General features: G+C 69.0%; 102 protein-coding genes and 2 pseudogenes (1 of these 104 only partly in view). 47 read left to right on the top strand and 57 right to left on the bottom strand.

Translation table 11 applies throughout. From position 1 onward, the window contains the following. Positions 1-720: the start of a multiple monosaccharide ABC transporter ATP-binding protein gene (gene mmsA / locus MOX01_RS07175; protein WP_058632412.1), read on the bottom strand. It extends 822 nt beyond the left edge of the window; the window shows 720 of its 1,542 coding nt (coding positions 1-720); it begins with the start codon at positions 718-720; its stop codon lies beyond the left edge, outside the window. A gap of 241 nt (positions 721-961) precedes the next feature. Then, positions 962-1,975: a LacI family DNA-binding transcriptional regulator gene (locus tag MOX01_RS07170; protein ID WP_046749709.1), complete on the bottom strand. Its 1,014-nt coding sequence runs from the start codon at positions 1,973-1,975 to the stop codon at positions 962-964. Positions 1,976-2,155: 180 nt separating this feature from the next. On the opposite strand from MOX01_RS07170, the gene MOX01_RS07165 reads away from it, so the two are divergent. From MOX01_RS07165 to MOX01_RS07100, 14 genes are all read left to right on the top strand, one after another. Further along, positions 2,156-3,643, top strand: a complete 1,488-nt coding sequence (locus tag MOX01_RS07165) for an amidohydrolase family protein (RefSeq protein ID WP_141369084.1) — start codon at positions 2,156-2,158, stop codon at positions 3,641-3,643. Continuing rightward, on the top strand, positions 3,640-4,986 hold the full coding sequence (locus tag MOX01_RS07160; protein WP_141369082.1) for a serine hydrolase domain-containing protein: 1,347 nt from the start codon (positions 3,640-3,642) through the stop codon (positions 4,984-4,986). Before MOX01_RS07165 ends, MOX01_RS07160 begins: the two co-directional genes overlap by 4 nt. Before the next feature lie 142 nt (positions 4,987-5,128). Next, positions 5,129-6,517 (top strand): serine hydrolase domain-containing protein, encoded by a 1,389-nt coding sequence (locus MOX01_RS07155; protein ID WP_141369080.1) that lies wholly within the window; start codon positions 5,129-5,131, stop codon positions 6,515-6,517. Next, the gene (locus MOX01_RS07150) at positions 6,514-7,440 is read left to right on the top strand and encodes a serine hydrolase (RefSeq protein ID WP_141369078.1); all 927 of its coding nucleotides are present in this window, start codon (positions 6,514-6,516) and stop codon (positions 7,438-7,440) included. Before MOX01_RS07155 ends, MOX01_RS07150 begins: the two co-directional genes overlap by 4 nt. A gap of 64 nt (positions 7,441-7,504) precedes the next feature. After that, positions 7,505-9,097, top strand: coding sequence for an ABC transporter substrate-binding protein (locus tag MOX01_RS07145; protein ID WP_141369076.1), 1,593 nt, complete (start codon positions 7,505-7,507; stop codon positions 9,095-9,097). A gap of 20 nt (positions 9,098-9,117) precedes the next feature. Next, positions 9,118-10,116 (top strand): ABC transporter permease, encoded by a 999-nt coding sequence (locus tag MOX01_RS07140; RefSeq protein WP_058632408.1) that lies wholly within the window; start codon positions 9,118-9,120, stop codon positions 10,114-10,116. Next, positions 10,113-12,059, top strand: a complete 1,947-nt coding sequence (locus MOX01_RS07135; RefSeq protein ID WP_141369074.1) for a dipeptide/oligopeptide/nickel ABC transporter permease/ATP-binding protein — start codon at positions 10,113-10,115, stop codon at positions 12,057-12,059. Before MOX01_RS07140 ends, MOX01_RS07135 begins: the two co-directional genes overlap by 4 nt. Next, complete coding sequence (locus tag MOX01_RS07130) at positions 12,056-13,099, top strand: ABC transporter ATP-binding protein (RefSeq protein ID WP_141369072.1); 1,044 nt, start codon at positions 12,056-12,058, stop codon at positions 13,097-13,099. The genes MOX01_RS07135 and MOX01_RS07130 overlap by 4 nt, the downstream gene beginning before the upstream one ends. Before the next feature lie 18 nt (positions 13,100-13,117). Next, a complete protein-coding gene (locus tag MOX01_RS07125; protein WP_141369070.1) occupies positions 13,118-16,450 on the top strand; it encodes a serine hydrolase in 3,333 nt (1,110 codons plus the stop codon). Further along, positions 16,450-17,583 carry a M20 family metallopeptidase gene (locus MOX01_RS07120; protein WP_141369068.1) on the top strand — a complete coding sequence of 378 codons (1,134 nt, stop codon included), beginning with the start codon at positions 16,450-16,452 and terminating at the stop codon, positions 17,581-17,583. Before MOX01_RS07125 ends, MOX01_RS07120 begins: the two co-directional genes overlap by 1 nt. Continuing rightward, positions 17,580-18,482: a GNAT family N-acetyltransferase gene (locus MOX01_RS07115; RefSeq protein WP_141369066.1), complete on the top strand. Its 903-nt coding sequence runs from the start codon at positions 17,580-17,582 to the stop codon at positions 18,480-18,482. The genes MOX01_RS07120 and MOX01_RS07115 overlap by 4 nt, the downstream gene beginning before the upstream one ends. Next, the gene (gene menC, locus MOX01_RS07110; protein ID WP_141369064.1) at positions 18,479-19,585 is read left to right on the top strand and encodes an o-succinylbenzoate synthase; all 1,107 of its coding nucleotides are present in this window, start codon (positions 18,479-18,481) and stop codon (positions 19,583-19,585) included. The genes MOX01_RS07115 and menC overlap by 4 nt, the downstream gene beginning before the upstream one ends. A gap of 124 nt (positions 19,586-19,709) precedes the next feature. Further along, a complete protein-coding gene (locus MOX01_RS07105; protein WP_046749717.1) occupies positions 19,710-21,380 on the top strand; it encodes a helix-turn-helix domain-containing protein in 1,671 nt (556 codons plus the stop codon). 285 nt (positions 21,381-21,665) lie between these two features. Next, positions 21,666-22,127, top strand: coding sequence for an Lrp/AsnC family transcriptional regulator (locus MOX01_RS07100; protein WP_046749869.1), 462 nt, complete (start codon positions 21,666-21,668; stop codon positions 22,125-22,127). A 15-nt stretch (positions 22,128-22,142) separates the two neighbouring features. Here the strand turns inward: MOX01_RS07100 and MOX01_RS07095 are convergent, their stop codons facing one another. The 3 genes from MOX01_RS07095 to rsmA are packed head-to-tail and all read right to left on the bottom strand — an operon-like array spanning position 22,143 to position 25,041. Further along, the gene (locus MOX01_RS07095; protein WP_141369062.1) at positions 22,143-23,075 is read right to left on the bottom strand and encodes a 4-(cytidine 5'-diphospho)-2-C-methyl-D-erythritol kinase; all 933 of its coding nucleotides are present in this window, start codon (positions 23,073-23,075) and stop codon (positions 22,143-22,145) included. A gap of 7 nt (positions 23,076-23,082) precedes the next feature. Further along, positions 23,083-24,150, bottom strand: coding sequence for an L-glyceraldehyde 3-phosphate reductase (gene mgrA / locus MOX01_RS07090; RefSeq protein WP_058632402.1), 1,068 nt, complete (start codon positions 24,148-24,150; stop codon positions 23,083-23,085). A 9-nt stretch (positions 24,151-24,159) separates the two neighbouring features. Next, positions 24,160-25,041, bottom strand: coding sequence for a 16S rRNA (adenine(1518)-N(6)/adenine(1519)-N(6))-dimethyltransferase RsmA (rsmA, locus tag MOX01_RS07085; RefSeq protein ID WP_141369060.1), 882 nt, complete (start codon positions 25,039-25,041; stop codon positions 24,160-24,162). A 53-nt stretch (positions 25,042-25,094) separates the two neighbouring features. On the opposite strand from rsmA, the gene MOX01_RS07080 reads away from it, so the two are divergent. Then, entirely contained in the window at positions 25,095-26,381 is a 1,287-nt protein-coding gene (locus tag MOX01_RS07080; RefSeq protein ID WP_230977830.1) for an MFS transporter, read from the top strand. Here MOX01_RS07080 and MOX01_RS07075 read toward each other — a convergent pair. The 10 genes from MOX01_RS07075 to rsmI all read right to left on the bottom strand — a co-directional run bounded on the left by MOX01_RS07075 (position 26,360) and on the right by rsmI (position 39,067). Further along, positions 26,360-27,253 (bottom strand): TatD family hydrolase, encoded by an 894-nt coding sequence (locus MOX01_RS07075; protein ID WP_061015081.1) that lies wholly within the window; start codon positions 27,251-27,253, stop codon positions 26,360-26,362. The genes MOX01_RS07080 and MOX01_RS07075 overlap by 22 nt on opposite strands. A gap of 3 nt (positions 27,254-27,256) precedes the next feature. Continuing rightward, positions 27,257-28,849 (bottom strand): methionine--tRNA ligase, encoded by a 1,593-nt coding sequence (gene metG, locus MOX01_RS07070; RefSeq protein ID WP_141369058.1) that lies wholly within the window; start codon positions 28,847-28,849, stop codon positions 27,257-27,259. 39 nt (positions 28,850-28,888) lie between these two features. Beyond that, positions 28,889-30,445 (bottom strand): molybdopterin-dependent oxidoreductase, encoded by a 1,557-nt coding sequence (locus MOX01_RS07065; protein WP_141369056.1) that lies wholly within the window; start codon positions 30,443-30,445, stop codon positions 28,889-28,891. Between the two features lie 64 nt (positions 30,446-30,509). Continuing rightward, positions 30,510-31,679, bottom strand: a complete 1,170-nt coding sequence (locus tag MOX01_RS07060; RefSeq protein ID WP_141369054.1) for a glycoside hydrolase family 1 protein — start codon at positions 31,677-31,679, stop codon at positions 30,510-30,512. Positions 31,680-31,720: 41 nt separating this feature from the next. Then, positions 31,721-33,448 carry an ABC transporter ATP-binding protein gene (locus tag MOX01_RS07055; RefSeq protein ID WP_230977829.1) on the bottom strand — a complete coding sequence of 576 codons (1,728 nt, stop codon included), beginning with the start codon at positions 33,446-33,448 and terminating at the stop codon, positions 31,721-31,723. Continuing rightward, positions 33,445-34,359, bottom strand: a complete 915-nt coding sequence (locus MOX01_RS07050; RefSeq protein ID WP_046749725.1) for an ABC transporter permease — start codon at positions 34,357-34,359, stop codon at positions 33,445-33,447. The genes MOX01_RS07055 and MOX01_RS07050 overlap by 4 nt, the downstream gene beginning before the upstream one ends. Then, a complete protein-coding gene (locus MOX01_RS07045) occupies positions 34,356-35,336 on the bottom strand; it encodes an ABC transporter permease (RefSeq protein ID WP_046749726.1) in 981 nt (326 codons plus the stop codon). Before MOX01_RS07045 ends, MOX01_RS07050 begins: the two co-directional genes overlap by 4 nt. After that, positions 35,333-37,012 (bottom strand): ABC transporter substrate-binding protein, encoded by a 1,680-nt coding sequence (locus tag MOX01_RS07040; RefSeq protein WP_046749727.1) that lies wholly within the window; start codon positions 37,010-37,012, stop codon positions 35,333-35,335. The genes MOX01_RS07045 and MOX01_RS07040 overlap by 4 nt, the downstream gene beginning before the upstream one ends. A 118-nt stretch (positions 37,013-37,130) precedes the next feature. Next, positions 37,131-38,237: a LacI family DNA-binding transcriptional regulator gene (locus MOX01_RS07035; protein WP_061015092.1), complete on the bottom strand. Its 1,107-nt coding sequence runs from the start codon at positions 38,235-38,237 to the stop codon at positions 37,131-37,133. A 2-nt stretch (positions 38,238-38,239) separates the two neighbouring features. Then, positions 38,240-39,067, bottom strand: a complete 828-nt coding sequence (gene rsmI / locus MOX01_RS07030; protein ID WP_058632394.1) for a 16S rRNA (cytidine(1402)-2'-O)-methyltransferase — start codon at positions 39,065-39,067, stop codon at positions 38,240-38,242. A gap of 62 nt (positions 39,068-39,129) precedes the next feature. On the opposite strand from rsmI, the gene MOX01_RS07025 reads away from it, so the two are divergent. Then, positions 39,130-40,683 carry a dolichyl-phosphate-mannose--protein mannosyltransferase gene (locus tag MOX01_RS07025; protein WP_141369052.1) on the top strand — a complete coding sequence of 518 codons (1,554 nt, stop codon included), beginning with the start codon at positions 39,130-39,132 and terminating at the stop codon, positions 40,681-40,683. On the opposite strand, the gene MOX01_RS07020 is transcribed toward MOX01_RS07025, so the two are convergent. From MOX01_RS07020 to MOX01_RS06990, 7 genes are all read right to left on the bottom strand, one after another. Further along, on the bottom strand, positions 40,638-41,822 hold the full coding sequence (locus tag MOX01_RS07020) for a Cmx/CmrA family chloramphenicol efflux MFS transporter (protein ID WP_141369050.1): 1,185 nt from the start codon (positions 41,820-41,822) through the stop codon (positions 40,638-40,640). The two genes, MOX01_RS07025 and MOX01_RS07020, sit on opposite strands and share 46 nt — an antisense overlap. Positions 41,823-42,019: 197 nt before the next feature. Next, the gene (locus tag MOX01_RS07015; protein ID WP_046749731.1) at positions 42,020-42,502 is read right to left on the bottom strand and encodes an Lrp/AsnC family transcriptional regulator; all 483 of its coding nucleotides are present in this window, start codon (positions 42,500-42,502) and stop codon (positions 42,020-42,022) included. A gap of 2 nt (positions 42,503-42,504) precedes the next feature. Beyond that, complete coding sequence (locus MOX01_RS07010; protein ID WP_046749732.1) at positions 42,505-43,923, bottom strand: amino acid permease; 1,419 nt, start codon at positions 43,921-43,923, stop codon at positions 42,505-42,507. Beyond that, positions 43,920-44,987: a histidinol-phosphate transaminase gene (gene hisC / locus MOX01_RS07005; RefSeq protein ID WP_141369048.1), complete on the bottom strand. Its 1,068-nt coding sequence runs from the start codon at positions 44,985-44,987 to the stop codon at positions 43,920-43,922. Before hisC ends, MOX01_RS07010 begins: the two co-directional genes overlap by 4 nt. A gap of 153 nt (positions 44,988-45,140) precedes the next feature. After that, positions 45,141-46,943: a thioredoxin domain-containing protein gene (locus tag MOX01_RS07000; protein WP_141369046.1), complete on the bottom strand. Its 1,803-nt coding sequence runs from the start codon at positions 46,941-46,943 to the stop codon at positions 45,141-45,143. 34 nt (positions 46,944-46,977) lie between these two features. Beyond that, on the bottom strand, positions 46,978-47,547 hold the full coding sequence (gene msuE / locus MOX01_RS06995; protein ID WP_141369044.1) for an FMN reductase: 570 nt from the start codon (positions 47,545-47,547) through the stop codon (positions 46,978-46,980). 89 nt (positions 47,548-47,636) lie between these two features. Beyond that, the gene (locus tag MOX01_RS06990; protein WP_046749735.1) at positions 47,637-48,473 is read right to left on the bottom strand and encodes an aldo/keto reductase; all 837 of its coding nucleotides are present in this window, start codon (positions 48,471-48,473) and stop codon (positions 47,637-47,639) included. Positions 48,474-48,575: 102 nt separating this feature from the next. On the opposite strand from MOX01_RS06990, the gene MOX01_RS06985 reads away from it, so the two are divergent. Beyond that, a complete protein-coding gene (locus MOX01_RS06985) occupies positions 48,576-49,328 on the top strand; it encodes a hypothetical protein (RefSeq protein WP_061018283.1) in 753 nt (250 codons plus the stop codon). Between the two features lie 36 nt (positions 49,329-49,364). Here the strand turns inward: MOX01_RS06985 and MOX01_RS06980 are convergent, their stop codons facing one another. Beyond that, complete coding sequence (locus tag MOX01_RS06980) at positions 49,365-49,973, bottom strand: TetR/AcrR family transcriptional regulator (RefSeq protein ID WP_230977828.1); 609 nt, start codon at positions 49,971-49,973, stop codon at positions 49,365-49,367. A 105-nt stretch (positions 49,974-50,078) separates the two neighbouring features. Between MOX01_RS06980 and MOX01_RS06975 the strand changes: the two genes are divergently transcribed. After that, a complete protein-coding gene (locus MOX01_RS06975; protein WP_058632388.1) occupies positions 50,079-50,864 on the top strand; it encodes an SDR family NAD(P)-dependent oxidoreductase in 786 nt (261 codons plus the stop codon). Between the two features lie 86 nt (positions 50,865-50,950). Here MOX01_RS06975 and MOX01_RS06970 read toward each other — a convergent pair whose 3' ends face one another. Both MOX01_RS06970 and MOX01_RS06965 read right to left on the bottom strand, forming a co-directional pair. Beyond that, positions 50,951-54,160: a LamG-like jellyroll fold domain-containing protein gene (locus tag MOX01_RS06970; RefSeq protein ID WP_230977827.1), complete on the bottom strand. Its 3,210-nt coding sequence runs from the start codon at positions 54,158-54,160 to the stop codon at positions 50,951-50,953. A gap of 356 nt (positions 54,161-54,516) precedes the next feature. Beyond that, a complete protein-coding gene (locus tag MOX01_RS06965; protein ID WP_230977825.1) occupies positions 54,517-55,725 on the bottom strand; it encodes a heparan-alpha-glucosaminide N-acetyltransferase domain-containing protein in 1,209 nt (402 codons plus the stop codon). Between the two features lie 43 nt (positions 55,726-55,768). Here MOX01_RS06965 and hrpA point away from each other — a divergent pair, with 43 nt between their 5' ends. Then, on the top strand, positions 55,769-59,728 hold the full coding sequence (gene hrpA, locus MOX01_RS06960; RefSeq protein WP_141369040.1) for an ATP-dependent RNA helicase HrpA: 3,960 nt from the start codon (positions 55,769-55,771) through the stop codon (positions 59,726-59,728). Positions 59,729-59,768: 40 nt separating this feature from the next. After that, positions 59,769-60,713, top strand: a complete 945-nt coding sequence (locus MOX01_RS06955) for a quinone oxidoreductase family protein (RefSeq protein ID WP_113680619.1) — start codon at positions 59,769-59,771, stop codon at positions 60,711-60,713. 35 nt (positions 60,714-60,748) lie between these two features. On the opposite strand, the gene MOX01_RS06950 is transcribed toward MOX01_RS06955, so the two are convergent. The 8 genes from MOX01_RS06950 to MOX01_RS06915 all read right to left on the bottom strand — a co-directional run bounded on the left by MOX01_RS06950 (position 60,749) and on the right by MOX01_RS06915 (position 69,717). Continuing rightward, positions 60,749-61,357, bottom strand: coding sequence for an alkylhydroperoxidase domain protein (locus tag MOX01_RS06950; protein WP_141369038.1), 609 nt, complete (start codon positions 61,355-61,357; stop codon positions 60,749-60,751). After that, positions 61,354-62,013: a CMD domain protein gene (locus tag MOX01_RS06945; RefSeq protein ID WP_061018277.1), complete on the bottom strand. Its 660-nt coding sequence runs from the start codon at positions 62,011-62,013 to the stop codon at positions 61,354-61,356. The genes MOX01_RS06950 and MOX01_RS06945 overlap by 4 nt, the downstream gene beginning before the upstream one ends. Next, positions 62,010-63,065, bottom strand: a complete 1,056-nt coding sequence (locus MOX01_RS06940; protein ID WP_141369036.1) for a putative FMN-dependent luciferase-like monooxygenase — start codon at positions 63,063-63,065, stop codon at positions 62,010-62,012. Before MOX01_RS06940 ends, MOX01_RS06945 begins: the two co-directional genes overlap by 4 nt. Beyond that, positions 63,062-64,678: a dipeptide ABC transporter ATP-binding protein gene (locus MOX01_RS06935; protein WP_141369034.1), complete on the bottom strand. Its 1,617-nt coding sequence runs from the start codon at positions 64,676-64,678 to the stop codon at positions 63,062-63,064. Before MOX01_RS06935 ends, MOX01_RS06940 begins: the two co-directional genes overlap by 4 nt. Further along, positions 64,675-65,571 (bottom strand): ABC transporter permease, encoded by an 897-nt coding sequence (locus MOX01_RS06930; protein WP_141369032.1) that lies wholly within the window; start codon positions 65,569-65,571, stop codon positions 64,675-64,677. The genes MOX01_RS06935 and MOX01_RS06930 overlap by 4 nt, the downstream gene beginning before the upstream one ends. Further along, positions 65,568-66,548, bottom strand: coding sequence for an ABC transporter permease (locus MOX01_RS06925; RefSeq protein ID WP_141369030.1), 981 nt, complete (start codon positions 66,546-66,548; stop codon positions 65,568-65,570). Before MOX01_RS06925 ends, MOX01_RS06930 begins: the two co-directional genes overlap by 4 nt. Positions 66,549-66,564: 16 nt before the next feature. Continuing rightward, entirely contained in the window at positions 66,565-68,199 is a 1,635-nt protein-coding gene (locus MOX01_RS06920; protein ID WP_141369028.1) for a TIGR04028 family ABC transporter substrate-binding protein, read from the bottom strand. A gap of 126 nt (positions 68,200-68,325) precedes the next feature. Beyond that, positions 68,326-69,717 carry an NtaA/DmoA family FMN-dependent monooxygenase gene (locus tag MOX01_RS06915; protein ID WP_141369026.1) on the bottom strand — a complete coding sequence of 464 codons (1,392 nt, stop codon included), beginning with the start codon at positions 69,715-69,717 and terminating at the stop codon, positions 68,326-68,328. 106 nt (positions 69,718-69,823) lie between these two features. On the opposite strand from MOX01_RS06915, the gene MOX01_RS06910 reads away from it, so the two are divergent. Then, the gene (locus MOX01_RS06910; protein WP_141369024.1) at positions 69,824-70,810 is read left to right on the top strand and encodes a Gfo/Idh/MocA family protein; all 987 of its coding nucleotides are present in this window, start codon (positions 69,824-69,826) and stop codon (positions 70,808-70,810) included. Between the two features lie 2 nt (positions 70,811-70,812). After that, entirely contained in the window at positions 70,813-71,805 is a 993-nt protein-coding gene (locus MOX01_RS06905) for an NYN domain-containing protein (protein ID WP_141369022.1), read from the top strand. A 65-nt stretch (positions 71,806-71,870) separates the two neighbouring features. Here MOX01_RS06905 and MOX01_RS06900 read toward each other — a convergent pair whose 3' ends face one another. Continuing rightward, positions 71,871-72,995, bottom strand: a complete 1,125-nt coding sequence (locus tag MOX01_RS06900) for a Gfo/Idh/MocA family protein (RefSeq protein WP_141369020.1) — start codon at positions 72,993-72,995, stop codon at positions 71,871-71,873. Further along, the gene (locus tag MOX01_RS06895) at positions 72,995-73,801 is read right to left on the bottom strand and encodes a sugar phosphate isomerase/epimerase family protein (RefSeq protein WP_141369018.1); all 807 of its coding nucleotides are present in this window, start codon (positions 73,799-73,801) and stop codon (positions 72,995-72,997) included. Before MOX01_RS06895 ends, MOX01_RS06900 begins: the two co-directional genes overlap by 1 nt. Positions 73,802-73,909: 108 nt before the next feature. On the opposite strand from MOX01_RS06895, the gene MOX01_RS06890 reads away from it, so the two are divergent. The 3 genes from MOX01_RS06890 to MOX01_RS06880 are packed head-to-tail and all read left to right on the top strand — an operon-like array spanning position 73,910 to position 76,196. Beyond that, on the top strand, positions 73,910-74,527 hold the full coding sequence (locus MOX01_RS06890; protein ID WP_113680856.1) for a TetR/AcrR family transcriptional regulator: 618 nt from the start codon (positions 73,910-73,912) through the stop codon (positions 74,525-74,527). Between the two features lie 53 nt (positions 74,528-74,580). After that, positions 74,581-75,213 (top strand): DUF4166 domain-containing protein, encoded by a 633-nt coding sequence (locus MOX01_RS06885; RefSeq protein ID WP_141369016.1) that lies wholly within the window; start codon positions 74,581-74,583, stop codon positions 75,211-75,213. Further along, complete coding sequence (locus MOX01_RS06880) at positions 75,210-76,196, top strand: epimerase (RefSeq protein WP_141369014.1); 987 nt, start codon at positions 75,210-75,212, stop codon at positions 76,194-76,196. The genes MOX01_RS06885 and MOX01_RS06880 overlap by 4 nt, the downstream gene beginning before the upstream one ends. On the opposite strand, the gene MOX01_RS06875 is transcribed toward MOX01_RS06880, so the two are convergent. The 3 genes from MOX01_RS06875 to MOX01_RS06865 are packed head-to-tail and all read right to left on the bottom strand — an operon-like array spanning position 76,193 to position 77,823. Further along, on the bottom strand, positions 76,193-76,573 hold the full coding sequence (locus tag MOX01_RS06875; protein ID WP_058631229.1) for a PLDc N-terminal domain-containing protein: 381 nt from the start codon (positions 76,571-76,573) through the stop codon (positions 76,193-76,195). The two genes, MOX01_RS06880 and MOX01_RS06875, sit on opposite strands and share 4 nt — an antisense overlap. A gap of 39 nt (positions 76,574-76,612) precedes the next feature. Beyond that, positions 76,613-77,542: an aldo/keto reductase gene (locus tag MOX01_RS06870; RefSeq protein WP_058631230.1), complete on the bottom strand. Its 930-nt coding sequence runs from the start codon at positions 77,540-77,542 to the stop codon at positions 76,613-76,615. Positions 77,543-77,592: 50 nt separating this feature from the next. Continuing rightward, complete coding sequence (locus MOX01_RS06865) at positions 77,593-77,823, bottom strand: helix-turn-helix domain-containing protein (RefSeq protein ID WP_220151143.1); 231 nt, start codon at positions 77,821-77,823, stop codon at positions 77,593-77,595. A gap of 94 nt (positions 77,824-77,917) precedes the next feature. Between MOX01_RS06865 and MOX01_RS06860 the strand changes: the two genes are divergently transcribed. The 4 genes from MOX01_RS06860 to MOX01_RS06845 all read left to right on the top strand — a co-directional run bounded on the left by MOX01_RS06860 (position 77,918) and on the right by MOX01_RS06845 (position 81,084). Continuing rightward, positions 77,918-78,292 carry a helix-turn-helix domain-containing protein gene (locus MOX01_RS06860; protein ID WP_230977821.1) on the top strand — a complete coding sequence of 125 codons (375 nt, stop codon included), beginning with the start codon at positions 77,918-77,920 and terminating at the stop codon, positions 78,290-78,292. Between the two features lie 44 nt (positions 78,293-78,336). Continuing rightward, complete coding sequence (locus MOX01_RS06855) at positions 78,337-78,729, top strand: ImmA/IrrE family metallo-endopeptidase (protein WP_046749758.1); 393 nt, start codon at positions 78,337-78,339, stop codon at positions 78,727-78,729. Between the two features lie 8 nt (positions 78,730-78,737). Beyond that, positions 78,738-79,340 carry a GNAT family N-acetyltransferase gene (locus tag MOX01_RS06850; protein ID WP_141369012.1) on the top strand — a complete coding sequence of 201 codons (603 nt, stop codon included), beginning with the start codon at positions 78,738-78,740 and terminating at the stop codon, positions 79,338-79,340. 169 nt (positions 79,341-79,509) lie between these two features. After that, positions 79,510-81,084 (top strand): amino acid permease, encoded by a 1,575-nt coding sequence (locus tag MOX01_RS06845; RefSeq protein WP_141369010.1) that lies wholly within the window; start codon positions 79,510-79,512, stop codon positions 81,082-81,084. A 19-nt stretch (positions 81,085-81,103) separates the two neighbouring features. Here the strand turns inward: MOX01_RS06845 and MOX01_RS06840 are convergent, their stop codons facing one another. Further along, a complete protein-coding gene (locus MOX01_RS06840) occupies positions 81,104-81,307 on the bottom strand; it encodes a hypothetical protein (protein WP_028503256.1) in 204 nt (67 codons plus the stop codon). A gap of 90 nt (positions 81,308-81,397) precedes the next feature. On the opposite strand from MOX01_RS06840, the gene MOX01_RS06835 reads away from it, so the two are divergent. Further along, complete coding sequence (locus tag MOX01_RS06835) at positions 81,398-82,009, top strand: flavodoxin family protein (RefSeq protein ID WP_141369008.1); 612 nt, start codon at positions 81,398-81,400, stop codon at positions 82,007-82,009. A gap of 6 nt (positions 82,010-82,015) precedes the next feature. Here MOX01_RS06835 and MOX01_RS06830 read toward each other — a convergent pair whose 3' ends face one another. Further along, complete coding sequence (locus MOX01_RS06830) at positions 82,016-82,516, bottom strand: GNAT family N-acetyltransferase (protein WP_141369006.1); 501 nt, start codon at positions 82,514-82,516, stop codon at positions 82,016-82,018. 90 nt (positions 82,517-82,606) lie between these two features. On the opposite strand from MOX01_RS06830, the gene MOX01_RS06825 reads away from it, so the two are divergent. Continuing rightward, positions 82,607-83,617, top strand: coding sequence for a hypothetical protein (locus tag MOX01_RS06825; RefSeq protein WP_170224167.1), 1,011 nt, complete (start codon positions 82,607-82,609; stop codon positions 83,615-83,617). Positions 83,618-83,650: 33 nt separating this feature from the next. Here the strand turns inward: MOX01_RS06825 and MOX01_RS06820 are convergent, their stop codons facing one another. Next, positions 83,651-84,010 carry a hypothetical protein gene (locus tag MOX01_RS06820; protein WP_141369004.1) on the bottom strand — a complete coding sequence of 120 codons (360 nt, stop codon included), beginning with the start codon at positions 84,008-84,010 and terminating at the stop codon, positions 83,651-83,653. After that, the gene (locus tag MOX01_RS19120) at positions 84,007-84,156 is read right to left on the bottom strand and encodes a hypothetical protein (protein ID WP_170224147.1); all 150 of its coding nucleotides are present in this window, start codon (positions 84,154-84,156) and stop codon (positions 84,007-84,009) included. The genes MOX01_RS06820 and MOX01_RS19120 overlap by 4 nt, the downstream gene beginning before the upstream one ends. Between MOX01_RS19120 and MOX01_RS06815 the strand changes: the two are divergent. From MOX01_RS06815 to MOX01_RS19385, 8 genes and pseudogenes are all read left to right on the top strand, one after another. After that, positions 84,150-84,323, top strand: a pseudogene (locus MOX01_RS06815) (IS30 family transposase); the annotation flags it as partial. The gene MOX01_RS19120 and the pseudogene MOX01_RS06815 overlap by 7 nt on opposite strands. A gap of 89 nt (positions 84,324-84,412) precedes the next feature. Beyond that, a pseudogene (locus tag MOX01_RS19565) lies at positions 84,413-84,571 on the top strand (twin-arginine translocation signal domain-containing protein); the annotation flags it as partial. Between the two features lie 51 nt (positions 84,572-84,622). After that, the gene (locus tag MOX01_RS06810; RefSeq protein ID WP_230977820.1) at positions 84,623-85,282 is read left to right on the top strand and encodes a M15 family metallopeptidase; all 660 of its coding nucleotides are present in this window, start codon (positions 84,623-84,625) and stop codon (positions 85,280-85,282) included. 188 nt (positions 85,283-85,470) lie between these two features. Continuing rightward, positions 85,471-85,905, top strand: a complete 435-nt coding sequence (locus MOX01_RS06805; RefSeq protein ID WP_141369001.1) for a hypothetical protein — start codon at positions 85,471-85,473, stop codon at positions 85,903-85,905. Next, positions 85,905-86,366: an ImmA/IrrE family metallo-endopeptidase gene (locus tag MOX01_RS06800; RefSeq protein WP_141368999.1), complete on the top strand. Its 462-nt coding sequence runs from the start codon at positions 85,905-85,907 to the stop codon at positions 86,364-86,366. The genes MOX01_RS06805 and MOX01_RS06800 overlap by 1 nt, the downstream gene beginning before the upstream one ends. Beyond that, positions 86,366-86,917 (top strand): hypothetical protein, encoded by a 552-nt coding sequence (locus tag MOX01_RS06795; protein ID WP_141368997.1) that lies wholly within the window; start codon positions 86,366-86,368, stop codon positions 86,915-86,917. The genes MOX01_RS06800 and MOX01_RS06795 overlap by 1 nt, the downstream gene beginning before the upstream one ends. Then, positions 86,917-87,519: a site-specific integrase gene (locus tag MOX01_RS19390; protein WP_230977818.1), complete on the top strand. Its 603-nt coding sequence runs from the start codon at positions 86,917-86,919 to the stop codon at positions 87,517-87,519. The genes MOX01_RS06795 and MOX01_RS19390 overlap by 1 nt, the downstream gene beginning before the upstream one ends. A 36-nt stretch (positions 87,520-87,555) precedes the next feature. Continuing rightward, positions 87,556-88,017: a site-specific integrase gene (locus MOX01_RS19385; protein ID WP_230977817.1), complete on the top strand. Its 462-nt coding sequence runs from the start codon at positions 87,556-87,558 to the stop codon at positions 88,015-88,017. A 113-nt stretch (positions 88,018-88,130) separates the two neighbouring features. Here MOX01_RS19385 and nrdF read toward each other — a convergent pair whose 3' ends face one another. Genes nrdF through nrdH form a run of 4 tightly spaced genes read right to left on the bottom strand, consistent with a single transcriptional unit; the run spans position 88,131 to position 91,974 of the window. Continuing rightward, positions 88,131-89,108, bottom strand: coding sequence for a class 1b ribonucleoside-diphosphate reductase subunit beta (nrdF, locus tag MOX01_RS06785; RefSeq protein WP_045263442.1), 978 nt, complete (start codon positions 89,106-89,108; stop codon positions 88,131-88,133). Positions 89,109-89,158: 50 nt separating this feature from the next. Further along, entirely contained in the window at positions 89,159-91,303 is a 2,145-nt protein-coding gene (gene nrdE / locus MOX01_RS06780) for a class 1b ribonucleoside-diphosphate reductase subunit alpha (RefSeq protein ID WP_141368995.1), read from the bottom strand. Then, positions 91,300-91,734 (bottom strand): class Ib ribonucleoside-diphosphate reductase assembly flavoprotein NrdI, encoded by a 435-nt coding sequence (gene nrdI, locus MOX01_RS06775; protein WP_045263440.1) that lies wholly within the window; start codon positions 91,732-91,734, stop codon positions 91,300-91,302. Before nrdI ends, nrdE begins: the two co-directional genes overlap by 4 nt. 6 nt (positions 91,735-91,740) lie before the next feature. Further along, entirely contained in the window at positions 91,741-91,974 is a 234-nt protein-coding gene (gene nrdH, locus MOX01_RS06770; protein ID WP_045263439.1) for a glutaredoxin-like protein NrdH, read from the bottom strand. A 435-nt stretch (positions 91,975-92,409) separates the two neighbouring features. On the opposite strand from nrdH, the gene MOX01_RS06765 reads away from it, so the two are divergent. From MOX01_RS06765 to MOX01_RS06740, 6 genes are all read left to right on the top strand, one after another. After that, on the top strand, positions 92,410-93,573 hold the full coding sequence (locus MOX01_RS06765) for an MFS transporter (RefSeq protein WP_046749772.1): 1,164 nt from the start codon (positions 92,410-92,412) through the stop codon (positions 93,571-93,573). Beyond that, on the top strand, positions 93,570-94,484 hold the full coding sequence (locus tag MOX01_RS06760) for a sugar kinase (RefSeq protein WP_141368993.1): 915 nt from the start codon (positions 93,570-93,572) through the stop codon (positions 94,482-94,484). Before MOX01_RS06765 ends, MOX01_RS06760 begins: the two co-directional genes overlap by 4 nt. 59 nt (positions 94,485-94,543) lie before the next feature. Further along, a complete protein-coding gene (locus MOX01_RS06755; protein WP_141368991.1) occupies positions 94,544-95,302 on the top strand; it encodes an alpha/beta fold hydrolase in 759 nt (252 codons plus the stop codon). Then, positions 95,299-96,456, top strand: coding sequence for an acyl-CoA dehydrogenase family protein (locus MOX01_RS06750; RefSeq protein ID WP_141368989.1), 1,158 nt, complete (start codon positions 95,299-95,301; stop codon positions 96,454-96,456). The genes MOX01_RS06755 and MOX01_RS06750 overlap by 4 nt, the downstream gene beginning before the upstream one ends. 83 nt (positions 96,457-96,539) lie before the next feature. Continuing rightward, positions 96,540-97,007: an Lrp/AsnC family transcriptional regulator gene (locus MOX01_RS06745; RefSeq protein WP_045263434.1), complete on the top strand. Its 468-nt coding sequence runs from the start codon at positions 96,540-96,542 to the stop codon at positions 97,005-97,007. Then, positions 97,004-98,398, top strand: a complete 1,395-nt coding sequence (locus MOX01_RS06740) for an aspartate aminotransferase family protein (RefSeq protein WP_046749776.1) — start codon at positions 97,004-97,006, stop codon at positions 98,396-98,398. The genes MOX01_RS06745 and MOX01_RS06740 overlap by 4 nt, the downstream gene beginning before the upstream one ends. Positions 98,399-98,440: 42 nt before the next feature. On the opposite strand, the gene MOX01_RS06735 is transcribed toward MOX01_RS06740, so the two are convergent. Next, entirely contained in the window at positions 98,441-99,982 is a 1,542-nt protein-coding gene (locus tag MOX01_RS06735; protein ID WP_141369149.1) for a PucR family transcriptional regulator, read from the bottom strand. 102 nt (positions 99,983-100,084) lie between these two features. On the opposite strand from MOX01_RS06735, the gene MOX01_RS06730 reads away from it, so the two are divergent. Both MOX01_RS06730 and MOX01_RS06725 read left to right on the top strand, forming a co-directional pair. Beyond that, positions 100,085-101,569 (top strand): CoA-acylating methylmalonate-semialdehyde dehydrogenase, encoded by a 1,485-nt coding sequence (locus MOX01_RS06730; RefSeq protein WP_141368987.1) that lies wholly within the window; start codon positions 100,085-100,087, stop codon positions 101,567-101,569. Positions 101,570-101,600: 31 nt separating this feature from the next. Next, positions 101,601-102,989 carry an aspartate aminotransferase family protein gene (locus MOX01_RS06725; RefSeq protein WP_141368985.1) on the top strand — a complete coding sequence of 463 codons (1,389 nt, stop codon included), beginning with the start codon at positions 101,601-101,603 and terminating at the stop codon, positions 102,987-102,989. Positions 102,990-103,065: 76 nt separating this feature from the next. Here MOX01_RS06725 and MOX01_RS06720 read toward each other — a convergent pair whose 3' ends face one another. The 10 genes from MOX01_RS06720 to MOX01_RS06675 all read right to left on the bottom strand — a co-directional run bounded on the left by MOX01_RS06720 (position 103,066) and on the right by MOX01_RS06675 (position 114,036). Continuing rightward, on the bottom strand, positions 103,066-104,727 hold the full coding sequence (locus MOX01_RS06720; protein WP_141368983.1) for an amidohydrolase: 1,662 nt from the start codon (positions 104,725-104,727) through the stop codon (positions 103,066-103,068). 2 nt (positions 104,728-104,729) lie between these two features. Further along, the gene (locus MOX01_RS06715) at positions 104,730-105,611 is read right to left on the bottom strand and encodes an ABC transporter permease (RefSeq protein WP_218867307.1); all 882 of its coding nucleotides are present in this window, start codon (positions 105,609-105,611) and stop codon (positions 104,730-104,732) included. Beyond that, complete coding sequence (locus tag MOX01_RS06710) at positions 105,608-106,492, bottom strand: ABC transporter permease (RefSeq protein ID WP_058631244.1); 885 nt, start codon at positions 106,490-106,492, stop codon at positions 105,608-105,610. Before MOX01_RS06710 ends, MOX01_RS06715 begins: the two co-directional genes overlap by 4 nt. Further along, positions 106,485-107,663: a polyamine ABC transporter substrate-binding protein gene (locus MOX01_RS06705; RefSeq protein WP_141368981.1), complete on the bottom strand. Its 1,179-nt coding sequence runs from the start codon at positions 107,661-107,663 to the stop codon at positions 106,485-106,487. The genes MOX01_RS06710 and MOX01_RS06705 overlap by 8 nt, the downstream gene beginning before the upstream one ends. Continuing rightward, on the bottom strand, positions 107,660-108,820 hold the full coding sequence (locus MOX01_RS06700) for an ABC transporter ATP-binding protein (protein WP_141368979.1): 1,161 nt from the start codon (positions 108,818-108,820) through the stop codon (positions 107,660-107,662). The genes MOX01_RS06705 and MOX01_RS06700 overlap by 4 nt, the downstream gene beginning before the upstream one ends. Before the next feature lie 137 nt (positions 108,821-108,957). After that, positions 108,958-109,686, bottom strand: a complete 729-nt coding sequence (locus MOX01_RS06695) for a FadR/GntR family transcriptional regulator (RefSeq protein ID WP_141368977.1) — start codon at positions 109,684-109,686, stop codon at positions 108,958-108,960. Between the two features lie 33 nt (positions 109,687-109,719). Then, positions 109,720-110,499, bottom strand: a complete 780-nt coding sequence (locus tag MOX01_RS06690; protein ID WP_058631247.1) for a 3-oxoacyl-ACP reductase — start codon at positions 110,497-110,499, stop codon at positions 109,720-109,722. A gap of 39 nt (positions 110,500-110,538) precedes the next feature. Beyond that, positions 110,539-111,900, bottom strand: coding sequence for an aldehyde dehydrogenase family protein (locus MOX01_RS06685; protein ID WP_141368976.1), 1,362 nt, complete (start codon positions 111,898-111,900; stop codon positions 110,539-110,541). After that, entirely contained in the window at positions 111,897-112,649 is a 753-nt protein-coding gene (locus MOX01_RS06680) for a gamma-glutamyl-gamma-aminobutyrate hydrolase family protein (protein ID WP_058631249.1), read from the bottom strand. Before MOX01_RS06680 ends, MOX01_RS06685 begins: the two co-directional genes overlap by 4 nt. Then, on the bottom strand, positions 112,630-114,036 hold the full coding sequence (locus MOX01_RS06675) for a glutamine synthetase family protein (RefSeq protein ID WP_141368974.1): 1,407 nt from the start codon (positions 114,034-114,036) through the stop codon (positions 112,630-112,632). Before MOX01_RS06675 ends, MOX01_RS06680 begins: the two co-directional genes overlap by 20 nt. Positions 114,037-114,076 lie beyond the last annotated feature (40 nt).

Here is a 114,076-nt window from a genome sequence, read left to right as displayed (position 1 = left end):
GCCGCGGATGATGCGGTCCTCGTTGATCTCTCCGCGCGAGATGTCGAGCGTCTCGACCGTGCGACCGTCGCGGATGATGGTGATCTCGTCGGCGATCTGCTCGATCTCGTTGAGCTTGTGGCTGATCATGATCGACGCGATGCCCTTGGCCTTCAGCCCGAGGATCAGGTCGAGCAGATGCTGCGAGTCGTTCTCGTTGAGGGCAGCGGTCGGCTCGTCGAGGATCAGGAGCTTGACGTCCTTGTTGAGCGCCTTCGCGATCTCGATGAGCTGCTGCTTGCCGACGCCGAGGGTCTTGATCTGCGCGTCGGGGTCTTCGCTCAGCCCGACGCGGGCGAGGAGCTCGATGGCCCGCTCCTTCTGAGCCGTCCAGTCGATGCGGCCACCGCGCTGGATCTCATTGCCGAGGAAGATGTTCTCGGTGACCGAGAGCTCGGGGATGAGGGCGAGCTCCTGGTGGATGATCGCGATGCCCGCCTGCTCGCTGGCCGCGATGTCCCTGAACCGCTGCTCCTCGCCGTAGAGCAGGATCTCGCCGTCGTAGGTCCCGTAGGGGTACACCCCGGACAGGACCTTCATCAGGGTCGACTTCCCGGCGCCGTTCTCACCGCAGATCGCGTGGATCTCGCCGGCTCGGACGGTGATGGAGACGTCGGCCAACGCCTTGACCCCGGGGAACTCCTTGGTGATGCTGCGCATCTCCAGGATGGGGCCTGACACGGTAGGCAACGTTGCTGTGGTGCTCACGGATCTTCCTCGCGACGTGCGGTCACCTTCGATGTGACCGTTCACATCGCTATATCGTCGTCTTCGTCGGGACCGCTGTCAAGTCGGCATCGGCATTTCGATTCCGGACCGTGACACTGCCGAGATGCGCGCGATCGCGAGCCCCCGGGCGACAGCGCGGATCGAAAGGATTCGATGGGTTCGCGAGCCTTCGCGCAGCGCCGCCGGGAACGAGTCAGCGGGCGACGGCGGATTCGCGGGCGCGCAGGATCGTCTGCAGCGGACCGAAGGCCGGCACCTGCTCGCCGCGGATCTCCGCGAGCAGGATCCGCACCGCCCGACGACCGAGCTCGGGGAAGTCCTGGTGCACGGTGCTCAACGTCGGAGCGACGTGTGCCGCGACGGGGATGTCGTCGAAGCCGATGACACTCACGTCGTGCGGCACCCGCACGCCCGAATCCCGGAACCCGTGCATCAGACCGATGGCCATCAGATCGTTCGCGGCGAACACCGCCGTGAAGTCGCGTCGAAGCGAGAGCTCCTTGCCCGCGAAATACCCGAAGTCCGCCGTCCAGTCGCCACGGATGGGCGGGAACGTGGGCAGATCGGCCTCACGCAATCCGTCCAGATAGCCCCGCATGCGCGACTCCGCCTCGATCCAGTCCTGGGGACCCGCCAGGTGCAGGATGTCGCTGTGTCCGAGGGAGATGAGGTGCTCCGTTGCCGCCTTCGCACCGGCCACCTGGTCCGCCGACAGACTCACGCCGTCGGATCCGGACGCCGTCTGCAGCGTCACGAACGGCATGTCGACGGACATGCCGCGCAGGACATGGAAGACCCGCACCTGGGGGGCGAGCACCACGATCCCATCGGCCTGCTCCCGCGACAGCTGCCGCACCGCATGGCCGATCGCCTCCGGCGTCGTGTCGGCGAGGTTCAGCGTCGAGACCGAATAGCCCTCCTCCCGCGCCGCATCCTCGATGCCGGCGATGGACGAGGTGGGTCCGAACTCGCCGATCGTCGCGGACAGGATCCCCAGCATGTTCGACTTGCTGGTGACCAGGGCGCGCGCGGCGAGATTGGGCCGGTAGTCGAGGACCGAGATGGCGTCGAGCACCTTCGCCTTCGTCTCCGGCCGGATGCTCGGATGGTCGTTGAGCACGCGGGACACGGTCTGATGCGAGACACCGGCGAGGCGGGCGACGTCGCGGATACTCGGCAGGCGGGCGCGCTCGGAGGCGGTGGACATCACTTGCCTCCTTGCGTGTGCACGGTCACATCCCCAGTACATTATGTCTGTCGACGCCTTCCCGTGCACCTCCCCGTGGACCGGGGCGCGCAGAACGGGTTGTACGGCGGCACCGGAACCACCACCCGGTTTCGTCGCACCGCACCGGATCGCCCTCGTCCCGCGTGGCAGGGTGACAGCGTGGACACTATGCTGCGCGGCGGGCGCGTCATCGACCCGAAGACGGAGACCGACCGGATCACCGACCTCCTCCTCGCCGACGGGCGCGTGGCGGCTCTCGGCGACGGACTCACGGCGCCGGCCGATGCCGAGGTGGTTGACGCCACCGGTCTCATCGTCGGGCCGGGGTTCGTCGACCTGCACAGCCACGTGCACTCCATCGCGGGACAGCGGCTGCAGGCGATGGACGGCGTCACCACGGCACTCGACCTCGAAGCCGGACTCATGCCCATCGCCGAAGCCCTCGCCCGTGCCGCCGCGGACGGCCGACCGCTGAACTACGGGTTCTCGGCCTCCTGGTCGCAGGCGCGGGCGTACGCGCACCTCGACCGGGTGCCCGTCGCCGACTTCACCGCGTCGATGGATCTGCTCGGCAAGCCGGAGTGGCAGCGCTCGTCCTCCCCCGCGGAGCGCCGCCGCTGGCTGGGGTTGTTGGAGGACGAACTGGGGGCCGGTGCCCTCGGCATCGGCGTGCTCATGGGGTACGCGCCACGCTCCGATCCGGACGAGTACCTCGACCTCTCTCGCCTCGCCGCCGCCGCGCACGCTCCGACCTTCACGCATGTGCGAGAGCTGATCGAAGCCGACCCCCGCACTCCGATCGACGGCTCTGAGGAGCTCGTCCGCGCCGCCGCCGAGACGGGTGCCGCGATGCACCACTGCCACGTGAACAGCACCTCGCTGCGGCACGTGGACCGCGTGCTGGGGCTGATCGACCGCAGCCGCGCCGCCGGGTCCCGCGTCACGGTCGAGGCCTACCCCTACGGCGCGGGCAGCACCGCGATCGGCGCGTTCTTCCTCGCTCCCGAGAAGCTCCCGGGCCTGGGCATCACCCCGAGCTCGCTGGTGCTCGTGGACACCGGCGAGCGCATCGCCGACGAAGCCCGGCTGCGGGAGGTGCGGGCGACCGACCCCGGAGCGACCTGCATCGTGACGTTCCTCGACGAGGCCGATCCGTTCGACCGCGCGCACCTGCACCGCGCACTCGCCTACCCCGACGCGATCGTGGCGAGCGACGCGATGCCGGTCTCCTGGACGGGGATCGACGGCCGCACGCTGTACGAGCAGCGCGACTGGCCGCTCCCTCCCGGTGGGCACACGCATCCGCGCACCGCCGGCACGTTCGCCAAGTCGCTCCGGCTCATGGTGCTCGAGAGCGGCACGTGGAGCTGGCTCGACGCCTTCCGCCGCTGCTCCTTCCTGCCCGCCCGCGTGCTGGACGAGGTCTCGTCCGGGATGCGGAGCAAGGGGCATCTGACCGTCGGAGCGGATGCGGACGTGGTGGTGATCGACCCGACGACGCTGAGCGACAGGGCGACCTACGCCGATCCGACCCGACCGTCGCAGGGCGTACGGGAGCTGTTCGTGCACGGCACTCGCGTCGTGCACGAAGGAGAGCTCGTGACCGCTGCGCTTCCGGGGCGCGCCGTGCGGGGGGATGCATCATGAGCACAACACAGGGGACGAGCGCAGACCTGCAGGGGTTCCTCGATGAGACGGCCGCTGCCCTGAACGTGCCTGGCGCGGTCGTCGGGGTGATCGACGGGGACAGGGAGATCGTCTCGACGACCGGTGTCGCGGCGGTCGACACGGGCGCAGCCGTGACGGAGCGCACCCTGTTCCAGATCGGCTCCACCTCGAAGACCTTCACCGGGACGGTCGCGATGCATCTGGTCGAGACCGGGGCCATCGACCTCGACACCCGCGTGGTCGAGGTGCTCCCCGGCCTCCGGCTCGCCGACGAGGAGGCGCTGGCTGAGCTGCGCATCCGGCATCTCCTCACGCACTCCGGCGGCTTCCTCGGCGATGCGGATGAGCGCCCCGGGTGGGACGACGATGCCCTCGCCCGCAACGTCGCGACCTTCGCCGAGCTCCCGCAGCTCTTCCCTCCCGGCACCATCGCTTCGTACAGCAACGCGGGAATCCGGCTGCTCGGCCGTGTGATCGAGCGGGTCACCGGCGAGACGTTCGAACGTGCCGTGCAGCGCGTCGTGCTCGATCCTCTGGGCATGTCGGAGACGTTCTTCTTCCCCTGGGATGTGATCGCCCGTCCGCACGCGGTGGGTCACGTCCCCGACGGGTCAGGAGCGATGACGACGTTCCCGCACTGGCCGCTGACCCGTGACATCGCACCGGAGGGCGGGATCGTGTCGTCCGTACGCGATCAGCTCGCATACGCCCGCTTCCAGATGCGCGGCGAGACCTCGGGAACGACGCCGGTCAGCGACGCCACGCGACTCCTGATGCAGCAGCCCCACCTCGCGGCCGGCCCGCCCGTCGATGCGATCGGCCTGCCGTGGCTGCTCGGCCATCACGGTTCGGCGCGGGTCGTGATGCACGGAGGGAACATCGCCGACACGCAGCTCAGCGAATTCGTCCTCGCCCCCGACGAAGACCTCGCGGTCACGGTCCTGACCAACAGCGGTGGCGGGAAAGCGCTGGGGACGGCCGTCGTCGACTGGTGCTTCCGCAACCTTCGCGGCATCGAGAAGGCGCCGGAGAAGGTCGAGCTCGGCCCCGCGGACAGGCTCGACGACGTGGTGGGCGTCTACGACGCCGGGCAGTGGCACTACGACGTGACCCGCGCGGGTGATGCTCTCGAGTTCGCGATGGTGCTGCGTGCGGACATCGCCGCGCTCGGCATCCCTCCGCGGCCGCCCCTGCGACTGCGTGTGCGTGCCGACGGCGCCCTGATCACGGATGCCGCCCAGCCCGTCGGTCGTCTCCTCGACGAGACGGAAGGCGGCCCCGAACTGCTCCATGTGGGCCTGCGCGCCGTGCGGCGGCGCTGACTCGGGGAACGTTCGTCCGGCCGCACCAAGGTCTGCGCAAGTCTCGTCGCCGGGAACCAACGAGGCGTCGGATCGCCCGAATAGTCTCGGCCCCATCGCCGTCGCCCGAAGACGACGGCCCACTCGACGAAGAGGAGCGCACGTGTCCGACCTGAACGAAATCGGCAGCTGGGTGCGGGAGAACCTTCCCACGATGCTGGCCGACGCGCATATCCCTGCCGCATCCGTCGCGATCCTGGCCGGTGGCGAGATCTTCACCACCGCAGCCGGGATCCTCAATCGCAACACCGGCGTCGAAGCCGACGAGGACTCGGTCTTCCAGATCGGGTCCATCACGAAGACCTGGACGGCCACGCTGATCATGCAGCTCGTCGACGAGGGTCTGCTCGACCTCGACGCCCCGGTGCGCGAGGTGGTACCGGAGTTCACGATCGGCGACGACACGGCGGCGAGGGCGATCACCCCCCGTCAGCTGCTGAGCCACGTGAGCGGGTTCGAGGGCGACCTGTTCAACGACACCGGGGTCGGCGACGACGCGGTGGAGAAGTACCTCGCGACGATCGCCGACGCCCCGCAGCTCTTCGCTCCCGGCGAGCGGTTCTCGTACAACAACGCCGCGTTCGTGGTGCTCGGCCGCATCGTCGAAGTGCTGCGCGGCACGTCCTACGATCAGGCGCTGCATACCCACCTCGCCGCTCCCCTGGGGCTCACTCACGTCGCCACCACGGCCGCGGAGGCGATCATGTTCCGCGCGGCGCTCGGGCACATCCCCGCGGAGGGCAGCGACGAACCCGTGCCGGCGCCGGTGTGGAGCCTGGTGCGCTCGAACGCCCCCGCGGGATCGATGCTCGCCATGACGGCGCGAGACCTGGTGACCTACGCCCGCATGCATCTGGACGGCGGCGTCGCCGCCAACGGCACAAGGGTGCTCTCGGAGCAGAGCGTGCTGGCCATGCAGGAACGGCAGGTCGACCTGCCCGAACTCGGCCTGATGGGCGACGCCTGGGGTCTGGGCTGGGAGATCTTCGACTGGGACGGCGGACCCGTGATCGGCCACGACGGCGGCACGATCGGCCAGAACGCATTCCTGCGCATGGTGCCGGGCGCGGGAGTCGCGGTGGCGGTGCTCACGAACGGCGGACGCACGGTCGATGCGTACCATGCCATCACGTCGAAGGTGCTGGCCGCCCTCGCCGGGGTCACGGTCCCGGAGCTGCCGTCGATCCCCGACTCCCCGGTCGCGATCGACCTCGAGCGGATCCTCGGCACGTACTCGTCGTCGGTCTCCGACTCCACCGTGCGGGTCGACGACGATGGCCGCATCTGGCTGGAACGCACCATGAAGGGGATCTTCGCCGAACTGGGGCCGGCACCGGAGCCCGTCGAGCTGATCGGCTGGGCCGGCGACACCCTGCTCCCTCGCGAAGCGCAGAACGGGATGCGCATGCCGCACGCCTTCGTCGGCGACGACGGCAGCGGACGTGCTCTGTACCTGCACACCGGACGAGCCGACCGCCGGGTGGACGCATGAGCAGCATCGCGGCCACCGTGCCGGAAACGGACACGTCGGGCGTCGAACGACGGATCGCCGAGATCTTCGCAGATGCAGGGGCCACGGGCTTCCTCCATGCCAGGGAGATCGGTGTCGAGGGCGGTCCTGAAGTGACCGTTGGCGCCGATGAGCCGGTGGTGCTCGCCTCGGTCTTCAAGATCCTGGTGCTGACCGCTTTCGTCCGCGCGGTCGCCGCGGGAGAGCTCGACCCCGCGGCGCGCACGACCGTGACGGCGCGCTACCGCATCGGAGGGGTGGGCACGGCCGGCTTCGCGGACGACGTGGAGATGAGCTGGCGCGATCTGGCCCTGAACATGATGACCATGAGCGACAACGCGGCGACCGACGTCATCTACCACCGCCTGGGCGCAGAGGCCATCAATCGCGTCATCTCCGACCTCGCGCTGCGGCAGACCCAGCTCGTGGGATGCTGCGAAGACCTGTTCGCCTCGGTGGTCGTCGACCTCGGCGGCGCGGCCGACAGCGACCTGGACGACCTGTTGACCGGAGCGAGCGCGGAGCAGATCCTCGCCCTCGACGCCGTGCAGCCGCTGCGGACGTCGCACTCCACGCCGCGCGAGGTGACCGCCGTGCTGAACGCGCTGTGGACCGACGCCGCCGCCGCACCGGAGGCCTGTCGTCAGGCGCGCGACATCATGGCACTGCAGATCTGGCCGCACCGACTCACCTCCGGGTTCCCTGCCGAGGTGCGCATCGCCGCGAAGACCGGCACACTCCCGACCTGGCGCAACGAAGCCGGTGTGGTCACCTACCCCGACGGCCGTCAGTACGCGGTGGCCGTGTTCACTCGAGCAGCATCGCTCAGCGACCGACAGCCGCTCGTGGACGCCTCGATCGGACGCGCCGCCTTCGCCGCCGTCGAAGACCTGCGCGCGCGCTGATCCCCGACCCGTATCCCCCTGCACCACCCACCTGCACCATCCCGAACACTGCTGGAGGCTTCTGATGCGTTCTCGTACCCCGCTGGTCGCGCTGCTCGGCGCTGCGGCGCTCGCCCTGACGTCCTGCGCCGGAGGCGCCCCGCCCAGCGGGGATGCCACGGACGGCGTGCTCGCCGACGGCAAGACCTTCACCTCGGTGATCTCCACCGATCCCGGCAGCCTCGACCCCTTCGTCACCGTGATGTCCGTCGCGCGCTCGATCGACCGCTTCCTGTACGCGCGGCTCGTCGAGGTGCTGGAGGACGGCAGCATCGCCTCCGGCCTCGCCGACTCCTGGGAGGCGGACACCACGACCGCGACCTTCACGCTCCGTGACGGTCTCACGTGCGAGGACGGCACCCCGCTCACGGCCACCGACGTGGCCGCGAACATCACCCACATCGGAGACCCGGCCAACGGCTCGCCCCTGGTCGGGCTGCAGGTGCAGCCGGGCACCAGTGCCGTGGGCGACGACACCGCCGGCACGGTGACCGTCACCAGCGGACGACCGGACTCGTTCCTGATCGAGAACATCGGCAGCATCTCGATCGTCTGCGGATCGGTGATCGACGACCCGGATGCGCTCGCCAAGGGCGAAGGCGCCACCGGCATGTTCACCATGGCCGAAGTCGTCCCCAACAGCCAGTACACGCTGACCCGTCGCGACGACTTCGCCTGGGGCCCCGACGACTGGGACCCGAAGCAGAAGGGGCTCCCCGACTCCGTGGTCTTCCGCGTCATCCCGAACGAGACGACCGCCACGAACCTGCTGCTCTCCGGCGAGGTCAACGCCGCCCTCGTGATCGGTCCGGACAACAAGCGCCTCAAGGACGCCGGGCTGTTCCACACCGAGATCCCGACCCCGGCAGGACAGTTCATCTTCAACCAGGCGGAGGGACGCCCCACCGCTGACCAGGCCGTGCGCGAGGCGCTGCTCGAGGCACTCGACCTCGACCAGATGCGCCAGGTTCTCGGCAGCGGATCCGCCAGCGTACCCACCGGGCTCGTGACCGTGTCGCCGAACCCCTGCCGTGCGGACGTGCTGAAGGGCTTCATGCCCGAATTCGACGCGAAGGCCGCAGCCGCAGCGCTCGACGGGGCGGGGTGGAAGGCCGGCAGCGACGGCGTGCGCACCAAGGACGGCGAGACGCTGACCCTGCGCATGATCTACTCCTCGCAGCTCGGCGACGCCGGCAACGCCGCAGCGGAGCACGCCCAGGCCGCCTGGAAGGAGCTGGGCGTCGACATCACGGTCGCCGCCGTGGACTCGCCCACGCTGAGCGAGACCCTGTTCTCCACGGGCGACTGGGACATCTCGGCCGCGCCGCTCACCGTCTCGCTGCCGAGCATGCTCGTGCCGTTCTACTCGGGCCCGACGCCGCCGAACGGCACCAACTTCGCCTCGATCGACAATCCGGAGTACACGGAGGCCGTCACCGCGGCATCCGCGAAGGCCGGCAGCGAAGGGTGCGACGACTGGGGCACCGCCGAGCAGGCCCTGTACGCGACGACCAGTGTCATGCCGTACGCGAACATCGACCGGTCGACCTTCGCGACCAAGGCGACGTTCACCGAGGGCGACGGCATCGACCCCACGTCGATCCGCATGTACGAGTAATCGGAGACCGGAGACAGCCGATGGCCAGCACCACCGCCACGCAGGCGATACTGATCAGATCCGCCCGGTCGGACAACCCCTGGTTGTCCTTCCTGGTCCGGCGCGGAGGGCAGTTCCTGCTCTCGGTGTGGGTGCTGGTCACGGCTGCCTTCCTCATGATCCACCTCGTGCCGGGCGACCCGGTGCGCGCGGCGCTGGGGCTGAACGCCCCGGCCGAGCTCGTCGAGGCCCGGCGCGCGGCTCTCGGCCTCGACCAGCCGCTCATCGTGCAGTACTTCCGCTACATCGGGGGGCTGTTCACCGGCGACATGGGCTCCTCGATGATCACCAGCCAGCCCGTCTCCGAGATCATCGCCACCCGGCTCCCCGCGACTCTCCAGCTCGCCCTGCTCGCGGTCGTGCTCGTGCTGCTGGTCTCGGTCCCGCTCGGGGTGACCATGGCCGTCGCCACCCGCGGCGGTCGCCGACGCGGGCTGGAGCTGGCGTTCGCGACCGGTTCGGTCATCCTCGCCGCGATCCCCGAGTTCCTCCTCGCTGTCGGCCTCGTGTACGTGTTCGCGGTGTCGCTCGGGTGGTTCCCCGTCGCCGGGAACACCGCTCCGTTCGCGCTCGTGCTGCCGGTCGTGGCGCTCGCGGTCGGCCCGATCGCGGTGTTCTCACGCATCATCAGGGTCGAGGTGCTCTCCGTGCTCGGCCAGGACTTCATCCGCACCGCGCGGGCCAAGCGCCTCGCCCCGCGCCGCATCTACTCCCGCCATGCGCTCCCGAACGCCATGACCGCGACCCTCACCCTCACCGGACTGCTCCTGACGGGGATGGTCGCCGGCACCGTGCTGGTCGAGAACGTCTTCGCCTGGCCGGGGCTCGGCACCATGATCGTGCAGTCGATCCTCACCAAGGACTACTCGGTCGTGCAGGGCATCGTGCTCGTCTACGGCGTGGGGGTGCTGGTCGTGAACCTCGTGATCGACGTGATCCTCGCGCTCCTCGATCCTCGCTCCACCATCAGGGAGGCATGATGTCCGCACGCACGGCATGGTCCGGCATCGTCCGCTCGCCCCTCGGCATCACCGCCCTCGGTCTGATCCTGCTCGTCACGCTCGGCGCGATCTTCGCCCCGGTGATCTGGGGCGCCCAGGCCGAGCAGGTGGACCCGACCGCGATCACGCAGGGACCGAGCGCGGAGCATCTGCTGGGAACCGACGCCCTCGGCCGCGACGTGCTCGCCCGCGTACTGGTCGCGACCCGACTCTCTGTGGTGCTCGCCGTGGTCGCGGTGGTCATCGGTGTGGTCGCCGGAACGCTGCTCGGCACGGCACCGTCGGTGCTCCCCCGATGGGTCGGACGCCCGATCGTCGGCTTCGTCAACATCGCCGTGGCCTTCCCCGGCCTCCTCCTCGCCCTGTTCTTCGCCGTCATCTTCGGCGTCGGCTCCACCGGTGCCGTGCTCGCGATCGGCTTCGCGATGGCGCCGCAGTTCGCCCGTCTCACCCAGACCCTGTCGGCGGCGATCGCCGGTCGCGACTTCATCTCCGCCGCCCGGGTCGCCGGAGTCTCGCGCCTGCGGGTCCTCATCCGCCACATCCTGCCCAACATCGGCGAGCCGCTCATCGTGAACGCGACCGTCGCGGCCGGCTCGGCACTGCTGGCCTTCGCCGGACTCTCGTTCCTCGGTCTGGGCGTGCAGGTGCCGGAGTACGACTGGGGCCGCCTGCTCGGCGAGGGCCTCAACCGCATCTACCTCAACCCCGCGGCGGCGCTCGGACCGGCCGTGGCCGTGGTGATCGCCGGCCTCGCCTTCAACCTCCTCGGAGAGACGGCGGCTGCAGCTCTGGGCGGACGGTCGGCTCGGCGCCGCCATCGCCTTCCCGCCGTCGCGCTCCCCGGAGCGACCGGACTCGATGCCAGCAAGCCCGCGCAGGTCGACGGTGAAGAAGTGGTGCTCCTCGTCGACGACCTGCGCGTCTCCTTCCCCACGGCCGCCGGGTGGGTCACCCCGGTGCGCGGCGTCTCGTTCACCGTGTCGCGCGGCGAGGCGATCGGCGTGGTCGGCGAATCCGGATCCGGCAAGAGCCTGACCGCCCTCGCCGCAGCCCGGCTCATCGAGCGTCCCGGCCATGTCGCCGCCGCGCAGCTGGACTTCTGCGGCACTCCGCTGCTGACCAGCTCGGATCGGGCGGTGCGAAGCCTGCTCGGCACGTCGCTCGCGATGGTCTTCCAGGACCCGATGACGTCGTTCAACCCGACCAGGCGCATCGGATCGCAGCTCGCCGAGGCAGCCTCCGAGCACCAGGACATCACGCGGAAGCAGGCCATGGACCGGGCGATCGAGCGCCTGCAGTCGGTGCGGGTGCCCGCGGCCGCCCGCCGCGCCCACCAGTACCCGCACGAGTTCTCCGGCGGCATGAGGCAGCGCGCGATGATCGCGATGGGTCTCATGAACCACCCGCGGCTGATCATCGCCGACGAGCCGACCACCGCGCTCGACGTGACGGTGCAGCGACAGGTGCTCCAGCTGCTCGCGGGAGTGCGGCGCGACACCGATGCCGCGATCCTGCTGATCAGCCACGACATCGCCGTGGTCGCGCAGACCTGCGACAGGGTGCTCGTCATGTACGCGGGCCGCATCGTCGAAGACCTGCCCGCGGCGACCCTGCACACCGACGCCAGGCACCCGTACACCCGGGCACTGCTCGAGGTCGTACCCGAGCTCGACGCCGACCGCAACGAGCCGCTCAAGATGATCCCCGGCCGCCCGCCGGCGCCAGGGGCCTTCCCCGTCGGGTGCGCGTTCGCCGCCCGGTGCCCCCTCGCCACCGATCTCTGCCGCGAGAGCGACCCCGAACTGGTGGCCGACGCAGCGGGACACCGGGTCGCGTGCTGGCACCCGGTCGACGGCGAGGCTCCGGCGCCGGTGGCCATCGCCATGAGCACCGAAGAGGAAGAGACGGTCCTGAGATGAGCGAACTGCGATTCGAGCGGGTCAGCGTGCGCTACGGAACGCACCGCGCCGGTCTCACGGCCGTCGACGACGTCTCCCTCGTCGTGCCGTCCGGCTCCGTGGTCGGGCTGGTCGGCGAATCGGGGTCGGGCAAATCGACGCTGGCTCGCGCGGCGATCGGCCTCGCGCCGATCAGCGAGGGAACGATCACGCTCGACGGTGCGGATGTGCGCAGCTTCGGTCGTCGACGCCCCATCCAGATGGTGTTCCAGGATCCGTTCTCCTCGCTCGACCCCCGGATGACGATCGGCGAGTCCATCGCCGAGGCGCTCCCCCGCGACATCCGCGGCACCGCTGCCCGACGCGCGGAGGTCGCCAGACTGCTCGACCTGGTGAGCCTGGACGCCGACCGCGCCCCGTCTCTTCCGGCAGCGCTCTCCGGCGGGCAGCGACAGCGCATCGCCCTCGCCAGAGCGCTCGCCGCGCGACCGGAGGTCGTGATCGCCGACGAGATCACGTCGGCGCTCGATGTGTCGGTGCAGGGCTCGGTACTGAACCTCGTGCGGGAGCTGCGCGGTGAACTCGACCTCACGATGCTGTTCATCTCGCACAACCTCTCGGTCGTGCGCTATCTGAGCGACCACATCGCCGTGATGTATCTCGGGCGGATCGTGGAGTTCGGCCCCACCGAGCAGGTGCTCGCCGACCCGCAGCACCCGTACACGAGGGACCTGTTGCAGGCGGCGCCCACCAGGAACGGCGACCTGCTGGCGGTCGACCCGCTCGCCCCGGTCGACGTGGAGCCCGCCGACCCGCATGCGCCTCCCAGCGGATGTCGGTTCCACCCGCGGTGCCCGATCGGTCCCGCGGCACGACCCGATCGTCAGGTCTGCGTGATCGCGGATCCTCCTCTGCCCTCGGGTTCAGCCGGAGCCGCGTGCCATTTCGCCGGCACGCACGCGGACGTCGCGCTCGGAACTGTGCCCATCTCCCAAAGCATCCCCCTGGTTTCGGCCGCGACCACAACACCGTCCCCGCTCTCAGCGGACACAGTGAACTGACCATCGATTGGAGCTCTCATGAACCGCGTCACCGTCGACGACCTGCTCTCCGTCCGCACACCGGAGCAGCCCGCGCTGTCTCCGGACGGCACCCGCATCGCCTACGTGCTGCGGACGACCGACCGCGACGGCGACCGCGACACCCGCGCGCTCTGGCAGGTGGCGTCCTCCGGCGGAGCCCCCGCCCCGCTGACGCACGGCACAGGGGATTCTGCCCCCGTGTGGAGCCCCGACGGCGCGCAGCTGGCGTTCCTGCGGGCACAGGACGGACCCGCGCAGCTCTGGGTCCTCCCTGCAGGCGGAGGTGAGGCCCGCAGTCTGACCGCTCTCCCCCTCGGCGCCGGCGCCGCGGCCTGGAGCCCTGACGGTGCCCGCATCGCCTTCACCGCCCCGGTCGACAGTGCGGCCCTCCCCGGCGAGGACAAGGACACCATCCTGGCCCGTCGTTCGGCTCCGACCGGCACCGACCGTCTCGGATACAAGGCGGATGGCGCCGGAAACCTCGGCACTCTCGTGCAGCAGCTGCACGTGCTCGACGTCGCCTCCGGGAAGATCACCGTGGTCACGCATGGACGCTCGCACGCCTCCGAGCCCTTCTGGTCGCCGGACGGCACCCGCATCGCCTACTCCGCGAGCATCGAGGACGATGCGGACCTGACGATGCGGATCCCCGTGCTCGTGTGCTCGTCCACCGACCCGAACAGCCCCCCGGTGCAGGTCAGCGCCGCCGACGTGCAGGCGACGGCGGTGGGCTGGACCCCCGACGGTCGCCACGTGCTCGCGGCCGGACGCACCGACACCGAGGTCGGCAACGCGGACCTGCTGCTGTTCCCCGTCGACGGCGGAGACCCGCGGAACCTCACCGCCGGCCTCGACCGCAACGTGATGCCCGGTGGTCCGGGCTACCCCGGCGGCATGCCGCAGTTCACGGAGGACGGCGACATCGTGTTCTGCCTTCGCGACAACGGCTACTCGCACGTGTACCGGGTCGCGCAGGACGGCTCCGGTGCCGCGCCTCTCGTGGACGGAACCGCGAACGTCTCGGGGCTGTCGGTCGCAGGATCGTCCGCCGCGATCGTGCTCACCACACCGGAGTCGTTCGGCGATGTCGCGCTCCTGGACCTCTCCGACGGCACGGCGCGTGCCCTCACCGACTACGGCACTCCCGAGTTCGAGCTCGTGCCCGCGGAGGAGCGCCGATTCACGATCTCCGACGGCACGGTCGTCACCGGCTGGCTGCGCCGCGACCCCGACGCCGCGGCCCCGCTCCCGCTCCTGCTCGACATCCACGGCGGGCCCCACAACGCCTGGAACGGGGCAGCGGACATCGCCCACCCTTATCACCAGGTGCTCACGCGACGCGGCTGGGCGGTCCTGACCCTCAACCCCCGAGGAAGCGACGGCTACGGCGACGCGTTCTTCTCGGCGGTATCCGGCGGCTGGGGAGTCAACGACGCGAACGACTTCCTGGAGCCGATCGACGCTCTCGTGGCGGAAGGCGTCGCGGATCCGGCGCGCCTCGCCGTCACGGGCTACAGCTACGGCGGCTTCATGACGTGCTTCCTCACCTCGCGCGATGACCGCTTCGCCGCCGCTGTCGCCGGTGGCGTCGTCACCGACCTGTTCTCGATGGGCGGCACGTCGGACTTCGGCCACTACCTCTCCTCCAAGGAGAACGGCGGTCTGCCGTGGCGCGACGAGGAGCGCATCTCCGCGCAGTCGCCGTTCACGCGGGTCGATCAGGTGAAGACGCCGACGCTGATCCTGCACGGCGCAGCCGACGACCGCTGCCCGGTGGGTCAGGCGGAGCAGTGGTTCACGGCGCTGCGCGAGCGCGGGGTGCCGACCCGTCTCGTGCTCTACCCCGGTGGCTCGCACCTCTTCGTGCTCTCCGGGCCGCCGTCGCACCGCGCCGACTTCTCGCAGCGGGTGATCGATTGGGTGGAGCAGTACGCCCCGCCAGCGGGGAAGCCGGTGCGCGCACGACTCGACGCCCGGCACTGGCAGCATCGACTGAGCGCCCTGGCCGAGGCGCACAAGGTTCCCGGGGCGACCCTCGGCATCCTCCGTCTCGGAGAGGAGCCCGTGTATGCGCACCACGGCATACTCAACGTGCGCACGGGGATCGAGACCACCGACGACTCGGTGTTCCAGATCGGCTCGATGAGCAAGGTGTGGACCACCTCGGTGGTGATGAAGCTCGTCGACGAGGGCAGGCTCGACCTCGACACCCCGATCGTGGAGTACGTCCCGGAGTTCGCCTCGTCGGATCCCGAGGTCACCCGCACCGTGACGATGCGTCACCTGCTCAACCACACGAGCGGGATCGACGGCGACGTGTTCACCGATACCGGCCGCGGAGACGACACCCTGGAGAAGTACGTCGCGCTGCTCGACGGCATCGCGCAGAACCACCCGCTCGGTGCCACGATGTCGTACTGCAACTCCGGATTCGTGCTGGCCGGTCGGGTGATCGAGAAGATCACGGGTACCAGCTGGGACCAGGCGATGCGCGACCTGTTGATGACGCCCCTCGGTCTCACGCACTCCTGCACGCTCCCCGAAGAGGCCATCATGTTCCGTGCCGCCAGCGGCCACACCGAAGTGGGTGATGACGGACCGACCCTCGCCCCTGCCTGGATGCTCCCGCGCGCGATGGGTCCGGCGGGACTGGTGAACTCCACGACCGCCGACGTGCTCGCCTTCGCCCGCATGCACCTCACGGGGGGACTCGCAGCCGACGGCACGCGGGTGCTGTCGGAGGAGAGCGTGCGACGGATGCAGCAGCGGGAGGTCGACATGCCCGACCCGTACTCCCTCGGCGATGCCTGGGGCGTGGGGTGGATCCTGTTCGACTGGGACGGGCGCCGACTCTACGGCCACGACGGGAACACCATCGGCCAGGCGGCGTTCCTGCGCATCCTGCCGGACGAGCAGCTCGCGGTGACGATGCTCACCAACGGCGGCAACACGCACGACCTGTACGCCGAACTGTTCGACGAGATCTTCTCCGAGCTCGCGGATGTGCACGTGCCGGCGGGCCTCACCCCGCCTGCGGAGCCGTTCGCCGACGACTTCTCCGAGTTCGAGGGCATCTACGACCGCTCAGGGGTCCGTACCGAGATCTTCCGCGACGACGAGGGCCTGCGCATGCGCACCACGCTCAACGGCCCGCTCGCCGCCCTGCTCCCCGATCCGGTGCAGGAGCACCCGCTGGTCCCGGTGCGTCACGGCGAGTTCGTGATGCGACCGGAGGGCGAGCAGGGGTGGCATGCTGTGGTCTTCTACTCCCTGCCCAGCGGCGAGCGCTACCTGCACCACGGTGTGCGCGCAGCGCCGAAGGTGTCGTGATGCGCGTGCAGGCGGACGCGGACCTCGACCTGGTCCTCGCCGACATCGAGACCCTCGTCTCCTGCGAGTCGCCGTCGGACGACCTCGAAGCCGTCTCCCGCAGCGCCGACGTCGTCGCCGCCCTCGGTGAGAGGCTGCTGGGGGTCGCCCCGGAACGCATCGTCATCGACGGGCGCACGCATCTGCGCTGGCGATTCGGCGATCCGGTCGTGCTGCTCCTCGGCCACCACGACACGGTATGGCCGCTCGGCTCGCTGCGGCGGTTGCCGTTCACCGTCGAGGACGGTGTGCTCCGCGGACCCGGATGCTTCGACATGAAGACGGGCGTCGTGATGGCGCTGCATGCCGTCGCCGCACTGTCCGATCGCACCGGCATCAGCATCCTGATCACGGGTGATGAAGAACTCGGTTCTCCGAGTTCGCGCGCCCTGATCGAGCAGGAGGCGATCGGCTGCGCTGCGGCGCTCGTGCTCGAGGCCTCGGCCGACGGCGGTGCCGTGAAGATCGCACGCAAGGGCGTCTCGCTCTACCGTGTGCATGTCACGGGGCGTGCCGCCCATGCCGGGCTCGAACCGGAGCGTGGCGTGAACGCTGCCGTCGAGGCGGCCCACCTCGTGCTCGCGATCGCGCGGCTCGGCGACCGGTCGGTGGGGACCAGCGTGACGCCCACGCTCCTGCGCGCCGGCAGCACCACCAACACGGTGCCGGCCGAGGCGGAGTTCGCCGTCGACGTGCGCGTGCGCACGGTCGCGGAGCAGGACAGGGTGGATGCCGCCCTCCGTGCGATCCCTGCCACCCTTCCCGGTGCCTCCGTGCGCGTGGTCGGCGGTGCGAATCGTCCGCCACTCGAGCCCGAATCCTCGGCACCGCTGTTCGCGCTGGCACTCGAGATCGCCGAGCGTGCCGGTCTCACTCCGTTCCACGGCGTCGAGGTCGGCGGCGCGTCCGACGGCAACTTCACCGCCGCGCTCGGGGTGCCGACGCTGGATGGGCTCGGCGCGGTCGGCGGCGGCGCCCATGCCGACGATGAGCACGTGATCGTCGCACTGATCCCGGAGCGCATCGTGCTGCTGCAGGAGCTGATCCTCGCCGTCAGAGAACGCACGCCGGCGCGGAACGGAGGACGGGCATGAGCCTGACGGACGCCGCGGCCTTCCCCGCGTCGCCGGAGGAGGCCGCCGATGCCGCGAACGCCGCCGCGGCGAAAGCGGGGGTGGAGATCCGCCTGCTGGAGGATGTGGAAGACTTCACGCTGGTCGCCGAGCTGTTCCAGAGCATCTGGACCAAGCAGGGCGAAGCCTCCCCCGTGAACGTCGAGACGCTGCGGGCGCTGTCGAAGGCCGGCAGCTACGTGGGCGGAGCATTCGAGCACGACGAGCTCGTCGGCGCATGCTTCGGCTTCTTCGCCGCTCCCGAGCAGCGTGCGCTGCACAGCCACATCGCGGGCGTCTCCTCGCGGATGCGCGGTCGCAGCGTCGGTTTCGCCCTCAAGGTGCACCAGCGCGCGTGGGCGCTCGAGGAGGGTCTGGACGAGATCTCCTGGACGTTCGATCCCCTCATCAGCCGCAATGCGCACTTCAACCTCGTGAAGCTCGCCGCGACCCCGACGTCGTATCACCGCAACTTCTACGGACACATGGCCGATGCGCTCAACGGGGCGGACGACACCGATCGGATGCTCGTGACCTGGTACGTGCGCGACCCCAGGGTGGTCGCCGCCTGTCACGGGGAGCCGGTGCCTGAGATCGTGGAGATCGACACCGAGGAGATCAACGCCGAGGAGATGTCCGTCGAGCCGCTGCTCAGCGTGGGCGGCGACCTCGGGCCGCTGCGGCATCGCACCGACGCGCGCCTGGTACGGGTGGCGCTGCCACGCGACATCGAGACCTTGCGCCTGACCGAACCCGCACGGGCGACCGCATGGCGTCTGGCGTTGCGCGAGACGCTCGGATCATCGCTGGAGGGTGGAGGGCGCGTGCTCTCGTTCGACCGCTCCGGCGCCTACACCATCGACAGAGGAGAACAGGGATGAAGCTCACCGGATTCGAGCTGCGCGTGATCGAGATGCCGCTGGTGTCGCCGTTCCGGACGTCGTTCGGCGTGCAGACCGTGCGCGAGGCCCTGGTGGTCCGCGCCGTCACCGACGAGGCGGAGGGCTGGGGCGAGGGTGTCGCGATGAACGACCCGCTGTACTCCTCCGAGTACGTGGAGGCGAGCGTCGATGTGATCACCCGGTTCCTGCTGCCCGCGCTCGCGCAGGTGAAGGACCTGGACGCAGATGGGGTCGCTCCGGCGCTGGCGAAGTTCAAGGGTCACCGCATGTCGAAGGCCGCGGTCGAGCTGGCGATCCTCGATGCCGAGCTGCGGGCGGCCGGGGTGCCGCTCTCGCGCGAGCTGGGCGCCGTGCGCGACCGGGTCGACTGCGGTGTCTCGGTCGGGATCATGGACTCCATCCCCGAGCTGCTCGAAGCCGTCGGCGGCTACCTCGACGAGGGGTACGTGCGTATCAAGCTCAAGATCGAGCCCGGGTGGGACATCGAACCGGTGCGCGCCGTGCGGGAGCGCTTCGGCGACGACGTGCTGCTGCAGGTCGACGCGAACACCGCCTACCACCGTGGCGATGCCCGGCACCTCGCCAAGCTCGACCCGTTCGACCTGCTCCTGATCGAGCAGCCGCTCGACGAGGAGGACCTTCTCGGACACGCGCAGCTCGCCCGGGCGATCACCACCCCGGTGTGCCTCGACGAATCGATCGTGTCGGCCAGGGCCGCGGCGGACGCGATCGCCCTCGGCGCCTGCTCGATCGTCAACATCAAGCCTGGCCGTGTGGGCGGGTACCTGGAGGCACGACGCATCCACGACGTGTGCGCGGCGAACGACATCCCGGTGTGGTGCGGCGGGATGCTGGAGACCGGGATCGGGCGTGCGGCGAACGTCGCCCTCGCAGCCCTCCCCGGTTTCACCCTCCCCGGCGATACCTCGGGCTCGGGCCGTTACTACGCGCGCGACATCACCGAGCCGTTCGTCGTCGAGGACGGCACGCTCACGGTGCCGACCGGCCCGGGGATCGGGGTCACCCCTGACCGGGAAGCGCTGGATGCGGTGACGATCCGCACGGAGTGGATCACCTTCTGAGAGCGGGCTGACGGCCCGCGCGGGGCACGACGATCCTGTCGAGATCGACCAAGAGTCGATACGATTTCGTCGTGCCCCACAGCTCCGCCACCCGTGGTCGCCCCCTAGCCTGGGCGCTGTGCTCATGTCCGTGACGACCAGGCCCCGCGCCAGCCTCGGCCGGGTCATCGAAGACCTCGGCACCACCCTGCTCGAGGTGGTGAGCGGCGCCGTCGACGACGAGGCCGAGATCGAGACCGTGGTCATCCACGACGTCCTCGACGACGCGATGCCGATGCGCGGGGCACTCGTGCTCGGTGTCGGGCTGAGCGATCCCGATGAGATCGCCGAACTCCTGCAGAACCTTGCTGCCCAGCACGCCTCCGCCCTCGTGCTGCGCGCTCCGGTGCGGGCCGAACAACCGGTGCGCGATGCGTCCGAGGCCACGGGCATCCCGGTGCTCGCGCTCACCCGCGGGGCGTCGTGGGCGCAACTGGCTGCCATGCTGCGCTCGCTCATCGCCGAGGGTGACGTCGGCGATCAGGGAACGACGACGCTGGGCGGCATGCCCTCCGGCGACCTCTTCGCCCTCGCCAACGCGATCGCCACGCTGCTGAACGCACCGGTCACGATCGAGGACCGCAACTCGCGGGTCGTCGCGTTCTCGGGTCGCCAGCACGAGGCCGATCCGGCGCGCATCGAGACGGTGCTCGGTCGGCAGGTTCCCGAACGGTTCGCGCGGCAGCTCGAGGAGCGCGGCGTCTTCCAGGAGCTGTACCGCAGCGAGGATCCGATCCACGTCGGACCGGTGTCCAACACCGAGGGTCTGCCGTCGTTCCCTCGCGTGGCGCTGGCCGTGCGTGCGGGCGACGAGATCCTCGGATCCATCTGGGCGGCTGTGCAGGAACCGCTCTCGCCCGACCGCGTACGAGCGCTGAAGGACTCGGCCGGGCTGGTGGCCCTGCACATGCTGCGTCTGCGCGCCGGCGCCGACGTGGAGCGCCGACTGCGCGCCGACCTGCTCTCCACGATCCTGGAGGGAGGGCCGGGGGCTGCGGATGCGACGGCTCGTCTGCGCCTGAGCGATCATCGGTGCGTCGTGCTCGCCGTGTCCGCCACGGAGGACATCGACGACGAGCCCTCCGCCGGGGCACGAGGTGTCGCGGAGAGGCAGCGGATCGCCGATGCGTTCGCCGTGCACCTGGGGGCCGTGTACCTCCGCTCGGCTGTGGCCGTGATCGGCGATGTCGTGTACGCCGTCGTCGGGATCCGCCCAGAGCAGGGCGATGCCGATCCCGGATCGGAGCATCCCGACGCGGACAGCCGCGCCGCGCGCGTCGCCACGGACTTCCTGGGCCGGCTCGGCGCGACCGCTGAGATCCGCATCGGCGTCGGCACGGTGGCGGAGGCGGTCGCAGACATCCCTTCCTCGCGCGCGAATGCCGACCGCGCTCTGCGCGTGGTCCGTCAGGCGCCTTCCGGCGAACCGGTCGCACGGTTCACTTCGGTGCAGATGGAGGCGCTGCTGGTCGAACTCGCCGACCTCGTCCGCGCCAGGGGCGATCAGCCCACCGGTCCGGTCGCGCAGCTGCTGGCGCAGGACAGGGAGAAGGGGACGCACCTGGTGGAGACCTTGCGCGCCTGGCTCGACGCGTTCGGAGATGTGGCCGTCGCCGCAGCCCGCGTCTACACGCATCCCAACACGTTCCGCTACCGGCTGCGTCGCCTGTCGGAGATCAGCGGACTCGACCTCGCCGACCCGGAAGCCCGGTTCTCGGCCATGGTGCAGCTGCGGCTGCTGGTCCCCCGCGACTGAGACCCAGACGGCCCTGACATCCGGAGAGTGCGCCCGCCCCGCCCCCTTGCTGAACGAGGCGGCTGCAGGGACGGGGCCGGTCGAGGCTCGTGGCCCGTCGCCCTCTGCACCCTGGTCGTGAGGCTCGTGGCCTGTCGTTCGGGTGCGCGTGATGTCCGCTCGTGACCGACATCGTGCGTATCTGACACCGATTTGACCACAATGCAATCATTCAGACCATAGAGTGATTTCTGATTGAACGATCCGATCAATCGTGACTCCGCACAGAAGGCGACGGTGATCGAAATGGCCAACCTCGACGCGACCGACCGCAGGATCCTCACCGTGCTCGACGGTGACCCCCGCCGTCCGGTCGCCCTGATCGCCCAGGATCTCGGCCTCGCCCGCGGCACCGTGCACGCTCGACTGGATCGCCTCGAATCCGGAGGATACCTGCGTGCGCACAGCTCGCGAGTGCTGCCGCAGGCCCTCGGGCGCGGTGTCGCGGCCTCGATCCTGGTCGAACTCGATCAGCATCAGATCACGGACGCGATCGATGCGCTCAGTCGCGTCCCCGAGGTGCTGGAGTGCTTCGCTCCCGCCGGCGACACCGACCTGCTGCTGCGTGTCGTCGCGAAGGACCCCGACGACCTCTACCGCGTGGCCGAGGTCGTGCGGCTGTGCCCCGGCATTCTCCGCACGTCGACGAGCCTGTTCCTGCGCGAAGTGATCCCCTATCGGGTGAGCGCGCTCCTGCAAGCCGACTGAGCCGGCACGCGATCCTCAGCCGATGATGCGGGCACCCGGCACGGGGCCGTGCACGTGCAGCGGGTCGAGCCCGTTCTCCCGCAGGGACGACTGCACGTCCTGCGCCGTCTCAGGGTCGGGGCAGAGCAGCGCGATCGTGGGCCCCGAGCCCGACACGATGCCCTGCAGCGCACCGGCGGCGACCCCGAGGCTGATCGTCTCGGCGAGGTCGGGCCGTTCGTACAGCGCCGCGGCCTGCAGATCGTTGAACAGGGTGTCGGCGAGCTGGGCCGGGTCCCCCGAACGCAGCGCCTGCAGCACGGGGATGGGCACGTCCAGCGACTGCTGCGGGTCGTCGGCCAGGGCGCCCTCGTCCTCGCGCAGCAGGTCGAGGCGCTCGTACACCACGGGCGTCGACAGCCCCTGCTCGCTGGGCACCAGGATCCAGTCGAAGCGTCCGCGGGCGAGTGCCGGGTTGAGCTGGTCTCCCCGCCCCGTGCCCACAGCCGTTCCCCCGTGCAGCGCGAACGGCACGTCGGCACCCAGACGCGCGGCCAGGTCGTGCAGTCGGGCCTGCGACAGCCCGGTGCCCCACAGCGCATCGCACGCCACGAGGGCGGCTGCCGCGTCTGCCGACCCTCCCCCCATGCCGCCGGCGACGGGCACGCTCTTGCGGATCTCGAGCGCCACCCCGCCCGGATGATCCACCGCGACGGCGAGCAGCTTGGCCGCGCGCATCGCGAGGTTGCGGTCGTCCAGCGGCACGGACTCGATGTCCTCCACTCCGGAGACCGTCACCGAGAAGTCGTCGGCGGGGCGCGCGATCACGTCTTCGTAGAGCGAGACCGCCTGGAAGACCGTCGCCAGCGCGTGATAGCCGTCGTCGTGCCGGCCGCCGACCCCGAGGAAGACGTTGATCTTCCCCGGGGCGCGCACGTGCACGGAATCGGCGAACGCGGCATGGCTCATGATCGGGTCACAGCTCCGAGGACTTCGCCCACAGGTTGACGTCGATGGCGCCGGCGAGCTCGTCGATGCGGGCGAGCTCCTCGGTCGTGAAGTCGGGACCGTTCACGGCCGCGATGTTCTCATCCAGCTGCTCAGGACGCGAGGCGCCGATCAGCGCCGAGGCGACGACGGGGCTGCGCAAGGTCCACTGCAGTGCGAGCTGCGCGAGCGACTGGCCGCGCCCCTGAGCGACCTCGTTCAGCGAACGCAGGGTCTGCACGGCCTCGTCCGTGAGCCGGCCCTCCGGCAGCGAGCCGCGCTTCTGCGCACGCTCGGCCGTGCCGTCTCCGAGGTACTTGTCGGTGAGCAGGCCCTGAGCCAGCGGGGTGAACGCGATCGCGCCGAGGCCCGACTGCTCCAGGGTGTCGGTCAGTCCGTCTTCGACCCAGCGGTTCAGGATCGAGTACGCGGGCTGGTGGATGACGAGCGGGGTGCCGAGCTCCTTGGCGACGGCCACGGCCTCGGCCGTACGCTCCGCACTGTAGGAGGAGATACCGACGTATAGGGCCTTGCCCTGGCGCACGAGCGTGTCGAGCGCGCCGACCGTCTCGGCGATCGGGGTGACCGGGTCGACACGGTGGGAGTAGAAGATGTCGACATAGTCGAGGCCCATCCGCGTCAGCGACTGCTCGGCGCTCGCGAGGATGTACTTGCGGCTCGCGAAGTCGCCGTACGGGCCGGGCCACATGTCCCAGCCGGCCTTCGACGAGATGATCAGCTCGTCGCGGTAGGGGCGGAGGTCTTCGGCGAAGATGCGGCCGAAGTTCTTCTCGGCGGAGCCGTAGGGCGGGCCGTAGTTGTTCGCCAGGTCGAAGTGGGTGATGCCCCGGTCGAACGCGTGGCGCAGCAGTGCGCGCTGGTTGTCGAGCGGGATGTTGTCGCCGAAGTTCCACCACAGCCCGAGCGAGATCGGGGGCAGGTACAGGCCGGACGTGCCGACCTGACGGTAGGCGAACTGCTGGTAGCGGCTCTCGTCCGCGGCATACGGACGGTGCAGCTCGGGGACATCGGGACGGAAGCGGGGGGAGTCGGTCACGGTGCCAGATTACTGGGTGGAAGCGACATCGTCGGAGAGCATGTCCAGCGCGGGAGCGTGCTGTGCGATGCGCTGGTAGTCCTCGACCGTGAGGTCCTCGCCCCGAGCCGTCGGTGCGACACCGGCGGCGGTCAGCACCTCCGAGGCGGCAGCCGAGCTGCCGAAGATCCCGGACAGTGCCTGACGCAGCATCTTGCGGCGCTGGTTGAAGGCCGCATCGACGATCTGGAACGTGCGACGGCGCTCCTCCTCCGTGCCGCGCTCACCCTCGGACCGGTCGAAGCCGACGAGCAGGCTGTCGACGTTCGGCACCGGCCAGAACACCTGGCGGGAGACATTTCCGGAGAGCTTCCACTCGCCGTACCAGGCGGCCTTGACGCTGGGCGAGCCGTAGATCTTCGAGCCCGGCTTCGCGGCCAGCCGTTCGGCGACCTCGGCCTGGACCATCACCACGCCGCGCTGGAGATACGCGAAGTTCTCGAGGAAGTGCAGCAGCACCGGCACCGAGACGTTGTAGGGGAGGTTGGCGACCAGCACGGTGGGCTCGCCGGGGAGCTCGGTGATGCGCAGCGCATCCGCATCGACGACCGTGAGGCGGTCGGCCTCGACACCGTGCTCGGCGGCCGTCTGCGCGAGCCGGGCCGCGAGTCGGTGGTCGATCTCGACGGCCGTGACGGAGGCGCCGGTCTCGAGGATCGCCAGCGTCAGGGAGCCGAGACCCGGACCGACCTCGACCACGCGCTCGTGCGGCTGCACACGGGCGGCCTGCACGATCTTGCGCACGGTGTTCGCATCGGTGACGAAGTTCTGGCCGAGCTTCTTCGTCGGGGTGACGTCGAGCTCGGCGGCGAGGCGGCGGATCTCGGAGGCGCCGAGCAGGGTGACGGTCATCCCCCCATTCTCCCCCACACTCCGATGTCCCCCCTCCTCAGTAGTCTTCTCTGGTGCCTTCTCTCGGAGAACTCGTCGCGCCCCGTCGCATGGGCCGCGATTTCCGATGGTTGCTCGCGTCGTCGTGGACGAGCAACGTCGGTGACGGCGTCGCGCTCGCGGCCGCTCCCCTGCTGATCGCATCGATGACCTCGTCGCCGATCCTGGTGGCGGCCGGCGCGATCCTGCAGTTCCTCCCCTGGCTCCTGTTCGGCCTGCATGCGGGAGCGATCGCCGACCGCTTCGACCGACGCCGCCTGGTCATGTTCGCGAACGCCTCCAGGGCTGTCGTGCTCCTCGCACTGTGCGTCTTCCTGATCACCGGCGTCGCGAACATCTGGATCGTGCTCGCTGTGGCCTTCCTCTACGGCACCGCCGAGGTCTTCGTCGACACGGCGGGCAGCACGCTGCTGCCGATGCTGGTGAAGCCCGCCGACCTCGGCATCGGCAATGCACGCCTGCAGGCCGGATACCTGGTGGCGAACCAGTTCGCCGGTCCGCCGCTGGGCGCCTTCCTGTTCGCCGCCGGCACCGCGTGGCCGTTCCTGCTCGAAGTCGTGTGCGTCAGCCTCGCGGTCGTGCTCATCTCCCGCATGGCTCGCACCCCGGTGCCGCCGCGCGCGACCGACGAGCACACGCCGGTGCACACCGACATCGCCGAGGGGCTCCGCTGGCTGTGGCGCAACCCGCCCGTGCGCATGCTGGTGCTCATCATCCTGGTGTTCAACATCACCTGGGCGGCGCCCTGGGGTGTGCTCGTGCTCTACGCGACGGAGCACCTGCAGATGGGCGCGGTGGGCTACGGCGCCCTCACGACCGCGTCGGCGGCCGGTGGCATCCTCGCGACGCTCAGCTTCGGCTGGTTGGAGCGACACGTCTCCTTCGCCACCCTGATGCGTGTCGTGCTGTCGCTCGAGGTGCTCATGCACCTGGCGTTCGCCCTCACCACCGTCGGATGGGTCGCGCTGATCATCATGTTCTTCTTCGGGGCGTACGCGTTCGTCTGGGGCACGATCTCCACGACCGTGCGACAGCGTCTGGTGCCCGCCGAGCTGCAGGGCCGGGTGGCCTCCGTGAACATGGTCGGGGTGTTCGGCGGCATGGTCGTCGGGCAGGCGCTCGGCGGCGTGATCGCCCAGGTGTGGGGACTCACCGCGCCCTGGTGGTTCGCCTTCGTCGGGGCGGCCCTCACCCTGCTGCTGGTGTGGAAGCCGATCTCGCAGATCGTGAGCGCGAAGCCCGTCGCCGAGACCGGGCCCGAAGACGTGGAACCCGAAACTCAGTCGGCGAACGAGCCGTAGACCCGCAGGGTGTTCTCGGCCAGCTGGGCGCACAGCTCGTCGACCTCGATGTCGAGCTCGGCGGCCATGAAACGCACGGTGATCGGCACGAGGTAAGGCGCGTTCGGGCGGCCCCGCAGCGGCACGGGAGTGAGGAACGGGGCATCCGTCTCGACGAGGATGCGATCGAGCGGCGTCACCTTCAGCGCATCCCGCAGGTTCTGCGCGTTCTTGAACGTCACGTTGCCGGCGAACGACAGGTGGTAACCGGCGTCCGCGCAGAGGCGGGCCATCGCGTCGTCGCCCGAGAAGCAGTGGAACACCGTGCGTTCCGGGGCGCCGACACGGGAGAGCGTCTCGAGCACGGCCTCATGCGCGTCGCGGTCGTGGATCTGCATCGCGATGCCGTGCTTCTTCGCGAGCGCGATGTGCGCCTCGAACGAGGCGAACTGCGGCGCGCGGCGCTCGGGCTCTGTGCGGAAGAAGTCGAGCCCCGTCTCGCCGATCGCCCTGGTGCGGGGGTGCGCGGCGAGCTCGTCGATCACCTCGATGGCCTCGTCCAGGCCCACGCCACCCCGCAGGCCCTCTTCCGCGTACGTCGGGGCATCGTTCGGGTGGATGGCGACGGCGGCCAGGACGCGGGGATCCGACTCCGCGGCCTCGACCGCCCACCGGGACGACTCGATGTCGCCCGAGGCCTGCACGACGCCGGCGATGCCAACGGCCGCCGCGCGGTCGAGCTGCTCGGTGAGGCTCAGCGGCTCGTCGCCGTCGACGATCTCCAGGTGCGCGTGGTTGTCGTACACCGGAACGGCCAGCGGCTCGGGCGCGGCGGGATACCTCAGATCCTTGCGTCCGTCACCGTCACGGCGCTGCACATACGTACCCGACATCGCTCAGGCTGCGGACTCCACCCGCGGGAACAGCGGCGCCAGGCCGTTGACGCTGGTGCCGGGGCGCAGCACGCCCCAGGCTCCGGCCTCGCGGATCGGCTGGTCCTGCAGACGGCCCAGGGTCTCGGCGGCGCCGAGGGCGATCCACAGCTTCTCCGTCGACTGCGGCATCACCGGCGAGAGCAGCACGGCGAGCGCACGCAGCCCCTCGGCACAGGTGTAGAGCACGGTGGCGAGACGCTCGCGCTGTTCTTCGTCGCCGCTGTTCGCCTGCTTGGCCAGCGCCCACGGCTCGTTCGCGGTGATGTACCCGTTGAGCGCGTCCACGATGGTCCAGATCGCCGAGATCGCCTCGTCGATGCGGAAGTTCGCGATGGCCGCATCCGCGTTCGACGCGGCATCCGCCACGATCTTCTGGATCGCGAGGTCCTTCTCGGTGTACTCGGCCGCCGGCGGCACGACACCCTCGAAGTACTTCTCGATCATCGCGGTCGTGCGCGAGGCGAGGTTGCCGAAGCCGTTCGCGAGCTCGGCCTGGTAGCGAGCGGACAGGTCCTCCCACGAGAACGAGCCGTCCTGGCCGAAGGCGATCGCGGAGAGGAAGTAGAAGCGGTACGCGTCGGAGCCGAAGACATCGGTGATCTCGGTCGGCGCGATGCCGGTGAGCTTCGACTTCGACATCTTGTCGCCGCCGACCAGCAGCCAGCCGTGCGCGAAGACGCCCTTCGGCACGTCGAGTCCCGCCGCCATCAGCAGCGCGGGCCAGATCACGGCGTGGAAGCGCAGGATGTCCTTGCCGACCACGTGGTACGCCGGCCAGCGGCGCGCGAAGGTCTCCTCGTCGGAGCCGTACCCGACGGCCGTGGCGTAGTTGAGCAGCGCGTCGACCCACACGTAGATGACGTGCGACTCGTCCCACGGCAGCGGGATTCCCCAGTCGAAGGTCGAGCGGGAGATCGACAGGTCCTTGAGGCCCTGGCTCACGAACGACACGACCTCGTTGCGCGCCGAGTCGGGGCGCACGAAGTCGGGCTGGGTCTTGTACAGCTCGAGCAGCCGGTCCTGGAACTCGCTGAGCTTGAAGAAGTAGTTCTTCTCCTGCAGCAGCTCCAGCGGCTTCGAGTGGATGGCGCAGACCTTCAGGCCCTCGAAGGGTCCGGTGCCGTCGACGATCTCCGACTCCGGCTTGAACTCCTCGCAGCCCACACAGTAGAGCGCCTCGTACTCGCCCGCGTAGATGTAGCCGCGGTCGTACAGGCGCTGGAAGAACGTCTGCACGTTCGTCTCATGCCGCTCCTGCGTGGTGCGGATGAAGTCGTCGTTCGCGACGTCGAGGGTCTCCAACAGCGGGAACCAGCTCTCGCTGACGAGCTTGTCGACCCACTCCTGCGGAGTGACCCCGTTCGCCGCGGCGGCGCGCAGCATCTTCTGACCGTGCTCGTCGGTACCCGTCAGCATCCAGGTGTCATCGCCCGCCTGGCGGTGCCACCGCGCGAGGGTGTCGACGGCCACCGACGTGTACCCGTGACCGATGTGCGGCACGTCGGAGGGGTAGTAGATGGGCGTGGTGATGTAGAAGGAATCGCCTGCGGGCATGGAGCAATTCTAGGTGCCGCACGAGAGGTGGTTTCGCGCTCAGGCGACGGAGACGTCGATGCGGTGCCATCCCTGCGCACCGTCGGGTGCGGGGGCGGCCGGATCCGAGGTCTGCGTCTCGCCGTCGGCGCTCAGCGCCCGGCATTCGATGGTGTGCGAACCGCTCTCGGCGGTCCAGTCGAGGCTCCACTGCACCCACGTGTCGGCGGAGATCGCGGTGGCGAGATCCGCCCTGCGCCATGGCCCTTCGTCGATGCGCACCTCCACCCCGGCGACCCCGACATGCTGCTGCCACGCCATTCCCGCGATCACCGCGTCCCCGGCCGGGATCGACTGTCCGCGGCGCGGGACGTCGATGCGCGACTGCAGCTTGATGGGCCCGCGGTCGGACCAGCCGCGGCTCGTCCAGTACGCCGTGGCGCGGTCGAACCTCGTGACCTCCAGCTGCGTGACCCACTTCGTGGCCGACACGTAGCCGTACAGCCCCGGCACCACCATCCGCACCGGGAAGCCGTGTTCGATCGGCAGCGGCTCGCCGTTCATGCCGATCGCGAGCAGAGCGTCCCGATCGTCGGTGAGCGCCTCGAGCGGCGTCGACGCCGTGAAGCCGTCTGCCGAGGTGGAGAGCACCATGTCCGCTTCCGCGTCGACGCCCGCACGCGCGAGCAGCTCGCGGATCGGCAGCCCCAGCCAGCGCGCGTTGCCGATGAGCGATCCGCCCACCTCGTTCGACACGCAGGCGAGCGTCACGTCCGCCTCCTGCAGCGGCATGGCGAGCAGTTCGTCCCAGGTGATGCGCACCTCGCGATCGACCATGCCGTGGATGCGCAGCGACCAGTCGGCGGGGTCGACCTGAGGGACGATCAGTGCCGTGTCGATGCGGTAGAACTCCGCGTTCGGGGTCACGACCGTGGCGAGACCGGGGATGTCGAGCTCCGCGCCGGCAGGTACTGCCGCTGCCGCACGTGCCGCCTTCGGCAGCCGCAGGGCGTCGCGGACCGCCTCGATCGATCGGCTCGCTCCGCGCGCGACATTACCGACGATGAGGGCGACGGCACCCGCTGCGGCGACTCCGGCGGTCCACACCAGGAACCGCCTGCGGTCTTCACCGTCGGGCGCAAGGCCCGCGACCGGACGCAGTCGAGCGACGAGGAGACGCAGCACTATCACCGCGACGAGTCCGGCGACGAGACCCGGGAGCCAGGCGAACGGTCCAGCGCCCGGACGGATCATCGCGGCCACGACCGCGAGCACACCGAGTGCGCCGAGGATGACCGCTCCGATACCGGACCGTCGCCGCTCCAGGATGCCGGCGAGCGCGGCGACGACCACGAGCACCAGGGCGATGCCCACGATCAGCGCCACCTTGTCGCCGGTGCCGAACAGCGCGATCGCGGTGTCCTTCGCCCAGCTCGGTGCGAGGTCGATGAGTCCGCTCCCGATCACCGCGAACGGGCTCGCACTCGGCTCGACCACAGCGGCGACGAGCTCTGCCAGCCCGACGGCGAGGAACGACGCGCTCAAGCCTGCCGCGGCCGACCGGAGGGTGTCTGACCGTGTCTCTTCGCCCCGTGTCGCGTGCTTCGCGTTCGTCATGACCCGAGGGTAACCCCGCCGCGGATGCCGGGGGCGCATCCGCGGCGGGGTCAGCTGTGCGCTCTCAGAGACCGTTGCGGCGGGCGACTTCTCCGAGCCAGGCCAGCGACGGCTTCGGCGAGCGCTCGAAGGTCTCGTGATCGAAGCCGATCAGCCCGAACGTGGGCCGGAAGCCGCTGGCCCACTCGTAGTTGTCCAGCGCGCTCCAGTGCTGGTAGGCGCGCACGTCGATGCCGTCGGCGATCGCGCGGTGCAGGCCTTCCAGCGCTCCCTGCGTGTAGGCGACGCGTCGGGTGTCGTCGGCGGTCGCGATGCCGTTCTCCGTCACGAGGATCGGTACCCCACCGCTGCGCTCCCACGCGCTGCGCACGCCCAGTTCGAGCGCATCGGGGAAGAACTCCCAGCCTGTGAGCGTCGTCTCGACGTCGTCCGACACCGGACGCGGACCTTCCGGGCCGATGAAGGTGCGGGTGTATGCCTGCACGCCGACGAAGTCGTCTCCGGCCGACTGCTCCAGGTACCAGTGGTCGCGCGGATCGCCGTAGGTGGCGAGCATCTCGTCGGCTCCGGGCTCACCTGTGGAGTGGAACGCCTGTGTGGCGATCGTCCATCCGGCTTTGACTCCCGGCACCGAGTGCAGGATCTCGGACGCGCGGTGGTGCGCGTCCAGCAGGGTGTCGGCCACGGCGAGGTCGGGGTTCGGGAGGCCGTAGGCGACGAGGTTCGCGGCGTCCTCTCCCCCGGCCAGCATCGCGGCGATGTTCGGCTCGTTGATCGTGCACACGTAGTCGACGCCGTCGAGGATCGGCAGCACGGTCTCGACGTAGCGGGAGAACAGATCCACCGCGTCGTCCGCGCGCCAGAAGCCGTCCTTCTGGAACCACTGCGGCACCGTGAAGTGCATGAGCGTGACGGTGGGGTCCAGTCCGTTCTCACGCGCCGTGTCGATCATGCGGCGGTAGTGGTCGAGCATCGCCCGCGAGATGAACCCGCGCTCCGGCTCGATCCGCGCCCACTCGACCGAGAAGCGATAGGAGTTCAGCCCCGCCTCGGCGAGCAGCCGCATGTCCTCCGGGTAGCGGTGGAAGTGGTCGGCAGCGTCACCGGAGGGCTCCACCATGGGCGAGCCGGGCGCATGTTCCATCGCCCACCAGTTGCTCGTGGTGTTGTTGCCCTCCACCTGGTGGGCCGCTGTCGCGGCACCCCAGAGGAAGCCGTCGGGGAATGTGAGCACGGATGCGCTCCTCTCTCTTTCTTGCAGGCGTCGTCCGCGCGTCAGCGGGCGCGGGCGGGGTTCGGCACGGCGTCGAGCAGTTCGACCGTGTACGGGTCCTCCGGATGCTGCAGCACCTGCGAGGTCTCACCGCGTTCGACCACTCGGCCGCTGTTGAGCACGAGGATGTTCTCGGTGACGAGACGCGCGCTCAGCAGGTCGTGCGTGATGTAGAGCATGCTGATGCCCCACCGCTCGCGCAGGTCCTCCAGCAGCGCCAGCACTCCGGCGCGGAGCGATACGTCGAGCATCGAGACCGGTTCGTCGGCGATCAGCACCTGCGGGTCGCTCGCGAGCGCCCTGGCGATCACCACGCGCTGTCGCTGTCCTCCGGAGAGCTGGTGCGGCAGCTTGGCCGCGAACTGCTCGACGGGAGTCAGGCCGACGGTCTCGAGCAGCTCGAACACCCGGGCTCTGGCCTCCGGACCGCGCAGCTTCGTGTAGTTCACGACCGGCCGGGTCAGGGCGTACTCGACCGTGTGCAGCGGGTTGAGCGCCGCGTACGGATCCTGGAACACCATCTGCACGTCCTTGCGCAGATCGCGCAGACCGCGGCGCTTGAGCGTCGCCACGTCGGTGTCCCCGAAGCGGACGGTGCCGGAGGTGGGCTTCTCGACGCCGGTGAGCATCTTGGCGATGGTCGACTTGCCCGAACCCGATGCGCCGACCAGGGCGAGGGACTCCCCCGGTTCCAGCCGGAACGACACGTCGTCGACCGCGGTGACGGCGCTCTGTCCGCGACGCGGTGCCGGGTAGTGCTTCGAGACGCCCTCGACCACGATCGCCGCATCCGCCCGACGGGTGTCGCGCGACGACACGGTCGGCAGGGTCTCGGTGACGTCGGTGCGCGAACGTCCCTCACGACGCCGGGTGCCCGCGTCGAGGAATCCGGGGATCTCGATCTTCTCGGCCCGGGGGTCGGCGTAGTGGCTCAGCAGCATCCGCGTGTACTCGTCCTTCGGGCGTTCCAGGATGTCGATGCTCCTGGCGTCCTCGACGATGTGTCCCTCGTGCATCACCATCACCCGGTCCGTCGCCTCCAGCACGATGCCGAGATCGTGGCTGATCAGGATCGCGGTGAAGCCCTCGGCCCGCTGCAGGTCCTTGATCGTGTCCATCACGGCATGCTGCACCAGCACGTCGAGCGCGGTGGTGGGCTCGTCGAACACCATCAGCTGCGGTTCGAGCGACAGGGCGAGGGCGATCGAGGCGCGCTGGCGCATGCCGCCGGAGAGCTCGCCGGGGAAGCGTGCGAGCACCGAGGGATCGAGGCCCACCTTGCCCACGAGCTCCTGAGCCCTCGCCTCGCGCGCGTCCTTCGGCACGTGGCCGTGCGCAGCGAAGATGTCGCGGAAGTGGTTGCCGATCGTGCGCACCGGGTTGAGCGCGTTCATGCCCGACTGCAGCACCATCGCGAACCCGCCCTGACGCTGACGGCGCAGCTCCTCGGCGTCGAGCTCCCGGATGTCACGTCCTCCGAACAGGATGCGTCCTGCGCTGATCCGTGCCGGCGGCTTCTGCAGTCGCGTGAGGGCGAAGCCGAGCGTGGACTTCCCTGAGCCGGATTCGCCGACCAGTCCGACGAACTCCCCACGGCGGAGGGAGAACGAGACGTCCTCGACCGCGGTGACCGGCGTCGTCCCCGGCGAGGCGTACTGCACCGAGAGGTTCTGCACGTCCAGCAGGATGTCGTTCTCGCGCATGTCGATGTTCTCCGTCATGGCGGTCATCGCCCCTTCCCCTCTCGCAGGCGCGGATTGGAGATGCCGTCCACGCCGAAGTTGATCAGTGTCAGACTGAGCGCCAGCAGGGCGATGCACAGACCGGGGGCGAACAGCAGCAGCCACTGTCCGGTGAGCAGCGAGTTGGAGTTCTGCGCCCAGTAGAGCATGGTGCCCCAGCTGACGATGCTGGAGTCGCCGAGGCCGAGGAACTCCAGCCCCGCCTCCGCCAGGATCGCCGCAGTCGCCGCACCGAAGAGGGTGCCCGCGATGATCGAGGTCATGTTCGGCAGGATCTCGCGGAACACGATGCGCGTCCTGCTGTCGCCCGAGAACTGCGCCGAGGTGACGAAATCGTTCCCCCGCAGCGACTGCGTCTGGCTGCGGAGCACACGCGCACCCCACGCCCAACCGGTCACGACGATCACCGCGATGATCATCAGGATGCCGCCGTTCTGCAGGTAGGCGGCGATCACGATCATGAGCGGCAGGCCGGGGATCACGAGGAAGAGGTTGACGATGAAGCCGATCACCTCGCCGAGGAACCCTCGCATGTACCCCCAGCTGAGGCCGATGAGCACGGCCACGATCGTGGACAGGATTCCGGCGGCGAAGCCGACCAGGAGGCTGACCTGTGCGCCGTAGATGAGCTGGCTGAGCACGTCCTCCCCGGCAGCGGTCGTGCCGAGCCAGTGCGCCCACGACGCATCGGCGTTGCGCTCGAAGCCGTTGTCCTTCGCGCCGTACGGGGCCAGGAGAGGGGCGAACACCGCTACCAGCACGAAGAAGGCGAGGATGCACAGCCCGAGCCGCGCCTTGCCGTTGCTCCAGAGCGTGGCGACCATGCGTCCGAAGGCGCGCCACGGGCTGGGCGCGGCGATGCGCTCGGCGGGGATCTTGACGTTCATGGTGGAGGTCATCGGCGAGTCCTCGGGTCGAGAACCCCGTAGAGGATGTCTACGAGGAAGTTGGCGATGAGCACGCTCACGGTGATCATCAGGAAGAGCGCCTGCATGAGCGGGTAGTCCTGCCCGATCACGGCGTTGAACAGCAGGTATCCGATGCCGGGATAGCCGAAGACCTGCTCGACGAGGATCGATCCGCCCACCACGCCGCCGAGCGTGAGCCCGAAGCCCGTGAGGTTCGGCAGGATCGCGTTGCGGGCCGCGTACCGGAGGGCGATCGTGTGCCCCCGCAGACCGTTCGCCTCACCGAAGGTGATGTAGTCCTCGCCGAGGGTGTTGATCATGGCGTTGCGCATCCCGATGATCCAGCCGCCCAGCGAGGTGAGCAGGATCGTCAGCGCCGGAAGGAACGCATGACTGATCAGATCACCGAGGAACTCCCACGTGAAGCCAGGGGTCGTCGTCGCGGAGTAGGCGCCGGTCGTCGGGAACCAGTGCAGCACGTACCCGAAGAAGAAGAGCAGCAGCAGCGCCGTCCAGAAATAGGGGAACGTGCTCAGGAACGATCCGGTCAGCGTGGGCAGCGAATCGAGCCACGTCCCTCGGCGCCAGGCGGCCATCACTCCGATGAGCGTGCCGATCACGAACGCGAGCACGGTGACGATGCCGACCAGCCCGATCGTGTAGGGGAAGGCCGTGGAGACCATGCTCGACACCGACTGCGGGTAGAACGTGTACGAAACGCCGAAGTCGAGCCGCACGACCTGACCGAGGTAGGCGATGTACTGATCCCACAGCGACCCGGTCGGAACACCCAGCTGTGCCTCGATGGCGGCACGCGTCGCATCCGACACCGGCCCGTTCTGGGACAGCTTGGCGATGGCGGCATCCGCCGGGGAGCCCGGCATCATTCGCGGCAGGAAGAAGTTCAGGGTGACCGCGGCCCACAGGGTGAGCACGAACAGGCCGAACTTCTGGAGCACGTACTTCACTTGTCGTCCTCCTGCACTCGCTCCAGCCGGGTGAAGATACCCAGCGGCGCGGAGTCGTAGTTCTGCGGGATCATGTACGGGTCTTCCTCACTCGGCCAGCCGGTGAACTTGGCATCGCTGAACAGGCCCCAGATGCCGCCGTAGTAGAGGCCGATCACGGGCATCTCGTCGTAGACGATGCGCTGCAGCTCCTTGACGATCTCGGTCTGGCGAGCGGTGTCGACGGTCTCGCGGTACTCGGCCAGCAGCTCATCGACCTCGGGTGACTTGTAGCGCTCGAAGTTGTTCGCCGTGGCCTCGCCGGACGGCACATAGAACTCGCTGGAGAGCAGGTTGTTGTACGCCTGGTAGATGTCGCCGTTCCCCATGCCGCCGATGGCCATCTCGAAGTCGCCGTTGCTGATCGCGCTCTGATAGCCCGCGGGCTGCGGGAGCTTGAGGGTGACCTTCACGCCGACCGCGGCGAGCTGGCTCTGCACGGTCTGCGCCGCGCGCGTCCAGTCGGAGTAGCCGTTCGCGGTGGTCAGGGCGAACTCGAGCTGCTGGCCGTCGGCCCCGATGAGCCGGTCGCCGTCGAGTGTGTACCCCGCCTCGGCGAAGGCGGCGAGCGCTGCGTCCCTGTCCTGCGTGATCATGCCCTGGTCGGGGATGCTCGGGTCGAGGTACTGCTGCTGGTTGGGCAGGATGAGTCCGGTCTGACCGGCAGGCTTCATGTAGCCCTCCGATGCCGTCTCGGCGATCTCGTCGCGGTCGAGCGAGAGAGCGATGCCCCGGCGCACGTTCACGTCGTCGAAGGGAGCCACCTCCAGGTTCGGCATGAGCGCGATCACGCCACCCGGCGGGAACCACCAGTTGTTGTGCTCGCTCGCCGCGCCCCAGGTGCCCTCGACGTCGGAGATGAAGGAGTAGGCCCAGTCATAGCCGCGGGTGACGGTGTCGAGCTGGGAGTTCGTGGCGGGGAGGATGATGTGCTCGATCTCGATCGAGTCGGCCTGCCAGTAGTCGGGGTTCTTGTCCATCGAGTACTGCTGGTCGTTGTAGTTGCCGAGCACGAAGGGACCGGTGCCGACCGGGTTCTCGTTGCGGTATGTGCCCGGATCCTTCACGTCGGCCCAGAGGTGCTCGGGGACGATCATGGTCTGGCCCAGGATCGACAGCGAGGGGGCGTCTTCGGTCTTGAGGTGCAGCACCACATCGTCGCCCGAGGTGTCGACACTGTCGAGGTGCTGCCACGCACCCTTGATGTCGAGGGACGGGTTGTCCTTGAGCAGCTGGAAGGTGAACGCCACGTCTTCGGGCGTCAGGTCTTCCCCATCGCTCCAGGTGACGCCATCGCGGATCGTCATGACGATGGTGCGGGCGTCGGGCTGCGTCCATTCGGACGCGAGCCAGGGGTTCTGCGTGCCGTCGAGCGGGTTGATCAGGATGAGCGGCTCGTAGATCCACCGGGACGCGGTGCGCGTGTTGGTGAGATACGGGTTGAAGTTCTTCGTGAAGAACGGGTTGCCCTTGTCGGCATTGATCAGCATCGTGTCGGCACCGATCGAGGGATCGGGTTGGGATGTGATCTGGATGCTGCAGCCGCTGAGTGCGACCGCCACGGCCGCGAGGCCCACGATCGCCGCTCTGCGCCAGCGCTGCATCACGCGCCCTCTCGGCGTTGTGCCCTCTGACATCTGCCACCTCATGTCGTCTCTGTCATGACCGGCGACCGACGCCGCCTTCCAGATTGTAAGCGCATACATTTTGAGACCGCAACCCCTTGACACCGGCGCGGCGAGCGTTTCCGGCCGGTCAGACGGGGCGCTGCGAGCTCTCGCGGAGCAGGATCTGCAGCGGCAGACGTGCCACCACGGGCTCCGCCTCGGCGTGCTCGAGGCGGCGGGCCAGCACCTGCACGGCCGCGCGTCCGAGGTCGATCATCGGCTGACGGATCGTGGTCAGCGGGGGCTGCGACAGGGCAGCGGCCTCGATGCCGTCGAAGCCCGTCACGAGCATGTCGTCCGGTACGTGGACGTCCGCTCCGCGGAACACGTCGAGCGCTCCGAGCGCCATCTGATCGTTCGCCGAGATCAGCGCGGCCGGCGTCCCCGTGGCGAGAAGCTCCTCGGCCGCCCTCCGACCAGACGCCCGTGTGAAGTCGCCGCGCAGCACCGTCACGTCGTCGAGGCTCCGCCCCGCCCCCGCCACCGCGGCGGCGAAGCCGTCCCAGCGCTGCAGACCGTCGGGAGAGTCCGCCGGTCCCGCGAGGAAGGCGAGCCGCCCGTCTCCCACCTGCCCGAGCACGTGCCGGGTCAGCTCCGCCATGGCCTCGGCGTTGCTCACCGTCACATGGTCGTAGTGATCTCCGCGTGGCGGGCCGGAGAGCACCACCACGGGGATGCGTCGCGCCAGTCGCGCCAGAACGTCGTCCGGCACGCTGCTCGCGAGCACCATGAGGCCGTCGACTCGACCAGCCATGTCCCGCACCGTGGAACGGTCAGGATCATCGCGGCCGACGCCGACCATCAGCACGAAACCCTGCTTCCATGCTTCGAGCTCGGCGCCGCGCAGCACCTCGTCGAGGAACAGCATCGAGGTGTGCCCGCCGTCGGACTCGGTCTCATCGCGGACGATCGCGAAGGGAGGCGCGTGTTCCTCAGCGGCGGAGAGCGCGTCGAGCGGCGGGGCATCCTCCGCGGCGTCGAAGCCGGGGAAGTACAGCCCGAGCACGCCGGTGCGGCGTTCGGCGAGTCCGCGGGCACTGCCGCTGGGGACGTACCCGAGAGCGGTCACCGCATCGAGCACGCGCTCCCGCGTGACCGGACGCACGGCATCCGGCGAGCGCAGCACGCGCGAGACCGTGGCGATCGAGACGCCGGCCCGATCGGCCACGTCGTACACGGTCGCCGCCTTGCTCACGGTCACACTCCTCCGGAGCGAGCGGCGAGAGCCGCCTGGTAGAGGTCGCGGGAGGAGAGACCGGTGAGGGCGGCGACCTCGGAGGCGGCGTCCTTCAGGCGGACGCCGTCCGCGACGAGCGTCTGCACCTGGGTGAGGGCGTCTTCCGGAGAGGCGTCTCGGCGGGAGGCCCCTTCGACCACGATCACGATCTCGCCCTTGACGCCGTCCTGCGCCCACGCGACGAGTTCGGGCGCGGTGCCGCGACGTACTTCCTCGTAGAACTTCGTGAGCTCGCGACACACGGCGATGCGCCGCTCGTCGCCGAACGCGGCTCCCATGTCCGTCAGCGCACCGGCCAGACGTGCGGGCGACTCGAAGAAGACCATGGTGCGGGGTTCGGCAGCCAGGGCGCGAAGAGTCGAACGCCGCTCCCCCGGCTTGCGCGGCAGGAAGCCCTCGAACGTGAAGCGATCGGTGGGCAGGCCCGAGATCGCCAGTGCCATCAGCACCGCGCTCGGCCCGGGGATCGCGGTCACCGTCACGCCCTGGGCAACGGCCTCGGCGACCAATCCGTATCCCGGATCGCTCACGGTGGGCATCCCGGCATCGCTCATCACGACGATGTCGGTCTCCGCGGCGAGCGCCGCCAGCTCGGCCGCCTTCTGCTTCTCGTTGTGGTCGTGCAGGGCGATCAGGCGAGGTCTGTTGTCGATCTCCAGCGCCTTGAGCAGTCGCTGCGTGGTGCGGGTGTCCTCGGCCACGACGACCTCGGCGTTCTCCAGCACCTCCACGAGGCGGCGAGACGCGTCGCCGAGATTTCCGATCGGAGTGGCGGCGAGGATGATCACCCGCCCAGCTTAGGCGGGCGCGATGCAGCGGAACGAGAAGGCACGTTGTCTAGGCTGGACCGGTGACCGCGCCCGAACCATTGCTCCCCGCTCCCCCCGAGCGGTCGACGCGCTACGGGCAGCTCCGCGATCGTCTGCTGCTGGATCCCGACTGGGGTCGCGCGATCCGCTGGCTCGCGCCGCTCGTCATCACCGCGATCGCCGCGCTCCTGCGCCTGATCAACGTCGCCCACCCGCACCAGCTCGCCTTCGACGAGACCTACTACGTCAAAGACGCCTGGTCGCTGTGGACCCTGGGCTACGAGGGCACCTGGGGCGAGAACGCCAACGATGCGTTCGTCACGCTGCAGCAGCTGCCGTTGTCCGAGCAGGGCGCGTTCATCGTGCACCCCCCGCTCGGCAAGTGGCTCATCGCGCTCGGCATGGCGATCGGCGGACCCGACAACAGCGCGGGATGGCGCCTCGCCACCGCGGTGCTCGGCACCGCATCGGTGCTGCTGGTCTACCTGATCGCCCGCCGCCTCAGCGGCTCGGTCGTCGTCGCGAGCGTGGCGGGGACGCTGCTCGCGATCGACGGTCTGAGCATCGTGATGAGCCGCATCGCCCTGCTCGACGGCATCCTGACCTTCTTCGTCCTGCTGGGCGTGCTCTTCGTGATCATCGACCGGCAACGGACGATCCCCGTGCTCGAGAGGCGAGACCCCGAGCGTCCCGACCCGTTCTGGGGGCCGGTGCTCTGGCGTCGCCCCTGGCTCGTCGCCGCAGGGCTGGCGCTCGGGGCGGCCTCGGCCGTGAAATGGTCGGGCCTGTACGTGCTCGCGGGTTTCGGCCTCTACGTCGTCATCACCGATGCGCTGGCGCGGCGCCGCGCCAGCGTGGTCCTGTGGCCGACTGCCGCCGCGTTCCGCCAGGGTCCCGTCTCGTTCGTGCTGCTCGTCTTCCCCGCTCTCGCCGTGTACCTGGTCAGCTGGACCGGATGGCTCGTGACGGCCGGAGGGTACGACCGGCAGAGCGAATCCAACCCGCTGATCGCCCTGTGGAAGTACCACGAGTCGATGCTCGGCTTCCACGTCGGTCTCACCAGAGGGCACCCGTATGCGAGCGCCGCATGGGAGTGGCCGTTCCTGCTGCGCCCCACCGCGGTCTGGGTCGACTCCGACCCCACGGGATGCGGCACCGACCACTGCATCGGCGTGATCTCGGCGATCCCGAATCCCCTCATCTGGTACGCGGGGGTCGCGGCCTCGATCTACCTGGTGTACCGCCTCGTGCGGGGGTGGATCACGAAGCAGCCCGTGGGCCCGGAGCTGAGCATCCCCCTGGTCGGTCTCGCTGTGACGTACCTGCCCTGGCTCATGTTCCCCGAGCGCACGATCTTCCAGTTCTACACGGTCGTCATGATGCCGTTCCTGGTGATCGCCCTCGCGATGACGTTGCGGATCATCGCCGGGAAGCGCGAGGATCCGCTGCACCGTCGACAGTCGGGCGAGCGCACCGTGATGATCTTCCTCGCCTTCGTCGTGCTGGTGTCGGCGTTCTTCCTGCCGCTGTGGACCGGGATGAGTGTGCCCTACGACTTCTGGCTGCTGCACAACTGGCTGCCCGGCTGGGTGTGACGCGTCAGCAGCAGGATCGCGAGAGCCGCGGCTGTCAGGCCTGACGCGACCCAGATCGGGGCGAGCAGGCCCCACCCCGCGCTGAGGGCAACCGCACCGAGCACCGGACCGACGGCCGCGCCGACGTTCAATGCCGCCGTGGCGTACGAGCCCGCCATCGTGGGCGCACCCGATGCGGCGTAGAGCACGCGGGTGATCACCGTGCTCCCGACGGCGAAGGACAGCACGCCCTGCACGAAGACGAGCGCGAGGAGCGCAGCCGGGGCGGAGGCGAACGCCGCCAGCCCGACCCAGCCCGTCAGCAGCAGCGGTCCGCCGACGAAGAGCACGAGCCCGGGACGCCGGTCGGAGAGCCGGCCCGCGAGCGCCACGCCGAGGAAGGAACCGATACCGAACAGCACCAGCGCCGCCGACACCCAGATCTCCGCAAGACCCGCCGCCTCGGTGACGACGGGGGCGAGGAAGGTGAAAGCCGCGAAGGTGCCACCGTTGATCAGCGCACCGATGCCCATGGGCAGCAGGAGCATCGGCGTCGCCAGCTGACGGAGTTCTGCGCGGAGGCGCGGTGAGGCTGCGGCCTGCTCCGCTGAGCCCACCGAGTTCGCGACGCCGCGCACGACGCCGATGATCGCCGGAGCGCACAGGAGGGCGACAGCCCAGAAGGTCGCCCTCCACCCCAGGGCCGAGCCGAGCAGGGAGCCGGCCGGCACTCCCGCGACCGTGGCGACCGTCGTGCCGGCGAGCAGGATCGACAGCGCCCGCCCCTTCCGATCGGCCGGAACCATGGCAGTGGCCGCGCGCAGGGCCACCGCGAGGAAGCCCGCGTTGGCGAGCGCCGCGAGCACACGGGTGAGGAGCAGCACCGGGAACATCGGGGTCAGCGCCCCGACGACATGGCACACGGCGAACAGCACGAGACACGCGACCAGCGTGCGTCGGGGCGGCCATCGGCGTGCGAAGGCCGCCATCATCGGCGCGCCGACCACCATGCCGACCGCGAAGGCCGAGGTGAGCAGACCAGCGGTGCCGACGGAGACGTCGAGATCGGCGGCGATCGCGGGCAGGAGACCCGCGAGCATGAATTCGGACGTGCCCATGACGAAGACGGCAAGGGCGAGCAGGTAGAGAGCAGAGGGCATGGCAGTACTCCGAGGTGAGAGATCAAGAAGGGGGCTTCTCGTCACCACGGCCGGCATCCGGGGATGCACCAGTAGGCGCCTCCGCGGAGGGGAGGCGCAGCTACGGGATCGCAGCTATCGGCGCACGGGGCCGGCGGTGTGACCGACGGCCCCCGACTCGTCTGACTCGGGACTCGACATGCTCGAACTCTACCGCGCTACGGCATCTCGTCCGCCGCGACGTGTTCGACCAGAGGGAGCACCCGACCGGAGAGATGCGTGCGCATCGCGATCGACGACGCGGTGCGGGCGACCCCCGGCACCAGGGCGACCCGGTCGAGCACCTCCTGCAACTGCGTGGCATCGCGCGCCACCAGTCGCAGTTGCATGTCGCTCGCTCCGGTGACGGTGTGCATGTCGACGATCTCTGGGACGGCGTCGGCCAGCGCCGTCGCCACCTCGTCATGCCCGACCTTCTGATCGATCTCGACCAGGCAGAAGGCGACGACACCGTATCCGAATCCGGCCGGATCGATGCGCGGCACGATCGCCTCGATCACCCCGCCCTCGTGCAGGCGCGCGAGTCGGCTCGTCGCCGTTCCCCGCGCGATGCCGAGCCGCCGCGCGCACTCCAGGATCGGCAGCTGCGGCGACTCCGTCAGCAGTCGGATGAGCTGGGCGTCGAGGCGATCGATGCGCATCGTCACTCCCGCGGGACGCCGGGCCTCGCCACGCTCCTGGTCGCGCGTGCGACGAGCAGGAGCACGGCGGTGAGCCCGAGTGTCAGCAGCAACTGGATGCGGGCGGCCTCATCGATCATCGCGAGGGCGATCACCGCAGCGAGCAGCACCAGACACAGCCACGACAGCCAGGGGAAGCCCCACATCCGCATCGGCATCTCGTCGCCTGCGCGGTCCGCACGACGGCGGAGGATGATCTGCGCCACCGCGGTCGCGGTCCAGATCACCAGCAGCGTCGAGCCGACCACGTTGAGCAGGGCCGGCAGCACGACGTCGGGGAACGCCCAGTTGAGTCCGACCGTGACGAACCCGAAGGCGACGGAGGCCAGCACCGCGACGAACGGCACGCCCTTGAGGCTCGTCCGGGTCGCAGCCAGCGGAGCAAGGCCCCGCTCCCCCAGCGAGTACGCCATGCGGGAGGCACCGTAGATGTTGGCGTTCATGGCCGAGAGCAGCGCGATGATCACGATCAGGTCCATCACGAGGCCGACTCCCGGTACGTTCAGGGTCTCGAGCACCGCGGAGAACGGGCCGGCCTTCACCGCAGGATCGTTCCAGGGCAGCACCGCCACGATCACGAAGATCGACCCGACGTAGAACACCATGATGCGCACGAGCACCTCGCGGACGATGCGGCGGATGTTGCGCGCGGGATCGTTCGACTCGGCGGCGGCGATAGCGACCACCTCGGTGCCGCCGAACGCGAAGACCACGATCAGCAGGGCACCGGCGATGCCCGCGATGCCGTTCGGGGCGAACCCGCCGTTGTCGACGAGGTTCGAGATGCCGGTACCCGGCACGCCCGGGATGAGGCCGACGATCGCGCACACCCCGACCACGAGGAAGGCGATGATCGCCGCGACCTTGATCGCCGCGAACCAGAACTCGAAGCGACCGTAGTTGCGCACGCCGAACAGGTTCACGGCCGTGAGCGCCACGACGAAGATCAGCACCCACACCCAGGCCGGGATCCCGGGGGTCCAGTTCGCCACGATCGCGCCGGCGCCCGTCGCCTCGGCCGCGATCACCACGACCAGCTGGATCCAGTACAGCCAGCCCACCGCGCTGCCTGCGCTACGGCCCATCGCCTTCTGCGCGTACGAGCTGAAGGCACCGGAGCTCGGCCTCGCCGCGACCATCTCGGCCAGCATCGCCATCACGAGCACGACGATGCCGCCGGCCACGAGGTACGACACCAGCACTGCGGGCCCCGCGATGCTGATCGCCTGGCCCGAGCCGACGAACAGGCCGGCGCCGATCGCGCCGCCGAGTCCCATCATCGAGATCTGACGGCGCGTCAGCCCCGGGTGCAGACCCTTGGTGGTCGTCGTGGTGGTGGGCACCTCGGTCACGGGATCGTTGGTCACGCGTCCATCGGTCATGCGTTCACCTCGGCGAGCTCGGTCTCGAGGGCGGCTTGCACCCGATCGATGTCCTCTACGGAGCCCGAGGAGATGCGGACGCCCTCGCCGGGGAAGACGCGTGCGACCACGCCGCCCTCCTGGAGCAGTCGTTCGAGCTCCGGTGTGCGGTCCCCGGATGGCACCCAGACGAAGTTGGCCTGCGAGCGGACGGCGGGCCATCCGGCGGCAGTGAGCACGTCGTGCAGGCGGTCGCGCTGGGCGACCACCTCGTCGATACGCGTCGCGAGCTCCTCCTCGGCGTCGAGGGACGCGAGGGCAGCGGTCTGGGCGAGGTCGGTCACACCGAACGGCACCGCCACCTTGCGCTGGTTCTCGGCGACGGCGGCCGGCGCGATGGCGTAGCCGATCCGGAGCCCGGCGAGCCCGTAGGCCTTGGAGAACGTGTGCAGCACGGCCACGTGCGGGTGACGTCGGAACAGCTCGATGCCGGCTCCCCTGCTCTCGGTGCGGTCGAAGTGCACGTAGGCCTCGTCGATCACCACGAGCACGTCGTGCGGCACCGCCGCGACGAAACGCTCCAACTCGTCGGCACTCACGACGGTGCCCGTCGGGTTGTTCGGATTGCAGACGAAGATCAGGCGGGTGCGTGGGGTGATCGCCGCCAGCATCGCGTCGAGGTCGTGAGCGTGGTCCGCGTCGAGCGGCACCGGGACGGGCGTCGCCCCGGCGATGCGGACGAGCGACGGATACGCCTCGAACGACCGCCACGCGAAGATGACCTCGTCGCCGTCACCGGCGACCGCGTGGATGAGCTGCGCCGCGATCTCCACCGACCCCGCACCGACGGTGACTTCGGAGACGTCGACACCGTAGCGGGAGGCGAGTCGCTCGCGCAGCTTCGCGGCACTCATATCGGGATAGCGGTTGATTCCGTCGAGGCGCTCACGCACGGCCTCGACGACCGACGGGAGCGGCGGGTGCGGGGACTCGTTCGAGGAGAGCTTGGACGCACCGGCCGGAGCGGAGCGCCCCTGACGGTAAGCGGGAACGGCGTCGAGTCCGGCGCGAGTGGGAAGGGGCATCGTCAGAGCGTCCTTGCTGTGATCGGGTGAGGTGTCGCGCAACACTAGAACGGAATCCCACCACTGGGCAATCGGCGCACCGGAAGCTGCGCATCTCGCGCAATCGAGCGCCCGTCCCTCGGGATGGGCTGGACACACTGCACAGTGTGAAGGTCAGCGCGCGACCGACACCTCGGCAGGATCGCTGACCGGCAGCCGGCACACGAACGCCCGACAGTCGTAGGCGCGGTCCGTCGACGTGTCCTTGCCCTCGAACAGCTCGAACCCGGCATCCGCGAGTGCCCGCGCCTGGTCCGGGGTGACCACGGCGACGACCTCGGCGTCAGCGCCTCGGCCTGCGGCGGCGAGCGCACTGTGCGGCTCCCCGGTGACCACGACGAGCTGACGGGGCGGGGCCGCGAGGCCGGCGGCCACCCGCAGCAGGGTGCCGTGGGCGAACGGCTGCTCCAGCGACCTGGTCGCGAGCGCGCTCACCGTCGACACGGCCGCTTCCCGATACCGATCCCCCGCGCCCATCCACCACGCGGTCAGGGCGGCGCTCGCGATCGCCGCGGCATCCGACGGCAGATCGCCGTCGGTCTGATCGGGCGAGGTCGCGATGCCCTGCGCCGAGAGCAGGGGGTCGTCGCCTCCCGCTCCCGACAGGACGTCGTCGAGGATGCCACGCGCCGTGATCGCCCAGTCCGTCTCGCCGGTCGCCAGCGCGAGCGCGAAGAGGCCGTCGGCGAGAAGGCCGAGGTCGGCGGCGGTCGCGACGGCAGCCGATGCCCGTCCATCCAGCGATGCACGCACGAGAGCGCCTTCGGCGTCCCGATTGGTGCGCAGCACGTGGTCGGCAGCCGCGGCGGCCGCGTCGATCCACGCCCGTTCTCCGAACGCGGCTCCGGCGCGGGCGAGGGCACCGATCGCGAGTCCGTTCCATCCGGTGATCACCTTGCCGTCGACCGCCGGGGGCTCCAGGCCCGCGCGCTCGGCCACCGGGCGGAGGTAGTACCCGCCCTCGGAGCGCACGCCGTCGATCGTCGACTCGGAATCCTGCGCCGCGCCGAATCCGCCTCCGTCGCGCGGGAGCACGCCCGTCAGGAACGAGGCGATACCTCGCACGGTCGGCTCGTCTCCCCCGTCACGAGCGATGTCGAGCAGCTGCGCGTTGTCGGTCAGCATCCGCTCGTAGTGCGGCACGGTCCAGTCGCGCCCGGTCGCGTAGCGGAAGAACCCGCCGTCGGCGTCGCGAAGGTCGGAGGCCGCCATCGCGGCGAGCGCGCGCGCACCAGCGGCAGATGCCTCCGGCGCACCTTCTCGCACGAGGGGATGCTGCAAGAACCGCAGCGTGGTGGCGACGGGGAACTTCGGCGCGCCGCCGAAGCCGCCGAACCGGCGGTCCTCCCGCTGCGCGATCGCCTCCGCCGCCGTCGTGATCGCAACGACATCCGGGACGTCCGATGGCGCCGATTCCGCTGCTCGGGCGAGTGCGTCCGTCACGGCATCCGCCGACTCCTCGGCCTCGGTGCGACGGAGCGTCCAGGCCTCCCGCACCGCGGCGAGGACCTCACGGAAGGCGGGCATCGGCGCACGGGCCTCCGGCGGCCAGTACGTGCCGGCGTAGAAGGTGCGTCCGCGCGGCGTGGCGAACACCGTCAGCGGCCAACCCAGGTTCTGCGTGAAGGCCGAGGCCGCCGCCATGTACGCACCGTCGACCTGGGGGTGCTCCTCACGGTCGACCTTGACGGCGACGAAGCCCTCGTTGATGAGCGCCGCGGTGACGGGATCGGCGAAAGACTCCCTCGCCATCACGTGACACCAGTGGCAGGTCGAATAGCCGATCGAGATGAGCAGCGGCACGTCCCGCCGCCGGGCCTCCGCGAAGGCCTCCTCACCCCACGGGTACCAGTCGACCGGATTGTCGGCGTGCGCGCGCAGGTACGGGCTGAGGGTGTCCGCGAGCCGATTGGTCATAGCCTCCACGCTACGCCGCGCGTGGCGACTGCGGTCAGCCGACGAGGAGTTCGACCGGACGCGAGGCCGCGTACCCCACCAGCGGCAGCGCACGCTCGGCTGCCAGAGCGATGCGGGCTTCGAGCACCTCGGAGGTGATCTCGTAGCCGTCGAAGTCGGTGTTGCTGGCGTAGACGCCGAGGGGCAGGGTGAGCGCCTGGAAGAACGCGAACAGCGGACGCAGCTGGTGCTCGATGATGAGGGCGTGCTTCTCGCCGCCGCCCGTCGCGGCGAGCAGCACCGGCTTTCCCACCAGGTCGTACTGACCGACGAAGTCGAACAGGTGCTTGAAGAGCCCGGTGAACGACGCCCGATACACGGGGCTGCCCACGATCAGCAGATCGGCGGACTCGATCGCCTGCAACTGCGCCTCGACCTCCGGCGGCAGCTGGTCACGCTGCAACGCGCCGGCCAGCCCCGGTCCGATCCGCGTCAGCTCGATGAGCTGCGACTCGATGTCGGCGCGCTCGGCGATGGCGGCCGTGATCGCGCGGACGAGGGCGGTCGTCTTGCTGGGCTCGTGCAGGGATCCCGACACGGCGACGACACGGTACGGAGCTGTCATGCCTCGACGGTACTCAGGACGACGCCCCGTGTCGCGCGAGGCGACACGGGGCGTCATGTAGGCCCGGAGGCTCCGTCTCCCCGAGAGGGTCAGTTGACCTCGTCCGGGTGCGAGCCCACGCGGCCGGAACCGTCGAGCGGGTCGAGGGCGTCGATCGCGGCGATCTCGGCGTCGGTCAGTTCGAAGCCGAACACGTCGAGGTTCTCGCGCAGGCGCTCGGCGCGCACCGACTTCGGGAACACGATGATGCCCTTCTGCAGGTGCCAGCGGAGCACCGCCTGCGCCGGGGTGACCCCGTGCGCGGCTGCGGCATCCGCGACGGCCGGGATGCCGAACAGGTCGTACTTGCCCTGGCCGAGCGGACCCCACGCCTCGATGCGCACATTGTTCGCGTCGGCCCAGGCGACCTCATCGCGGCGCTGGTACGCGGGGTGGAGCTCGATCTGGTTCACAGCCGGGACCACGCCCGTCTCCTTCACGGTGCGCTCGAGGTGCGGGACCAGGAAGTTCGATACGCCGATGCTGCGGGTGAGACCTTCCTCACGCAGCTCGATCAGCTTCGCGAACGCGTGCACGTAGTCGTCCTTGGCCGGGGTGGGCCAGTGCACCAGGTACAGGTCGACCTTCTCGAGACCCAGCTTCTCGAGGCTCTCGCCGATGGCGGCGCGGGGCTCGTCGTCATGGTGACGGTCGTTCCAGAGCTTCGTCGTGATGAAGAGCTCGTCACGGGGGATGCCAGAGGATGCGATGGCGGCCCCCACGCCCTCCTCGTTGCCGTAGATCGCGGCGGTGTCGATGTGGCGATAGCCGATCTCCAGAGCCTCGCTCACCGCCTTCTCGGTCTCTGCCGGCGGCACCTTGAAGACGCCGTAGCCCAGCTGGGGGATGGAGTTGCCGTCGTTCAGTTCGAGTGCAGGAATCGTCATGTCTCCAGCCTATGACCTGTGATGACAGGTGGACCCGGCCGGTGACGAAAGAAGTCGGTGCGGTCGCCGCAGTGCCCGACCGACTTCCGTAGGCTGAGGTCGATGAATGAACGCGACACGTCCGGCGATGAGGAGTATCTCCCGCCCCCGCCGCCCGCGGCCGAGACGCATGATCCCGACGAGGATGAGACACGGGTCGTCACAGCGACGAAGAGGCGCAGTCGGACCATCGTCATCCTGGTCATCGTCGTCGCCGCCTTCCTCCTTCTCGGAACCATCGGGACGAATCTTCTTCTCGCCGCCGGTCTGCGCGCCGAGATCGGCGAGGGACGCGGACAGTCGACCACGGCACCATCGACATCGGCGACGCCGGAATCCACCCCGACCACGACGCCACCCCCTGCCCTTCCGACATCGGGGTGCGGTGAGCTGTGCACCGCGGCCTCGACGGAGGTTGGAACCGCTGCCGGCGACTGGAAGCTCGAAGGCGAGTGGACGGATACTCCGAACGACCTCGGCTCCCGCGACGCCACGACCGCCGTGTTCAGCTCCGACACCGGACGCGCCACGCTGACCGTGCTGCAGTTCGCCTCCGACGAGGAGGCAGCACAGGCCGCCATCGACATCCGGAGCAGGATCGGCGACCCCACCTACACGGAACAGGTCTTCGACGACGGGTCCGGCACCCGATACGACTTCGAGGGAGCGACGATCAGCCGGGTGGTGTGGCACCTCGACGCGCAATCGCGTCCGCATGCTCCCGGGCGCCTGTACCTCGTCGAAGCGCCCGCGAACGCCGCGGACAGCTTCGCCGGTCAAGCCGCCTACCGCTTGTACCTGGCATTGCCCGTGTAGCGACGGCGCCGCGCACGGGCCGGTGAGCGGACGACGTCAATCGAGTCCGCTCAGCCCTTGCGACATCGACCGGAAGGCGTCGACTGCGCGCACGGCGGGACGAGGGCCGTCGGGATCCGCCGCCCACTGTTCGAGCCCGACACGGATCGAGGCGGTCGCGACGGCGGCGAGCAATGCGGCATCCCACACGGCGAGGCCGCGTTCCTGAAGGATCGCACGCAACCTGCGCTCGGAATCATCGTTCACACGCAGCCACACGTCGCGCATCTCGGAATCGTCGTCGAGTCCGCGGAGCACGCCGAGCATCGTGTCGAGTTCGAGCCCGTCGGCGATGCCCGCACCTGACTGTCCCTCGGCGAGCTGCGCCTCGATCACGGCCGGGATCTGCTCACCCAGAGCCCCCTCTCCGACCTGCGCGAAGGCCTCCTGCCACCGTTGCGCGCCGACGCTGAGGATCGGCGCGATCGCGTCTTCCTTGCGTGCGAAGTAGCGGTAGAACGTCCGCACCGAGACGCCCGCACGCGCCGCGATCTGCTCTGCGGTGACGCCCGCCACGCTCTGCTCCGCGAACAACGCGGCCGCAGCGGCAGCGATCTCGCGCTCGGTCGCGGCCTTACGGCGCTCGGTGAGGGTCGACGTCTCCACCGTCACAGCGTACGGGAACAGATCCGCGCACCGGCAGGTTGGGACTAGGTGGCACAACATGCCAAACAGGCATATCCTGCCAGTACTCATCACGAAGGGAAGATCATGAACCGCTACGAAGGACGTCGGGCTCTCGTCACCGGAGGAGGGTCGGGCATCGGCCAGGCCACCGTGCTGCGGATGCTCCGTGAAGGCGGCAGCGTCGTCGCCGCCGACGTCAGCACCGAAGGCCTCGACGACACGGTCGCCAAGGCAGGGCCGCTCGCCGAACGCCTCACCACCGTCACGATGAACATCGCCGACGAGGCCTCCGTTGCCGCGGGCGTCGCCGAAGCCGTCGCCGCTCTGGGCGGACTCGACGTGCTCGTCAACGCTGCCGGCATCCTCCGCTCCTCGCACACCCACGAGACGACGCTCGACCAGTTCGAGCAGGTCATCCGCATCAACCTGGTCGGGACGTTCCTCGTCATCCGCGCGGCGATCCCCGCCCTGCAGGAGGGCTCCTCGGCCGCCGTGGTCAACTTCAGCTCGACCTCAGCCGGATTCGCACACCCCTACATGGCGGCCTATGCGGCCAGCAAGGGCGGCGTGCAGTCGATGACCCATGCGCTCGCAGCGGAGTACGCGAAGAGCGGTATCCGCTTCACCGCGGTGCAGCCGGGGTCGATCTCGTCCGGCATGACCGACGGGTCCGGACGGAGCAACCAGAGCAACGGCCCCGGCCTCCCCGCCGACGCCGACATGAGCCTGTTCATGAAGCTCGCACCCGCGATCGGCGAGGGTTTCGCCGGGCCGGAATCGGTCGCCGGTGTCGTGGCGATGCTCGCGAGCGAGGACGGCGCCTTCATCACCGGCACCGAGGTACGCATCGACGGCGGCACCCACTTCTGAGATGCCCGGAGACGTCTGAGAGGCGCAGAGGGGGCACCGGCCGATGCCGGTGCCCCCTCTGCGTATGCGCTCAGCCCAGCGGCTGCTCAGCCACCGATCCGGGTGGTCTTGACCTCGTTCACCCGCACGACGTTCGTGCCGGTCGCGGTGCCGGCCCGGTAGGAGAACACCGAGGGCGAGCCCTCGCTCTGCAGCGCCGCGGTCGCGTCACTCGCGGACACCTGCCACGTCGCCGGTTCCGGCTGCCCGTCGGCCCACACCTTGGCGCGGATCGTGGTCGAGGACGACCCGGTCGTCTCGGTCGACAGATGGAACACGGTGCCGGCACTCCAGGTCAGCCCCGGCACAGCGGCGCTCGCGATGGCCGTCCCGTTGCGCTGGATCACGACCCACGTCGCCCCATCAGCGCGGTGCCACGCCAGGGCGCGGTAGCCGGCGTCCGCGTTGCGCCGAGAACCCGCTCCGACGTAGACGGTGCCAGACTCCGGACCGCCGGAGAGCGTGTAGGACATGGTGGTGGCGGCATCCCTCACCGACGCATCGTCCAACAGCATCTCCCTGGTCTGCCCGGCGACGAGGTCGATCACTCCCGCACCGTCGGCCACCGAGAGAGCCGTCGACTTCCCCTGCATGGGCGTCCATACGCCACCGACCTCAGCAGTGCCCCAGCCGGATTCCACCGCACGGTCGAACCGGTCGGATGCCACCACGACATCGGCCACGACGAGAGCCGTCACCGCGACCTGCTTCTCGCTCGACGCCGACAGTCCGCTGCTGTCCGTCACCGTCAGCCGCACGGTGTAGGTGCCGGCCGCTGCATAGTCATGCGTCGCCGTCGCGCCGGTCGCCGACGAGCCGTCGCCGAAGTCCCACGCGTAGCCGCTGATCGACGCTGCGCCGTCTGCGGTGGATCCCGACCCGTCGACCGCGACGGTCAGGTCGGTCGCCTGGGCCGTGAAGGCCGCCGTCGGAGCCTTGAGACCCTTGCCCAGCTGGAAGTGCGAGCGCACCTGGTCGGCGTTCAACGCGAGCGGGTACACCGCGGCCTCGTCCAGCGATCCCTTGAAGTAGTTCGACGAAGGAGCAGAGGGCCAGCCCGTGAGTGCGTCTCCCCCGATGCGGAGGTAGGCGGGGTCGGTCTTGGCCGTCGTGACCGCGGCGTCGGACGCGACGAGCTCGCCGTCGACGTACAGCTTCATCCCGGCCGCACCCTGCGACACGACAGCGTGATGCCAGACGCCGTCGTTCAGCGCCTTGGTTCCGGCGATCGTGGATCGGGCCTGCCCGGCGAAGACGCCGAAGGTCAGGGTGCCGCTGTTGGCCATGTACAGCTGCCGGTCGACGCTCGCGGAGCTTCCCGTCTTGGCCGCTCCGGAGCCGATGAGCATGCCACCGGTCTTCGTGGTGGTCTGGAACCAGATCTCCGCGGAGAACTCGCTCGACACCGGCGCCTTCGCATCGGAAGACACCCGCCCGTTCGTGGTGCCGTTGAACGTTGTCGAACCGGTGCCGCTGTTCTCGATGCCCGACGACGAGGCTGAGGCTCCCGTGCCGCTCACCGGGTTGTTCGATCCGGCCCAGTCCTTCGAGACGTTGCCCATCGGGTAGTACAGCGAAGGCTTGTCCGCGAGGATCTTCTTCGAGTAGGCCGAGGCGGTGCCCGCCGTGGCCTTCGCGTTCACGCTCGCGCTCGTGGCGATGTTGCCGTCACGGTCCTTCGCGACCACCGTGTAGCTCTGCGTGGCTCCCGGGGTCGCCGTCGGGTCGTCGAGGGTGACCGTCGTCTGCTTCCACCAGGTGCCGTCCGCTGTCGCGGTGGCCACAGGCTCGGTGGCACCGTCGCGGCGCAGCTCGTAGGTGAGGGTCAGGTCGTCCCTGTCCCAGTTCGTGGGGATCGACACCCGGGCGCTGCCGGGGACGGGCGAGGTGCCCGCCGTGGGCTTCCATGCCGCGTCGGAGAGCCGGGGCCCGTCCTTCGCACCACCCGGAGGGTTCGTGGAGAAGCGCACGATTCCCTCGAACTGCCCGTTGTTCACCGAGCGGAACTCTCCGCCGATCGAGATCATGTCGCCCGCGCCCGTGATCGACAGGCCCGCCTGGCCGAGGCCGCTCGTGGTGCCGACCGCGAAGTCGGGCGCCCACTGGTACGGCGACGGAGCGGGGGTGCCGGCCCAGTTGGCGTACCCGGAGTAGGTGTTCGCGGAGAGGGTTCCGCGCGCGTCGGCCGTGTAGGCCTCGGCGTACTGGTACACCGCCGGGTTCTTCTGCGGCTGGAGCCCCATCGTGTTGCAGGAATGCATGTGGCTGGTCGTGTAGACCACCTTGCCGGTCGAGTAGACGCCGTAGTGATCGCCGTGGCAGTCTGCGATCCACCGCACCGCACCCGTGCCGGCCTCAGCGGCGAACGTGCCCTCGAGGTTGCCCCCGCCGGCCCAGCTCCACCCGGTGCCGTAGACGGTGTTCGCGTCCGTGGCGAGCGCGAAGATGCCGGAGTTGCTGCTGCTGCCGCTGTTCTTCACGACCTTGGAGATGCCCCAGGCGGTGTCGGCGGCACCCGTGGACTTGTCGACCGCTGCGGAACCGCGCAGGCTGCTGCCGTTCACCGCGGAGAAGCGTCCTCCCACGATGACGTTCGTGCCCGCCGGGTCCATGACGAGGGCGTCGACCTGGCGGTCGGCCTGCGGGGCCCAGCTCAGGAGCGCTCCGTTCTTCTGGTCGAAGGCCGCGAGGTTCTTCCGGGCGACGCCGTTGGCCTGGGTGAACAGACCGCCGAGGTAGATGTTCGACCCGTCGGTCGTGATGGCGTACACGCCGCTGCCGCCGATCGACGGCGCGAACTGCGGGACCAGCTCACCGGTCTTGGCATCGAGCGCCGCGAAGTTCCAGCGGTCCTTCCCGTTCACCTTGTTGAACGAGCCGCCGATGTAGATGCGGGACCCGTCGGGAGACGCGGCGACCGCCTTGATGACGCCGTTGACCGTCGGGGCGAACGAGGACAGAGCACCCGAGACGATGTCGTAGGCCAGCACGTTCGAACGGGCGGTGAGGGCTGTCCCGGGCGCCGCCTTCGGCTCCCGCGCGTTGTCGAACTTGCCGACCGCGTACACCGTGGTGCCGATCGTGGTCTGCGCCCATACGTAGCCGTTGTCGATCTGCACAGTCGGGATCGGGTCCGACGTCACCACGTTCTCGTCGCGCTGCAACTGCGGCGGCATCGTCGGCGGCACATCCGCCGCGGCGGCCGCCGTCGCTCCCACACCCGACAGACCCGCGATCAGCAGGCCGGCCGTCAGCATTGATGCGACGACACCCCTTGTCTGTCGCCCGAAGCGTGTCTGTCGCCCGAAGCGTGTCTGTCGCCCGAAGCGTGTCCGTCGCCCGAAACTCGTGTTCCCCACCGTGACTCCCCAGTCGATGCTGTCCCGAACGCGGCGTGATCATCCCCCGCGCGCTCGACGACATCGAGGCGGCGAAAGATCGCCGCGACGCGGTGGTGTGAACTCCCCAGTTCGAAACTCCCCAGTCCGACCAGCCATGCCAGTCGGTCGCAGACGCCAGACAGGCGTTGCGCACCCACGGTAACACATCGCGCCTCCCGATCCGGAGGAACGCTCGAAGCCGGCCGGATCAGCGCCACCGCACCGCCGCCATATCAGCGCCGCGGCACCGCCGCCATCGCCGCTGCCCCTCGTCCGACCAGGCGTTCCAGCGGGCCCCGTCCGAAGAACATCGACCAGAGCGTCGTCAGGAGCAGCAGTCCGAGCGCGGTGGCCGCCCAGAAGGCGTTGCTCGAGAAGAACCCTCCTGGCCCGGCCACCAGCACGACGGAGACGACGTGAGCGCTGTATGCCGTCAGGGGCATAGAGCCGAGCGCGCCGAGCGGCAGCAGCACCCAGCGCAGCGGCCGGCTCAGCAGCAGACACAGCGCGATGACCACGAGCGCGAAGCCGCCCGATCCGAGGATCTCTGCGGTGCCGCCGCTGTGCGGTTCGACCGCGAACACCGCGGTGAGCACGGCGCGGAGGGGATCTGTCTCGGTCAGCGCCTGCGGGTATCCCTCCCACCCGGAGGGCGGGGAGACGACGCTGCCGGAGCTGCCGTCGGAGAAGGAGCTGCTGTCGGAGAAGGAGCTGCTGTCGGAGAACGAGCTGCTGCTGAAGCCCCCGGCGAGTCCCGCTGCCTGACCGATTCCGCCCAAGCCGTAGCCGATCACGGCGAGCACGAACCCGATCCCGAGCGCGACCGCCGCCGTGCGCAGCCGCTCGACGTGCAGGCGACCGAACGCCATGCCGGCGAGCACCAGTGCCATCCAGACCGTGATCGGATACGTGCCGTAGAGCACGAATCCGATACCGGAACCGTAGGGGTTCAGCATCACCGCGTTCAGGAAGGCGAGCAGAGACGGGCCCAGCAGCGCGAGCACCGCACTGGCGCTCAGCAGCTGCCAGGGCCGCCACCGCAGGAACGGGATGACCGCGACATAGAGCAGACCGTAGAGCGTCAGGATCACGGCGATCGGGGTGTTCAGCATCTCCAGCGCCAGCCCGATCACGAAGATCACCGCACCGCGCCCGATCAGCTGCAGGCGGATGCTCGGGATCCGCTCGCGGTCGGGACCGGCACTGCGCCCGGTCATCAGGGCGATCGAGATACCGGCGAGCACCGCGAACAGGATCGAGGACCGCCCGTGCACCAGGTCGGTCCACGTCGAGGGGTCGAACCAGTCGAATGCCTCTGTCTCGCCGATGTGCGCTCCGGCCATGCCGAGGATCGCCAGTCCTCTGGCGATGTCGAGCCCGAGGATGCGCGGCGGCCGCCCGAACTCGCGGAACCACTGGACAGGGGCGAGAGCGGTGATCACCCCATGATCGTAGGGGGCGATTCCCGGCATACGATGGAGGGCTATGTCTTCTCCCGTGATCTCCTATCCCCCCGAGCTGCCGGTCAGTGCGGCGAGGGCCGAGATCGCCGACGCCATCCGCGACCATCAGGTCGTGATCGTCGCCGGTGCCACGGGATCGGGAAAGACCACGCAGCTGCCGAAGATCGCTCTCGAGCTCGGGCGCGAGCGCATCGCGCACACCCAGCCCCGTCGCCTGGCCGCACGCACGATCGCGGAGCGCGTGGCCGAAGAGCTGCAGGTCGAGCTCGGCACGCTCGTCGGCTACAAGGTGCGCTTCACCGACAAGGTGTCCGACGCCACGCGCATCGCCCTGATGACCGACGGCATCCTCCTCAATGAGATCCACCGCGACCGTCTGCTCACGCGCTACGACACGATCATCATCGACGAAGCGCACGAGCGCTCCCTCAACGTCGACTTCCTGCTCGGCTACCTCGCCCGCATCCTTCCGGAGCGTCCGGATCTGAAGGTGATCATCACCTCCGCGACGATCGATCCGGAGAGCTTCGCGAAGCACTTCGCCGCTCCCTCGGAGACCGGCGGCGACGGAACCCCCGCCCCGATCATCGAGGTCTCCGGCCGCACCTATCCGGTGGAGATCCGTTACCGCGGGCCGGTCGAGGATGCGGACGACGAGAGCTCGCCTGCCGAGCCGGAGGACGAGGTGTCGGCGATCGTCTCCGCCCTGCGGGAGCTCGACCGTGAACCGCCGGGAGACGTGCTCGTCTTCCTCCCCGGTGAGGCCGAGATCCGCGACGCCGCGGACGCGGTGCGCGGCGCCTACGCGAACGACCGCTCCCCCACCGAGGTGCTGCCGCTGTTCGGCCGCCTATCCGCCGCCGACCAGCATCGGGTGTTCGAACGCAGCAGGGTGGCCGGCGTGCGCCGTCGGGTGATCCTCGCCACCAACGTGGCCGAGACGAGCCTCACCGTGCCCGGCATCAAGTACGTGATCGACACCGGCACGGCGCGCATCTCCCGCTACAGCAACCGCTCCAAGGTGCAGCGGCTTCCGATCGAGCCCGTCTCGCAGGCCTCGGCCAACCAGCGTTCCGGTCGCGCAGGCCGTACGAGCGACGGCATCGCGATCCGCCTGTACTCAGAGGACGACTACGACAGGCGGCCGGAGTACACCGAGCCCGAGATCCTGCGCACCTCGCTGGCCTCGGTCATCCTGCAGATGCTGTCGCTGGGCTTCGGCGACATCACGGCGTTCCCGTTCCTCACCCCGCCCGACTCCCGTGGGGTGAAGGCCGCGTTCGACCTGCTCACCGAGCTCGGCGCCGTCGAGGCGTCGCGCAGGGACGGGTCCCCGCACCTGACCCGCATCGGCCGCGAGATCTCGCGCATGCCGATCGATCCGCGGTTCGCACGCATGCTGATCGAGGCGGGGCGCCCTTCGACGGGTTCGCCGACCCACTCGTCTGTGACACGCGACGTGCTCGCGATCGTCTCAGGCATGACGATCCAGGACGTGCGGGAGCGGCCGGAAGAGCGTCGGGAGGAGGCCGACCGCCTGCATGCGCGGTTCGTCGACCCGACCAGCGACTTCCTGACCCTGCTGAACCTGTGGAACCACCTGCGTGAGCAGCAGCGCGAGCTCGGTTCGAGCGCGTTCCGTCGACTCTGCCGCTCCGAGCACCTCAACTACGTGCGGGTGCGCGAGTGGTTCGATGTGCACCGCCAGCTCCGCACCCTCGTGAAGACGAACGACCGTGACGGGGAGGGCGGGGGCGCCAGCGACCCCGATGCGATCCACCGCGCCCTGCTCTCCGGCCTGCTCTCGCAGATCGGCATCCTCGACGAGCGCACCGCCCCCGCCGGCAAGACGCACGCCCCCGCGAAGGAGCAGAAGGGTCGGCGCATCGCGGAGTATCGCGGAGCCCGAGGGATCCGCTTCTCGATCTTCCCCGGCTCCGGGCTGCGCAAGAAGAGCCCGCGCGCGGTGATCGCCGCCGAGATCGTCGAGACCTCCCGCACGTTCGCACGCACGGTCGCCGCGATCGATCCGGCCTGGGCCGAACCCCTCGCCGGGGATCTGGCCAAGCGCCAGGTGACCGAGCCGCACTGGTCCAAGGATGCGGGGGCCGCTGTCGCGTTCGAGAAGGTGACGCTCTTCGGGCTCGAGATCATCCCGCGCAGGCGCGTGCAGTTCGCGCGCATCGACAGAGCCGCCTCACGCGAGCTGTTCGTGCGGCACGCGCTGGTCGAGGGCGAGTGGGATCCGACGCGGATCGACAAGAGGGTGAGTGCGTTCTGGCGCAGCAACGCCGAGCTGCGCAAGCGCCTCGAGAAGCTGGAGGAGCGCGAGCGCCGCCGCGACATCCTCGCGGGCGACGAGGCCGTGTTCCGTTTCTACGACGAACGCATCCCCGCCGAGGTTTTCGATGTGCGCTCGTTCGAGAGCTGGTGGCGCGAGGCCATGGCGGCCACGCCGAAGCTGCTCGTGATGCGCGAGAGCGACCTGATCGACGACGAGGAGCGCGCGGATCAGCGCGAGTTCCCGACCCGGTGGACGCAGGGCGATCAGGTGCTCGGCCTCGCCTACCGATTCGAGCCGGGCGCCGACGACGACGGAGTGAGCGTCGTCGTGCCCCTGCCCCTGCTCGCCCAGATCGAGGATCGCGGCTTCGACTGGCAGGTTCCCGGCCTGCGTGCCGAGCTCGTGACCGGTCTGCTGCGCGCTCTCCCCAAGGCCATCCGTCGCCACGTGGTGCCCGCGGCCGACTGGGCGGAGAAGTTCGGTGCCGAGCTCATCGACGAAGGGCCGGAGTCGCACGGCGGTCTGCCCCCGCGCACGCTCAAGGAAGCCCTCGCCCGTCGCATCCAGCCGCTCGCCAATCAACTGGTCTCCGCCGCCGACTTCGACGATGAACGGGTGCCCCCGCATCTGCGCATGAACTTCCGCGCCGTGGACGAGCGCGGCAGGGTGGTCGGCTCCGGACGCGATCTGCGTGCCCTGCAGACGCAGCTCTCCGACCGCGCTCGCAGCAGCGTCGCCCGCTCGATCGCCGCCCCTCCCCGCTCCGGCGCCCCCGGCGCGAAACGCGGCACCCCGGGCGAGGGCGTCGAACGCATCGCCGCCGCGTCGCTCGAGCAGACTGGTCTCACGGCCTGGACTTTCGGGGAGCTGCCGGAGGTGCTCGACACCCGCGTCGCCGGAGGGGTGGTCCGCGGCTACCCGGCCGTCGTCGATCAGGGCAAGACGGTGTCGGTGCGTGTCGAATCCACCCCCGACGCGGCGGCAGCGGCGACGCGCGACGGCGTGCTGCGGCTCGTGCTGCTGGGCGTCCCCTCTCCGTCCTCGTACGTGCAGGAGCACCTCACGAGCCAGGAGAAGCTGGCGCTCGCAGCCTCGCCGTATCCCTCAGCGGCCGCACTCATCGAAGACTGCCGCGCGGCAGTGGCCAGAAAGGTCATCCAGAGCCTCGTGCCGGAAGGGATCGCTCGCAACGAGGCCGATTTCGACCGGGTGCGGGACGCGGTCTCCGCCGTGCTCGTCGACGAGCTGTTCACCTGCGTGTCGCTGGTCGCACGCATCCTCACCAAGTCCCGGGACGTCGAGCGCGGCATCAAGTCGCAGAACTCGCTCGCCCTGCTCGGACCACTGAACGACATCCGCACCCAGCTGAGCGGCCTGCTGCACCCGGGATTCGTCTCCGCCGCGGGAGCCGAGCGCCTCGCGCACTTCCCCCGCTATCTGGAGGGGATGCTGGACCGCTTGAAGACTCTGGCGAGCGAGCCGGGCAAGGACCGCGCGCGCATGACCGAGTACGAACGGATGGCGAAGGCGTTCCAAGACGCGGGCGGCACCATCCCCCTCGCCCCCGACGCGACGCCCGCGCTCGTCGAGGTGCGCTGGCTGCTCGAGGAGTATCGCGTGAGTGTGTTCGCACAGCGTCTGGGCACCGCGCAGCCGGTGTCGCCTCAGCGCATCATGAAGGTCCTCTCCGGCCGCTGACCCGAGACCGGGCCCCGCGTACCCCGGGTAGCCTGAACGCATGGCTCGCGCGATCGTCTACACCGAAATCGGCTCCCCCGCTGTCCTCCACCTGATCGAGATCCCGGATCCGGTCGCCGCACGCGGTGAGGTCGTCGTGCGGATCGAGGCGGCGGGAGCGAACCCGATCGACGCCAAGCTGCGGGGCGGCAAGCGCCCGTCCCCGCCGATCACCGAGCCGCGTCCTGTCGGCTTCGACGGCGCCGGCATCGTCGAGGTGCTGGGCGAAGGGGTCGACGATCTCGCCGTCGGCGACCGGGTGGCCATCCGCGACGGGAACGGCACCTACGCCTCGGCGCTCGCGATCGCGACCGAGAAGCTCGCGAAGCTCCCCGACTCGGTCACGACGGCCGAGGGCGCCGGGATCGGCATCCCCGCGGGCACCGCCTACCAGTCGCTGCGGTCGCTGGGAGTGACCGAGGGCGACGTGCTGCTGGTGCACGGCGGTTCCGGATCCGTCGGCCAGGCCGCCGTGCAGTTCGCGGTCGCCTGGGGTGCCACCGTGATCGCCACAGGAAGCCCCGCCCGCCACGACCAGCTGCGCGAGCTCGGGGCGATCCCCGTCGCCTACGGTGATGGTCTGCTCGACCGGGTGCGAGCCGTCGCTCCGTCACCCGTGACCGTGGTGCTCGACTGCGCCGGCACCGATGAGGCGATCGAGGCGTCGCTGGCGCTCGTCGCCGACCGTGAGCGCATCGCGACGATCGTGCGAGGGCCGGATGCGGCGTCCTTCGGCATCCGGGCGTTCTCCGGCGGCTCGCCCGTCCCGCTGACCACGCAGGAGCTCGCCTGGCGCGCCGAGGCCCTGCCCGAGACGATCGCCCTCCTCGACGCCGGCGACTTCACGATCGAGCTCGGCCCTCAGCTGCCGCTCGCCGAGGCGGCGCAGGCCCATGAGCTCATGGAATCCGGCGCCGCCTCGGGCAAGATCATCCTGCTCCCGTAGCGCAGAGCGGCTGCTTCTGTAGCCGAGAGCGAGGGTCAGGCGGGAGCGACCGGCCGACCGATCGACAGCATCAGGCGGTTCGCCCAGTTGAAGAACGCCGCGCCGTGGATGACATCAGCGACCTCCAGGTCGTCGAGTCCTGCCGCCCGCAGCCGGGCGATCTCGTGCTCCCCGAATGTGCTCGGAGTGTCGGTGAGCGCGACCGACGCGGCCACGATCGCGTTCCAGCGCTCGCCGAGATCGGCGTCGACCCCCTCGTCCAGCAGCAGGTCGACGTCCTCGACCCGCTTGCTGTGGTGTGCGGCGAAGCGGGAATGCACCGAGGCGCAGAACACGCACCCGTTGCGCCGTGATGCTGCGGTCGCCGCCAGCTCGCGGTCGGCGCGCGGCAGACCCTCGGCGACGTTGTAGAAGATGTCCTTGTCGACGAGTGTCCGCGCCTTGAGCACCTCGGGGTCACGGGCCAGCAACCGGAAGTAGTCGTTCTTCGCCCGCGCGGCATCGACGAGCCCGTCGTAGTGCCGTGGCGTCAGCTCCTTCTCCGCGAGGGGCTCGAGATGCGGGACCCAGCCCACCTCTCCGCGGGTGAAGGCGTACGGGTGCGGGGCGTCGTCGTGCCGGAGCACGGTCTGTGCGGCGGTCATGCGGCCTCCTCCTCGGAGATCTCGGTCTGGGCGGTGAGTCCTGCAGCGGCGAGCGCACGGAGTCCGGTGACGACCCGCTGCTGGAAGGCGAGGAACGACACCAGCTGGGACAGCGTGACGATCCCCTCGGTCGACCACCCGGCATCGAGCAGTCGCCCGAGATCGGCGCCCGACGCTTCACGGGGCCGGAACACGAGCAGGTGCGTGTGCGCGAGGGCTGCGGCGAGGCGCTCGCCGATGACGGCGGTCACGGCACCATCGGGCTCATACCGTTCGCCCTCCGTGTTCTCGGACTGCAGGCCGAGTTCGGTGTAGGCGCCGAACGGACCGCTCGTCGACGCCCCGGCTGCCTCGGCGAGCACTGCTCCCGCCCGCTCCGGATCGGCCTCGCGCGCGCGGGCGGCATAGAACGCCGCTGTCGCATCGTCGACGCCGGCGAGTCCGGTGGCGAAGGCTGCGACGAGCTCGCGCTCCGCCTGCGACACATGCGCGACCGTGACCGGTCGGAAGAGGGCGTCGAAGCTCGCCTGCAGCTGCTCTCTGGTGACCGGACGGCGGCGGCGCAGTTCGTCCAGCTCCGGCGTCACCCCCACGATCCGGTCCACGGTGTCGTCGGTGAGGACGGTGTCGTCGGTGAGGACGGTGTCGTCGGTCATGCGTTCTCCTTGATTGTCTCGGTGTTTGCTGTCTCCGCGATGGCGTAGCCGAGGGCCGGGGCGACCTCGTCGGCGAACAGTGCGATCGAGCGCAGCACGTGCTCGTGCGGCGCATCGACCGAGTGCACCTGGAAGGCCACCTCTGTCGCGCGGGTGAGGGTGGCGTCGGCGGCGAGCGACTCGGCAACCTGGTCTGGCGTGCCCAGATGCGTGTCGAGCGCGGCTATCAACTCGTCGATGTCGTCACCGGGGATGGTCTGGCCCTGCCGACGGAAGCCGTCCGCCGCCCGACGCAGCCCGACCTCGGCGAACCGCAGAGCCTCGGCGCGGTCATCCGCGACGAACACGGTGCGCGAGGCGGTGATCCGCGGAGTCACCCCGACCGGCAGTGCCTCGAGGTACGCGTCGATGATCGGGTCCTGCAGCTCGGACAAGGGGGCGTACAGGCGGTCGGGCCTGCGCGGCTGAGTGCGGGAGAGCAGGAGCCCGTGCCCGTGGATGCCGGCGCGGTGACCGCCGGGAGCGGAGAAGGTGGCCTGCCACACACGGTCGGCGAGGTCTCCCGCATCCGGGTAGAGCGTGTTGCCCGCGCCGACGTCGCGACCGGCGAGGCCGTCGAGGAGCGTGCGCAGCTTGCGGTCGTAGGTCACCGCCTTGTCTCGCACATCCTCCCCGAACGGCACGAACGACGACGGGGTGCCGCCGCTGCCGAGGCCCAGATCCACTCGCCCCCCGGAGAGCAGATCTGCGACCACGGCATCCTCGGCCACCCGCACCGGGTCCTCCAACGGCAGGGTGATCACGCCGGTCCCCAGTCGGATGTCACTCGTGACGGCGGCCGCGTGCGCGAGGAACACCAGCGGCGACGGCAGACCACCCTCGGCCGCGTGGAAATGATGCTGTGCGACCCAGGCTCTCCCGATCCCGTGGCGCTCCGCCTGCTGGATCTGCGAGGTGGCGAGCGCATACCTCTCGGCAGGAGACGCGTCGTCGAGCAGACGCGTGAAGAACGCGACGGTGGGCCCGGTCGAAGGGGCGGATTCGGTGGTCATACGACGATCTCCGTTCGTCCGGGGACCGCTGCCAGCAACTCCCTGGTGTACTCGTGCTGCGGGTCGCGGAAGAGGTCTTCCGTCTGCCCCTCCTCCACGATCCGGCCGCGGCGCATCACCGAGACCGTGTGACTGATCCTGCGCACGACGGCGAGGTCGTGCGAGATGAACAGGTAGGTGAGCCCGAGCTCCGCCTGCAGCGAGGTGAGCAGTTCCAGGATGCGCGCCTGCACGGTCACGTCCAGCGCCGACACCGCCTCGTCGAGCACCACGACCTCGGGATCGATCGCGAGGGCCCTCGCGATCGCGACACGCTGCCGCTGTCCGCCCGAGAGTTCGCGCGGGGTGCGCCGCGCGACATCGGACGGGAGCGCGACCCGGTCGAGGAGAGCGAGCGCGCGTTCGCTGCGCTCGGCGCGAGATCCGACGTGGAAGTTCTGCAGCGGCTCCGCGACGATGTCGACGATCTGCTGGCGGGGATCCAGCGAGGCGAACGGGTTCTGGTAGACGAGCTGCACACGGCGGCGCAGCGCTCGCAGCTGCTCGCGCTTCGCGTGGGTCACGTCTTCTCCGGCGACCTCGATGGTCCCGGCGTCCGGCTGATGGAAGCGCGTGACCAGTCTCGCCGTCGTGGTCTTCCCCGACCCCGATTCGCCGACGAGCGCGTGGGTGGTACCACGGCGAACCCGGAACGAGACGTCGTCGACAGCGCGGAACCGCTCCCGGCCGGCGACGCGGAACTCCTTCACAAGCCCTTCGGCGACGATCGCGTACGGGTTCTCCGCGGCGACGGCTGCGGCATCCCGCAGGAACGGCGGGGCGTCCGGACGCCGGAAGCCGGTCGTGAACGCGGGAGCATCGGCGAGCAGCTGACGCGTGTACGGGTCCGTCGGTGCGGCGAGCACCTCCTCGCTCCGCCCCTGCTCCACGATCCGGCCGTCCTTGAGCACGACGAGTCGCTCCGCCCGATCGGCGGCAACGCCCAGGTCGTGGGTCACGAGCAGGATGCTGGTGCCCTCCTCGCGCTGCAGCTCGTCGAGCAGATCGAGCACCTTGCGCTGCACCGTGGCGTCGAGGGCACTGGTGGGCTCGTCGGCGATCAGCAGGCGGGGTCGCAGGGCGATCGCGGTCGCGATCAGCACACGCTGCCGCATGCCTCCGGAGAGCTCGTGCGGATACTGACGCGCCCGCAGATCCGGGTCGTCGATACCGACACGGTCGAGCAGCTCGATGGCCCGTGCACGACGCGAGCGCCGATCCCGATGCCCATGCAGGCGCAGGATCTCCTCGACCTGCTTCCCGACCGGACGCACCGGGTCGAGGGAGGTCGTCGGATCCTGCGGGACCAGGCCGATCTCCGCACCGCGGATGCCGCGCAGCGCACGATCGGACCACCCTGAGATGTCGAGGTCGCCCAGGACGACCGTCCCGCCGTCGACCCTGCCCCCTGCGGGGAGGAGCCCGAGGAGCGCGTGGGCGGTCGTGGACTTGCCCGACCCCGACTCCCCGACGAGGGCGAGGGTCTCCCCCTCGCCGATCTCGAAGGAGACGCCGTGCACGACTTCACGACCCCCGTAGGAGATGCGCAGATCCGATGCGGTCAGAACGCTCATCGCGTGCCCCTTCCGATGCGGTGGCTGATGCGGTTGGCGCTGAGCACGACCGCGACGACGATGAGACCCGGCAATGCCGTGAGCCACCAGGCGGTGCCCATGTAGTTGCGGCCCTCGGCGATCAGCAGTCCCCATTCCGGGGTGGGTGGCGGAGCGCCGTAGCCGAGGAACCCGAGCGTCGAGATGGCGAGGATCGCCGTCCCGAACTGCAGGGCGGCGAGCGCGACGATGGGGGTGAGGGAGTTGGGAAGCACGTGTCGACGCAGCACGGCCAAGAAGGTGGCACCGCTGCCGAAGGCGGCCTCGACGTACTCGGTGCGCCGCACCCGGGCGACCTCGGCGCGCATCAGCCGCGCGAACGCCGCGACGCTGCCGAGTCCCACGGCGAGGGCGGCGTTGACCGTGCCGAATCCGAGCAGGATGATCACCGAGAGGGACAGGAGCAGCCCGGGAATCGCGAGCAGCACGTCGACGATGCGCATCAGCACGTCGTCCACCACCCCGCCCACGGCTCCGGCTATCGCGCCGAGAACCGTGCCGAGAGCGAGACCCACCGTGACGGCGATCAGCGCGCCCGAGAGCGAGTGCACGGCACCGTGGACGACACGGCCGAACAGATCACGGCCGAGGGTGTCGGTGCCGAACCAATGCGCGGCACTCGGCGGCAGCAGCTTGTCGGCCGGCACACCGGTGAGCGGGTCGCCGGGCGCGAACACGCCGGGGATGACCGCCCACAACACAGCGACGGCGACCACGGCGAACGCGAGATACAGCCCCCACGCGCGGCCGCGCAGACGGCCAGGGCGGCGAGGGGTCCGCGGAAGCTCGGGGACGGTCGGGGTCGGCTCGGAGTCCGGTTCGACACTCGTCGCAGCGATCACGGGAGCGGTCATGCGGGCACCTCCTGAGGCGCGGGGCGGGCGGCGACGGACGCGGTGGAGCGCGCGACCGCGCGCTGACGCGGGTCGATGAGCGGCGTGACGAGGTCGACGGCGAAGCTGATGACGACGAAGCCGAGCGCCGAGAGCAGCACCACACCCTGCAGCACCGGGATGTCCTGGTTCGCGACGGCCTGCTCGGTGAGACGGCCGATGCCCGTGCGGCCGAACACCGTCTCGGTGACGACGGCTCCCCCGACGAGTTCCCCGAACAGCACGCCCGCGATCGTCAGGGTCGGCACGGCGGCGTTGCGGGCGACGGAGCGCGTGAGCACCCACAGCGGCGGGGCCCCCTTCGCCCGGACCACCGTGACGAACGGCTGCGCCTGCACCTGATCGATCGCGCGGACCAGCACCTGCGCCAGCGGAGCCGAGATCGGCACGGCGAGGGTCAGCACGGGCAGGATGAGTCCGCTCACCGGGTCGGCCCCGACGATCGGCACCCAGCCGAGCCCGAACGAGAACACCTGGATGAGCAGGATGCCGAGCCAGAAGACCGGCACCGCGACGAAGAGACCGGGCACCTGACGAAGTCCGTCGCGAAGCCAGGCGAACGGGGCGAGCGAGGAGAGTCCGGCGATCAGCACGGCCAGGAGCAGAGCGACGAGGAGCCCGAGGGACGCGAGCAGCAGCGTCGCGGGGAGCGCCTCCGCGAGCATCGTCAGCACGGGCGTGCCGAACTGCGTGGAGTAGCCGAAGTCCCCGGCGAGGAACCCGAGCCCCGCGTGCACGTACTGCTCCCACCACGGCAGATCCGTGCCGTAGGTGGCTCGGATGCTGTCGAGCTGATCCGTGGACAGCCCGAGGCTGGGATCGGAGAACTTGATCAGGATCGCATCGCCCGGCAGCAGCTGCAGCAGGAAGAACGTGGCCGTGAAGGCCGCGATCAGAACGATCGCGGCCTGCCCGGCTCGTCGGAGGACGAAACTCATCGACGCACCATCCCGATCAGTGCTCGGCGAGCCAGACGCCGGAGAACGTCGGGCGTCCGACCGACTCGAAGGCGACGCCGTGCACGTAGGTCGCGGTGCCGTACACCTGCGGCTCCTCGAAGAGCGGGATCACGTAGGCCTGCTCGGCGATGTAGTCCTGCACGGCCTGCGATGCGGCGACGCGCTTGTCGGCGTCCGGCTCTGAGGCCACGGCGAGCAGCAGTTCATCGAGCTTCGCGTCCTTCGAGATCAGCACATCGCGGTTCTTCGTGAAGTACTGGCTCTTGATCACGTCCAGATCCGCGCGTCCGACCATCGAGTGGTAGAAGCCGGTCTTGAGCGGGTCGCGCGTGTCCTCGGCGTAGCTTCCGGCATCACCGGGCTTGACCGAGAGCTCGACACCCACCTTCGCCAGCTGCTGCGCCACGAGCTCCAGGGTCTGCTTCGACAGCGGCTGCGGCTTCGCCTCGTACACCGTGATCGAGAGGCGCTCGCCATCCTTCTCGCGGATGCCGTCGGCGCCGGGCTCCCAGCCGGCCTCGTCGAGCAGCTTCTCGGCCTTCTTCGGGTCGTAGGCGTAGTGCTTCGACTCGTCCTTGTAGCCGAGCGCCTGGGAGGAGAGCACCGACGTCGCCGCCGGGTAGTTCTCGGTGAACAGCGTGTCGACGACCTCCTGCGCGTTCACCGCGGCGATGATCGCCTGCCGCACGCGGATGTCGGTGAGCAGCGGATTCTCGGGACGCAGGGCGATCGAGTTGTTGACGCCGCGGGTCTGCGGCGCGTAGAGGGTGAAGCCGGCTGCCTCGACGCGGTCCTCGTCGAACGCCTGCACGTAGCGCACGTAGTCGGCCTGGCCCGCGAGCAGCGAGCCGATCCGCACCGAGTCTTCGGGGGTGATCAGCACGTGCACGGCGTCGAGGTACGGGCGACCGTCATTGTCGACGCTGTCGGGTCCCCAGTCGTAGTCGTCGCGCGCGGTGAGCGTGTACTCGGTGCCGAGCTTCTCCCCCGTGACCGTGAACGGACCGGACCCGATGATCTCGGCGGCGTTGCCCGCGCCGAAGTCCTCGATCGTGCCGTCGAGCGTCTCCGGCGACAGCAGACCCGAGTTGATGGTCGAGGTCGCCTGCAGGAACCCGGGGGACGGTGCGGAGAAGTGGAACGTCACGGTGTCGTCGTCGACCACCTCGCTGCTGGCGTAGTTGTTGATCGCCTCGGAGACGGTCAGGCCCCGTTCCGCATCGCCCAGGCCGTAGGTGTCGAAGTTCTTCTTCACTGCCGCGGCGTCGAGCACCGTGCCGTCCGAGAACGTCACGTCGGGGTTCAGGTTGAACGTGTACTCGGTCGCGTCGTCGTTCACGGTCCAGTCGGAGGCGATCCACGGCTCGATCTCGAGCGTGTCAGGGTTCTGCCAGGTCAGGCGGGCCGCGATGTTGTTCACGATGCCGCCGTTGGGGTAGAAGCCGGCCTGCGGCGGATACAGGTTCGTGTAGGCCTGGTGCTCGAGGTACGTGAGCGTTCCACCCTTTACGGGGTCGCCGCCTTCGGCGGGAGAGTTCGCCGGGGCGGGCGTCGACGCGCAGGCGGCGAGGCTTCCCGCCAGGATGAGCGGCACCGCGATGGCGGCGGCGCGGAGGAGGCGACGGTTCATGGGTGGTTCTCCAGGTTTCGGGTGTGATGCTTCGGGTGAGGTGCTGTGTGTCGAGATGCCGTGCGTTGAGGTGACTTCACGGTAGGAATCAGGGGCGGGAACGCGCGACCCGGGCGACGCCGGTCGTCATGCGTCGACATACGACGTAATGCGCAGGCGGTCGCGGAGTGTGGTCCCGTCGCCCTGCTCCTCGCTTCGCAGCAGCCCGCGACGGCGCAACTCCGGCGCCGCGTTACGCGTGAACGCCTCGAACTGCGCCGGTTGGAAAGCCGACAGCACGTTGAACCCGTCCGCCCCGCCTTCCTCCCGCCAGGTCTCGAAATGATCGGCGATGGTTCCCGCGTCACCGACGACGAAGGCGGCCGGCACCGCGTGCGCGGCGACCAGGTGCCGCCAGGTGAGGGGATCGGCGGTCGCGCCCCCGGAGACGTTCAGCCCGGCGATGAGGGCGAGACGTTCGATCAGCGCCGCACCGCGCGCGCCCAGCCGGAGTGCTTCCGCGGCAGTCACCGGCGCATCGAAGGTGGCGGAGCGCAGCGGGTCGTCGACCGGAACGTCGAACGCGTCGGCGAGCGCGGCGATGCTGCGGTTCAGCGGGAACGCCGTCCGCGCCGCCTGGTGCCCCTCGGCGAGCGGCACCAGGGCGAGCAGCCGCTCCACGATGCGACGAGCATCGGCATCCGTGTCCGCGACGACCGGGAGCACCGGCGCGATCACCTTCAGCGCATCGGGCGAGCGTCCGGACTCGGCGGCGATGTCCCGCAGCAGCCGTCGTGTGGCGATGGCGTCCGCCAGCGTCGGTGCGGCGGTCAGGGCGAGATCGGCCGCGGTCGCCGCGAGCGCCCTCGACCGCGGCGATGTGCCGGCATGCACGATCGGGATCCGGCCCTGCGGAGGTCGAGCGACGTTGAGCGGCCCGGCGACCCGCACCTGAGCGCCCCGCAGCTCGGCGGCGCGCAGCCCCTCCGGATCGATCAGCACCCCACGATCGGCGTCGGCGATCCAGGCGTCCTCGCCCCACGAATCCCACAGCCGGCGCAGGGCTTCGACGAACTCCTCCGCCCGGTCGTAGCGGGTCTCGTTGTCGGCGTGCGCGTCGCGACCGTGGTTCCCGGCCGCGCGCGGCTCGGCGCCGGTGACGAGGTTGATGCCGGCACGGCCGCGGGTGAGCACGTCGAGCGAGGCGAGCGACCGCGCGGTCGTGTACGGGTCGGCGTAGGTCGTGTTCACCGTGGCGATCAGGCCGATCCGCGAGGTCACTCCCGCGAGGAAGAGCACGGCGCTCACGGGGTCGATGCGCGCCAGCAGATACGGATCGCGGAACTCCAGGTCCGGCCCCGTGGCGAGCCAGTCGCCGAAGAACAGATAGTCGAGCCCGGCATCCTCTCCCTCTCGCGCGATGTGGCGCAGGATGTCGGCGTCTCTCGCAGGGTCGCGGTGCGCCCCTGGCTGCCGCCAGCCCGAGGGATACGCGCCGAGGGTGCGCACCATGGCGCCGATGATGAGGGGTTCGGTCATGCCCGTCACGGTAGGAGCCGCTCCCCACCCGCTGCCATGGCGTCGATGCCGGGCGTCACGGGATGTAACAGTCCGTCACACCCGGAGCACCCCCTACGCTGAGACCATGACAGGTCTTCGGTGGGGAATCCTCGCGACCGGCGGAATCGCCGGCGCATTCGCGTCCGATCTGCGAACCGCCGGGCTCGACCTCGTGGCCGTCGGATCCCGGTCACAGGAGTCGGCCGACGCGTTCGCCGCCCGCTTCGACATCCCCCGCGCGCATTCTTCGTATGAAGACCTCGTCGCGGACCCCGATGTCGACATCATCTACGTGTCGACACCGCACCCGATGCATCACGAGAACGCCCGCCTTGCCCTCGAGCACGGCAAGCATGTGCTCGCCGAGAAGGCGTTCACCCTGAACCGCGCCGAGGCGGAAGACCTGCAGGCGCTCGCCGCCGAGCGCGGTCTGCTGGTGATGGAAGCGATGTGGACGCGGTACCTGCCGCACATGGTCCGCATCCGCGAGCTCATCGTCGACGGCGCCCTCGGTGAGATCCGGGCCGTGAGCGCCGATCACACCCAGCTGCTGCCCTCCGAACCCGCGCATCGGCTCAACGCCCTCGAACTCGGTGGCGGCGCCCTGCTGGACCTCGGGATCTACCCGATCTCCTTCATCTGGGACATCCTCGGCGCACCGACCAGCATCCGCGCCGTCGGCCGCCTCATCGAGACGGGAGCCGACTCCGAGGTCGCCACGGTCATGACCCACGACGGCGGTGCGGTCTCGACCAGCCTCTCGTCGTCGCGGGCTGCAGGCCCCAACGTCGCGAGCATCATCGGCACGGCCGCCCGCATCGACATCGACACCGTCTGGTACAGCCCGACCACGTTCCGCCTCGTCCTGCCGGACGGCACGGTGCAGGAGAGCTACACCTCCGAGGTCGAGGGCCGTGGCATGCAGTTCCAGGCGCTCGCCGCCGAGCGTCTGGTGAGCGAAGGCACCCTCGCGGGCGACATCCTGCCCATCGCCGAGAGCGTCGCGATCATGGGCACCCTTGACGAGATCAGGGCGCAGATCGGCGTCCGCTACCCCCGCGAGGAGGTGTAAGCATGGCCGAGACCACCGATGCCCGCGTCGCCGTCTACCTCGACTTCGACAACATCGTCATCTCCTGGTACGACCGGGTGCACGGTCGCAACGCCTACGGCAAGGACCGTCAGCGGATCAGCGAGAACCCGAACGACCCCGAGGTCACCGAGCGATTGAGCCGGGCGATGATCGAGGTCGGCGCCATCATCGACTACGCGGCCTCGTTCGGCACGCTGGTGCTCACCCGCGCATACGCGGACTGGTCCTCCCCCGTCAACGCCGTGTACCGCTCGCAGCTCGTTGCCCGCGCTGTCGACCTCGTGCAGCTGTTCCCCGCCGCGGCGTATGCCAAGAACGGCGCCGACATCCGGCTCGCCGTGGATGCGGTCGAGGACATGTTCCGCCTCCCCGATCTCACCCATGTCGTGATCGTCGCGGGTGACAGCGACTACGTGCCCCTGGCTCAGCGCTGCAAGCGCCTCGGCCGCTACGTGATCGGCGTCGGGGTGTCTGGCTCCACAGCCAAGTCGCTGGCCGCCGCGTGCGACGAGTTCGAGTCGTACGACTCGCTGCCCGGTGTCGTGCGCCCCTCCAAGCCGGTCGCCGCCGCCGCGGCCACTCCCGCGGTCGAGGCGCCGACGCCGGTGGCGGAGGCGGAGGCTGTCGCCGAGACGGTGACGGAGACCGCCTCGAAGCCGAAGGCCGCCTCGAAGCGATCGCGATCCAAGGCCGCCCCGAAGGCGGAGGAAGTGCGGGTCGAGGACAAAGTCGACGATCAGGAGGTGGCGACGCAGCTGCTGGAGCGCGCGCTCCGTCTGGGGCACGACAAGGCCGACGCCGACGAGTGGCTGCACAGCTCCGCGGTCAAGACGCATATGCGTCGCATGGACCCGTCGTTCAGCGAGAAGGCACTCGGCTACCGGTCGTTCTCCGACTTCCTGAAGTCCCGCGACGACATCGCGGAACTCGAGGAGACCGGGCACGAGCGTCTCGTCCGCCTGCTCGAGCCCTGAGAGTGGTCCGCGACGTGGCGGCCAGGACGCGGTGATCCGCTCCTGGCCGCCACGTACGGCCGGTGTCAGAGCGTGGCTTCGAACGGGTCGAAGTCCGCGGCGATCGACCCCACCTGATCGAGGGTGCTCTCGACCTCGACGAAGCTCCGCGCCTCGGCGGCCTCCTCGATCGAGAGCAGGGTGTCGAGCACGTGGTAGCCGAACTCGCCGGTGGCGACGTGTGGACGCCCCGCGGCGATCGCCCGCGCCATGTCGAGCAGCCCGACGCCGCGGCCGGACAGCACGCCCTCCTGCTCGACGTCGATGATCTCCTGCTGCACGGGCTCCGGCGGGATGAACAGACGTGTGAGCGGACGGGTGATCGAGATCGCGCCGCCGAACGTGTTCGGGTCCGGGATCACGATCGTGCCCTCGGTGCCGGTGATCTCGACGATGCCCTGGCGGACGACGGGTGAGTCGGTGCTGTACAGGCTCTGCGCCTGCCCGCCCTCCTCGAACGCCATCAGCACGCTGAGCGTCGAGGGGATCTCGACCGGGAACTCCTGGCCTGCGAGTTCACCGACCTGCACCCGGCGCGTGGGAGAGCCCTGCAGTCCGAGTGCTGCGACCGAGGCGACAGGCCCGAACACGTGCACGAGGGCCGACACGTAGTACGGCCCCATGTCGAGCAGCGGTCCGCCGCCCTTGGCGTAGAGGAACGCGGGATTCGGGTGGAAGATCTCCGGTCCCGACCACTGGAACGTGGTCTGCGCGAACAGCGGACGCCCGATGTCTCCGCGCGCGATCGCTCGCTTCGCCGTCTGCACGCCAGGACCGAGGACGGTGTCGGGGGCGACGCCGACGCGCAGGCCCGCCGCGTCCGCTTTCTGCAGCAGGCCGCGGGACTCCTCACGGCTCACACCGATCGGCTTCTCGGTCCAGACGTGCTTCCCCGCCGCGATGATCGCCTCGGAGACCTCCACGTGCACGGCCGGGATCGTGAGATTCACGACGATGTCGATCTCCGGATCCTGGAGCACCGTGTCGACACCGCCGGCACGAGGCACGCCGTACTTCTCGGCCTGCGCTTTGGCGCGCTCCTCGAGCAGGTCGCCGATCGCGACGACGCGCACATCGGGGAACGTCGTGAGGTTGGACAGGTACTGGTCGCTGATGTTCCCGGCACCGATGATGCCGACGCCCACCGCCATCAGGCCGCCACCTTCTCGTCGAGGTAGACCCGGCTGCGCTCGATGGCGTCGAACAGGTCGCCCTCGTAGTGGTCGAACTCGACGATCGCGAGCTCCAGCGCCGGTGCTGCGGTGATGGCCTCGATCAGCGGGACGTTACCCTCACCGGCGGCCACCTGATCGGCGGGCGGATACGCTCCCGCGAGTGCGGGGTCGAGTGTGCCGTCCTTCGCGTGCACGGCGATCACCCGACTGCCCAGACGCTCCAGCAGCGCGACGGGATCGACGCCGCCACGGGCCACCCAGTACAGGTCGACCTCGAGCACGACGCGGTCGTCGAGCAGCCCGGCGAGGACCTCCAGGCCGGTGACGCCGTCGAACACGGCCTCCAGCTCGTGGGCGTGGTTGTGGTATCCGACCCGCACACCGACGGCCGCACCGATCTCCGCGGCCTCGTTGAGCAGTCGCGCCGTCTCCTCGATCTGCTCGATCGACTCCCAACGCGCCGGTTCGGTGTAGGGGTCGATGACCGTATCCATGCCGAGCACCTTCGCCGCGGCGAAGACCTCAGCCGGGGAGGGGACGGGCACCGTGGTGCCGCTGCCGTCGGGGTTGACGAACGACGGCGACGCCAGGAAGGCGTGTCCGGAGGGGGCGACCAGACCGGCGGCGGTGAGCGCGGCTGCGAGGGGCTCGGCGCGGCGCACGAAGTCGTACGGCTCGACGGCCGTGAAACCGCGGGCTGCCACCGCCTGCAGGGAGGATTCGAGGTCGGCCTCCAGCTCGTCCTTGATGGTGAACAGCTGCAGGGAAGTCCGAATCGTCATCGGTCGTGCTCCTTCGGTCATCGGTGACGTGGCGGGACCGGTGTCCCGTTCAGGCACGCTATCATCAAATACCTCCACGCGGAAGTTTTGAATCGCTAGACTGCCCTCATGCCCCTCGACACCCCCGAACCCCCGGAGCCCCCACGGCAGCGCGGGGCCTACGCGAAGGGGATCGCCCGTCGGCAGGAGATCCTCGACCGCGCCATCGAGGTGTTCGCCGAACGTGGCGCCGACCGCACGAGCCTGCGGGCCATCGCGCGCGAGGTCGGGGTCACGCACGCGGCTCTCACCCACTACTTCGGCTCCCTGGAGGAGCTCCTCGTTGCGGTCTACGAGGAGAGCACCGTACCGTCGCGCCAACCGAGCTCTCCCCCGCCCGACGCGACGCCGGTGGAGATGATGATCGAGTCCGCGCGGCTCAACCGTGCGATACCCGGTCTCGTGCAGCTGTACTCGACGCTCGTCGCCACGGCGCTCGAGGAGGGCCATCCGGCGGCGCGCACGTTCGCCACCGGTCGCTTCACGCGCCTCCGCGCCCGACTCGCCGACGTCGTCCGACGCCAGCAGGAGGAGGGGAGGATCCGCGACGACCTCGACGCTGATGCGGTCGCAGCCCTGGTGGTGGCGGCGTCCGACGGCCTGCAGACGCAGTGGCTGCTCGACGAGACCGCTCCTCAGCACGAGGCGCTCGCCCTGCTCGATCGACTGCTGCGACCAGGAGCCTGACGACGGGTGGACCGCAGTGCGGGGCGACGCGAAGCCGAGGCTAGGCTCGAACCGTGACGCCCGTGCCGCAGTCCCCGTACGCCAGAGCACTCGGCGAGCGCATGGCCGACCTTCACCCCCGACTGCGCCTGTACTTCGCACCGATCCCGGACGGAGCGACCGGCATCGGCGAGGGGGTGTTCGAGCGAGTGGGCACTCCGCGTCGATGGCTGTGGCCCTTCCTCCGGGTCCTCGAACGACGCGGCGTGGTCGCCGCGGGGTGGGAGCGAGAGGTGCCGTTCCGGGTCGAGAACCGCACCATCGCGTCCAGAGCGCTCAGTGAGCGGACCTTCTTCTTCGGCCGTGGCACGTGGACCATGCGAGACGCCGTCGCACTCACCCGCCATGGCCGCGTCGTCGACGAGCTCGGCGAACCGGGCCTCCTCGCCGCCTGCTTCGACGTCGAGGTACGTCAGGGCGCACTGCATCTGAGGAGCCGAGCCGTCGGACTTCGCTTCGGTCGCCTCCGGGTGCGGATCCCCCGGCCCGTGGCACCTGTCATCCGCCTCACCGAGCGCTTCGACGACGACCTCGATCGGCAGCGCATGGCCCTGACCGTCGATGCGCCGTTCCTCGGCCGCCTGTACGAGTATCGGGGAGAGTTCGCCTATCGCATCCAGCATCACGAGAAGGAGCAGACCGCATGAGCACAGGACGGGTCGTCATCGGCGGTTCCACCGGGTTCATGGGGCGCTTCCTCGTGCCCCGGTTCCGCGCGGAGGGGCGCGAGGTCGTCACGATCTCGCGTTCAGGCGCCGACATCCGCTGGGGCGATCAGGTGGAGATCGATCGCGCCGTCGACGGTGCCGCCCTCGTGATCGGATTGGCCGGCAAGAGCGTCAACTGCCGTTACACCCCAGAGAACCGGGCGGAGATCTTCCGCTCCCGCCTCGACACCACCGCGTCGCTGAGCACCGCGATCACCCGGTCCTCCGCACCTCCCGCGCTCTGGATCAACTCCTCGACGGCGACGATCTATCGCCACGCGGAGGATCGTCCGATGACCGAATCGACGGGCGAGGTCGGCAGTGGGTTCTCGGTCGAGGTCGCGAAGGCGTGGGAGAAGGCGCTGTTCGCCGACGAGCTCCCCGCCACCCGCCGCGTCGCCCTGCGCAGCACGATCGTGCTCGGCCACGGCGGCGTGCTCGGCCCGGTGAGAGACCTGGCGCGGTTCGGGCTCGGCGGGTCCCAGTACGACGGACGATGGCCGGTCAGCGCGGCTCGGCGCGCTGCGGGCACGGGACATCTCCCCGGCGCGCGTCGTGGCCGCCAGCGTTTCAGCTGGGTGCACATCGAGGATGTCGCGCGCATCATCGACTTCCTCGAGCGGAATCCGGCGCTCGAGGGCCCCGTCAACGCTGCCTCTCCGCATCCGGTGGACAACGTCGAGTTCATGGCGACGGTGCGGCGGGCCCTCGGAGCGCGGATCGGGGTTCCGATGCCCCGATGGATGCTGGAGCTCGGAGCCATCGGCATGCGCACCGAGACCGAGCTGATCCTGAAGAGCCGGTGGGTGCTGCCGGAGATGCTCACAGAGGCCGGTTTCGAATTCCGATATCCGTTCCTGGAGGACGCGATCCGCGAGTCCTTCGACCTCCCGCCGGCAGATCAGGGACTGCCGGCCGCCTAAGAGGTGCCGGCTGGCGCGTCGCCGTCGGCCCCGCGCTTCTTCTCGATCTCCTGGCGCAACCGCCACTCCTCGATCTCACGGTCGAGATCGGCGATCTGCTGCTCGGTGGTTCTCGTGTCCCTCGGTGGCGCCGGACGCACGTCGGTCGACGCCGCGGGCCGCTCAGCTCGTCGCATCCGCGGCATCTGTATGCCGGACTCCCCGTACTCGCGGCCGAGACCGAACCAGAGCAGGCCACCGATCAGCGGCAGCAGGATCACGATGATGATCCACGCCAGTTTCGGCAGGAACTTCACCAGCGAGCTGTCCCGCGTGATGATGTCGATCAGCGCGCCGATCATCAGGGCGATGACGAGGAGCGAGAACAGGAACGACATGAGTTCAGGGTAGACGACGCCGCGACGGACCGCAGGGGTCTACGGAAGCAGGTGTCCGCCGGCACGGAACAGTTCGTACCACTCGGGTCGGGTGAGCGCGACATCGGCACCGGCTGCCGCATCACGCACCCGCTCGGGCGTCGTGGTTCCGAGGACCACCTGCATGCCGGCGGGGTGGCGGGTGATCCAGGCGGTCGCGATGGCGATCGGGGTGACGTCGTGCACCGCCGCGAGGCGATCGATCACGGCGTTCAGCTCCGCGTAGGCGGGGTTGCCGAGGAACACCCCGTGCGAGAAGCCGTCCTGAAACGGCGACCATGCCTGGATCGTGATCCCGTTGATACGGCAGTACTCCACGATGCCGCCGCCATCGCGCACCAGGCTCTGGTCATGGCCGGCCATGTTGGCAGCGACCGGCTGCGCGATGATCGGTGCGTGCGTGATCGACAGCTGGAGCTGATTCGCCACCAGCGGCTGCCGGACTGCGGTGCGGAGCAGATCGATCTGACGCGGGGTGTGGTTCGAGACGCCGAACGCCCTGACCTTTCCCGCGCTCTCCAGGTCATCGAACGCGCGGGCGACCTCCTCGGGCTCGACGAGCGCATCGGGGCGGTGGAGCAGGAGCACATCGAGGCGGTCGGTCCGCAGAGCAGCGAGCGAACCCTCGACCTGGGCCACGATGTGCTCGTAGGAGAAGTCGAACATCCCCTGCGAGGGCACGATGCCGCATTTCGTCTGCAGCACGATCTCGTCGCGCTCGGAAGAGGTCAGCTGCAGCGCCTCGGCGAACCGCGACTCGCAGTGGTGCATGCTGCCGCCGTAGATGTCCGCATGGTCGAAGAAGTCGATGCCCGCAGCCCTGGTCGTGTCGTAGAGGTGGCGGATGTGCGCGTCATCCTTGTCGTCGATGCGCATCATGCCGGCGATCACGGCGGGGGCGGTGGACGATCCGAACGACACTGTCTTCATGCCCCCACGCTATCGCCAGGCACGGACACGGCGGTCCGGCACAGCAACCGTCACGAGTCGTCGCCTGCCGCTCCCGGAAGAAGCGCGGTGACCGGGATGCCGAGCACATCGGCGATACGCACGAGGTCGACGACGGTGAAGTCCTCCCTGCCGTCGAGAAGCTCCCCCAGGGCGTCAGGGCCGATACCCGAACGCTCCGACAGCTCAGAAAAGGACACCCCGGCGTGAAACCGTGCTCCGTCGACTTCCGATGCCAGCAAATGACGCAATTCCGTCCCCATACGCCTACACTAGCGCCACGAACGGACACGCATGGGGGTCGAATGGGCCAGAATGGCGGCATTCTGGCGTCGTCACGCTGCTATGGTGAGCCGGGTGAAGACACCTGCAGAGGAGTTCAACGAGGCCGTGGGTCGCCAGATGCGCGCGGAGATCGCCGCCTCGCGGAGCAGCATCGCCGCGATGGCGCGCAGCATCGGCATCGCCCGAAGTGCACTCGACAACTACGTGACGGGCAAGCGAGCGATCCCGGTACCCGTCGTCTACGCGGTCTGCGCCGACCTCGGCGTCGAGCCCCATGTCCTGCTCGCCCGCGCGGAAGAGCGCCTCAGAGCCGACGGCGAGACCACAGCGCGCATCACGCCGATCTGGCGCACCCCCGATGTCGCCGGCCCCCGCGAAGATAGCCGTGAGGTCGCCTTCGAATCCGGCGTCCGGCACGACGCCGACACCGACGACCTCTACGAGTAGGCCGATACCGGCTTCCGCCCGCGAGACGTCACGAGGAGGAGAGAATGCACCAGCTCCTCCACCTCGCCGACGCGCAGCGGGTGCGCGTGGTCGAGCGGCCCGGCCGCACCCGCGGGGGCTACGACCCCACCACCCGCACGATCCGCCTCGCTCCGGGGATGAGCGCCCGCACGACCCGCAGTGTGCTCGCCCATGAGCTGGGGCACGCCTGCCTCGGCCATTTCCCCGCGACGACATCGGCCACACGAACGCAGCAGGAGCGTCAGGCCGACGAATGGGCGGCGTCCCGCCTGATCACGCCGCGGGCGTATGCCGAGGCGGAAGAGGTGCGCGGGCCGCACCTGGCGAGTCTCGCCTTCGAGCTGGACGTCACCATCGAGTTGGTCGAGGCCTACCAGCGCCTGCTGCGTCAGAGGCCCCTCGTCACTGCTGGTTGAATATCGGCATGGCCTTCCTCGTCGCCCCCTCCCCCGTCACCCTCTCCGGCGAGCTCGTGGAACTCCGACCTCTCGATCGATCGCACATCGACGGACTGATCGAGGCCGTGCAGGAGGGGGAGCTCTGGAAGACGGCGTGGTACACCTCGGTCCCCGCACCCGACGGCGTGGCTGCGGAGGTCGAGCGACGGATCGGCCTCATCGAGAAGGGCGAGATGATCCCCTTCACGGCCTTCGACACCAACGGTCGCATCCTCGGGCTCACGTCGTACTACGACATCGTGGCCGACGTACCCCGACTGCACATCGGCTTCACCTGGAATCGACCGTCCGCGCACGGCTCGGGCACGAACGCCGAGTCCAAGCTGCTGCTGCTGCGTCACGCATTCGAGTCCCTCGGAGTCTTCCGCGTCGGCCTCACCACGCAGTGGGTCAACTTCCAGTCGCGGGCGGCGATCGAGCGCCTCGGCGCGAAGCAGGACGGGGTCATGCGGGCGATGAGCCGCTACCGCAACGGCGCGCTGCGCGACAGCGTGGAGTACTCGATCATCGAACCGGAGTGGCCTGCTGTCAGGGCGAACCTCGAGGCGAGACTCGCCAGACGACGCTGACGTCGATATCGGGACGCCGGATCCCATACCGGTACTTTGCGCGAGAATCCTCGCCAGATGCGTGTCCTCGAACGCGATCGCCGCCATGATTCATGGAGCCTGTGCAGGAATTCGCACAGGAGGTCGGGCGCAGATCGCGTCCGCGTCGCTTCGCCCGGAGAGGTATCGCATGGCCGACCCCACATCCCGCGTCCCCCTCGATCCCGAAGACGCACGCGAGAACGAGCGTGAGCTCACGGGTGATCGCACCCTCGCGGTCGCAGACTTCTCCAACGAGGAGGCGGGGTATCACAAGACCCTCAAGCCCCGCCAGATCCAGATGATCGCGATCGGCGGCGCGATCGGCACGGGGCTGTTCATGGGTGCGGGCGCACGTCTCGCATCCAGCGGCCCTGCACTCATCCTCGTCTACGCCCTCTGCGGTTTCTTCGCGTTCCTCATCCTCCGCGCGCTCGGCGAACTCGTGCTGCACCGCCCTTCCTCGGGCTCCTTCGTCTCGTACGCACGAGAGTTCTACGGTGAGAAGCTGGCGTTCGCGAGCGGGTGGCTGTACTTCCTGAACTGGGCGATGACCTCGATCGTCGACGTCACGGCCGCAGCGCTCTACGTCAAGTTCTGGGCGCAGTACTGGGAGCCGCTGCAGGCCGTCCCCCAATGGCTCATCGCCCTCGTCGCTCTGGTCGTCGTGCTGTCGCTCAACCTGGTCAGCGTGAAGCTGTTCGGCGAGATGGAGTTCTGGTTCGCGATGATCAAGGTGACCGCTCTGGTCGTCTTCCTCGTGGTCGGGACCTGCTTCATCATCTTCAACGGCACCACGGATCTCGGAGTCACCGGGATCGCCGTCATCGCCGACAACGGCGGTGTGTTCCCGATGGGCTACTTCGCCCCGATACTCGCCATCTCGGGTGTCGTGTTCGCGTACGCGTCGATCGAACTCGTCGGCACCGCCGCCGGTGAAACCTCAGAGCCCGCGAAGGTCATGCCCAAGGCCATCAACACCGTCGTGGTACGGATCGCCGTCTTCTACGTGGGCTCGATCCTGTTGCTCTCGCTACTGCTGCCGTTCGACACATACAAGGCTGGGGAGTCGCCCTTCGTCACCTTCTTCTCCCACATCGGCTCGCCGCACACCGGAGCGGTCGCCGGGTCGGTCATGAACTTCGTCGTCCTCACCGCAGCGCTCTCCAGCCTCAATGCGGGCCTCTACTCCACTGGTCGCATTCTGCGATCCATGTCCGTCAACGGCTCGGCGCCTCGCTTCACGGCGAGGATGAGCGCGAACGGCGTCCCGTTCGGCGGCATCCTCCTCACCGCCTCGATCACGCTGATCGGGGTCGGCATCAATGCCCTCTGGCCCTCGCAGGCCTTCGAGATCGTGCTGGAGGTCTCGGCCATCGGCATCATCGGCGGCTGGGCGACGATCATCCTGTGTCAGCTGAAGATGCACACGCTCGCGAAGAGAGGACTGGTGGAACGCCCATCGTTCCGGATGTTCGGAACCCCCTACACGGGCTACCTGACCCTGGCGTTCCTGCTGTTCGTGCTGGTGTCCATGGGCTTCTCCGAGACCGGACGTTGGGTGCTGGCCTCGCTCGTGCTGCTCATCCCCGCACTCGTCATCGGATGGTTCGCCGCGCGCGGCAAGATCGCCGAGGCTGCCCGGGCCCGGGAAGGCTTCACCGGCGTCCTGCCGGTCGTCGCCGGGCGCCAGGCAGCGGAGGCGTTGCGGCGCAAGAAGCCCTGAGGCGACGACGCCGCGCGGGTTACTCGGTGGCGTTGCCCGACCAGTTGTTCGAGCGACGAGTGGCCGAACCGCCCTGCCGGAAGATGAAGGCGAGCGCCAGCGTCACCAGCAGAAGACCGCCGCAGAAGGCGAGCGCCTGGAATGCCGGCAGCCCGAAGGAGATGCCCATCAGCAGGATGCCTCCGATGAAGAGGATCATGAAGAAGAGGAAGCTGAGGATCACGGGATCTCCTGTCGTCGGTGCCGTCTACCAGGATAGCCCGGACTGGGAAACCCCCTGTGCACGTTCTTCGAGGTCTGGTGTGCTCGGAGCATGAACACTCCCCTCACCGCCGTCGCCATCTCCTGCACGCTCAAGCCGTCTCCCGCGTCGTCCAGCTCCGACCTCCTCGCGACGCAGCTCCTCGACGCCCTGGCAGCGCACGATGTCACCGGCGACCTCGTGCGCGCCGTCGACTTCTCGCTGAGCCCTGGGGTCGAGAAGGACATGGGTGACGGTGATGAGTGGCCGCGGATCCGTCAGCAGGTACTCGACGCCGACATCCTGGTCTTCGTCACGCCGACGTGGATGGGTCAGCATTCGAGCGTCGCGCAGCGCGTGCTGGAACGCCTCGACGCTGAGCTGGGCGAGAGCGACGAAGACGGCCGCCCCATCCTGTTCGACAAGGTGGCCATCGCCGGCGTCGTCGGCAACGAGGACGGCGCCCACCACATCGCGGCGATCCTCTTCCAGTCACTGAACGACGTCGGATACACGGTTCCCGCACAGAGCTCGGTCTACTGGAACGGCGAGGCGATGCAGACCACCGACTACAAGGACCTCGAGGAGACTCCCGAGAAGGTCGCGTCCGCGATCAGCACTGCCACCAGGAACGCCGCTCACCTGGCGCGGTTGCTCAAGGCGCAGAAGTACCCCGCGGAATGACGTCGATCAGGCCGTGAGGTCGAGGGCCCATTCGTTCACGGTCATCTCGGCGCCACGGAACTGGTCCGTGACCGTGCCGTGCAGCGTGAAACCGTTACGTCGGCAGACTCCGTTTGAGGCGGAGTTCTCGATCGCGGGACAGGCCATCAGGAGCCGCCGCGGCTCGGGGTGCGCACGGGCGTCGTCTATCAGGAGGGCGAGGGCTTTCGATGCGACCCCGCGCCCCTGCGCTTCGGGTCGGACGAACCATCCGGTCTCCCATGCCGGCTCATCCCTCCACACGACCGGCCAGTAGCCGATCGACCCGAAGGACATCCCCTCCTCGTCCTCGACGACGAACATCCGCGCTTCCCCGGAGGCGACCAGGCGCAGGTAACGGGCGTGGCGCTCCGTGATCTGGTCGTCGGTCTCAGGCCCGTTGAGGTGCGCGGTCATCTCCGGGGTGTTGGCGGCATGCAGCAGCTCGAGGTCGTTCTCGGACCAGGTCCGGAGTCTGAGGGTTTCCATGCACGGATCTTGCCACGGGCCGCCGACATCACAGGGCGAAGATCAGTTCGCTCCCGTGCGGTGTATTCGGGAGAGGTGTAGGTTGCGGAGATGGAGCCGATCCGAGTGGGGCTCGTGGCGGACCCGGCTTCGCCCACCGTCGTCGCGCGTCGGATGACCGATCTCACACCGCCGGTCGCCGCGCAGGCCGACGGCTGGATCGTCGAGCTCCTCAGCGAGCCGTTCACCCTCGGATCCGAAGACGTCGACGTCGCCCTCGAACGACTCCGCGCACACGCCGAGCAGAACCGGTGGGACCTCGTCGTCGGCGTCACCGAGCTCCCGCTTCGCGACGACGACGGTCGCTATCTACTGGCGGCGATCGATCCTCGACGCCAGGCCGCAGTGCTGTCCCTGCCCGCACTGGGCGGTTACCGGGTGCAGAGCAGGGCACGCCACGCAGTGCGCGGGCTCGTCAGCGGGATGGCTGCTCCCACCTCGCCCGAAGAGCAGCGTCTGCCGCTTCCCCGCCTCAGCGCCCGGGGGCGCGTGCTGCGGGGCATGGTGCTGGCGAACCGTCCGTGGCTTCTCGCGGCCGGCCTCAAGTCCGCGCTGGTCGCAGCCCTGGCCACCGGGGCCGTGGCGACGATCGAGCCGACGGTGTGGTCGCTCGCCATCTCGCTGTCCGGCTGGCGCCTGGCGGCAGCGACCGTTGCCTCCATCGCGATCCTCATCGCCTGGATCGTGATCGACGGCAGGCTCTGGGACCGCCCGGACGACGACTCGACACAGGCGCGCGAGAGATCCCGCCTCTACAACACCTCGACGATCCTGACGCTGACCATCGGCATCATCATCTGCTACCTGGCGTTGTACGTGGTGAATCTGGCCTGGGCGCTCTTCGTGCTCGATACGACCGTGATGAGCGAAGCGCTCGGCCGGACGGTCGGCGTCGAGGATCTCTTCGTGCTCACGTGGTTCGTCGCATCGGCGGCGACGCTCGGCGGGGCTCTGGGCACGGGTTTGGAATCCGACGACGCGATCCGCGCCGCCACCTACTCGAAGCGTGAGGAGGATCGACGCGCCCGCCTGGCGGACGAGAGGAGCCGCGGGATCGAGTGATGCCACGGCTCCTCTCCCCGTCGATCGTCCGGGTCATCCGAAGGCGGAGATCGCCCCGAGTCCGAACACGACCGCAGACACCAGCCCGCCGAGCGCCAGGCGGATCACACGCCAGGTGAGTCGGCGGCGCGTCCGGATCCACGGGAGAGCGTCGACGCGCAGCACGAGCCCCACCACGCCACCGGCGGCGAGCGCGACGGCCGCGAACCACAGCGCGATCGGCACGCCGGCCCAGCCCGTGGCGAAGTGCAGCACGGTGAACACGGCGAGGAGTCCGACGGATTCGGCGATGGCGGCCGTCCGGTCCGCGATCCGGAACCGCTTGATCCCCCACGCTCTGACGGCGTAGAGCGCGGAGAACGCCACGAGTGCGATGGCGAGGAACAGGTTCATTCGGTGATGCCCTTCTCGATGAGGTTCACAGCGACCCCCGGAAGCTGGGCCGCGGTGTTGGAGAGCACGATCGTGCCCCGGCCGCCCTCACGATCGAGGACGGGGAACGATGCGAAGCCTCCCGTCTGCCCGTTGTGCAGAGTCAACCAACGGCCTGCTGCGCCAGCACTTCCCCAAAGACACTGACCTCTCCGGACACACCCGAGAAGACCTCGAGCGAGTCGCGCACGAACTCAACACCCGGCCCCGCAAGATGCTCGGTTGGGAAACTCCAGCCAAGCGCCTCGCTAGGCTCATCGCCGGAGTCGCTTGACCACCTGGTGGACGCACCTGGAGTTCACCCCTTCGTGTGCGGCTCCTTTCATTTTCTTTGTCACGTTCAGGCTCAGATACGGTGACTTCATGACAACACCGCTCGGAGCACCTCCGCCTGGCACCACCGCGGGTGCCGTTCCGGGGGAACCATCACCATCACGACCATCCCCACTGTCTCGACGACGGTTTCTGTCGGCAGCCGCTATCGCGGCCCTCGTCGCTGCTGCGGGACCGGTTGCGGGGCAGACGGCTCCCGCTCATGCCGACTGGGGGTCGTACCGGAATGGCGAAATACCATTGTCGGCGCTCACTCCCATTCCTTGGAGGCCGTCTCTCTACCTGCGCACCGACGCGGTAACCGCGCTGGTCGCTCTGAACGTCGAGTTTCGTAAGCAATTCGGGCGCGACCTGCCCCTCTCAGATGGCTACCGGGATTACGCTAACCAGGTCAAAGCCCGCGAGTATTGGTGCGCCCGCCGCCAGTGCGAGAACGCAGCTGTGCCTGGCGAGTCGAACCACGGCTGGGCTGTCGCCATCGACATTGGTGTGCCTATCGATGGATGGACGAATCCGATCTACCTCTGGATGAAGGCGAACGCCGGCCAATGGGGGTGGATCCATCCAGATTGGGCAGAGCCCGGAGGGAGGAAGCCCGACGAAGCATGGCACTGGGAATACACGGGCGACTACACCGCGCCGCCCGAGACAACAACAACGGAGAACAACGTGGAAGCAATTGTCAAGGTCCCCAACGGCACGGTCGTCCACCTGCGATATGGGGGCAAGACCGACTTCGCTAGTCAGCAGCAGTACAACGATTTCCGCATGCAGGTCAACACGCTGCGCGGCCTCGGAGCCACGGACATCATGCCGCTGCCGGAGCTTTCGCAAGTTCCTGGTGTGACGTGGGATACCTTCACGTTCCTCGCCGGGTACATCGGAGCCCCCACGGCCTGACCATATCAACGCCAACGATGGACAAGAGAGCGCCCGCTCCCAGCCAGATCGGCTGACAGCGGGCGCTCTTCATATGATCAGAGCAGGTTGTGTTGCAACGACTCCTGGAGTTCGCCCATCGGCCGGGTGGGGGTCATCTGTGTTCGTAGTCTTCCTGGAGCTCACTCCGCTTTGACCTGACGATCACGATGACTGCAGACCTTGATACCGTCTCGACCGACGCGCTACTCAACGAGCTGCAGCGGCGCATGGAGCTGCTCAACGACTTCACCGGATGGGTGGCCGACATCGGCGAAGGCCGGGGTAATCCGGCGATGCTCGGGGCCGCCCAGCTTCGTTGCCTGCGCCCGGGACTCCCGCCGACCGATGTCGACACCGACGCGCTGATCCGGGCCTTCGAGGGCAAGATCGGCCCCGTTGGTGTCTATAACGGCGAACCGCTCTACGGCGTGGTCGCCGACTACACCGGCACCATGGCGTCGGATACGGCCGCACTCGCGGACGATCTCAGCTCACGACGCGCATCACGCGAGCAAGATGTCCGTGCTCCCGACCAGACTCAACTACCGAGGGTTGCGAAGAAGAAGTCTCGCGACCGCGGAGGGGACGACGGGCAGAGCTGATGAAGGACGCAAGGCTGAAGCGCATCTACGAGATGATCGATGCGCTGGGCGTACGAATCGAGTACTGCGAACTACCGGACGACATCGACGGCGAGTACATCCACGAGGAGAAGCTCATCCGGATCCAGTTCCACCTGTCAACGCGCGTGTACCGCTCGACCCTCCCGCACGAGTGCTGCCACGCGATCTGGGGCGACACCCGATCGCGGTTCGGCCCAGTGAACGCGAAACAGGAACGACGCGCAGACGAGTGGGCAGCAATGCAGATGATCGGACTCGACGAGTATCGCCGTCAAGAGGCGCGCCACGATGGCAACGTCGAGGCGATGGCGATCGCACTCAACGTGACAGCCGACCTCGTCGAGGTGTTTCGCCGGCTTCTCCTGCGCGTTGACGGCGCCGTGTACGTCGGCCCACGCATGGGCGTCGGCGAGTACGACGCGAAGGTCGAGGTCATCTGATGGGATGGTTCGCTCGCAAGGCCCGCCAGCGGTTCGTGAGCGTCTCGTTCCGCGACCTCACCACGAGCACACCACCGAACGCTGACCACGCGTACGTCTACGAATGGACACTCTCAACGCCCCCCACGGTGGGCACGCGCATTGTTGTCCCGGGGGGCGACGGCCGCGCAGCATTCGCCGTGGTCGCCGCCGTCGACGTGGCGCCACCTCGCGGCATGGCACTCAAGCCTGTCACGCGCCTCGTGTCAGCAGCCGAGATCGACAAAGCGGCAGCGTCCGCCGCGGCCGACGAGGCCGCGTGGCTGAACATGGCTCGCCAAGCGGCGGGGCTCAGCACAACCGGCCGGGTCCGTTCACGGGTGCCGGATGGTTTTCCTCCGATCGCACCCGTTGACGGCACGGCAACGGCAGAGCAGGCAGCGACCTACGGGTCGATGTGGTGGCGAGTATTCAAGGCCGCCCAGTCGCTCGGGTGGGTGCGCGGAGAGATGAAGCGAGTCGAGTCGATCGCCCGACGCTGGTACGCGGTGCGCGACAAAGGCGGGAATTGATGGCCGGGTCGATCACGCCCTACGACACGGCGCGGGGTCGCCGGTACCGCGTGCGGTACAGGAAGCCCGACAAGTCGCAAACCGACAAGCGCGGGTTCCGCACTAAGAAGGAAGCAGACCTGTTCCTGGCCTCCGTGACGGTCTCGAAGGCGAAGGGCGAGTACCTGGACCCGATCGAGAGCCGGAAGCTCCTCAACACGCTCCACAGGGCGTGGGAGGCCGAACGCCTGGCTCCGCTCAAGCCATCCTCACAGCAGGCGATGGAGACGGCCTGGCGTGTACACGTCGAACCGAAATGGGCCGGGCGCGAAATCTCCGGCATCAAGCGCTCCGAGATCGCGGAGTGGGTCGCCGAACTCAGCCAAACCAGATCTGCGCAGACCGTGCGACGGATCATGTTCGTGCTGTCCGGCATGCTGGCGATCGCGACGCGTGAGCGCGCCATCCCCGTGAACCCTGCCGTCGGCGTCGCCCGGCCGGCGAAGCGTCGCAAGTCACCCCGGTATCTCACCCACGCGCAGGTGGCGGAGCTGTCAGAAAGCGCCGCCGATGAGACGACGCGCGTTCTGATCGAGCTGTTCGCGTACTCCGGACCGAGATAGGGCGAGGCGGTCGCGATCCGCGTCCGGCACCTCAACATGCTGCGCAAGCGCATCCGAATCGAGGACAACGCCGTGCTCGTGAAGGGCGGGTATCAGATCGGCACACCGGAGTCTGGTCACGCTCGAGAGATCCCCATCCCGCCGCACCTCGTGAAGGCGATCGCACGGCTCTGCGAAGACAAGGGACCGGAGGCCTTCTTGTTCGGCGACGGTGCCGATCCGATCCCCTACCCGCACGCCACCAGCGGTTGGTTCGTGAAGGCCGTCAGGAAGGCTCAATCCGTCGACACGACCATCCCGTCGATCACGCCGCATGACCTGCGCCACACGGCCGCGTCCCTCGCCGTCTCGTCCGGTGCCCAGGTGAAGGCCGTGCAACGCATGCTCGGCCATGCCTCCGCGGCCATGACGCTCGACGTCTACGCCGACCTATTCGACGACGACCTCGAAGCCGTGGCGCGCGCGATGAGTGCCGCTCGGGAGACAGCGGTCTCGTAGGAGTGTGGGCAAAACGTGGGCAAACGCGAAAAGGCCCCCGGTCAGCTACCCATGATGAGCAGCCAACCGGGGGCCTTTTGGATGTCAGTAAATACGCCACTGACCAGCGTTTCTCAGAAGTCCCAGTCGTCGTCTTCCGTGGCCTCGGCCTTGCCGATGACGTACGACGAGCCCGACCCCGAGAAGAAGTCGTGGTTCTCGTCGGCGTTCGGCGAGAGCGCCGACAGGATGGCCGGGTTCACGTTCGTGACGCTGGAGGGGAACATCGCCTCGTAGCCCAAGTTCATCAGGGCCTTGTTGGCGTTGTAGTGCAGGAACTTCTTGACGTCTTCGGTCAGACCGACACCGTCGTAGAGGTCCTGCGTGTACTGCACCTCGTTGTCGTAGAGCTCGTACATGAGCGAGAACGTGTAGTCCTTGAGCTCATCGCGACGCGCCTGGGTCTCGTTCTCGAGGCCCTTCTGGAACTTGTAGCCGATGTAGTAGCCGTGCACGGCTTCGTCACGGATGATGAGGCGGATCAGATCGGCCGTGTTCGTCAGCTTCGCCTTCGACGACCAGTAGATCGGCAGGTAGAACCCCGAGTAGAACAGGAACGACTCCAGCAGGGTGGAGGCCACCTTGCGCTTGAGCGGGTCATCGCCCTGGTAGTAGTCCATGATGATCTGAGCCTTCTTCTGAAGGTTCGGGTTCTCCGTGGACCAGCGGAACGCCTCATCGATCTCCTTCGTCGACGCGAGCGTCGAGAAGATCGAGGAGTAGCTCTTCGCGTGCACCGACTCCATGAACGCGATGTTCGTGTACACGGCCTCTTCGTGAGGAGTGATCGCGTCGGGGATCAGCGACACCGCACCGACCGTGCCCTGGATCGTGTCGAGGAGCGTGAGCCCCGTGAACACCCGCATGGTGAGCAGCTGCTCGTCGGGGGTGAGCGTGTTCCACGACTGCACGTCGTTCGACAGCGGCACCTTCTCCGGCAGCCAGAAGTTGTTCACCAGACGGTTCCAGACCTCGAGGTCCTTGTCGTCCTGGATACGGTTCCAGTTGATCGCCTGCACGCTGGAGACCAGCTTGAGTCTTTCGGGAGTCATTTTCTTCGTCGTTCCTCGGGGTTCGGCCGCGTTCTCAGGTCAGCAACAGGTCAGAGCATGCACGAGACGCACTCGGCCATGTCGGTGCCCTCGAGCGCCAGCTGACGCAGGCGGATGTAGTAGATCGTCTTGATGCCCTTGCGCCATGCGTAGATCTGCGCCTTGTTGATGTCACGCGTGGTGGCGGTGTCCTTGAAGAACAGCGTCAGCGACAGGCCCTGGTCGACGTGCTGCGTCGCCGCGGCGTACGTGTCGATGACCTTCTCGTAGCCGATCTCGTACGCGTCCTGGTAGTACTCCAGGTTGTCGTTCGTCATGAACGCCGCCGGGTAGTAGACGCGGCCGAGCTTGCCTTCCTTGCGGATCTCGATCTTCGACGCGATCGGGTGGATCGACGACGTCGAGTTGTTGATGTACGAGATCGAGCCGGTCGGCGGCACCGCCTGCAGGTTCTGGTTGTAGATGCCGTGCTTCTGGATCGACGCCTTCAGCTCGGCCCAGTCGTCCTGTGTCGGGATGTGCTTGCCGGCGAACAGCTCCTTGACCTTCTCGGTCTCGGGAACCCAGGCGCGGTCGATGTACTTGTCGAAGAACTCCCCCGACGCGTAGGTCGAGTCCTCGAACCCGTCGAACGTCGTGCCGCGCTCGATGGCGAGCTTGTTCGACGCGCGCAGCGCGTGGAACAGCACCGTGTAGAAGTAGATGTTCGTGAAGTCGATGCCCTCTTCGGAGCCGTAGTACACGTGCTCGCGAGCGAGGTAGCCGTGCAGGTTCATCTGGCCCAGGCCGATGGCGTGGGAGCGGTCATTGCCGTCCTCGATCGAACGAACCGAGCCGATGTGGCTCTGGTCGCTGACCGCGGTCAGTGCCCGGATCGCGGTCTCGACGGTCTGGCCGAGGTCGTCGGCGTCCATCGACAGCGCGATGTTCATCGAACCGAGGTTGCAGGAGATGTCCTTGCCGATGTTGTCGTACGACAGGTCGTCGTTGTACGTGGTCGGCGTGTTCACCTGCAGGATCTCGCTGCAGAGGTTGGACATGTTGATCCGACCCTTGATCGGGTTGGCCTTGTTCACCGTGTCCTCGAACATGACGTACGGGTAGCCGGACTCGAACTGGATCTCGGCGACGGTCTGGAAGAACTCGCGCGCGTTGATCTTGGTCTTCTTGATGCGCGGGTCGTCGACCATCTCGCGGTACTTCTCGGTGACCGAGATGTCGCCGAACGGAACGCCGTAGACCTTCTCGACGTCGTACGGCGAGAACAGGTACATGTCCTCGTCGTTCTTGGCGAGCTCGAACGTGATGTCGGGCACGACGACGCCCAGCGACAGCGTCTTGATGCGGATCTTCTCGTCGGCGTTCTCACGCTTGGTGTCGAGGAAGCGCATGATGTCGGGGTGGTGCGCGTTGAGGTACACCGCGCCGGCGCCCTGACGCGCACCGAGCTGGTTGGCGTAGCTGAAGCTGTCTTCGAGGAGCTTCATGACCGGGATGATGCCCGAGGACTGGTTCTCGATCTGCTTGATCGGCGCACCCGACTCGCGGATGTTCGACAGCAGGAGTGCGACGCCGCCACCGCGCTTGGAGAGCTGCAGCGCGGAGTTGATGCCGCGGGCGATCGACTCCATGTTGTCTTCGATGCGCAGGAGGAAGCAGCTGACGAGCTCGCCGCGCTGCGCCTTGCCGGCGTTGAGGAAGGTGGGGGTCGCCGGCTGGAAACGACCGGAGATGATCTCCTCGACGAGGGCCACGGCGAGCTTCTCGTCGCCGTCGGCGAGACCGAGGGCGGTCATGACGACGCGGTCCTCGAAGCGCTCGAGGTAGCGCTTGCCGTCGAACGTCTTCAGCGTGTAGCTCGTGTAGTACTTGAACGCGCCGAGGAACGTCTCGAAGCGGAACTTCTTGCCGTAGGCGAGGTCGTTGAGCTTCTGGATGAACTCCATCGAGTACTTCTCGATGACGGCGCCCTCGTAGTACTCCTTCTCCACGAGGTAGTCCAGGCGCTCCTTGAGCGAGTGGAAGAACGCCGTGTTCTGGTTCACGTGCTGCAGGAAGTACTCCCGCGCGGCGCGCTTGTCGGCGTCGAACTGGATCTTCCCGTTCGCGTCGTACAGGTTGAGCATCGCGTTGAGGGCGTGATAGTCGAGACCCTCGTAGGAGGGGTTCGCCTTGAATGCCACTGTCTCGGTCACTGAAGCTGCCACCGTCGTTCCAATCCGTCGCTCACGCGATCCACATCGTCTTGTGTGCCGAAGATCTCGAGCCGATACAAGTGAGGCACGTGGCACTTGCGGCTGATGATGTCACCGGCGAGGCAGAAGGCATCGCCGAAGTTGGTGTTCCCCGCGGAGATCACTCCGCGGATGTGGCGTCGGTTGCGCTCGTCGTTGAGAAACCGGATCACCTGTTTCGGAACGGCGCCCTTCTCGACGCCGCGCCCCGCTCCCCCGCCGTAGGTGGGGGTGACCAGCACGAAGGGCTCGTCGATGACGAGGTCTTCTTCGTTCCGGTGGAGGGGGATGCGTCGGGACGGGAACCCGAGCTTCTCGATGAAACGCGCGGTGTTACCCGAGACGCTCGAGAAGTAGACCAGGAGCGGCGCTGCGGTCGCGACGGCGCTCATGGTGCGTCACGCCAGACGGGACGCGAGCTCGTCGATCTTGTCGGGGCGGAAGCCCGACCAGTGGCCCTCGTCGGTGACGACGACGGGTGCCTGCATGTAGCCGAGCGCCTTGACCTGCTCGAGCGCCGTCGGATCTTCCGACAGGTCGAGGACCTCGTACTCGATTCCCTTGGCATCCAGGGCACGGTAGGTGGCGTTGCACTGAACGCAGGAAGGCTTGGTGTAGACCGTGATCGACATCTTTTTCGTAACCCCTCAAATCTCTGGCCTGCTTCTCATCAGGCTGTTTCCCGGTAGACCCCCTGCCGGGACTTCAATACTACATATGGGGACCGACATTGGGGGCGACCACAAGGGGTAGTAGTTACATCCGTGTAGTTATCCACCGTTCTCAACAGATACAACACAGGTTCTCCACCGTTTCTTCCACAGGCCGAGCCCCCTTCCGAAGGCAGGCGAACCGCGTGAAATCGCGGCTGGGAAGCCCCTGTGAGCGATCCATCCACAGGGGGCACGTTACGACGCCCCACCGACATTCGGATTCCTGTGGAATTCACCCTTCGGCGTGTCGCGGGCGTGTCGCGGATCGCCCCATCCGCGACCGGCCCCGCGGGCCGGTACCGTTGTCTGGTGGCGGGATATCGGGATCTTCTTCGCACGCCGGGAGTGGCGCGCATGATCGCTGCTCAACTGACCGCGCGCTTCCCCAACGGGATGATGTCGCTGGCGATCCTGCTGCACGTCGAGCAGCAGACCGGCTCCTACGGGTCCGCTGGTCTCGTCCTCGCCGCGACCAGCGTCGGCCAGGCGATCGCCGGCCCCATCACCAGCCGTTGGATGGGCGCCTGGGGCATGCGTCGAGTGCTCACTCTCACCCTGTCGGTGTGTGTGGTGGCCGTACTGTGTCTGGCTCTGCTTCCGCTCGAGGTGCCGGGGTACATGGCGCTCGGGATGATCGCCGGCCTCTCCACCCCACCGGTACAGGCCGCCGTGCGCACGATCTACCCCAAGCTCGTGAACTCCTCGAACCTCACCCCGCTGTTCTCCCTCGACGCGTCGCTGCAGGAGATCATCTGGGTGCTCGCGCCCGTCGTGATCACACTCGTCTCGACCCAGATCGGCACCGCCGAGGGTCTGCTGCTGGTCGCGATCATCCTCGTCGGCGGCGGCGCGTGGTTCATCCTCTCCCCCGAGGTCGGGCGGGTGCGCATCCCGCGCAGCCGCAACGCCCTCGGAAAAGTCGTGCTCAAGCCGCCCGTGATGCTGGCGACCGTGATCGGGTTCCTCCTGATCGGAGCCTGCGCCGCCGTCGAGGTCGGCGTCGTGGCGACCTTCGAGCACGGAAGCCTCGCCGCCGGACTCGTCCTCGCCGTGTTCTCGGCCGGAAGCCTCGCCGGTGGTCTCGCCTTCGGCCACATCCCCATCGGGCCCTGGGCCATGGCCCGCCGTCTGCTGATCGTCACGATCGGCCTCGGGCTGACGATGGTCATGCTCAACGTGTTCTGGCTGGGCGGCACCCTCATCCTCGCCGGCATCGGCATCGCGCCCGCCCTGGCGGTGCTCTTCGCGATCACCTCGGCCAGCGTGAAGTTCAGCGAGACCGCTGAGGCCTTCGGCTGGGCCGGCACCGGACAGCTCATCGGCGCCGCAGCCGGTTCCGCTGTCGCCGGCTTCCTCGTGGATGTGGGCGACTGGCGCGGCGCCTACCTCGCCGCCACCATCTTCGCCGCGGTCGGACTGATCGTGGCCGTCGTCTTCGTCCGTTCCTTCCCGGACCTGCGTCACCGCGACGCGAGCCCTCACCCCGACACCGAACCCCTGGCGGTCACCCCCTCATGAGCTCTCCCTCCTCCTCCTTCCCCGAGATCATCTGCATCGGCGAGACCATGGCGCTGATCACTCCGACCGACTCCCGGCTCGCCGAAGCCGCCGAGGCGTCGGTCGGACTCGCCGGCGCGGAGTCCAACGTGGCCGCCGGCGTCGCCTCGACGGGACACCGCGTCGCCTGGGCATCCCGCCTCGGCGCCGATCCGCTCGGAGACCGCATCGCCTCCGAGCTCGAACGCCGCGGGGTGGAGCTGTGGGTCGAGCGCGACGACGCCGCCCCGACCGGGGTCATGTTCAAGGACCCGGGCGCGGAGTCCTCCTCCGTCTACTACTACCGCAGCGGATCAGCCGCTTCGCGCATGGAGCAGGGGTTCCTCGACCCCTCCCGCCTCGACGGGGTGCGCATCGTGCACACCACCGGGATCACGCCAGCACTGTCGACCTCGTGTCGGCAGATGGTCGACCGGCTCTTCACCGATGCACGCGCAGCCGGCGCCCTCGTGTCGTTCGATGTGAACGACCGTCGTCCCCTGTGGAGCAGGGACGATGCCGCCGAGACGCTCGCCCGCCTCGCCGACGCCGCGGACATCACGTTCGTCGGCCGCGATGAGGCCGAGCGCATCTGGGGGACGGTGACCCCGACCGAGATCCGCGCGTTCCTGCCGAACTGCGCCCTGCTCATCGTCAAGGACGGCGATGTCGGCGCCACGGCGTTCGAGGGGGAAGCCGAGCCTGTCTTCGTACCCGCCCCCGTGGTCGACGTCGTCGAGCCGGTCGGCGCCGGGGATGCCTTCGCCTCCGGTTTCCTCGCGGCGACCCTCGACGGAGAAGACCTCACCTCACGCCTCTCCGCCGGTCACGCGGCCGCGGGGCGCGTGCTGACCATCGCGGCCGACCTCCCGCCTCTGGTGCCACTGCGCTGATGCGCGCGAGACTGCGCGCTCCGGGGACCCCGGCACGTCCCCGGTCATAGGCTGGGGGCATGGCCGCACCGCTCACTCTTCCCCGCCTCTCGTGGGGGTCGCCGTCGGCCTCGCGTCGCGCTCTTCTGGTGCACGGTCTCGGATCTTCAGGCGCGCTGATGTGGCGTCTCGGCGACGCTCTCGCCGACGCGGGCTGGCACGCGACCGCCGTCGACCTCCGCGGACACGGCGACGCTCCGCGTTCCCTCGACTACTCGGTCTCCGCCTATGGGGCCGACCTCGCCGAGACCATCCCCGACGGCGACCGTGCCTGGGATGCCGTCATCGGTCACTCGCTCGGTGGCGCGGCCAGCACGGTCGCCGCGGCCTCCACCCCGAAGTGGACCCGGCGCCTCGTGCTCATCGACCCGGCGATCCACGTGGACGGTCGCGACGCCGCGATCATCCGCCGGAGCCAGGAACGCGCGTTCGCCGACACCCGGATCGAGGTCGTGCAGCAGGAGCATCCGCACTGGCATCCGCAGGATCAGGAGCTCAAGGTCGACGCCGTGCGGCGTGCGAGCGCGTGGGCCGTGGAGCAGACCAGCGCCCAGAATCGACCGTGGGACGTGCGCGCAGAAGCGGCGCGCCTGACGGTCCCCACGCACGTGATCGGCGCGGATCCCGCCATCTACAGCATCTTCACGGGAGAGCTCGCCGACGAGGTGCTCGCCGCGAACCCCCTCATCTCCCTATCTGTGGTCGAGGGTGCAGGGCACTCCCTGCACCGCGACCGCCCGGAGGAATCGGTACGGCAGCTTCTGGAGGCACTGGCATGACATTCGATCCCGCAGCATTCCTTCCCGACGCCCTCCTCGAGCGCATCCGCGAGCGCGCGCCGATCCACGACCGCGAGAACACCTTCCCTCAGCAGGACCTGGACGAGCTGCGGACTGCCGGGTACCTGTCGATCCTGGTGCCACGAGAGCGCGGTGGCGCGGGACTCGGGCTGGCCGAGGCCGCGATCCTGCAGCAGCGCCTGGCGGGGGCGGCCCCGGCGACAGCCCTGGCCATCAACATGCACCTCGTCTGGACGGGCGTCGCGAAGGTGTTCTCCGACCGCGGGGTCCCCGGCCTCGAGTTCGTGCAGGACGGCGCCGTCGCTGGTGAGGTCTTCGCGTTCGGCATCAGCGAGGGCGGCAACGACCTGGTGCTGTTCGGCAGCGACACGGCGGCTGTGCCGGACGGGGACGGCGGCTACTCCTTCACGGGAACGAAGATCTTCACCTCCCTCGCCCCGGTCTGGACGCGCCTGGGCCTGCACGGTCTCGACACCACCAGCCCCGATGCTCCGAAGCTGGTCTTCGCCTTCGTTGAGCGGACGGATGCCGTCACCACCTCCGACGACTGGGACACCCTCGGCATGCGGGGCACGCAGAGCAGGACCACCCGGCTGAACGGCGCCGTGTCCGACGCCGCACACGTCGTGCGACGCATCGATCCGGGGCCCAGCCCCGACCCGATCGTGTTCGGGATCTTCTCGGTCTTCGAGATCCTGCTCGCCTCCGTCTACACGGGGATCGCCCGGCGAGCGTTGGAGCTCGCGGTGGCCACGGCGCAGAAGCGGCATTCGAAGAAGACCGGGCTCGCGTACAGCCAGGATCCCGACATCCGCTGGCGCATCGCCGACATGGCCATCGCCTACGACGCGCTGCCCCCGCAGATCGCCGCGCTCGCACGCGATGTGGATGAGCGCGTCGATCACGGCGCGCGGTGGTTCCCCCAGCTCTCCGGTGTCAAGCATCGGGCGATCACGATGGCCAAGCACGTCGTCGACGAGGCGATGCTCGTCGCCGGCGGCGGGTCGTACTTCTCGGCCAATGAACTCTCGCGCCTCTACCGCGACGTTCTGGCCGGAGCGTTCCACCCGTCCGACCCCGAGTCCGCGCACTCCACGGCGGCGAGCGCCTGGCTGGGACCGCTCGAGAGCTGAGATTCCTGCCGATTCCGCTGGACGAATAGCCAGATTCCACGAAATCGGTTGCTCAGCGCATCGTGGAGTGCGAGGATCGCACCATGAGTCCGGCGAAGAAGCACCCTTCCCTCGATGCGGTCTCGAAGACGATCGTCGAGCTACTCCAGGAGGACGGACGACGTTCGTACTCCGAGATCGGCCGCACCGTCGGCATGAGCGAGGCCGCCGTGCGCCAGCGCGTGCAGCGGCTCACCGAGTCCGGCGTGATGCAGATCGTCGCCGTCACCGACCCGATGCAGCTGGGCTTCCACCGCCAGGCCATGATCGGCGTGCGCGTGTCCGGCGACGCCCGCCGCGTCGCCGAGGCCATCGCCGCGATCGACGCCGTCGACTATGTGGTCATCACGGTCGGATCCTTCGATGTCCTCGCCGAGGTGGTCTGCGAGGACGACGACGACCTGCTCGCGCTGATCAACGACGTCATCCGCCCGATCGACGGCGTCCTCTCCACCGAGACCTTCATCTACGCCAAGCTGCAGAAGCAGCTCTACAACTGGGGGACCAGATGAGCACCGCACGCACCATTCCTTCCGAGTCCGCACTGCAGACGATGGCGAAGGACCATCTCTGGATGCATTTCACCCGGCAGTCCACGATGGCCGAGTCTGGCGTGCCCATCATCGTCAAGGGCGAGGGGCACCGCATCTGGGATGCCAAGGGCAAGGAGTACTTCGACGGGCTCGCCGGCCTCTTCGTCGTGAACGCAGGGCACGGTCGACGTCGACTGGCCGAGGCTGCCGCGGCGCAGGCTTCCGAGCTGGCGTTCTTCCCCCTGTGGTCGTACGCGCACCCGGCCGCGATCGAGTTGGCCGATCGTCTCGCCGACGAGGCGCCGGGCGACCTCAACAAGGTCTTCTTCTCCACCGGCGGCGGCGAGGCGGTCGAGACCGCGTTCAAGCTCGCCAAGCACTACTGGAAGCTGCAGGGCAAGCCCGCCAAGCACAAGGTCATCTCGCGTTCGGTGGCCTATCACGGCACGCCGCAGGGAGCCCTGGCGATCACCGGCATCCCCGCGATGAAGTCGATGTTCGAGCCGATCACCCCCGGTGGCTTCCGCGTGCCGAACACCAACTTCTACCGCGCGGCCGAGATGGGCGGACCCGCCGACGACCTCGAAGCGTTCGGACGCTGGGCGGCCGACCGCATCGAGGAGATGATCCTCTTCGAAGGCGCCGACACGGTCGCCGCGGTCTTCCTGGAGCCGGTGCAGAACTCCGGCGGCTGCTTCCCACCCCCTCCCGGCTACTTCGCCAGGGTGCGCGAGATCTGCGACCGCCACGACGTGCTGCTCGTCTCGGACGAGGTCATCTGCGCCTTCGGGCGTCTCGGTCACACCTTCGCCTGCACCGGTCTCGGCTACGTGCCCGACATGATCACCTGTGCCAAGGGCATGACCAGCGGATACTCCCCGATCGGCGCGACGATCGTCAGCGACCGCATCTACGAGCCGTTCTCGAAGGGCGACCTCTCCTTTCCGCACGGCTACACGTTCGGCGGGCACCCGGTGTCAGCCGCGGTCGCACTGGAGAACCTCGCGATCTTCGACGAGGAGGGACTGAACGCGCACGTGCGGGAGAACTCCCCGCTGTTCCGCGCAGAGCTCGAGAAGCTGCTCGACCTGCCGCTGGTCGGCGACGTGCGCGGCGACGGCTACTTCTTCGGCATCGAGCTCGTGAAGGACAAGGGCACGAAGGAGACCTTCGACGATGCCGAGTCCGAGCGGCTGCTGCGCGGCTTCCTGTCCCCCGCCCTGTTCGAGGCCGGGCTGTACTGTCGCGCCGACGACCGCGGCGACCCCGTGATCCAGCTCGCACCGCCGCTCACGGTCGGACCGTCCGAGTTCCGGGAGATCGAGCAGATCCTGCGGGATGTGCTGACGCGCGCGCAGTCCGTACTCTGACCGTCCCGGCCACGACGGCGCCACGACGGCGAGGACGCAGGGTCAGGCCACGGGCGTCGCGCTCCGCCTCGCCAGCAGTGCGAGATGGAGCGCGGCGAGCGTCTCCCCGTCGTCGAGGTCCGCGTCGAGCAGATCGCCGATCAACGTGAGGCGCTGATAGAAGACCGACCGCGAGAGGTGACTGGCGTTCGCCGCCGCTGATCGATTCCCGGGGTGTGCGACGAGCGCCGACAGCACGTCGATCAGGTCTCCTCGGCGCTCCCGGTCGTACGACACGACCGGCGCCAGCATCCGCTCGCTGTGCGCGAGAAGGCGATGGTCGTCGCGCAGCGAGGCGACGAACCGCTCCAGCGGACGGTCGTCGACGCGCCGCACGCGGGGACCGCTGTCCGAACGGTCGCTCGCCGCCAGATCGCGCGCGGCCCGAAGCGAGGCGAGCAGCCCCAGCACGTCATCCGCAGGGGGCCCCACGAAGACCGTGCGGTCGGGGCCGACGAGGCTCGTGACGATCGCATCCGTCAGCGGAGCGGATGCCGGCAGCGACAGCAGTGCGACATCGTCGTCACCCACCCGCGCGGCGACCACCGCGACCCCGGCCCTGGCCGCGCGGTGCGCGAGGTGCCCCGCGGATTCCGTGCCGCGTGCCACGATGCCGTGGCAGTGCCGCCCCGCGAGCATGAAGCCGCTGGTCGCGAGACGGGCCTGGATGTCATCCGGACTCGCGAAGCGGGCGCCGAGCAGATCGTCGATGAGGCCGCGCTGCGCGAGTAGCGACCATTCGGAGTCACCGCCGTCCGCGAGGCATCCGAATGCGAGGGCCGTGGCCCCCTGTTCGAGCACGGTGAGCCGGCCGGCAGGATGCGCAGGTCCGGGGAGTGCGAGGAGGGTCCCCCACCGCACGCCGCGCGCCTGTACGGGCACACGGTCGGCCGAGCGCAGCTTCCCCAGCGCCTCCGCGACCGGCATCCGCAGGGTCTCGTGCGCGATCACCTCACGCGCCAGGTTCTCTAGTACGACGGGTGCGCCGAGCGCTCTCGCCGTCTCCGCGACGACGACGTCGGCCGGAGCTCCGCGCAGGCTGAGCGCCGTGAAGAGCTCGTGCAGGTGCTGGCGTTCGCGCAGGGCCATGGTCTGCGCCGCGATCAGCGCGCGGTGCACGGTCTCCGTGACCGTGACGAACTTGATCTCGCTGGTGAGTGCGATCAGTGCGAGCCCGCGCTCCGTGCACACCTCGACGACGGCCTCCGGGATGCGCGCTTGGCCAGAGCCGAGCTCGACCACGATACCCGCGACCCCGGCCTGATGCAGTCCGACCGCGAAAGCACGCAGTTCCGCCGGAGCGGTCGGCCAGCCGGCCCCGGTGCTGAGCAGGAGCTCCCCGCCGTCGAGCAGACGGGCGACACCGGCACTGTCGGACACGTGCACCCAGCGCACGGCGGCATCGAGCGCCCCACCGCCGACGATCACCTCCGGAGCGCCCGCCTGCAGCACGGGCTCCGCGAGGACGTCGGCGACCGTGAGGAGGGCGTCGCCACGAACCGGACGATCTGTCCGGATGGAGCGGAAGTCCTGACGTTCTGACATCACGACCAGCTCCTTGGCTCTGTGATCATTGAGGAGCACAAGCCTATCGGACACCGGTCAGAGTGTTCGAACGGCGCATTCTTCAGCCCTCGGAGGAACATCGTGGACATCGTCCGTCACGTCATCAACGGAGCGGAGACCGCCGAAGCGGCCCGCACCGGCCAGGTCTTCGACCCCGCCACCGGCCAGGTGTCGAAGCAGGTGGCCTTCGCGTCCACCGCCGAGGCGGACTCCGCGATCGCCGCCGCAGCCGCCGCCCTCCCCGCCTGGCGCGAGACGAGCCTGATCAAGCGCGCCGATGTGTTCTTCCGCCTGCGCCAGCTGCTCAAGGAGCGCACGCCGGAGCTCGCCGCGATCGTGACGAGCGAGCACGGAAAGGTGCTCTCGGATGCAGCGGGCGAGGTGTCGCGCGGCATCGAGAACGTCGAGTTCGCCGCCGGCCTCGTGCACCTGCTCAAGGGCGAGCGCAGCGAGCAGGTGGCCCGCGGCGTCGACGTGCACTCGGTCAAGCAGCCGGTCGGCGTCGTCGCGGCGATCACCCCGTTCAACTTCCCGGTCATGGTGCCGCTGTGGATGGTGGCCTCGGCCATCGCCTGCGGCAACACGGTCGTCCTCAAGCCCAGCGAGAAGGACCCGTCCGCCTCCGTCTGGCTCGCGAAGCTCTTCAGCGAGGCGGGCCTGCCCGACGGCGTGCTCAACGTCGTCAACGGCGACAAGGAGGCCGTGGACGCGATCCTGGACTCCCCGCGCGTCAACGCGGTGAGCTTCGTCGGCTCCACTCCGATCGCCCGCTCGATCTACCAGCGTGCCTCGGCTGCCGGCAAGCGCGTGCAGGCCCTCGGTGGCGCGAAGAACCACATGGTCGTGATGCCCGACGCCGACATCGACGCGGCAGCCGACGCCGCGGTCTCCGCCGCCTACGGCTCCGCCGGCGAGCGCTGCATGGCCGTCTCCGTGCTGGTCGCGGTGGGCGACATCGCCGACGACCTCGTCACCGCGATCGCCGACCGCATCGGCGGCCTCACGATCGGCGCGGGCACGGATACCGCGAGCGAGATGGGTCCGCTCATCACCCGCGAGCACCGGGACAAGGTCGCCTCCTACGTGACGGGCGCTGAGGCCGAGGGCGCGAAGGTCGTCGTCGACGGCACGCAGAAGGAGTTCGACTCGGAGGGCTTCTTCCTGGGTGTCAGTCTGATCGATCAGGTCGCCCCCGGCATGAAGGTCTACGACGACGAGATCTTCGGCCCGGTGCTGTCGGTCGTCCGCGTCGACACCTACGCCGACGCGGTCGCCCTCGTGAACGCCAACGCCTACGGCAACGGCACCGCGATCTTCACGCGCGACGGCGGCACGGCCCGTCAGTACGAGTTCGACATCGAGGTCGGCATGGTCGGCGTGAACGTTCCGATCCCCGTGCCGATCGGCGCCTACTCGTTCGGCGGGTGGAAGGACTCGCTGTTCGGCGACTCGCACATCTACGGCCCCGAGTCGGTGCACTTCTACACGCGCTCCAAGGTCGTCACCACCCGCTGGCCCGACCACACCCCCTCCCAGATCGACCTCGGTTTCCCGAGCAACCACTGACTTCCCGAGCAACGACTGAGCGGACACGACGATGACGAACTTCACCGACCGACACGGGGTCGCGCACCCGCTGCCCGCCCCCGAAGCCGAAGCGCAGGTGCGTGCAGACGACCGCAGGCACGTGTTCCACTCCTGGAGCGCGCAGGGCCTGATCGACCCGCTGCCCGTCGCCGCGGGCGAGGGATCGACCTTCTGGGACTACCAGGGCAACCCCTACCTCGACTTCTCGAGCCAGCTCGTGAACCTCAACCTCGGGCACCAGCATCCCGATCTGGTCGCCGCGATCCAGCAGCAGGCCGGACGCCTCGCGACGATCCAGCCCTCCATCGCCAACGACGTGCGCGGCGAGCTCGCACGTCTGATCGCGGAGGTCGCGCCCGAGGGGTTGGAGAAGGTGTTCTTCACCAACGGCGGCGCCGAGGCCAACGAGTACGCGGTGCGCATGGCCCGCCAGTTCACGGGACGCCGCAAGGTGCTGTCGATGTACCGCAGCTACCACGGCTCCACCTCGACGGCGATCTCGCTCACCGGCGATCCGCGGCGCTGGGCCAACGACACGGTCGACTCCGGTGCCGTGCGCTTCTTCGGACCGTACCTGTACCGCTCTCCGTTCCATTCCGAGACTCCGGAGCAGGAGGCTGAGCGGGCGCTCGCACACCTCGAGCAGACGATCCAGCTGGAGGGGCCGCAGACCATCGCGGCGATCATCATCGAGACGGTCGTGGGCACCAACGGCGTGCTCGTCCCGCCGCCCGGGTACCTGCAGGGTGTCCGCGAACTGTGCGACCGCTACGGCATCGTGTACATCGCCGACGAGGTCATGGTCGGATTCGGCCGCCTGGGCGAGTGGTTCGGCATCGACGCGTTCGACGCCAGCCCCGACCTGATCACCTTCGCGAAGGGCGTGAACTCGGGCTACGTTCCGCTGGGCGGCGTGGTGATCTCCGACCGCATCGCGAGCGCCTTCGACACGATGCCGTTCGCGGGCGGACTGACCTATTCCGGCCACCCGCTCGCCTGCGCGGCCGGCGTCGCCACGTTCGAGGTGTTCCGTCGCGACGGCATCCTGGAGCGCGTGCGCGACCTCGGCACCCGTATCGTCGAGCCGACGGTGCGCGGCTGGGTCGAGAAGCACCCGAGCGTCGGCGACGTGCGCGGCCTCGGGCTGTTCTGGGCCGTCGAGCTCGTGCGCGACCAGGAGACGCGCGAGCCCCTCGTGCCGTTCAACGCCTCGGGAGCGGATGCCGCGCCGATGGGCGCCTTCGCCGCGGCTGCCAAGAAGGCCGGGGTCTGGCCGTTCACGCACTTCAACCGCATGCACGTCGCTCCGCCGCTGGTGATCAGCGAAGACGACCTGGTGCGCGGTCTCACCGCGCTCGACGAGGCTCTCGCAGTCGCCGACGAGGTCGCCGCGGGCTGACGACACGAGCACCCGGCACGAAACCCCGGCGACGCGATGTCGTCGGGGTTTCGTGTGTTCGGAGTCGTCCCGCGGCTCACTCCGCGGAGTCGTACACCCGCTCCCCCTCGACCCAGGTGCCGCGCACCTCGGTCAGGCCGATCTCGTCGGCCGGATGCTCGAACGGGTCACGGTCGAGCAGGGCGAGGTCGGCCCGCATCCCCACGGCGATCGTGCCGGTGTCGTCGAGGTGGTTCACCCGCGCCGAGCCCGCCGTGTACGCGACGAGAGCCGTGGCGAGGTCGATCGCCTGCTCGGGGAGGAACGGCTCGTAATCGCCCTCCCACTCGGTCGGCGCGGAACGACGGTTCACCGCGACGTGGTTCGCCGCCATCGGGTTCGGTGTGCTCACCGACCAGTCGCTTCCTGCGGCGAGCGCGGCCCCCGAACGCAGGAGGTCACCGAACGGGTACTGCCACGCCGACCGCTGTTCCCCGAGGAAGGGGATGGTGAGATCGACCATCTGCGGTTCCAGCGTCGCCCACAGCATCTGCATGTTGGCGGTGACGTCGAGCGCCCGGAACCGCGGGATGTCGTCGGGGTGCACGACCTGGATGTGGGAGATGTGGTGTCTGTTCCCGCGAGGTCCGTTGCGCACGAGCGCGGCCTCGACCGCATCCAGGCACTCCCGCACCGCGCGGTCGCCGATCGCGTGGAAGTGCAGCGTGAATCCGAGGGCATCGAGCCTGGTCGCGGCTTCTTTGAGCAGCTCGGGCTCGACGAAGGAGATCCCGGAGTCCTCGCGCGGATGCCCGTGGCCGTCGCAGTAGGGCTCGAGCATCGCGGCGGTGAAGTTCTCCGCCACGCCGTCCTGCATGATCTTCACGCTGCGTGCCCGGAATCGCCCGACCGTGCTCTCATCACGTCGGCGCACGATGTCGTCGATCTGCTCCAGGCCGCGCGACCGGTCCCACCACAGCGAACCCACCACGCGACCGGTGAGCGCACCGGATGCGGCGGCGGTCAGGTACGCGGGCAGCGGGTCGCCCGCGTCTCCGTACTCGGTGCCGACGATCGCGTCCTGCCACGCCGTCACGCCGTAGGAGTGCAGGTGGCGCTGCCCCTGCAGGAGGGCCTCCACCAGACGCTCGGGCGCCTCCGTCGGCAGCAGCCTGTTGACCAGGCCCATCGCGCCCTCGTGCAGCGTGCCGCTCGGTGCGCCGGTCGCGTCGCGCTCGATCCGCCCGTCCTCTGGATCGGCCGTCGCGCGGGTGATGCCGGCGAGCGCGAGTGCTCGGGAGTTGACCCAGGCGCCGTGGCCGTCGCGGTTGGGCAGGAATGCCGGGCGGTCGGGCACGACGGAGTCGAGGTCTTCCGCGGTCGGTACACCGCCGGGGAACGCCGACATCTGCCATCCGCCGCCCAGGATCCACTCGTCATCGGGATGCTCCTGCGCATATGCGGCGATGCGGTCGAGGTACTGCTCGCGCGTCGACAGCTCGGCGAGGTCGCAGCGGAGCATGTCCAACCCACCCCACACCGGGTGCACATGCGCGTCTTGGAACCCCGGTACCAGAAGCCCGCCGTCGAGGTCGACGACCTCGGTGTGCGGGCCGACCAGCGCCGAGACGTCGTGTCCCGCTGCGCTGATGCGGCCGTTCGTGACGGCGACGGCATGCGCGGTCGATCGCGCAGCGTCCGCGAGGAAGACCCGTCCTCCCCGTGTGCCGGCGGTGAACACCAGATCTGCGAACACCATGCTCACCCTCCCGCCATCGTGCGGGCGATCTCGGTCGCCGAGTCACCCGCACGCTTGAGGACGACCGCCACCAGAGCGAGTGCCAGCAGCGTGAGCACCAGCATGATCGTGGACACCGCGGCGATCTCCGGCCGCAACCCGCTGCGGAGGGCGCTGAGCACGTAGACGGGCCACGGCGTCGTGCCGGAGACCTGCACGAAGGCGGAGACGACGGTGTTGTCGAGGCTCAGCGTGAACGAGAGCAGGAACCCGGCGAGCACCGCAGGCATCGCGAGAGGCAGCGTGATCTTGAAGAAGGTGCGCACCGGGGGCGCATAGAGGTCGGCCGAGGCCTCTTCGAGCCGGGCGTCGAGCCCCACGAGCCGCGCCCGCACGATGTACGACACGATCGCGATAGAGAACAGCGACTGTCCCACCACGAGTCTCATGGTGCCGTCGTTGAAGATGCCGATCCCGGCGTCCTGCCCGAGGAAGACCAACCACGGCAGGAGCGCGACGGCATCCACGATCTCCGGCGTCACCGACACGAGCAGCAGCAGTCCGAGGAACCACCACACCCACTTGCCGGGATTGCGTGCCATCGCGATGCCGGCGAGGGTTCCCAGCGCGGTGGCAAGGAGCGCCGCCAGCAGGCCCGTGCGCACCGAGACGAGCACCGCGTCGCGGATCGCCGGCTTGTTCACGATCGCGAGGAACGAGTCGAAGCCGAAATGGTCCCACGACACCAGCAGCCGGCCGACATTGAAGGAGTAGACGATGATCACGAGGATCGGCAGGAACAGGAACAGGAACACCAGCGCCGCCCAGATCGGCAGCACGAAGCGACCGGCCCCTCGGCGCACGCGCGGTGCGGTCTTCTGCGGTCCATCGGTCACGGCGGTCATGATCCCTCCCCCAGGACGAGGCGGTTGCGTTGCCGGAGCGGCAGGGTCACGAGCCAGAGGAGTCCGGCCGCGACGGCGATCGAGAGCATGATGACGATGATCAGCAGTACCGCCATGGCCGAGCCGAGCGCCCAGTTCTGCGCGGTCTGGAACTGACTCGCCACGACCTGCCCGATCATGTTGCCCTTCGCCCCGCCCAGCACGGTCGCCGTGATGTAGTCGCCCATGAGCGGGATGTACACCAGCAGCACTCCCGCGATGATTCCGGGCCTGGCCAGGGGCACCGTCACCCGCAGGAAGGTCGTGACGCTGTTCGCACCGAGATCCTTGCTCGCCTCGCGCAGCGGCCCCGACACGCGATCGAAGGCCACGAACAGCGGCAGGATCATCAGCGGCAGGTAGTTGTAGACGACGCCGAGGAGCACCGCGCCGCGCGAGTAGAGCAGATCGAGCGGACCGGGGATGACCCCGATGCCCTGCAGCAGCTGCGAGAGCCAGCCCTCGGGGGCGAGGATCACCTGCCAGCCGATGGTGCGCACGAGGAAGTTGGTCCAGAACGGCACCATCACGAGCGCGAGCAGGAGTCCGCGCTTCGAGGGCGGGGCCTTCACCGCGATCCAGTATGCGACCGGACCGCCGATCACCAGACACAGGGCCGTGCCGAGGATGCCGATCCACAGCGTGTTCAGGAACGTGCTGAAGAACGTCGGGGAGAGAGCTTCGAGGTAGCGGTCGAACGAGAGGTGGTCGAGCGCATGCGTGGCGAAGATGCTCGGCTTGTAGCCGAAGCTGAACACCACGACCATGAAGATCGGGGCCACGAAGAAGACGAGCAGCCAGACCCACGCGGGGATCGCGAGACCGAACTTGAGCTTAGGCACCGGCGGCCGCCTTCATCGAGTTCCAGATCGAGACGACACGGTCCTGCGCATCGGTCAGCTTGCCCTCGTGCATCGTGGCCACCTGCTCCTCGTCGAAGAACACCATGTCGAGCCGTTCCAGCCCCGCAGCCTCCGCTTCCTCGCGGATGCCGGAGATGCCGGTGTCGTAGCCGATGTAGTCGACCTGTGCGAGCTGCACGTCGGGCTGCAGCACGAAGTCGATGAACGCGTGCGCGGCCTCGGGGTGCGGAGCTCCCGCGGCGATCGCCCAGTTGTCCATCCACAGCTCCGTCGCCGGGCTCCCGAGCACCCACTGCCAGCGGTCAGGGTCGTCCGACTCGAAGATGCCGAGCCGCGCGTCGCCGTTGTACGACTGCAGCAGCGCGTGGGACGCCTGCGGGATCGACGACCCACCGGGGTACGAGTCGAACGCCGAGACGTGCGGAGCGAGATCCTTCACCAGGAACCTCTCGACCGCGTCGAGGTGGTCGGGATCGGTGGTCGTCCAGTCGATGCCGTTCGCCCAGAAGTAGATGCCCAGCAGCGGTGCCGGGTCGTCGAGCACCGAGGTCGAGCCCGATGCCTCGTTCTGCGCGGCATCGATGAAGTCGTTCCAGGTCGTGAGCCCGCGCGAGATCACCCTCTTGTCGTACACGAACCCCGTGGTCCCCCACGCCTTGCACACCGAGTACTCGTTGCCGGGATCCCAAGAGCGCCCACGGAACTCGGGGGCCACGTGCTTCATGTTCGGCAGCAGGTCGAGGTTGAACTTCTGCAGGAGTCCGTTCTCGGCCATGGGCCCGACGAACACCCCGGTCGGCACCACGATGTCGTAGCCGGAGGTGCCGCGGGCGGCGACCAGCTTGGCGATCAGCTCCTCGTTGGAGTTGAAGGCGTCGAGCACGATGCGCGGGCCGCTCTCGGCGGTGAACTGCTCGAGCACCTCCGGGGCGTCGTAGTCACCCCAGCTGTAGATGGAGAGCTTGTCCTCGAGAGGGCCGCCCTCGGCATGCACGGCCGCGGCGTTCTGCCCCGGCGAGCACGCGCTGAGCACGACGGCGCCGCCCGCCATGATCGCGGTGGCGAGGAAGCCCCGTCGGGTCAGCTCGGTGCGGATCACCCGCGCGGCACTCCGGTGTGCGAGCACGCGCACCGGAGGAGCGCCCGTCACAGCCCGCCGTCCTTGGGCAAAGTGATCACGTGCGTCGCGGTGGTGGGGATGCCCTCGGCGGCGAACAGCCGCGCATCCGCGGGATCCCACACACAGCGGACGGCGTCATCGACTCCCACCCGCGGCGCGGTCGGGGCCGGCATGCGCGAGAGGAACGTGGCGTCCTCGCCGACGCGGACAGCGACCTGGAGGGTCTCACCCAGGTGCGAGACACCGAGCACGCGCCCGGGGACGCCCCCGCCTTCGCCCTGTTCCAGACGGACGTACTCCGGCCGGATGGCGGCGACGGCCGGCTGCCCCGCCGCCACATGCTCCCCACCCCAGCGGCCCGCGATCACGCCGATGGCCGTGTCGACCGCCTCCCCATCTGCCCGAACCGTGCCGTGCACGAAGTTCTGCTGACCGATGAACGACGCCACGTAGGCGGAGGCCGGCTCCGCGTAGATGGCGTCCGGCGCATCGAGCTGCTCGATCCGCCCCGCGCGCATCACGGCGATCCGATCGCTCATCGAGAGCGCCTCGGCCTGATCGTGGGTGACGAATACGAAGGTCGTGCCCAGCCGCGCCTGCAGCAGCTTGAGCTCGAGCTGCATCTCCTCGCGCAGCTGGCGGTCCAGTGCCGCCAACGGCTCGTCGAGCAGGAGCACACTCGGCCGGTTGATGAGTGCACGCGACAGAGCGATGCGCTGCTGCTGTCCACCGGAGAGCTGTGTGGGCTTGCGGTCGGCGAAGGCGCGCAGCTGCACCATGTCGAGTGCTTCGCTCACCCGTTCCCGCTGCTCGGCCTTGGGCACGCGCCGCTGCTGCAGCCCGTACGCCACGTTCTCGGCGACCGTGAGGTGCGGGAACAGGGCGTACGCCTGGAAGACGGTGTTCACCTCGCGCCGATACGGGGGGAGGTTCAAGACGCTGCGGCCGGAGATGCGGATGTCCCCGGCATCCGGGTATTCGAAGCCCGCGATCATGCGCAGGGTGGTCGTCTTCCCGCAGCCGGACGGGCCGAGCAGGGAGAGGAACTCCCCCTGTTGCACGTCGAGGGTCAGGTCGTCGACGGCGGTGGCGGTGCCATAACGCTTGGTGACGCCGTCGATGTGGACCGCGCCGGCGGCGGTGGGTGCATCGAGTGTCGCCGTCGACATTCGGGTGTTGTCGGGCATGGAGCCTCCCCATTGAGATTCGCTTGTCGCGAGTCTGTCACAGGAAAGGCGTCAGGTATAGCGAAATCGGAAGCCTCTTGATGATTTCGCAACGGTATCCGTTGCCGATTCAGGAAATGGCGACCGATTGGCACCGATCAGAGGAGGAAGCCACGCAGCAGGGCTTCGGACCCGGCGAGATGATCGCGCATCGCCGCCTCGGCAGCATCCGGACGTCCGGTGAGGATCGCGGAGACGATGCTCTCGTGTTGCTCCCCCGAGTGCTGGATGTTGCGCGGCATCAGCGGGAACGTATCGAGCCATGCATTGACGTCGGCCCTGTTCTCGGCCACGAGCGCGACCAGCGACGGGATTCCGGCGGCCTCGGCGATGGCCAGGTGCAGCAGCGTGTCCAGGCGCCGATACTCCTCAGGACCCGCAGGCACCGCCGCCTCGTGTCGCGCCCACAGGTCGGCACGGGTGGAGGCGTCCAAGGAGCGGCTCGCGGCCGCGCGCACGGCCCCGGTCTCGAGCACGCGGCGCAGCCCGAGCACGTCGTCGATCTCGTCCGGCGTCACCGCCCCCGGCACGCTGGGGTGTGGCAGCGGGTCGGCCACGAACGTGCCTCCGTAGCGACCACGCCGCGGCAGCAGGTAGCCGGTGTCGGCCAGCTCGCGGATCGCCTCGCGCACGGTGTCGCGACTCACCCCGAACGACGCCGCCAGCTCGCGCTCCGGAGGCAGGGACTCGCCAGGAGCGACCACACCGAGCCGGATCGTCTGCACGAGTCGGGCCACCGCGTCCTCGAGCGCATTACCGCGCCGCAGTGGCCGGTAGACGGCCCTTCGCACTTCGACGAGGTCGCCGTCGTGGGAGTGCTCGCTCATGCCTTCACCCTGTCACAGCGAGGTGAGGGTGGCTCACAGCGGGGTGACGTAGGCGTTCGTGATCCCGCCGTCGACGACGAAGGCACTCGCGGTGATGAACGACGCGTCGTCGGAGGCGAGGAACGCCACGGCCGCTGCGAGCTCGGCGGGCTCCGCGAAGCGTCCCATCGGCACGTGCACCAGGCGCCGCTGCGCCCGCTCCGGATCCTTCGCGAACAGCTCCTGCAGCAACGGGGTGTTCACGGGTCCAGGGCACAGCGCATTCACCCGCACTCCCTGACGGGCGAACTGCACACCGAGCTCGCGGGACATCGCCAGCACGCCCCCCTTCGACGCGGTGTAACTGATCTGCGAGGTGGCGGATCCGAGGAGCGCGACGAAGGAGGCGGTGTTGATGATCGATCCGCGCCCCGCGGGCACCATGTGACGGAGGGCTGCACGGCTGCACAGGTACACGCTCTTGAGATTCACGTCCTGCACGCGATCCCACGCCGGGAGCTCCGTCGTCTCGATGGAGTCGTCATCGGCCGGCGAGATGCCCGCGTTGTTGAAGGCGATGTCGATCCGCCCGAACTCCTCCGCGACACCGTCGAACAGCGCGTTCACCTTGGCCTCGTCTGCGACGTCGACCGGGCGGAACACGCCGCCCACCTCGGCGGCCGCCGCCTCTCCTGTCGTCGGATCGACGTCGGCGATCACGACGAAGGCCCCCTCCGCTGCGAAGCGCTGGGCGGTGGCGAACCCGATGCCGCTCGCGCCGCCGGTGATGATGGCGACGCGGTCCTTGAGACGCTGGGTCAGATCGATGCTCATGTGGGTTCTCCGTTCCGGATGGGTGAAAGGACGACGCGATCAGTGTTCATCGGTCGCGAAGAAGACGTTCTTGGTCTCGGTGAAGTGCTCGGCGGCGTCGGGGCCGAGTTCGCGCCCTAGGCCCGACGCCTTCATGCCGCCGAACGGCGTGGAGTACCGCACCGAGGAGTGCGAGTTCACGGACAGCACGCCGCTGCGCACACCCCGGGCCACGCGGACACCGCGTCCCAGGCTCTCGGTCCAGACGGAGCCCGCGAGACCGTACGCCGTGTCGTTGGCCAGACGGATGGCATCGGCCTCGTCCTCGAACGGCATCACCGCGACGACGGGCCCGAACACCTCCTGCTGCGCGATGCGGTCGGCGGGGTCGGCGAGCACCACGGCCGGCGCGAACCAGAACCCGTCCCCCTCGGGGGCACTGCCGCGGAAGGCGATGTCTGCACCGTCGAGGAACGACGCCACGGTATCGCGGTGTCCCGCCGAGATGAGCGGCCCCATGTCGGTGTCTTCGCGGGCGGGGTCGCCCACACGCCAGGCGGCGACGGCCGGTTCGAGCAGTTCGAGGAACCGGTCGTAGACCGAGCGCTGCACGAGCAGGCGGCTGCGCGCACAGCAGTCCTGGCCGGCGTTGTCGAACACGGATCCGGGTACTCCGGCCGCCGCGCGTTCGAGATCCGCGTCCTCGAAGACGATGTTCGCGCTCTTGCCCCCGAGTTCGAGCGTGACGGGCTTGAGGGCTCGCGCGCAGCCCGCCGCGACTTCGACGCCCACCTCTGTCGAGCCGGTGAAGACGACCTTGCGCACGTCCGGGTGTTCCACGAGACGCTGCCCGACGACCGAGCCCGACCCGGTGACGACCTCGAACAGCCCCTCCGGTAGTCCTGCTTCGCGCGCGAGCTCGCCGAGGCGGATGGCGGTGAGAGGTGTCAGCTCGGCGGGCTTCAGCACCACGGCGTTGCCCGCGGCGAGCGCCGGTGCGAACGCCCACGAGGCGATCGTCATCGGGAAGTTCCACGGAACGATCACGCCGACCACGCCGTAGGGGTCGTGGAACGTGACATCGAGCCCGCCGGCCACCGGGATCTGTCGCCCGGACAGGCGCTCCGGGTCGGCGGAGTAGTAGTTGAGCACCTGGGCGACGTGACCGGCCTCCCAGCGGGCCGAGCCGATCGGATGCCCGGAGTTGAGCACCTCCAGCTGCGCCAGCTCTTCGACGGCGCCGTCCACCGCGCGGGCGAACGACCGGAGGGCATCCGCACGTGCCACCGGGGCCAGGCCCGCCCATCGACGCTGCGCCGCGACGGCACGAGCGATCGCGGCATCCGTCTCTCCGATGCCGGCTCTGGGGACCTCGCGGATCGCGGCACCGGTGGACGGGTTGATGACTGTGAACGCGCTCATCGGGCGTCCTCCTTCCGCCCGGCGGCGAACGCGCGAGCCTGCGAGACGAGATCTTCGAAGAGACGTCGGTCTTCGGCGTTCTCCTCCGGATGCCACTGAATGCCGACGACGTGACCATCTGCGGTGTCGACGAACGCCTGCACGAGTCCGTCGGCGGAGTGCGCAGCGGCGACCAGCCCCTCCCCGAGCCGATCGATGCCCTGATGGTGATAGCTGTGCACGCGTACGTCGCCGGCACCGAGGACGCCGGCGAGCGCCGTGTCGCCCGAGACCTCGATGTCGTTCTCGGCGAACACGCCTCCGCCCAGGCGGTAGCGCTCGGTGCCGAGCGACTCGGGCAGGTGCTGGTGCAGAGTGCCTCCGCGCGCCACGTTGACGAGCTGCAGCCCGCGGCAGATCGCGAGCACCGGTATGCGGCGCCGCTCGGCCGCTCTGAACAGCGCCAGCTCCCACGCGTCGCGGTCGACCCGGGCCGGATCCGTGAGCGGATGCCGCTCCTCGCCGTAGAGCTCGGGAGCGACGTCGGCCCCTCCGGAGAGGATCAGTCCGTCCAGCCCGGCGATGGCGGCATCCGCCGACTCCGGGTCCTGTGGCGGCAGGAGCAGTGCGATTCCGCCCGATGCCGTCACTCCGGTCAGGTACTGCTCGGGCAGGAACGCGGCCCGCACATCCCACACCCCTTGCTGCGCCCGCTCGAGGTAGGTCGTGACCCCGATCAACGGTGCCGGGTCAGAGCCGCTCGAAACCACGGATCCGCTCCCAGTCGGTGACGGCGGCGTCGTAGGCCTCGACCTCGATGCGCGCCTGGTTCAGGTAGTGCTCCACAACGTCGTCGCCGAACGCTTCGCGCGCGATGGCCGACTCGCTGAACAGCTGTGCCGCTTCGCGCAGCGTGGTGGGAAGGTGTTCGACGCCGGCCTCGTACGCGTTGCCGGCGAAGCGGTCGGGCAGGGGCAGTTCGTTCTCGATGCCGTACAGACCGCCGGCGATGATGGCCGAGATCCCGAGGTAGGGGTTCACGTCGCCGCCCGGCACTCGGTTCTCGACCCTGAGCCCGGCCCCCGCCCCGATCACGCGCAGCGCACAGGTGCGGTTGTCGATGCCCCAGGCCACTCCGGTCGGGGCGAAGCTGCCCTTCGCGAACCGCTTGTACGAGTTGATGTTGGGCGCATAGAGCAGCGTGAACTCCCGGAGCGTGGCGAGGATGCCTGCGATCCAGTGCCCCATGATCGGACTGAATCCGTGCTCGCCGTCTCCGGCCATGACCGGAGTGCCGTCGTCGGCGCGCAGCGAGAGGTGGATATGGCAGCTGTTGCCCTCGCGCTCATTGAACTTCGCCATGAAGGTGAGCGCCTGGCCGTGCTGCTCCGCGATCTCCTTCGCGCCGTTCTTGTAGAGCGCGTGCTGGTCAGCGGTCTCGCGCACCTCGGCATAGCGGAAGGCGATCTCCTGCTGCCCCAGGTTGCACTCCCCCTTCACGCCCTCGCAGTAGAGGCCCGCGCCGTCCATGCTGTTGCGGATGTCGCGCAGCAGCGGCTCGAGGCGGGTGGAGGCGAGCAGGTTGTAGTCGACGTTGTAGTCGGTCGACGGCGTCAGTCCCTCGTACTTGCGGGCCCAGGCGTCGCGGTAGGTGTTGTCGAAGACGATGAACTCGAGCTCGGTGCCCGAGAACGCGGTCCAGCCGCGTTCGGCCAGTCGATCGCGCTGACGGTCGAGGATCGCCCGCGGCGACGGGCTCACCGGCTCCCCGTTTCCCCACACCAGGTCCGCGATCACCAGCGCCGTCCCCGCCAGCCAGGGGATCCGGCGCAGCGTCGCGACGTCGGGCCGCAGCACCATGTCGCCGTAGCCGCGATCCCACCCCGACATCGCGTAGCCGTCGACCGTGTTCATGTCCACATCGACCGACAGCAGGTAGTCGCACGCCTCGGCACCGTGATGCACGATGTCCTCCTGGAACAGTCGTGCGGACACCCGCTTGCCGACCAGCCGCCCCTGCGCATCCGCGAAGGCCACGATCACCGTGTCGATCTCGCCGGCGGCGATGCCGGCATCCAGTTGCTCGATGCTCAGGTTTCCCGCCATCGTCTCGCTCCCGTCGTCGTGGTGAAGCGATCGGCCGACCGGCTTCGCCATCAGAGTAGATCACCAGGACGTTTAAAGGTAGACGAAACCA

The sequence above is a fragment of the Microbacterium oxydans genome (assembly GCF_006540085.1).
In the GTDB taxonomy this organism is placed as follows: domain Bacteria; phylum Actinomycetota; class Actinomycetes; order Actinomycetales; family Microbacteriaceae; genus Microbacterium; species Microbacterium oxydans.
This window is presented reverse-complemented; position numbering and strand designations above follow the sequence as displayed.

Bases quoted from the DNA above. Each gene is read 5' to 3' on its own strand.
- MOX01_RS07170 (WP_046749709.1), bottom strand. From the start codon at position 1,975: ATGTCCACCGCCTCCGAGCGCGCCCGCCTGCCGAGTATCCGCGACGTC.
- MOX01_RS07160 (WP_141369082.1), top strand. From the start codon at position 3,640: ATGAGCACAACACAGGGGACGAGCGCAGACCTGCAGGGGTTCCTCGAT.
- MOX01_RS07150 (WP_141369078.1), top strand. From the start codon at position 6,514: ATGAGCAGCATCGCGGCCACCGTGCCGGAAACGGACACGTCGGGCGTC.
- MOX01_RS07145 (WP_141369076.1), top strand. From the start codon at position 7,505: ATGCGTTCTCGTACCCCGCTGGTCGCGCTGCTCGGCGCTGCGGCGCTC.
- MOX01_RS07140 (WP_058632408.1), top strand. From the start codon at position 9,118: ATGGCCAGCACCACCGCCACGCAGGCGATACTGATCAGATCCGCCCGG.
- MOX01_RS07135 (WP_141369074.1), top strand. From the start codon at position 10,113: ATGATGTCCGCACGCACGGCATGGTCCGGCATCGTCCGCTCGCCCCTC.
- MOX01_RS07130 (WP_141369072.1), top strand. From the start codon at position 12,056: ATGAGCGAACTGCGATTCGAGCGGGTCAGCGTGCGCTACGGAACGCAC.
- MOX01_RS07125 (WP_141369070.1), top strand. From the start codon at position 13,118: ATGAACCGCGTCACCGTCGACGACCTGCTCTCCGTCCGCACACCGGAG.
- MOX01_RS07120 (WP_141369068.1), top strand. From the start codon at position 16,450: ATGCGCGTGCAGGCGGACGCGGACCTCGACCTGGTCCTCGCCGACATC.
- MOX01_RS07115 (WP_141369066.1), top strand. From the start codon at position 17,580: ATGAGCCTGACGGACGCCGCGGCCTTCCCCGCGTCGCCGGAGGAGGCC.
- menC (WP_141369064.1), top strand. From the start codon at position 18,479: ATGAAGCTCACCGGATTCGAGCTGCGCGTGATCGAGATGCCGCTGGTG.
- MOX01_RS07105 (WP_046749717.1), top strand. From the start codon at position 19,710: ATGTCCGTGACGACCAGGCCCCGCGCCAGCCTCGGCCGGGTCATCGAA.
- MOX01_RS07100 (WP_046749869.1), top strand. From the start codon at position 21,666: ATGGCCAACCTCGACGCGACCGACCGCAGGATCCTCACCGTGCTCGAC.
- MOX01_RS07095 (WP_141369062.1), bottom strand. From the start codon at position 23,075: ATGAGCCATGCCGCGTTCGCCGATTCCGTGCACGTGCGCGCCCCGGGG.
- rsmA (WP_141369060.1), bottom strand. From the start codon at position 25,041: ATGACCGTCACCCTGCTCGGCGCCTCCGAGATCCGCCGCCTCGCCGCC.
- MOX01_RS07075 (WP_061015081.1), bottom strand. From the start codon at position 27,253: ATGTCGGGTACGTATGTGCAGCGCCGTGACGGTGACGGACGCAAGGAT.
- metG (WP_141369058.1), bottom strand. From the start codon at position 28,849: ATGCCCGCAGGCGATTCCTTCTACATCACCACGCCCATCTACTACCCC.
- MOX01_RS07065 (WP_141369056.1), bottom strand. From the start codon at position 30,445: ATGACGAACGCGAAGCACGCGACACGGGGCGAAGAGACACGGTCAGAC.
- MOX01_RS07055 (WP_230977829.1), bottom strand. From the start codon at position 33,448: ATGACCGCCATGACGGAGAACATCGACATGCGCGAGAACGACATCCTG.
- MOX01_RS07050 (WP_046749725.1), bottom strand. From the start codon at position 34,359: ATGACCTCCACCATGAACGTCAAGATCCCCGCCGAGCGCATCGCCGCG.
- MOX01_RS07040 (WP_046749727.1), bottom strand. From the start codon at position 37,012: ATGTCAGAGGGCACAACGCCGAGAGGGCGCGTGATGCAGCGCTGGCGC.
- MOX01_RS07020 (WP_141369050.1), bottom strand. From the start codon at position 41,822: ATGCCCTCTGCTCTCTACCTGCTCGCCCTTGCCGTCTTCGTCATGGGC.
- MOX01_RS07015 (WP_046749731.1), bottom strand. From the start codon at position 42,502: ATGCGCATCGATCGCCTCGACGCCCAGCTCATCCGACTGCTGACGGAG.
- MOX01_RS07010 (WP_046749732.1), bottom strand. From the start codon at position 43,923: ATGACCGATGGACGCGTGACCAACGATCCCGTGACCGAGGTGCCCACC.
- hisC (WP_141369048.1), bottom strand. From the start codon at position 44,987: ATGCCCCTTCCCACTCGCGCCGGACTCGACGCCGTTCCCGCTTACCGT.
- MOX01_RS07000 (WP_141369046.1), bottom strand. From the start codon at position 46,943: ATGACCAATCGGCTCGCGGACACCCTCAGCCCGTACCTGCGCGCGCAC.
- msuE (WP_141369044.1), bottom strand. From the start codon at position 47,547: ATGACAGCTCCGTACCGTGTCGTCGCCGTGTCGGGATCCCTGCACGAG.
- MOX01_RS06990 (WP_046749735.1), bottom strand. From the start codon at position 48,473: ATGACGATTCCTGCACTCGAACTGAACGACGGCAACTCCATCCCCCAG.
- MOX01_RS06985 (WP_061018283.1), top strand. From the start codon at position 48,576: ATGAATGAACGCGACACGTCCGGCGATGAGGAGTATCTCCCGCCCCCG.
- MOX01_RS06975 (WP_058632388.1), top strand. From the start codon at position 50,079: ATGAACCGCTACGAAGGACGTCGGGCTCTCGTCACCGGAGGAGGGTCG.
- MOX01_RS06970 (WP_230977827.1), bottom strand. From the start codon at position 54,160: ATGCTGACGGCCGGCCTGCTGATCGCGGGTCTGTCGGGTGTGGGAGCG.
- hrpA (WP_141369040.1), top strand. From the start codon at position 55,769: ATGTCTTCTCCCGTGATCTCCTATCCCCCCGAGCTGCCGGTCAGTGCG.
- MOX01_RS06955 (WP_113680619.1), top strand. From the start codon at position 59,769: ATGGCTCGCGCGATCGTCTACACCGAAATCGGCTCCCCCGCTGTCCTC.
- MOX01_RS06950 (WP_141369038.1), bottom strand. From the start codon at position 61,357: ATGACCGCCGCACAGACCGTGCTCCGGCACGACGACGCCCCGCACCCG.
- MOX01_RS06945 (WP_061018277.1), bottom strand. From the start codon at position 62,013: ATGACCGACGACACCGTCCTCACCGACGACACCGTCCTCACCGACGAC.
- MOX01_RS06940 (WP_141369036.1), bottom strand. From the start codon at position 63,065: ATGACCACCGAATCCGCCCCTTCGACCGGGCCCACCGTCGCGTTCTTC.
- MOX01_RS06935 (WP_141369034.1), bottom strand. From the start codon at position 64,678: ATGAGCGTTCTGACCGCATCGGATCTGCGCATCTCCTACGGGGGTCGT.
- MOX01_RS06930 (WP_141369032.1), bottom strand. From the start codon at position 65,571: ATGACCGCTCCCGTGATCGCTGCGACGAGTGTCGAACCGGACTCCGAG.
- MOX01_RS06925 (WP_141369030.1), bottom strand. From the start codon at position 66,548: ATGAGTTTCGTCCTCCGACGAGCCGGGCAGGCCGCGATCGTTCTGATC.
- MOX01_RS06920 (WP_141369028.1), bottom strand. From the start codon at position 68,199: ATGAACCGTCGCCTCCTCCGCGCCGCCGCCATCGCGGTGCCGCTCATC.
- MOX01_RS06915 (WP_141369026.1), bottom strand. From the start codon at position 69,717: ATGACCGAACCCCTCATCATCGGCGCCATGGTGCGCACCCTCGGCGCG.
- MOX01_RS06910 (WP_141369024.1), top strand. From the start codon at position 69,824: ATGACAGGTCTTCGGTGGGGAATCCTCGCGACCGGCGGAATCGCCGGC.
- MOX01_RS06905 (WP_141369022.1), top strand. From the start codon at position 70,813: ATGGCCGAGACCACCGATGCCCGCGTCGCCGTCTACCTCGACTTCGAC.
- MOX01_RS06900 (WP_141369020.1), bottom strand. From the start codon at position 72,995: ATGGCGGTGGGCGTCGGCATCATCGGTGCCGGGAACATCAGCGACCAG.
- MOX01_RS06895 (WP_141369018.1), bottom strand. From the start codon at position 73,801: ATGACGATTCGGACTTCCCTGCAGCTGTTCACCATCAAGGACGAGCTG.
- MOX01_RS06890 (WP_113680856.1), top strand. From the start codon at position 73,910: ATGCCCCTCGACACCCCCGAACCCCCGGAGCCCCCACGGCAGCGCGGG.
- MOX01_RS06880 (WP_141369014.1), top strand. From the start codon at position 75,210: ATGAGCACAGGACGGGTCGTCATCGGCGGTTCCACCGGGTTCATGGGG.
- MOX01_RS06875 (WP_058631229.1), bottom strand. From the start codon at position 76,573: ATGTCGTTCCTGTTCTCGCTCCTCGTCATCGCCCTGATGATCGGCGCG.
- MOX01_RS06870 (WP_058631230.1), bottom strand. From the start codon at position 77,542: ATGAAGACAGTGTCGTTCGGATCGTCCACCGCCCCCGCCGTGATCGCC.
- MOX01_RS06865 (WP_220151143.1), bottom strand. From the start codon at position 77,823: ATGGGGACGGAATTGCGTCATTTGCTGGCATCGGAAGTCGACGGAGCA.
- MOX01_RS06855 (WP_046749758.1), top strand. From the start codon at position 78,337: ATGCACCAGCTCCTCCACCTCGCCGACGCGCAGCGGGTGCGCGTGGTC.
- MOX01_RS06850 (WP_141369012.1), top strand. From the start codon at position 78,738: ATGGCCTTCCTCGTCGCCCCCTCCCCCGTCACCCTCTCCGGCGAGCTC.
- MOX01_RS06845 (WP_141369010.1), top strand. From the start codon at position 79,510: ATGGCCGACCCCACATCCCGCGTCCCCCTCGATCCCGAAGACGCACGC.
- MOX01_RS06835 (WP_141369008.1), top strand. From the start codon at position 81,398: ATGAACACTCCCCTCACCGCCGTCGCCATCTCCTGCACGCTCAAGCCG.
- MOX01_RS06830 (WP_141369006.1), bottom strand. From the start codon at position 82,516: ATGGAAACCCTCAGACTCCGGACCTGGTCCGAGAACGACCTCGAGCTG.
- MOX01_RS06825 (WP_170224167.1), top strand. From the start codon at position 82,607: ATGGAGCCGATCCGAGTGGGGCTCGTGGCGGACCCGGCTTCGCCCACC.
- MOX01_RS06820 (WP_141369004.1), bottom strand. From the start codon at position 84,010: ATGAACCTGTTCCTCGCCATCGCACTCGTGGCGTTCTCCGCGCTCTAC.
- MOX01_RS06805 (WP_141369001.1), top strand. From the start codon at position 85,471: ATGACTGCAGACCTTGATACCGTCTCGACCGACGCGCTACTCAACGAG.
- MOX01_RS06800 (WP_141368999.1), top strand. From the start codon at position 85,905: ATGAAGGACGCAAGGCTGAAGCGCATCTACGAGATGATCGATGCGCTG.
- MOX01_RS06795 (WP_141368997.1), top strand. From the start codon at position 86,366: ATGGGATGGTTCGCTCGCAAGGCCCGCCAGCGGTTCGTGAGCGTCTCG.
- MOX01_RS19390 (WP_230977818.1), top strand. From the start codon at position 86,917: ATGGCCGGGTCGATCACGCCCTACGACACGGCGCGGGGTCGCCGGTAC.
- MOX01_RS19385 (WP_230977817.1), top strand. From the start codon at position 87,556: ATGCTGCGCAAGCGCATCCGAATCGAGGACAACGCCGTGCTCGTGAAG.
- nrdF (WP_045263442.1), bottom strand. From the start codon at position 89,108: ATGACTCCCGAAAGACTCAAGCTGGTCTCCAGCGTGCAGGCGATCAAC.
- nrdI (WP_045263440.1), bottom strand. From the start codon at position 91,734: ATGAGCGCCGTCGCGACCGCAGCGCCGCTCCTGGTCTACTTCTCGAGC.
- nrdH (WP_045263439.1), bottom strand. From the start codon at position 91,974: ATGTCGATCACGGTCTACACCAAGCCTTCCTGCGTTCAGTGCAACGCC.
- MOX01_RS06765 (WP_046749772.1), top strand. From the start codon at position 92,410: ATGATCGCTGCTCAACTGACCGCGCGCTTCCCCAACGGGATGATGTCG.
- MOX01_RS06760 (WP_141368993.1), top strand. From the start codon at position 93,570: ATGAGCTCTCCCTCCTCCTCCTTCCCCGAGATCATCTGCATCGGCGAG.
- MOX01_RS06755 (WP_141368991.1), top strand. From the start codon at position 94,544: ATGGCCGCACCGCTCACTCTTCCCCGCCTCTCGTGGGGGTCGCCGTCG.
- MOX01_RS06750 (WP_141368989.1), top strand. From the start codon at position 95,299: ATGACATTCGATCCCGCAGCATTCCTTCCCGACGCCCTCCTCGAGCGC.
- MOX01_RS06745 (WP_045263434.1), top strand. From the start codon at position 96,540: ATGAGTCCGGCGAAGAAGCACCCTTCCCTCGATGCGGTCTCGAAGACG.
- MOX01_RS06740 (WP_046749776.1), top strand. From the start codon at position 97,004: ATGAGCACCGCACGCACCATTCCTTCCGAGTCCGCACTGCAGACGATG.
- MOX01_RS06735 (WP_141369149.1), bottom strand. From the start codon at position 99,982: ATGTCAGAACGTCAGGACTTCCGCTCCATCCGGACAGATCGTCCGGTT.
- MOX01_RS06725 (WP_141368985.1), top strand. From the start codon at position 101,601: ATGACGAACTTCACCGACCGACACGGGGTCGCGCACCCGCTGCCCGCC.
- MOX01_RS06720 (WP_141368983.1), bottom strand. From the start codon at position 104,727: ATGGTGTTCGCAGATCTGGTGTTCACCGCCGGCACACGGGGAGGACGG.
- MOX01_RS06715 (WP_218867307.1), bottom strand. From the start codon at position 105,611: ATGACCGCCGTGACCGATGGACCGCAGAAGACCGCACCGCGCGTGCGC.
- MOX01_RS06700 (WP_141368979.1), bottom strand. From the start codon at position 108,820: ATGCCCGACAACACCCGAATGTCGACGGCGACACTCGATGCACCCACC.
- MOX01_RS06695 (WP_141368977.1), bottom strand. From the start codon at position 109,686: ATGAGCGAGCACTCCCACGACGGCGACCTCGTCGAAGTGCGAAGGGCC.
- MOX01_RS06690 (WP_058631247.1), bottom strand. From the start codon at position 110,499: ATGAGCATCGATCTGACCCAGCGTCTCAAGGACCGCGTCGCCATCATC.
- MOX01_RS06685 (WP_141368976.1), bottom strand. From the start codon at position 111,900: ATGAGCGCGTTCACAGTCATCAACCCGTCCACCGGTGCCGCGATCCGC.
- MOX01_RS06675 (WP_141368974.1), bottom strand. From the start codon at position 114,036: ATGGCGAAGCCGGTCGGCCGATCGCTTCACCACGACGACGGGAGCGAG.